Origin of the sequence: [Clostridium] saccharolyticum WM1, from assembly GCF_000144625.1 — a bacterium.
Taxonomy (GTDB): domain Bacteria; phylum Bacillota; class Clostridia; order Lachnospirales; family Lachnospiraceae; genus Lacrimispora; species Lacrimispora saccharolytica.
Genome location: NC_014376.1, coordinates 1095449 through 1210791, shown reverse-complemented (window position 1 = coordinate 1210791; position 115343 = coordinate 1095449). Strand labels below are relative to the sequence as shown.

The 115343-nt window shown below is 46.5% G+C and carries 101 protein-coding genes, 3 pseudogenes and 1 riboswitch (2 of these 105 running past the window's edge); of the genes and pseudogenes, 27 read left to right on the top strand and 77 right to left on the bottom strand.

What is annotated here, in order from left to right:
- The 12 genes from ligA to CLOSA_RS22585 all read right to left on the bottom strand — a co-directional run.
- Positions 1-1053, bottom strand: the 5' portion of a protein-coding gene (ligA, locus tag CLOSA_RS05705) for an NAD-dependent DNA ligase LigA (protein ID WP_013271822.1). 966 nt of this gene lie to the left of the window's left edge; only the first 1053 of its 2019 coding nucleotides appear in the window; the start codon lies at positions 1051-1053; its stop codon lies beyond the left edge, outside the window.
- Complete coding sequence (locus tag CLOSA_RS05700) at positions 1053-1376, bottom strand: hypothetical protein (RefSeq protein WP_013271821.1); 324 nt, start codon at positions 1374-1376, stop codon at positions 1053-1055. Before CLOSA_RS05700 ends, ligA begins: the two co-directional genes overlap by 1 nt.
- The gene (locus tag CLOSA_RS05695) at positions 1369-1581 is read right to left on the bottom strand and encodes a hypothetical protein (protein ID WP_013271820.1); all 213 of its coding nucleotides are present in this window, start codon (positions 1579-1581) and stop codon (positions 1369-1371) included. Before CLOSA_RS05695 ends, CLOSA_RS05700 begins: the two co-directional genes overlap by 8 nt.
- 68 nt (positions 1582-1649) lie before the next feature.
- Entirely contained in the window at positions 1650-3854 is a 2205-nt protein-coding gene (locus tag CLOSA_RS05690; protein WP_013271819.1) for a PcfJ domain-containing protein, read from the bottom strand.
- A complete protein-coding gene (locus tag CLOSA_RS05685; RefSeq protein ID WP_013271818.1) occupies positions 3851-4399 on the bottom strand; it encodes a DUF7666 domain-containing protein in 549 nt (182 codons plus the stop codon). The genes CLOSA_RS05690 and CLOSA_RS05685 overlap by 4 nt, the downstream gene beginning before the upstream one ends.
- 37 nt (positions 4400-4436) lie before the next feature.
- Positions 4437-5414 carry a PcfK-like family protein gene (locus CLOSA_RS05680; RefSeq protein ID WP_013271817.1) on the bottom strand — a complete coding sequence of 326 codons (978 nt, stop codon included), beginning with the start codon at positions 5412-5414 and terminating at the stop codon, positions 4437-4439.
- 80 nt (positions 5415-5494) lie between these two features.
- Positions 5495-5752 (bottom strand): hypothetical protein, encoded by a 258-nt coding sequence (locus CLOSA_RS05675; protein ID WP_013271816.1) that lies wholly within the window; start codon positions 5750-5752, stop codon positions 5495-5497.
- Complete coding sequence (locus CLOSA_RS05670; RefSeq protein WP_013271815.1) at positions 5745-7532, bottom strand: YodL domain-containing protein; 1788 nt, start codon at positions 7530-7532, stop codon at positions 5745-5747. The genes CLOSA_RS05675 and CLOSA_RS05670 overlap by 8 nt, the downstream gene beginning before the upstream one ends.
- A gap of 40 nt (positions 7533-7572) precedes the next feature.
- The gene (locus CLOSA_RS05665; protein WP_013271814.1) at positions 7573-8856 is read right to left on the bottom strand and encodes a hypothetical protein; all 1284 of its coding nucleotides are present in this window, start codon (positions 8854-8856) and stop codon (positions 7573-7575) included.
- Positions 8857-8923: 67 nt separating this feature from the next.
- Positions 8924-11206 (bottom strand): SF1B family DNA helicase RecD2, encoded by a 2283-nt coding sequence (gene recD2, locus CLOSA_RS05660; RefSeq protein WP_334290388.1) that lies wholly within the window; start codon positions 11204-11206, stop codon positions 8924-8926.
- Between the two features lie 69 nt (positions 11207-11275).
- Entirely contained in the window at positions 11276-12343 is a 1068-nt protein-coding gene (locus CLOSA_RS05655) for a YqaJ viral recombinase family nuclease (protein ID WP_013271812.1), read from the bottom strand.
- A 2-nt stretch (positions 12344-12345) separates the two neighbouring features.
- On the bottom strand, positions 12346-12504 hold the full coding sequence (locus CLOSA_RS22585) for a hypothetical protein (protein ID WP_157668994.1): 159 nt from the start codon (positions 12502-12504) through the stop codon (positions 12346-12348).
- A 737-nt stretch (positions 12505-13241) separates the two neighbouring features.
- On the opposite strand from CLOSA_RS22585, the gene CLOSA_RS05650 reads away from it, so the two are divergent.
- A complete protein-coding gene (locus CLOSA_RS05650; protein ID WP_013271811.1) occupies positions 13242-13442 on the top strand; it encodes a hypothetical protein in 201 nt (66 codons plus the stop codon).
- A 66-nt stretch (positions 13443-13508) separates the two neighbouring features.
- A complete protein-coding gene (locus tag CLOSA_RS05645) occupies positions 13509-14741 on the top strand; it encodes a site-specific integrase (RefSeq protein WP_013271810.1) in 1233 nt (410 codons plus the stop codon).
- A 200-nt stretch (positions 14742-14941) separates the two neighbouring features.
- On the opposite strand, the pseudogene lysS reads toward CLOSA_RS05645, so the two are convergent.
- The 5 genes and pseudogenes from lysS to CLOSA_RS05620 form a co-directional block, all read right to left on the bottom strand.
- A pseudogene (gene lysS, locus CLOSA_RS05640) lies at positions 14942-16438 on the bottom strand (lysine--tRNA ligase); the annotation flags it as partial.
- Positions 16439-16554: 116 nt separating this feature from the next.
- On the bottom strand, positions 16555-17037 hold the full coding sequence (gene greA, locus CLOSA_RS05635; RefSeq protein WP_013271808.1) for a transcription elongation factor GreA: 483 nt from the start codon (positions 17035-17037) through the stop codon (positions 16555-16557).
- 97 nt (positions 17038-17134) lie between these two features.
- Positions 17135-18115 (bottom strand): tRNA dihydrouridine synthase DusB, encoded by a 981-nt coding sequence (gene dusB / locus CLOSA_RS05630; RefSeq protein ID WP_013271807.1) that lies wholly within the window; start codon positions 18113-18115, stop codon positions 17135-17137.
- The gene (locus tag CLOSA_RS05625; protein WP_013271806.1) at positions 18112-18468 is read right to left on the bottom strand and encodes a DUF6145 family protein; all 357 of its coding nucleotides are present in this window, start codon (positions 18466-18468) and stop codon (positions 18112-18114) included. Before CLOSA_RS05625 ends, dusB begins: the two co-directional genes overlap by 4 nt.
- Before the next feature lie 235 nt (positions 18469-18703).
- Positions 18704-19711, bottom strand: a complete 1008-nt coding sequence (locus CLOSA_RS05620) for a LacI family DNA-binding transcriptional regulator (protein WP_013271805.1) — start codon at positions 19709-19711, stop codon at positions 18704-18706.
- Positions 19712-19988: 277 nt separating this feature from the next.
- Between CLOSA_RS05620 and CLOSA_RS05615 the strand changes: the two genes are divergently transcribed.
- Both CLOSA_RS05615 and CLOSA_RS05610 read left to right on the top strand, forming a co-directional pair.
- On the top strand, positions 19989-21470 hold the full coding sequence (locus CLOSA_RS05615; RefSeq protein ID WP_013271804.1) for a UxaA family hydrolase: 1482 nt from the start codon (positions 19989-19991) through the stop codon (positions 21468-21470).
- A gap of 82 nt (positions 21471-21552) precedes the next feature.
- Positions 21553-23043 carry a tagaturonate reductase gene (locus tag CLOSA_RS05610; RefSeq protein ID WP_013271803.1) on the top strand — a complete coding sequence of 497 codons (1491 nt, stop codon included), beginning with the start codon at positions 21553-21555 and terminating at the stop codon, positions 23041-23043.
- A gap of 267 nt (positions 23044-23310) precedes the next feature.
- On the opposite strand, the gene CLOSA_RS05605 is transcribed toward CLOSA_RS05610, so the two are convergent.
- The 13 genes and pseudogenes from CLOSA_RS05605 to CLOSA_RS05545 form a co-directional block, all read right to left on the bottom strand.
- Complete coding sequence (locus CLOSA_RS05605; RefSeq protein ID WP_013271802.1) at positions 23311-23904, bottom strand: lactate utilization protein; 594 nt, start codon at positions 23902-23904, stop codon at positions 23311-23313.
- Positions 23905-23908: 4 nt separating this feature from the next.
- Positions 23909-24883, bottom strand: a complete 975-nt coding sequence (pfkA, locus tag CLOSA_RS05600) for a 6-phosphofructokinase (protein ID WP_013271801.1) — start codon at positions 24881-24883, stop codon at positions 23909-23911.
- Between the two features lie 64 nt (positions 24884-24947).
- Positions 24948-28430, bottom strand: a complete 3483-nt coding sequence (locus tag CLOSA_RS05595; RefSeq protein ID WP_013271800.1) for a DNA polymerase III subunit alpha — start codon at positions 28428-28430, stop codon at positions 24948-24950.
- A gap of 280 nt (positions 28431-28710) precedes the next feature.
- Positions 28711-28967 (bottom strand): annotated as a pseudogene (locus CLOSA_RS05590) (HPr family phosphocarrier protein).
- A 29-nt stretch (positions 28968-28996) separates the two neighbouring features.
- On the bottom strand, positions 28997-29965 hold the full coding sequence (gene whiA / locus CLOSA_RS05585) for a DNA-binding protein WhiA (RefSeq protein WP_013271798.1): 969 nt from the start codon (positions 29963-29965) through the stop codon (positions 28997-28999).
- Positions 29966-29967: 2 nt separating this feature from the next.
- On the bottom strand, positions 29968-30849 hold the full coding sequence (rapZ, locus tag CLOSA_RS05580; protein ID WP_013271797.1) for an RNase adapter RapZ: 882 nt from the start codon (positions 30847-30849) through the stop codon (positions 29968-29970).
- A gap of 19 nt (positions 30850-30868) precedes the next feature.
- Complete coding sequence (gene murB / locus CLOSA_RS05575; protein WP_013271796.1) at positions 30869-31780, bottom strand: UDP-N-acetylmuramate dehydrogenase; 912 nt, start codon at positions 31778-31780, stop codon at positions 30869-30871.
- Positions 31781-31788: 8 nt separating this feature from the next.
- Complete coding sequence (gene hprK, locus CLOSA_RS05570) at positions 31789-32721, bottom strand: HPr(Ser) kinase/phosphatase (RefSeq protein ID WP_013271795.1); 933 nt, start codon at positions 32719-32721, stop codon at positions 31789-31791.
- A 63-nt stretch (positions 32722-32784) separates the two neighbouring features.
- Complete coding sequence (gene uvrC, locus CLOSA_RS05565; protein WP_013271794.1) at positions 32785-34656, bottom strand: excinuclease ABC subunit UvrC; 1872 nt, start codon at positions 34654-34656, stop codon at positions 32785-32787.
- Positions 34657-34665: 9 nt separating this feature from the next.
- A complete protein-coding gene (locus tag CLOSA_RS05560; protein ID WP_013271793.1) occupies positions 34666-35232 on the bottom strand; it encodes a DUF1653 domain-containing protein in 567 nt (188 codons plus the stop codon).
- A gap of 15 nt (positions 35233-35247) precedes the next feature.
- On the bottom strand, positions 35248-36744 hold the full coding sequence (locus CLOSA_RS05555; RefSeq protein WP_013271792.1) for a putative glycoside hydrolase: 1497 nt from the start codon (positions 36742-36744) through the stop codon (positions 35248-35250).
- Between the two features lie 197 nt (positions 36745-36941).
- A complete protein-coding gene (locus CLOSA_RS05550; RefSeq protein ID WP_013271791.1) occupies positions 36942-37505 on the bottom strand; it encodes a DNA-3-methyladenine glycosylase I in 564 nt (187 codons plus the stop codon).
- Positions 37506-38378 carry a methionyl aminopeptidase gene (locus CLOSA_RS05545; RefSeq protein WP_013271790.1) on the bottom strand — a complete coding sequence of 291 codons (873 nt, stop codon included), beginning with the start codon at positions 38376-38378 and terminating at the stop codon, positions 37506-37508.
- 355 nt (positions 38379-38733) lie between these two features.
- On the opposite strand from CLOSA_RS05545, the gene CLOSA_RS05540 reads away from it, so the two are divergent.
- Positions 38734-40212 (top strand): DUF1846 domain-containing protein, encoded by a 1479-nt coding sequence (locus CLOSA_RS05540; protein ID WP_013271789.1) that lies wholly within the window; start codon positions 38734-38736, stop codon positions 40210-40212.
- A gap of 52 nt (positions 40213-40264) precedes the next feature.
- Here the strand turns inward: CLOSA_RS05540 and deoC are convergent, their stop codons facing one another.
- From deoC to CLOSA_RS05515, 5 genes are all read right to left on the bottom strand, one after another.
- Positions 40265-40915 carry a deoxyribose-phosphate aldolase gene (gene deoC / locus CLOSA_RS05535; protein WP_013271788.1) on the bottom strand — a complete coding sequence of 217 codons (651 nt, stop codon included), beginning with the start codon at positions 40913-40915 and terminating at the stop codon, positions 40265-40267.
- 17 nt (positions 40916-40932) lie between these two features.
- Positions 40933-42261 (bottom strand): pyrimidine-nucleoside phosphorylase, encoded by a 1329-nt coding sequence (locus CLOSA_RS05530; RefSeq protein ID WP_013271787.1) that lies wholly within the window; start codon positions 42259-42261, stop codon positions 40933-40935.
- Between the two features lie 6 nt (positions 42262-42267).
- A complete protein-coding gene (locus CLOSA_RS05525) occupies positions 42268-42687 on the bottom strand; it encodes a cytidine deaminase (RefSeq protein WP_041708915.1) in 420 nt (139 codons plus the stop codon).
- A 200-nt stretch (positions 42688-42887) separates the two neighbouring features.
- The gene (locus tag CLOSA_RS05520; protein WP_013271785.1) at positions 42888-43223 is read right to left on the bottom strand and encodes a cyclic-di-AMP receptor; all 336 of its coding nucleotides are present in this window, start codon (positions 43221-43223) and stop codon (positions 42888-42890) included.
- Positions 43224-43335: 112 nt separating this feature from the next.
- A complete protein-coding gene (locus CLOSA_RS05515; protein WP_013271784.1) occupies positions 43336-43914 on the bottom strand; it encodes an NUDIX hydrolase in 579 nt (192 codons plus the stop codon).
- Between the two features lie 94 nt (positions 43915-44008).
- Between CLOSA_RS05515 and CLOSA_RS05510 the strand changes: the two genes are divergently transcribed.
- On the top strand, positions 44009-44602 hold the full coding sequence (locus CLOSA_RS05510) for a ferritin-like domain-containing protein (protein WP_013271783.1): 594 nt from the start codon (positions 44009-44011) through the stop codon (positions 44600-44602).
- A gap of 58 nt (positions 44603-44660) precedes the next feature.
- Here the strand turns inward: CLOSA_RS05510 and CLOSA_RS05505 are convergent, their stop codons facing one another.
- Positions 44661-46577, bottom strand: coding sequence for an endonuclease MutS2 (locus tag CLOSA_RS05505; protein ID WP_013271782.1), 1917 nt, complete (start codon positions 46575-46577; stop codon positions 44661-44663).
- Between the two features lie 457 nt (positions 46578-47034).
- Here CLOSA_RS05505 and CLOSA_RS05500 point away from each other — a divergent pair, with 457 nt between their 5' ends.
- The 3 genes from CLOSA_RS05500 to CLOSA_RS05490 are packed head-to-tail and all read left to right on the top strand — an operon-like array spanning position 47035 to position 48928.
- A complete protein-coding gene (locus tag CLOSA_RS05500; protein WP_013271781.1) occupies positions 47035-47412 on the top strand; it encodes a GntR family transcriptional regulator in 378 nt (125 codons plus the stop codon).
- Positions 47413-47414: 2 nt separating this feature from the next.
- Entirely contained in the window at positions 47415-48281 is an 867-nt protein-coding gene (locus tag CLOSA_RS05495) for an ABC transporter ATP-binding protein (protein WP_013271780.1), read from the top strand.
- Complete coding sequence (locus tag CLOSA_RS05490) at positions 48278-48928, top strand: ABC-2 transporter permease (protein WP_013271779.1); 651 nt, start codon at positions 48278-48280, stop codon at positions 48926-48928. The genes CLOSA_RS05495 and CLOSA_RS05490 overlap by 4 nt, the downstream gene beginning before the upstream one ends.
- On the opposite strand, the gene CLOSA_RS05485 is transcribed toward CLOSA_RS05490, so the two are convergent.
- Positions 48912-49418 (bottom strand): NUDIX hydrolase, encoded by a 507-nt coding sequence (locus CLOSA_RS05485; RefSeq protein WP_013271778.1) that lies wholly within the window; start codon positions 49416-49418, stop codon positions 48912-48914. The two genes, CLOSA_RS05490 and CLOSA_RS05485, sit on opposite strands and share 17 nt — an antisense overlap.
- A 169-nt stretch (positions 49419-49587) precedes the next feature.
- Here CLOSA_RS05485 and CLOSA_RS05480 point away from each other — a divergent pair, with 169 nt between their 5' ends.
- A complete protein-coding gene (locus CLOSA_RS05480; protein WP_013271777.1) occupies positions 49588-50310 on the top strand; it encodes an AzlC family ABC transporter permease in 723 nt (240 codons plus the stop codon).
- Entirely contained in the window at positions 50303-50608 is a 306-nt protein-coding gene (locus CLOSA_RS05475; protein WP_013271776.1) for an AzlD domain-containing protein, read from the top strand. The genes CLOSA_RS05480 and CLOSA_RS05475 overlap by 8 nt, the downstream gene beginning before the upstream one ends.
- 33 nt (positions 50609-50641) lie before the next feature.
- Here CLOSA_RS05475 and CLOSA_RS05470 read toward each other — a convergent pair whose 3' ends face one another.
- The 6 genes and pseudogenes from CLOSA_RS05470 to CLOSA_RS05445 form a co-directional block, all read right to left on the bottom strand.
- Entirely contained in the window at positions 50642-51502 is an 861-nt protein-coding gene (locus tag CLOSA_RS05470) for an ABC transporter permease (RefSeq protein ID WP_013271775.1), read from the bottom strand.
- The gene (locus tag CLOSA_RS05465) at positions 51499-52416 is read right to left on the bottom strand and encodes an ABC transporter ATP-binding protein (RefSeq protein WP_330362184.1); all 918 of its coding nucleotides are present in this window, start codon (positions 52414-52416) and stop codon (positions 51499-51501) included. Before CLOSA_RS05465 ends, CLOSA_RS05470 begins: the two co-directional genes overlap by 4 nt.
- 338 nt (positions 52417-52754) lie before the next feature.
- Positions 52755-52925 carry a hypothetical protein gene (locus tag CLOSA_RS22580; protein ID WP_157668993.1) on the bottom strand — a complete coding sequence of 57 codons (171 nt, stop codon included), beginning with the start codon at positions 52923-52925 and terminating at the stop codon, positions 52755-52757.
- 571 nt (positions 52926-53496) lie between these two features.
- A complete protein-coding gene (locus tag CLOSA_RS05455) occupies positions 53497-53973 on the bottom strand; it encodes an LURP-one-related/scramblase family protein (protein ID WP_013271772.1) in 477 nt (158 codons plus the stop codon).
- A complete protein-coding gene (gene nth, locus CLOSA_RS05450) occupies positions 53970-54626 on the bottom strand; it encodes an endonuclease III (protein ID WP_013271771.1) in 657 nt (218 codons plus the stop codon). Before nth ends, CLOSA_RS05455 begins: the two co-directional genes overlap by 4 nt.
- A gap of 100 nt (positions 54627-54726) precedes the next feature.
- Positions 54727-55962 (bottom strand): annotated as a pseudogene (locus CLOSA_RS05445) (endonuclease Q family protein); the annotation flags it as partial.
- 169 nt (positions 55963-56131) lie between these two features.
- Here CLOSA_RS05445 and CLOSA_RS05440 point away from each other — a divergent pair.
- A complete protein-coding gene (locus CLOSA_RS05440; RefSeq protein ID WP_013271769.1) occupies positions 56132-56359 on the top strand; it encodes a hypothetical protein in 228 nt (75 codons plus the stop codon).
- A 175-nt stretch (positions 56360-56534) separates the two neighbouring features.
- Positions 56535-57545: a hypothetical protein gene (locus CLOSA_RS21680; protein WP_013271768.1), complete on the top strand. Its 1011-nt coding sequence runs from the start codon at positions 56535-56537 to the stop codon at positions 57543-57545.
- 209 nt (positions 57546-57754) lie between these two features.
- On the opposite strand, the gene CLOSA_RS05425 is transcribed toward CLOSA_RS21680, so the two are convergent.
- Positions 57755-58945, bottom strand: a complete 1191-nt coding sequence (locus CLOSA_RS05425) for an MFS transporter (protein WP_013271767.1) — start codon at positions 58943-58945, stop codon at positions 57755-57757.
- A gap of 114 nt (positions 58946-59059) precedes the next feature.
- Between CLOSA_RS05425 and CLOSA_RS05420 the strand changes: the two genes are divergently transcribed.
- On the top strand, positions 59060-59953 hold the full coding sequence (locus tag CLOSA_RS05420; RefSeq protein ID WP_013271766.1) for an AraC family transcriptional regulator: 894 nt from the start codon (positions 59060-59062) through the stop codon (positions 59951-59953).
- A 77-nt stretch (positions 59954-60030) separates the two neighbouring features.
- Complete coding sequence (locus tag CLOSA_RS05415) at positions 60031-60288, top strand: TfoX/Sxy family protein (RefSeq protein WP_013271765.1); 258 nt, start codon at positions 60031-60033, stop codon at positions 60286-60288.
- A 22-nt stretch (positions 60289-60310) separates the two neighbouring features.
- Here the strand turns inward: CLOSA_RS05415 and CLOSA_RS22575 are convergent, their stop codons facing one another.
- From CLOSA_RS22575 to ssnA, 18 genes are all read right to left on the bottom strand, one after another.
- Complete coding sequence (locus tag CLOSA_RS22575) at positions 60311-60526, bottom strand: hypothetical protein (protein ID WP_013271764.1); 216 nt, start codon at positions 60524-60526, stop codon at positions 60311-60313.
- Positions 60527-60606: 80 nt separating this feature from the next.
- The gene (locus CLOSA_RS05410; protein ID WP_013271763.1) at positions 60607-61512 is read right to left on the bottom strand and encodes a TDT family transporter; all 906 of its coding nucleotides are present in this window, start codon (positions 61510-61512) and stop codon (positions 60607-60609) included.
- Entirely contained in the window at positions 61505-62005 is a 501-nt protein-coding gene (locus CLOSA_RS05405) for a C-GCAxxG-C-C family protein (protein ID WP_013271762.1), read from the bottom strand. Before CLOSA_RS05405 ends, CLOSA_RS05410 begins: the two co-directional genes overlap by 8 nt.
- A gap of 154 nt (positions 62006-62159) precedes the next feature.
- Positions 62160-63128, bottom strand: a complete 969-nt coding sequence (locus CLOSA_RS05400) for a tocopherol cyclase family protein (protein ID WP_013271761.1) — start codon at positions 63126-63128, stop codon at positions 62160-62162.
- Positions 63129-63340: 212 nt separating this feature from the next.
- Positions 63341-65146: a sensor domain-containing diguanylate cyclase/phosphohydrolase gene (locus CLOSA_RS22060; RefSeq protein ID WP_013271760.1), complete on the bottom strand. Its 1806-nt coding sequence runs from the start codon at positions 65144-65146 to the stop codon at positions 63341-63343.
- Between the two features lie 166 nt (positions 65147-65312).
- Positions 65313-65843 (bottom strand): flavin reductase family protein, encoded by a 531-nt coding sequence (locus tag CLOSA_RS05390; RefSeq protein WP_013271759.1) that lies wholly within the window; start codon positions 65841-65843, stop codon positions 65313-65315.
- Between the two features lie 67 nt (positions 65844-65910).
- A complete protein-coding gene (locus CLOSA_RS05385; protein WP_013271758.1) occupies positions 65911-66486 on the bottom strand; it encodes a nucleotidyltransferase family protein in 576 nt (191 codons plus the stop codon).
- A 124-nt stretch (positions 66487-66610) separates the two neighbouring features.
- Complete coding sequence (gene yqeB, locus CLOSA_RS05380; protein ID WP_013271757.1) at positions 66611-67402, bottom strand: selenium-dependent molybdenum cofactor biosynthesis protein YqeB; 792 nt, start codon at positions 67400-67402, stop codon at positions 66611-66613.
- Positions 67403-67509: 107 nt separating this feature from the next.
- Positions 67510-68034 carry a MogA/MoaB family molybdenum cofactor biosynthesis protein gene (locus CLOSA_RS05375; RefSeq protein ID WP_013271756.1) on the bottom strand — a complete coding sequence of 175 codons (525 nt, stop codon included), beginning with the start codon at positions 68032-68034 and terminating at the stop codon, positions 67510-67512.
- Positions 68013-68456 (bottom strand): MOSC domain-containing protein, encoded by a 444-nt coding sequence (locus CLOSA_RS05370; protein WP_013271755.1) that lies wholly within the window; start codon positions 68454-68456, stop codon positions 68013-68015. Before CLOSA_RS05370 ends, CLOSA_RS05375 begins: the two co-directional genes overlap by 22 nt.
- 4 nt (positions 68457-68460) lie before the next feature.
- A complete protein-coding gene (gene moaA / locus CLOSA_RS05365) occupies positions 68461-69429 on the bottom strand; it encodes a GTP 3',8-cyclase MoaA (RefSeq protein WP_013271754.1) in 969 nt (322 codons plus the stop codon).
- Positions 69422-69925, bottom strand: coding sequence for a cyclic pyranopterin monophosphate synthase MoaC (moaC, locus tag CLOSA_RS05360; RefSeq protein WP_013271753.1), 504 nt, complete (start codon positions 69923-69925; stop codon positions 69422-69424). Before moaC ends, moaA begins: the two co-directional genes overlap by 8 nt.
- Positions 69926-69954: 29 nt before the next feature.
- Complete coding sequence (locus tag CLOSA_RS05355) at positions 69955-70989, bottom strand: molybdopterin-binding protein (protein ID WP_013271752.1); 1035 nt, start codon at positions 70987-70989, stop codon at positions 69955-69957.
- 107 nt (positions 70990-71096) lie between these two features.
- On the bottom strand, positions 71097-71456 hold the full coding sequence (locus CLOSA_RS05350; RefSeq protein WP_013271751.1) for a winged helix-turn-helix domain-containing protein: 360 nt from the start codon (positions 71454-71456) through the stop codon (positions 71097-71099).
- Positions 71457-71468: 12 nt separating this feature from the next.
- Positions 71469-72266 (bottom strand): selenium cofactor biosynthesis protein YqeC, encoded by a 798-nt coding sequence (gene yqeC / locus CLOSA_RS05345; protein ID WP_013271750.1) that lies wholly within the window; start codon positions 72264-72266, stop codon positions 71469-71471.
- Entirely contained in the window at positions 72266-73642 is a 1377-nt protein-coding gene (gene hydA / locus CLOSA_RS05340; RefSeq protein WP_041708490.1) for a dihydropyrimidinase, read from the bottom strand. The genes yqeC and hydA overlap by 1 nt, the downstream gene beginning before the upstream one ends.
- 219 nt (positions 73643-73861) lie before the next feature.
- Positions 73862-76852 carry a putative selenate reductase subunit YgfK gene (gene ygfK / locus CLOSA_RS05335; RefSeq protein ID WP_013271748.1) on the bottom strand — a complete coding sequence of 997 codons (2991 nt, stop codon included), beginning with the start codon at positions 76850-76852 and terminating at the stop codon, positions 73862-73864.
- A 109-nt stretch (positions 76853-76961) separates the two neighbouring features.
- Positions 76962-78296 (bottom strand): putative aminohydrolase SsnA, encoded by a 1335-nt coding sequence (ssnA, locus tag CLOSA_RS05330; RefSeq protein ID WP_013271747.1) that lies wholly within the window; start codon positions 78294-78296, stop codon positions 76962-76964.
- A 330-nt stretch (positions 78297-78626) separates the two neighbouring features.
- On the opposite strand from ssnA, the gene CLOSA_RS05325 reads away from it, so the two are divergent.
- From CLOSA_RS05325 to CLOSA_RS05300, 6 genes are all read left to right on the top strand, one after another.
- Complete coding sequence (locus tag CLOSA_RS05325) at positions 78627-79271, top strand: helix-turn-helix transcriptional regulator (RefSeq protein ID WP_013271746.1); 645 nt, start codon at positions 78627-78629, stop codon at positions 79269-79271.
- Positions 79272-79305: 34 nt separating this feature from the next.
- Positions 79306-80511 (top strand): diaminopropionate ammonia-lyase, encoded by a 1206-nt coding sequence (gene dpaL, locus CLOSA_RS05320; protein WP_013271745.1) that lies wholly within the window; start codon positions 79306-79308, stop codon positions 80509-80511.
- Between the two features lie 116 nt (positions 80512-80627).
- Positions 80628-81938, top strand: coding sequence for a YgeY family selenium metabolism-linked hydrolase (locus tag CLOSA_RS05315; protein WP_013271744.1), 1311 nt, complete (start codon positions 80628-80630; stop codon positions 81936-81938).
- A 195-nt stretch (positions 81939-82133) separates the two neighbouring features.
- Entirely contained in the window at positions 82134-83327 is a 1194-nt protein-coding gene (gene ygeW, locus CLOSA_RS05310; RefSeq protein ID WP_013271743.1) for a knotted carbamoyltransferase YgeW, read from the top strand.
- 113 nt (positions 83328-83440) lie between these two features.
- Entirely contained in the window at positions 83441-84385 is a 945-nt protein-coding gene (gene arcC / locus CLOSA_RS05305) for a carbamate kinase (protein ID WP_013271742.1), read from the top strand.
- A gap of 33 nt (positions 84386-84418) precedes the next feature.
- Positions 84419-85771, top strand: a complete 1353-nt coding sequence (locus tag CLOSA_RS05300) for a uracil-xanthine permease family protein (protein WP_013271741.1) — start codon at positions 84419-84421, stop codon at positions 85769-85771.
- Between the two features lie 57 nt (positions 85772-85828).
- On the opposite strand, the gene CLOSA_RS05295 is transcribed toward CLOSA_RS05300, so the two are convergent.
- Positions 85829-88078 (bottom strand): glycogen/starch/alpha-glucan phosphorylase, encoded by a 2250-nt coding sequence (locus CLOSA_RS05295; RefSeq protein ID WP_013271740.1) that lies wholly within the window; start codon positions 88076-88078, stop codon positions 85829-85831.
- A 139-nt stretch (positions 88079-88217) separates the two neighbouring features.
- On the opposite strand from CLOSA_RS05295, the gene CLOSA_RS05290 reads away from it, so the two are divergent.
- A complete protein-coding gene (locus CLOSA_RS05290) occupies positions 88218-89114 on the top strand; it encodes an AraC family transcriptional regulator (protein ID WP_013271739.1) in 897 nt (298 codons plus the stop codon).
- A gap of 36 nt (positions 89115-89150) precedes the next feature.
- Positions 89151-89615: a TspO/MBR family protein gene (locus tag CLOSA_RS05285; protein WP_013271738.1), complete on the top strand. Its 465-nt coding sequence runs from the start codon at positions 89151-89153 to the stop codon at positions 89613-89615.
- Positions 89616-89719: 104 nt separating this feature from the next.
- On the opposite strand, the gene xdhC is transcribed toward CLOSA_RS05285, so the two are convergent.
- The 11 genes from xdhC to addB form a co-directional block, all read right to left on the bottom strand.
- Positions 89720-90214: a xanthine dehydrogenase subunit XdhC gene (gene xdhC, locus CLOSA_RS05280; protein WP_013271737.1), complete on the bottom strand. Its 495-nt coding sequence runs from the start codon at positions 90212-90214 to the stop codon at positions 89720-89722.
- A complete protein-coding gene (gene xdhB / locus CLOSA_RS05275) occupies positions 90214-91095 on the bottom strand; it encodes a xanthine dehydrogenase subunit XdhB (protein WP_013271736.1) in 882 nt (293 codons plus the stop codon). Before xdhB ends, xdhC begins: the two co-directional genes overlap by 1 nt.
- A 104-nt stretch (positions 91096-91199) precedes the next feature.
- Positions 91200-93482, bottom strand: coding sequence for a xanthine dehydrogenase subunit XdhA (gene xdhA, locus CLOSA_RS05270; RefSeq protein ID WP_013271735.1), 2283 nt, complete (start codon positions 93480-93482; stop codon positions 91200-91202).
- A gap of 195 nt (positions 93483-93677) precedes the next feature.
- Positions 93678-95072 (bottom strand): NCS2 family permease, encoded by a 1395-nt coding sequence (locus tag CLOSA_RS05265; protein ID WP_013271734.1) that lies wholly within the window; start codon positions 95070-95072, stop codon positions 93678-93680.
- An 81-nt stretch (positions 95073-95153) separates the two neighbouring features.
- The gene (locus CLOSA_RS05260) at positions 95154-96434 is read right to left on the bottom strand and encodes an amidohydrolase family protein (RefSeq protein ID WP_013271733.1); all 1281 of its coding nucleotides are present in this window, start codon (positions 96432-96434) and stop codon (positions 95154-95156) included.
- Between the two features lie 150 nt (positions 96435-96584).
- Positions 96585-96680: riboswitch (purine riboswitch) on the bottom strand.
- A 245-nt stretch (positions 96681-96925) separates the two neighbouring features.
- Positions 96926-97162, bottom strand: coding sequence for a DUF3343 domain-containing protein (locus CLOSA_RS05255; RefSeq protein WP_013271732.1), 237 nt, complete (start codon positions 97160-97162; stop codon positions 96926-96928).
- Positions 97163-97227: 65 nt separating this feature from the next.
- A complete protein-coding gene (locus tag CLOSA_RS05250) occupies positions 97228-98133 on the bottom strand; it encodes a selenium metabolism-associated LysR family transcriptional regulator (protein WP_013271731.1) in 906 nt (301 codons plus the stop codon).
- Positions 98130-99272, bottom strand: a complete 1143-nt coding sequence (locus CLOSA_RS05245) for an aminotransferase class V-fold PLP-dependent enzyme (protein WP_013271730.1) — start codon at positions 99270-99272, stop codon at positions 98130-98132. Before CLOSA_RS05245 ends, CLOSA_RS05250 begins: the two co-directional genes overlap by 4 nt.
- A gap of 5 nt (positions 99273-99277) precedes the next feature.
- Entirely contained in the window at positions 99278-100324 is a 1047-nt protein-coding gene (selD, locus tag CLOSA_RS05240) for a selenide, water dikinase SelD (RefSeq protein ID WP_013271729.1), read from the bottom strand.
- A gap of 77 nt (positions 100325-100401) precedes the next feature.
- The gene (addA, locus tag CLOSA_RS05235; protein ID WP_013271728.1) at positions 100402-104091 is read right to left on the bottom strand and encodes a helicase-exonuclease AddAB subunit AddA; all 3690 of its coding nucleotides are present in this window, start codon (positions 104089-104091) and stop codon (positions 100402-100404) included.
- A gap of 1 nt (position 104092) precedes the next feature.
- Complete coding sequence (gene addB / locus CLOSA_RS05230; protein ID WP_013271727.1) at positions 104093-107539, bottom strand: helicase-exonuclease AddAB subunit AddB; 3447 nt, start codon at positions 107537-107539, stop codon at positions 104093-104095.
- A 149-nt stretch (positions 107540-107688) separates the two neighbouring features.
- Between addB and CLOSA_RS05225 the strand changes: the two genes are divergently transcribed.
- Both CLOSA_RS05225 and CLOSA_RS05220 read left to right on the top strand, forming a co-directional pair.
- Positions 107689-108129, top strand: a complete 441-nt coding sequence (locus CLOSA_RS05225) for an FMN-binding protein (RefSeq protein ID WP_013271726.1) — start codon at positions 107689-107691, stop codon at positions 108127-108129.
- A gap of 131 nt (positions 108130-108260) precedes the next feature.
- Positions 108261-109658, top strand: a complete 1398-nt coding sequence (locus tag CLOSA_RS05220; RefSeq protein ID WP_013271725.1) for an MATE family efflux transporter — start codon at positions 108261-108263, stop codon at positions 109656-109658.
- A gap of 75 nt (positions 109659-109733) precedes the next feature.
- Here the strand turns inward: CLOSA_RS05220 and CLOSA_RS05215 are convergent, their stop codons facing one another.
- Entirely contained in the window at positions 109734-110606 is an 873-nt protein-coding gene (locus CLOSA_RS05215; protein WP_013271724.1) for a YitT family protein, read from the bottom strand.
- Between the two features lie 626 nt (positions 110607-111232).
- Between CLOSA_RS05215 and CLOSA_RS05210 the strand changes: the two genes are divergently transcribed.
- Positions 111233-112642: a spore germination protein gene (locus CLOSA_RS05210; protein WP_013271723.1), complete on the top strand. Its 1410-nt coding sequence runs from the start codon at positions 111233-111235 to the stop codon at positions 112640-112642.
- A gap of 56 nt (positions 112643-112698) precedes the next feature.
- Positions 112699-113103 carry a DUF3842 family protein gene (locus CLOSA_RS05205; RefSeq protein ID WP_013271722.1) on the top strand — a complete coding sequence of 135 codons (405 nt, stop codon included), beginning with the start codon at positions 112699-112701 and terminating at the stop codon, positions 113101-113103.
- 43 nt (positions 113104-113146) lie between these two features.
- On the opposite strand, the gene guaB is transcribed toward CLOSA_RS05205, so the two are convergent.
- Together guaB and CLOSA_RS05195 are read right to left on the bottom strand one after the other, a co-directional pair.
- Positions 113147-114601, bottom strand: a complete 1455-nt coding sequence (gene guaB / locus CLOSA_RS05200; protein WP_013271721.1) for an IMP dehydrogenase — start codon at positions 114599-114601, stop codon at positions 113147-113149.
- Between the two features lie 237 nt (positions 114602-114838).
- On the bottom strand, positions 114839-115343 hold the 3' portion of the coding sequence (locus CLOSA_RS05195; protein ID WP_013271720.1) for a DUF6106 family protein. It continues 5 nt past the right edge of the window; only the last 505 of its 510 coding nucleotides appear in the window; its start codon lies beyond the right edge, outside the window — the gene reads right to left on this strand; its stop codon occupies positions 114839-114841.

The following is a 115343-nucleotide window of genomic DNA, read 5'->3' as shown; positions in this document are numbered from 1 at the left end:
AATAAAAGTCAAATTATGCAGGCTGGCTCTGGACACCTCGCAACCGTCTATCTCTACGGTATCAAATACCGCCACTGGGGCAATCTCACCAGATCGAGTAGTGTTCCATTCTATGTGTAGCAAACGGCTTTCATAAAGCTCATCTTCAAACTTAAAAGCCATGCCGTCCTTATAATGATGACCTGTGCGTCCACAGCTTTTAGAGAAGGCAATATCGTTATAAGACATCACGATTCCGTCGATGGGAATACCATTTGCTTTGGCAAACTGTTGTAGCTGTTGAATTGCCTGTTCAATTTCAGCCAGGGTAAGCGGCCTCTTACTGACTAAAAATTTGCAGATAGAAAAGCCCAGTGCCGGGAGCTGAGACAGCTTTTGAGATTTCGTTGTCATGTCGGGATAACCTTCTAACACACCAAAAGGCATAAATACAACCTTTCGATCCCGGCAGGCGACCGCATCCAGCAGACGCACCGAACCGGCAGCCAGATTCCTGCCATTTTTATAGGGTCTTCCGGTGCTGTCCAGTAGTTTAATCTTTAGGATTTCAAAATCAACGGGGCGAATAAATGCCTCGCCAGTCACCACCAGCCGACCGCTATAGGGAATTTGTACCGGGATTCCGGTAATCCCTCTTGTATTGTGGGTAATAATTTCTCCCTCATCGCCGTCGCCTCTGGTAGCTACTTCTACAAGCCGACCATTTTCATAGGTCAGCTTTACGGTGAGGCCGTCCAGCTTCAGCATAAGCATGACCTGATGCTTTCCTTGGAACAATTCCAAATCTTCACTGCTTTTTGTTTTTTCCAAAGACAGCAAGGGGATTTCATGGATGGTCTTTTCTAACTTGCTCATCACAGGATAACCTACCGTCTGTGTCGGAGAATTTGCCATGTGGATGCCGGTCTGTTGCTCCAATTCTTTCAATTTGTCGAACAGACGGTCATAAATTTCATCTGACACACTGGGAGCATTATGGTCATAATATTGTTCCCGGTAGATGTTCAGCCGTTCTGTCAGATCCCTCTGTTTTTCATAAATATTTGCGTCCACTATGCCGCCTCCTTTTCAAGCACACGGAATGCCAGAATCAGATATTTTTCCGTGCGTTCTGCATCACTGTTGTAAAGACTGCAGATGCCGTCTGAGAAATCCCAGAACGGCGCCTTGCTCCACCAAAGTACTGAGCCCCTGCCGCCGTTGCTCCTACTGACTGGGTGATCCGGTTCACCGGCCATCCCACTGTAGAATCCCTGGGTATTTGCCACCGTGATTTCCCGCAGCTGACCAACACACTCCGGCCGGCAATGGGCGGTGATCTGAAAACGGGTTCCCGGCTTCAGTGCCTTTTTCATTTGATTCAAATTCTTAATCATCGTTCTTTTCCTCCTTTATTTGATAGCATCCAAAATTCAGTTCTCGGACTAGCGATGTAATTTTTTCATCATCGACCCAATCCAAAGTGATAGATTCCCTCTGTGGCCCAATACCCACATGAAGGCATACCACACCGCCCAGAATCTGCAGCAGCACATCCGGTCGTCGTGCGCAGACTACTGCCAAATTACCAAGTTGTTTCATCTTCTACAATCCTCCTTGAACAAAGTGAGGCCGAGTATCCCGAAAGATACCCAGCCTCATTGTTTTTATTATGCCGCCGCAGGAAGCGCCGACACAGGTACAATTTCTGTTGCCTCCATCAAATCAGCCATCAGCACATCCACCAACAGGTGTCCGCGCAAATGTCCGGTATGAATGATGACCTGGTCCTCTCGCAACTGAGCGAATTCCTGATTACGCAGAACACGACTGGTTTTCGCCAACTCCCGTTCCTCGTCCGTCAGCCGCTTGGAGATTTCTTTCTGCCATTTTTGCAGGAATTTCGTAGCTTCCTCGATGTCAGCTTTCTGACGGTCATACATGTTTCTCTTCTGCCGGACTGTTCCATCTGGCTCAATTTCCAACGAATAATAGGATTTCCCTTGTTCAGAAGTTAGGCGCAGGAATAGCACATAGCTTTCCCTGCTCTCAATCCGTTCCCAGTATCTCTCAACATTGCCGAGGCAATGGTGAAGGTGCTCTCCCTCCAATATGATATCCTCGATTCGAGAGGGCACTACCACGGTGTAATCCTTGTCCGCAAAGGTATAAATATCTCGGATGGACTGATAGATCTTTTCAATATGTGGATACTCTTTCAGCACCTCACCAGCGCGAAGGACTAAGTCCTTCTTCTGATGGCAACGGGCCACCAATTCATCATGGCGTTGGCGTAACTTTCGTGCCCGGAAGACAATCGCATCATTGGTATCCATGCCAAACCGCAGAGCCATGGAGAGATAGTCCTCCCATGTGGTCAGGATTTCTCTGCTGGACATTCTGCTCTCCTGCATCTGTCGCCTCATGTAATTATAAACTTGGACAATACTCATCCGGTCAAGGATGAATTTCAGGTCATCTGCTTTTACGCTCTGGCTGCAGAACCAACCAATTACCTTATCAGGCAGAAGTTTCCCGGTGGCTTTTTCATATTGAATCCACTTCAAGAACTTTTGCCCGCCCTTATTTGCCCGCAGCCGTTTTAATCCCTGGGCATCCGTTCCCAGCACTTTAGCCAGGCTGCCGGTGCCATGTTTACGAAAGCACTCTTGAAAAGAATATCTGTCAGCCATACATTCCTTAACCAAATCGGAGAGTCCAGCTTTCGACAACTGCTCCAGCTGGGGAACCTCCTGCAGCACCGCTAAATACTTTTCTGGATCAATAACTTGCATATCCCGAATGCTTTCTACCAGCCCGGTACGACGCAGTTCATACTTTCCTAAATCAGGAATTGTCCTGCCATAGACCCGTCCACCATAGTCATAGTATCCTGAAGCTGAACAAAGGCTGCCCCTAATCCAACGAAACTCACTGTGTTTATAGTCCCCCCAGTAATAAGCATGGAGGCCACGTCCATTTCGATTATAGATGGCCCGTCGATTTTCTCTGTATGAATACTCTGGCTTTTCATATTCCCCTTTCCTGTAATGTCCTGAACCGGAAAATTCCCGAATCATAAAGCCATCCTCACACCGCTGAATCAGATACATAAAGGCACTTTTTGTATTTACCCTCCCGGCTTTACCGATAGACTTGAATGTAATCTCATGTCGGCAGCAAGGACAATGTCCCTGCTTATTATGTCGGGGATTACGGATTGGTACTTCCTTCTCGCAGTAACTACAGTATCCGCTATCTGTGCCCTTTCGGGCATACTGATAAAATACATAATTCTCCTGAATGCCTACCTTACGCACCCATCGGTCCCAGTCTTTAGGCAGCTCCGGCGTTTGGGCCAGGTCTAAATCCCAAGAGTCAGTTTCCCGTTTGTGTCGCCGCTTTAGTTCATCCTCTCGCACCTGAAGTTGATATTCCAACAAGCCGGTATATCCACCGTGCTCTATTCGCAGATACTTCTTGATGGCAGAAAAGCCCTCCGGATTGATCCACTTTTTTTCAGAAGCATGAACATAAGAGGGCCAATCCAACATATCCAGCTTGGCTGTCAGCCACTTGCCCCGGTTCCGGTCATAAGTCAAAAACTGCCCGGTGTCCCGGCAAATAAACAGCTCATAAGCCGGAAGATTTCCTCCCAAACGCATACGGTCTGGGAGGAAAAATGCCACTTTCAGGATGCCTTGCAGAGTCTGACATCGCATATATAGTCCATACTGATAAATTTCCCTGGTGTATTGTTGGCCTCCCCAGCCATAACTGTAAACCTCACGTCTTGGATTATTTTCAACAGCCAACTGCATCATCTTAGACGTCGCCTTTAACGTGCGTAGTTTACGCAATTCACTTTTTCTCAAATCAAGCTCACCTGCCTTTCTTTCAAATCAACTCCATACCAACGTCCGGGCAGCACTTTCTGTCCATCTACCCGGGTCAGGGCCACCTGAATGATGTTCCCAGTGGCATGGTCTTCTTTTGCAAAAGCAAGGATATCGTTCAGCTCACCGGAAGCAGCAGGATCAATCCCGCGCACCAGCACATAACCGTTACACGCCTTTCCTTTGCCTTTCTGCACCTTAGAATTCCAATTTCTTTTCGGGTGATCCACTATATAAGCGAGACCATGGAGGAAAAACTCCTCCACGGTCAGCCTTTTAATGATATTCAAATGCGTGCAGGCAATTTTTGAATCAACATCATCTTCATCAATGTCGCCGCCTGCTTCAACAATGTAATACTCTGCACAATCCATGTCTGAGTAATATGTCAGGCAATCCAACGGGTCTTCCGCACAGTGGAATCCATTTTCCCGGCAGTTGGCTTTGTCAGTCACATTAATCCCCATGCGAAACTGATACTCCCGGCAAACCATGCCGGGAGAAAACCCTTTATATGCAATCATAGTTCATCCCCTTTCTTACTTGCCGCTATCAGGCAGATTAGCTGACCTTCGATGAGGGCATAGTTAAATCAAGTAACGACAACTGCCCATCAGGAACCTCTTTCTTTTTCTCTGGCTCCGGCTTTTTCTCCGGCACTTTCTTTTCTGCAGCCTTTTTTCTTTTCGTATTGGAAGTGATGGTCCTGCCGATATAGGGCTTTGGAACAAATTCTTCTTCTTTTTCCTTATCCTCTTCGGCAGCCGGGTCACGGAAATATTCTTCCGCCCACTGGTAGCACATATCATCTGGTATGTCACCGCCATAAGCGCCATTGGGCCCCTCTGGTTTTATCCCGTTGTCCTTTATCTCCTGCTGGAGGAATTCCATGGCCTTACGGTTAATGTAATAGAAGCAATGAATCATTGTCTTACGGGGCTGCATTGTCAACCGGGCAAAAGCAGGGTCGGAGAAACAAAGTGTCTGGATGTACTCCGACACACACTCCTTCATATTGCGCCGTGTCAGCTTCTCGGTATCACTGCTGACACGCTTGGCGGAGGCCTCCATAATTTCGTTGTCACCCATAGCTGCCAGATGATCTAACTGCTCTTTCTCGGCGGCTTTTTTTGCTGCCTGGGCAGCCTCCCATTCCTCTTTGCGTTTGGCCTCAGTTGCTTCATGCTCGGCACGCTTTTTTTGTTCCTCAGCGTCCGCCTGGGCTTTGGATGTTACGGTGTCCGGTTCAGTCTTGCTGTCCGGTTCCATTTCATCCTCCGATTCCTCCCCGCAGTCATCTTCATCATCGGTGGGACCATCTTCCGATGTATCCGCATCATCTTCTGCGCTATCCATATCATTGGGGGCATACGCTTGGGGAGCAGGCAACTTCATCTCTTCTTCCGTCTGTTCAGAGGGCATGACCGGCAGACGTTCTACCTGTTCAAAAGCTGGCGTCTGCTCAAAAGCACCTTCGTCCTCAAACGGCGAGTCTATGCCACTTTGCATTTCCATATTTATTTCAGAAAAAACACCCATGGTAAATCTCCTTTCATTAATCACAAAAAAGGTATGGAAACAGGATTAATCATCTCTTTCCACACCTTTTGCCAATTAGTTCACAGCACATAAACCAATGTGCTGTAAGTGTCAAAGCAATAACAAATAATATCAGGATACTGCTCCGACCATTTCTTAATTTTTTCCTGCTGCTCCTGTGCAAAACGCTCTGTCTCTGTGTTCCAGGGTGGCGGCACAAGTACCGTAAAATAGCAATCACCGCCATAAAAATGCACATCCGACTTCAAACGTCGGCAAAGAGAACATAACGTCGCTAATTGCAACTCTTTTGATATACGGATGCACAGCTTATCCATTATCACTCTGCCTTTCCGCTATCGGTTTTGCAAAGGCCGGCGAGAACCTTACAGGGACAAATGTTTCTAAATCACGGTAAAAATAAAGCCGCTGTTCCTCATCATAAAGTTCCACTACATCCGATGCAGCCAGACAGCGTTTAGGGCAATCCTCCCGTGGTGTACTGTACCGGATAAAAAGCCGTTGCAATATCTCATCATCTGACTGTTCTCGCGGCACTCTGATACTGTCCTCGCACACCAGCCTGTATTTTGCGGCAGGCGGTTGCTTGAAGCCGGCTTTGTGTAGTGCCTCGATCCCTAAAAAAGCAAAAGGGATTGTGGGTTCCTCTTCAAAATCCAGTTGGTAAATGCGGAAACAGCACTTACGACACTGGGTATCCAGCAGTTCTTTCAGCACATTCTGCCCATCTTGGAGGAGAACAGCATACTCTCCCTCTGTTAGTCCCAGATAGCCATTAAGGCCCACATCTTGCTCCTGGTTTCTTTGCCACGTTTCAACGCTCCTATTGATGTCGTCCATTTCACAAAGGCCGGAAAGATACCGTGCTTTGAAATTCATAGACGCCTCCTCTTTTTTTTGTATTTCTTTCCGACGTAATGCAAGCTGCCAGTCATCCACACCTTTATAGTTGGGATTCCAGGTCAAGCGGCGACAGTCCATACCATGCTTTCGTGCCATGAGATAGATTTTGGAAGCCCCTTGAGAAATGGCCTCATTGCTATACTTATCCATATCATGTGCCTCCACGATCAGTTCCGTGCCGTTCTGTGCCAGCAGGGTAAATAGAAGATCCAGCCGGCTTACATTATTGGCTCCAGCGATTGCCACAAAAGACCGATTCATCAAAAGGTGGGCAATATCTGCTTTGAGCAGCCCCTCCGTCACATAGACGGTACGGGCAAACGGATTACCCACAAAATGCACCGGACTACCGGAGGTTGTACCCATATATTTTGTCGAAGACGAAAACCAGATGTATTTAGCCCCAACCTTATCCGGCGGGTCGTTTTCATTCCTCAGCGGCACATCCAAAAGAATCTGTATCCCATGAATTAGACCGTCAAGGCCCTTGGCCGGAATTAAAATCCCGGCAGTCCTTTTGTTAAATTTAACACTCCAATTTCCATCCTCCAGCTGATAAAAACCGGGGACTCCCTGCACTGTACAGCCCTTTGCTGTCAGCCGTTCTGTAAGAGACCGGCAAAGAAACACCGGCGGGGTACTTTTGTAGCCAAGAGAATCAATCTGCTCATCCGTCAGTCCACGCTTTGGCGAACGCAGATGCCGCCTGTGCCGATCCGTCAGGGACAGCATTTCCAACAGCAACGAATAAGTCTGGTGAATCTCCTGATCGCTGGCTCTCTTTGATTGCGGTACTTCTTCCAGCACTTCTGCGCTGGTTTCTTGTGCCCTATCTGGGTAAGAGCTGCCGATCCGGGGCTCCCCATTGGAAGCCCCGGCGCAGCCGAAGTATTTTTTCTCCGCCTCATACCCCCAGGGCGGGTCAGTTTGCAGAATATCGCATATTTCCCTGTAAGCGTCGGAATTAGTTGTGTTGTTCACGCTTGCATACAGCGCCAGCATACCGCCATGTTCACCGCAATAATTGCACCGCCAGACATTCTTGACATAATTTACGTTCATTTTGCCACGACGGTCATTGCAAAAAGGGCAGTCTACATAAACGCTGTTTGCCTGTCTGCGCCGTATATGCAGATGCAGCAATTCCACCACGTCCATGATTCCGAAAGGAAAATCCTGTGGGTACGAGTCCATCCACTTATCCCTCTCTTCCTAAGCACCTGCCGCTGATTACTCAACCGGCTTTCTGCTCCGTCATGGAGTCCAGCATAACCTTAGCTGCCGCACGGAGGATATTGTTGTTTCCTTTTAAACCGTAAAGGTAAAACTTCAAGCTGGGTGTCCTTTCATCTGCGACCTGCCCAATCGTCCAGCCGTTACAGATTCCCGTGTCTACCTTCACAGCCCGCGCCTCTTCATATGTCATCAGTGCTGCAATGTCCTCCATCGGCATGTCTGCGGTGTAACGGGGCACGGCAGCAACCGTTTGCACGCCCTGAACCGGAATCGGAGCAGCGTTTTCTTTGGCTGCAGGTTCATTTACTTCATTGGTGGCAGGGGCAGATTTCGAGGTCGGCGTAGCAGCGGTCAAACTGGTAAAAGAAACTGTTTTGCTCTCGCCCGCAATGTCATTCTGCTGTACAGACTGTTCGGTCTGGCTCACCGGAAGACTGTCTGCCTGCCCCGTTTCATCAGCCCGTGTAACGGGCAACTGTTCCTCCTTGCCGATAGGTTCAACAGGAAAGTGCTCCATCACTTTATCCTGTTCCACCGAAGCGGTGGGCATGCTCTCTGCAACAGCAGATTCCGGTGCAGCCTCGCTGACAGGCAGATGTTCTTCAGGTTCTTCTTTCTGTTCGCTTGCAGGAAGACTTTTCACTGCACTCTGCATGGCAGGATTGGCCCGCGCATCGGTAATCGGTGCTATGGCATCCACAGACGCCGCCAGCGGCTCTTTTGTCGCCTCTGCAGGTACTTTCTCATTTAAAACTGAAGATGTCTCTGCGGCGCCTTTAAATGGCTGTATCGTCGATTTCTTAACGTTAGACGTTTCCCCCTTATGTTCATCAACAGCCGGAATAGCACTGCCATAGTGTTCACCGCTTCTGGCCACACTCACATCTGCGAACTGCAGGCCAAAGCCGGCATCCTGTAAAGCAGTACTCAAAGCGGTTTCCTGGGCTTCTTTAATGTAATTGAGCGTGTCCTCCCGGGTTAGGCTGGCAATAAAGTTACTGGCCGGTTCGTTATCGTTCCCACCCAGAAACACCTTAGCCTCAAAAATCGCCATCTTATCAGTAATTCGCAGTGCTGTCACTTTCATGCGTCCCTGGGGATGGGCCAGACGGAACCAGAGTTTCTGATAGCGCAGGTCCAGTTTCAGCAGTTTTTCATGTGTCTTTTCGGAGACAACTGGCCGCAAAAACTGTAATGGGTCAAATCCTGGCACCTTGTTCAGCTTGGCTACCGCCGGAATAGTTTCATACATCATGTTTTTCTTGTTTTCATGTTCGTTCATTGTTATTTGCTCCTTTCAAAAATAAATAGAGACGCCGGGCACATTTTCTGCACCTTGCTTCTCTTTTTTAACCTGCATTCTTCAATTTTTCCTCCAAGGCAGCGGGAATCATGATACCTGCGCTCTTGGCAAATGCCCGGTAATACAGGCAGATACGCTCTCCCAAGGATGTATTGCGCTTGCTGATTTCGTTGCGGTGAATTGCCATGAACAATACCGCTTTCTGCCCAACCAGCACCACACGCTTTCTTGCACGGGTAATGGCAGTATAAAGCAGATTGCGATAAAGCATTACCGAATGTGCTTTGATCAGCGGCATAATGACAGTTTCGCACTCCGATCCCATCGCTTTATGAATCGTGGTGGCATAGGCCAAATCCAAATTAATAATATCCTCTACACTGTACTCCAATTCCCGGTTTGGCCCAAAGTCTACGCCAATTCGTTTCCCATCCTCAGTATCCTTGATGTACCGAATAAAACCCAGGTCGCCATTGGATACTTTTTCTGTGTTCTTGGTCTGCATGATGCGGTCGCCAATACGGAAGTTCTTCGGCCCCAGCCTGATTTCCTCCTCTGCAGAGCAGAAAGGATTGACCATTTCACGAATAGACTCATTGAGCTGTTCGGCAGATACAGAACCTTCTGAACGGAACGGAGACAAAATCAGCACCCGTTCAATCCCGCTTTCCGCAATTTCATTGCAGTACCGCTCCATAATTTTTTCTGCGGCCTCCTCTTGGTTATCGCAGGAATGAAAAACAAAATCCGGACCATAGTACAGCTTTGTACTGCCCTCATTGATGAATTTTGCATTATAGGCAATCAGGCTGTCATTAGCCTGACGAAAAATTTCATTCAGTACCGTCACCGGCACCAAACCACACTCAATCAGTTCATGGAACACATTACCGGCCCCCACGCTGGGCAACTGGTCGGCATCACCCACCAGCACCACCCGGCAGCCGTCTTTTAGCCTTGTAAAAAATTGCTTTGCCAGCCACATATCCACCATGGAAAATTCGTCCACGATAATCAGATCTGCGTCCAACTGAGGGGCCTCTTTTTTCCGGCTGCTTTCATCTTCCTCACTTCCAAGACCCAAACCACTGTGCATTGTTTTGGCATCCTCAAATCCTGTGCTTTCTGCCATGCGGCGGCTGGCACGGCCGGTTGGAGCCATCAACATGATTTTTCCATCCGGGTGTAGATGCCGATACACCTCCAAAATGGTTTTGAGTACCGTTGTCTTACCAGTACCGGGAGAACCAGTAATGATGGAAATGTTATGCCGGAATACCATATGCACAGCCTTGTCCTGCTTTCCAGAAAGGGAAACTCCCATTTCCGTCTTGATTCGTTCCAACAATGGGGCGATATGCTCCGTCATGGAAGCCACAACCAGCCTCTTAGCAATCTGTCGGGCAGTTTCATCCTCCAACTCAAAAATACGAGGTAAGTAGATATTATCCCTAGACATTACCACCGCACCGTTCAAAATCATTTCTTGTAACACAGCCTCGACTTCCTGTCTATGCAGGCGCATCCCAGGAAGGGGTATCTTTTCATTCAATAATTTTAAACTCAAATTGACCAGGCCCTCTTTGTCCAAATACAGATGACCTTGTTTGCCCCGAATCTCATCCAGGGTGCAAACGATCCCGCCTCTGATACGCATGGGCGCATGTAAGTCACCACCGTTCTTCTGAACAATGGCATCCACACGTCGGAACCCAAAACCGGAAATAGTGCAGAGTTCAAAGGGATTTCTTTGCAACACCTCCACGCTGTCCGGTCCAAAACACTGGTAGATTTTCAATGCCGTTTTCGGAGTTACCTTGTATGGAGACAGCAGCGTCATAAGATCTTGCAGCATACGGCTTTCTGCATAAGAAGCTTTAATGTCCTCCAGCTTGTTTTCTGTAATGCCCTTGACTTCAAGCAGACGTTCCGGATGCTTTTCCAGAATATCCAGCGTTCCCACTCCAAAGCGGGATACAATTTCAGCTGCCACTTTGGGACCAATACCTTTGATTAGGCCGGAAGACAAATAACCCTCCACGCCGTCTGCCGTCCGCGGAACAATTTCATGCCATTGCTCTACTTGAAGCTGTTGACCGTACTTGCCGCTTTTCCATTCACCATCCAACTCCAGTTGGACCGCATCGGTGCGGGGCAGTTCGTAACCCACAGCAACAAATCGAATCAGGTGATCCCGATACTGCCTGGTTGACCGGGCCTGAACAGGTACGTTCTGGCCTTTCGTCTTTATGCTGATGATGCAGTATTTATTGGCGGGATTGTAAAAAATGGTCCCATCATAAGTACCGATATAGCTCAACTTTTCCACCTCCCATCCCACTGGACACGGAAGCTGGTTTTTTTAATGAATCTTTCGTTTCCATAAACTCTCCTTTCACTACGCAGCATCCACCGCGGATGCTTTTACATTGAAACGCCGGAATTCAGACGTTGAGATAAACTGTTCATAAATATCCGGGTATTGCAGTTTTAGCCGTAACAAACCATCCTTATCAATCCCCGTTTTCCTAACAGGATTATAGGTAATGGTATAGTTGACTTCACCATACCGGCAGACAGCGGCGCAGCTTGTTCCCATTTCAGAAACCAATATCCCTTTCAGGCGTTGCAGTTCTTTGTCAATTTGCTTGGAATTCACCTCCATATTTTTCTTTTCTTCTTGAAGCTGCAAATAACGTATCAACTTTGCACTCATACTGGAATTCAGCTCTACCACAGGTGCATCAGGATCAGCTGCGCCAAAATGTCTGCGGGCACTCTCCATAATCAGATTCCCCGGCTCCCAATAGGGCGGAGGCAATTTTGCCAGCACATGATTGTCCCAAAATTCCTGCTCCAGAAAAATCATTTCTTCCTCGTAGGCATAATCCCGTCTAATTTCCCGGATGATGACTTCTTCCTCGTTGTTTCCGTAAAGGCAGCAAAAAAATACCCGGTCTATATCCGTGACCGCCATATAATGACGACCCTGACTTTCATAATATACGGGTACAGTTTCCGCACCATCCAGCCACCAGCTATCCCTGGCGTTGTAGTTCGTGGTTTTGATCTCCAAAATGGCAGTTGTTCCATCTGGTAACTTCACAAAATAATCCACATCAGCCAGCATGAATGGGTATAACGGATGATAAAACATCTTTTTGATCTGATAGATTTTGTAGCCGGTTTTCTTTGCAAAGATTTTTGCCACCAACGGCTCCAATAAGTTTCCCATTTCCATGGCAACCCAGTTACCTTCATCTTCTTCAACAGATGCAATATCCAATTTGTCGAAGTAAAGGTCCCTGGCCGTTCGGAAAGGGGAAATTCCAAAGATGGAGGCCACATCACTGCCGCCGATTCCTCGGCGCCTGTATGCCAGCCATTCATTTCTGGACAGATTTGCTGTTTCCACCAGCACAAGAGGAGCATGTCTTGCTCTTTGTGTGACGCTGCCTGCCGTCATAATCAAATCCCCCTATGAGCGTGTCGGGGAATGACGGTCATTCTAGGCACCACGCGGGGATTCATGTTCCGGCAGGCTACCCTCTGGCAGCTTTTCGTCCTGCCGCCTGCCGCCTGCTTTTGGATGGTGTAGCTGGACTTCTTTTTCTGATTCATCTTCATTTTCAATACCTACCTTTCTGCATTATAGATTTATCCTCAAAGCCGTCACCGGCATTTGGGCAACAAAAAAAGCGAGAATGACTAAGGGCAAAAAATTGCCTAGCGTCCACAGAATCTGAATTCCATGAACCAAAGTCATTCTCGCTTCAAAATAGGGAAAACCCTGAAAATAAAAAAGCCAGCGATCTACCGGCCAATTTGGCGCAGTAATACCACTGACAGAATACAAACTTAACACCGTGTGCAATGCGGATCAGGACCGCGTACAGATAAAACTCTGTATTCCCATATCGGACGCACAAAAATCAATTACGCTGTAATAATAACACAATATATAGGTCAAGTCAAGGGTGCAATACTATATATAGTTTTTTAATTTTTTATAGAACTTTGCAGAAGAATTTTTCAATCTTCCTCTTTTTTAGGTGTATGGGTCAATTCCGGACAAGACCGGATGGCTCCATACGCCTTTTTGCACCTTGATAAAATCATAACCTTTCCGGAGGGAGTTATACAGGAATGGCGGATAGTATGCGATGACAAGAGCATGCCCACCGTAGAAGTACCGCATAGCGGAGCCTGCAAATACGCGGCGGAACACCGGCGCAGGAAATGGCCCTTTGGAAAATTTACTGACTGATTACTTCTAACTGGTTTTTATCGGCTTCATTGTTTTTGTTGAAAAACCTGATTTACAAATCGTAAAGGATATATGTAATTGCACAAGGAGGGCGATTATGGAAAAAAGAAAACCCAATGATCTTTCCCCGGAGCAGTGTCTGGCCGTTGATACCGACACTCTCTGCAAGATGCTCTGCTGTGGACGACATACCGCTATCCAAATCGGTGATTTGGCCCACGCACGCATCACCATGAATTCCCGTGTTCTTTGGAGTGTACAGCGCGTCAAAGAGTATCTGTACGAGATTTCATGCTAACACAAGACCCTGCCTGCGGTCTTGCAACTGTAGGCAAAATATTTCACCAGTTAGGAGGTAATTATTATGGCAAAAGCAAGAAAAGATAATAAGGGGCGCAACCTTCGCCCCGGGGAAACCCAACGTGCCGATGGATCGTATATGTACGTCTACAAGCTCGGTACCAAGAAAAAGTACATTTACGATGCAGATCTGGCGGAACTGCGTAAAAAAGAAGGTGGAATTAACAAAGATAAGGATGATGGCATCCGCACGCAGGAAGCTGCCAAGATTACTTTGAACGATATGTTCAAGGTCTACATGGGAACCAAAATTATATTGAAGGCATCAACTCGGGCAAACTACCTATATCTCTGGGATTGCTATATAAAAAAAGAACCCCTGGCAAATAAGTCTATCAATACCATCCATAAAAGCGAGGTTCTTTCCCTTTATACCAAATTATTGAAAAAAGGATTTGCAACAAACTCACTGGAAAGCATCAATAACCTGATTCATCCAACTCTGGAGATGGCAGTAGATGATGACTATATCCGCAAAAATCCGAGCAAAGGCGTCTACAGCTCTCTAAAAAAAGATGGCACTGCACCGGAGCCGGAGCCCAGAATCGCCTTGACAAGAATCCAGCAACGGAATTTCCTGCGATTTGCGGCAAAACATCCTACCTACTGCCATTGGCTGCCAGTCCTGACCACGCTGGTCGGTACAGGGATGCGTGTGGCAGAGTGCACCGGTTTAACCTGGAACGATGTGGACTTTGAGAATAACTCCATCTTTGTCAACCATAACCTGATTTACCGAGTCATTGACGACAAGGCCGGCTTTCATATTACTACACCGAAAACGGCTAAAGGTACACGAATAATTCCAATTTTGTTTCCAGAGGTCATGGAGCAACTTCGGTTGCTGCGCGAAGTCTGGGATACGTTGTATCCTGGTCCCGAGCTGGTGCTAGACGGGTATTACGGTTTTGTGTTTCGCAATCGCTTCGGTTCCTTTATGAGCGCTCACAACATCAATCGAGCCATCATCCGTATTTATACGGAGTACAATATGACAGAGATGGATCAAGCGGAACTGGAAGACCGTGAGCCAGAACTGATCCCGCATTTCAGCGTACACAATCTACGCCACACATTCTGCACTCGGCTTTGCGAAATGACCAACGACATCAAGTTTATTCAGCAGGTTATGGGGCACGCTGACTTCTCCACCACAATGGATATTTATAGTCATATCACGCAAGAGGCCATGCAGAACAAAGTGAAACAGATCAGTGGGCAGTTTAAGCTACTGTAAAGGTGTATGTAATGAGCGCGAAAAAGGGCTGACCGCAACATATCATTGCCGGGTCAGCCCTTCGTATTGCGTCGTCCCGTTTCGTAGGGCTCTCTGCAAAAGTTGTAAAAAAGTTGTAATTGTAGTATTGGAAACCTATATTTAGTGTCGTCAAGCGTCGTAGTTGCTACATCTTGTGGTTTTTAGGACACTTACTTCTCTATGGTCTTCATTGTCGGGAACAGCAGCACATCCCTGATGGCATAAGAATCCGTAAGCAGCATAACAAACCTGTCAATCCCGATTCCAATCCCGCCGGTCGGCGGCATACCGATCATGAGTGCATTTACAAAATCATCATCCATGGTATTCGCCTCATCGTCTCCTGCCGCAAGAAGTGCTTCCTGAGCCTTAAAGCGTTCAATCTGATCCAGGGGATCATTTAACTCCGAATACGCATTTGCCATCTCCCTCTTTGTGATGAACAGCTCAAAACGCTCCGTGTAATCCGGGTCGTCAGGCTTTTTCTTGGTAAGAGGAGAGATCTCCACCGGATGATCCATAATAAAGGTAGGCTGAACCAGATGCTCCTCAACAAATTCCTCAAAAAGCAGGCTTAAAATATCGCCCTTTTTATGGCGGGCTTCATATTCCACGTGGTACTGGTCTGCCAGAGCCTTTGCCTCTTCATCCGTACGTACGGCGGTAAAATCAATGTCTTTGTATTTCTTCAAAGCGTCTACCATGGTAATACGCTCAAATGGCTTTGACAAATCAATTTCCACACCGTCATAGCTCACCACAGCCGTTCCAAGGACCTTAAGGGCAACGGAACGGAATAAGTTCTCCACAAGGTCCATCATACCGTGGTAATCGGTATATGCCTGGTATAATTCCATCAGGGTAAACTCCGGATTATGGCGGGTATCTACGCCTTCATTACGGAAAACCCGTCCGATTTCGTAGACTCTTTCCAAGCCGCCTACAATCAGCCTCTTTAAATAAAGTTCAAGAGAAATGCGCAGCTTTACATCCTCATCAAGGGCATTATAGTGAGTTTCAAATGGTCTTGCTGCTGCGCCGCCAGCGTTGGCAACCAGCATTGGCGTTTCTACCTCCATGAAACCCTGGGCATCCAGATGGTCACGGATGGCCTTGATGACCTGGGAACGCTTTACAAAGGTATCCCTTACCTCAGGATTCATGATCAGATCCACATATCTCTGTCTATAACGGATATCCGTATTGGTCAGGCCGTGGAATTTCTCCGGCAGAATCTGAAGGCTCTTGGTCAGTAAGTGAACGCTCTCAGCGTGGATGGAAATTTCACCCGTTTTTGTTGTAAAAGCAATTCCCTTAATTCCTACGATATCACCGATATCCAGCTTCTTAAATTCTTTGTATTCCTCTTCGCCGATACTGTCTCTGGCCACATAGGACTGAATATTCCCCTTTAAATCCTGTACATTACAAAAGGAAGCTTTCCCCATTACCCGCTTTGACATAAGGCGTCCTGCAATGGATACTTCTTTTCCTTCCCATTTTTCATATTGTTCCTTAATCTCACTGCTGTGTACGGTTACATCGTACTTTGTTACTTGAAACGGATCCTTTCCCGCCTCCTGGAGCTCTGCCAGCTTTTCCCGGCGGACCTTCAGCAAATGGTTTAAGTCCTCTTCCATAACCTGATTCTGGTTTTGATTCTGCTGTTCTGCCACCTGTTTCCACTCCTTTGTGAACTATGTTAAGGAAGTCCGATATGCCAGACGGCCCATCAAACGGCGAAAATACCAAGTACCGCCTGGGCTTCCCTTGGATCAGTAAAAGAATATACCTAAGACACTCTCTGGATTTCCAGCACCTTATACTGGATCACTCCGGACTGTGTCTCTACGTCTACGACATCTCCCACCTTCCTTCCGATCAGTGCATGACCTACCGGGGATTCGTTGGAAATTTTATTCTGAAGGCTGTTTGCCTCCGTGGAACCGACGATTTTGAATTCCATCTCTTCGTCCTCATCAACATCGTAGACCTTTACCTTGCAGCCAATGTTTATCTTATCTAAATCAATCTCATCCTCAACCACTACTTCTGCATTTTTAAGAAGCTTCTCCAGCTCTTCGATACGCAGCTCTATGTCTCTCTGCTCATCCTTTGCAGCATCATACTCAGCGTTTTCAGATAGATCACCTTGTTCTCTGGCTTCTTTAATCTTCTGGGCGACCTCTTTTCTTTTTACAACCTTTAAATTCTGAAGCTCATCCTCGTATTTTTTAAGGCCTTCGTAGGTTAAAATATTTTTCTTGTCTACCATGGTTTTGATTCCTCCTGGTTTCATACTCGCTCATTCGCATTCCAGATATTATAGCGTAAACATCTGAAAATGTCAAGATTGTTAACGATTCCTGATTTTAATTCTCCGACCGGATTTTTCCGATCCTTTCTTCCGCAAAATTCCTTAATTCGTCCATGGTTCCCACCTGGTTTATATCGTTTCTTAGCTTTGCGGAATGAGGCAGTCCAGCCGTATACCATGCCATATGCCCGCGCATCTCACGCATGGCCACAGCCTCTCCTTTGTGCTCTGTTTCAAGGGCCCCGTGACGGATGATCATCTTACTGATCTCCTCTCTGTCCGGCCCGGAAAGCAGCTCTCCTGTTTCCAGATAATGGAGGGTCCTTTTAAAGATCCAGGGATTTCCCTTGGCTCCCCTGGCAATCATCACCCCGTCACAGCCGGTTTCTTCCATAAGAGCCTTTGCATCCTCCGGCTTAAATACATCACCGTTTCCAATAACAGGAATGGCTACCGCTTCCTTTACCTTCCTTATAATAGTCCAGTCCGCAGTTCCAGAATAATACTGCTCCCTGGTCCTTCCGTGAACCGCCACTGCAGCCACCCCGCAGCTTTCCGCCATTTTGGCAAATTCCACTGCATTGCAGTCCTCTTCTGTAAAGCCCTTTCTGAATTTTACGGTCACAGGCTTTTTTACCGCCTTTACCATGGAAGTCAAAATGCGCTCCGCAAGCCCTATATCCTTCATCAGCGCTGAACCTTCCCCGTTATTGACGATCTTGGGCATGGGACAGCCCATATTCACGTCAATGAATGCATAGGGTCCTTCTTCCACCTGGGCCGCGATATCCGCCATGATCTCCGGGTCAGAACCAAACAGCTGGAGGCTTACAGGACCTTCTCCCGGGGCCACCTTCAGCAGCTCATTCGTATTTCTATTTTTATATAAAATCGCCTTGGCGCTGACCATCTCCGTGACTGCCATACCGCAGCCCTGCTCTCTGCATAGAAAACGAAATGGCAGGTCAGTAACTCCTGCCATGGGTGCCAGTATCAGGTTGTTGTCCAACGTTACATTTCCAATTCTAAGCTTCACGTATCTCTTTCTCCGTCCTCCAATTCTTCTCCTAAATAAAACACCCGGTAGTACATTTCCAAAGCTTCCAAAAGTTCCCTTTTTTCTTTCCGGTACTGTTTGATCTTCAGTACGCTTCCGATCTCATCAAACAGGTAATCTCCCTCTTCAGCCGTTACTTTAAATTCCAGGGTACCATCCTGGTCATATTCCAGCACAAGGATTCCCCCTACGTCTTCGGTATAAAGCACACACATAATCTGAAGCTCCTGCCTGACGCTTTCTGGAAGGCTTGAAAACTGCTGGTTGAAATAATATTTCTGCTCATAGGAATTGGCGCCGCAAAGCACCACATTGTCTCCATCATGCTCCATCGTTTCTGCCACCGCTCTTTCCTTATTATCGACCATGCTCTTTGGGCAGAGCCCCCCCCCGCTTTACCGGGTGCAAAAAGATACCCTCAGGCTGTTTCGTGATTGCTTCCCTGTTTGGCAGAGCCCACCCCGCTTTTTCGGCAGGAGACCGCTCTGTTCATGAAGCCATACCCTTGGATATTTGTAATTTTACTGACTCTATATTTTAGCATATACAATAAGAAATGACAATAGGTCAAAAATCAGTGGTACATCTTTTTATCAGCCGGCAGGGAATCCGATTATTCCTGGTAACCTCCGCTTTCTCTCCCAGCAGGGCCTTCATCATGTTATCAACCGTAATGTTGCACAACTCCTCTACCCTGTTGTCAATGGAAGAAAGCTCAGGATCGCTGCAGATGGACAGGGCTGAATTGTTAAATCCGGTAATACACAAATCTTCCGGTATCTTTAAAAGCTTTGCATTGGCATATTTAATTGCTCCTACGGCAAGACCGTCATCGGTTGCCAACACACTGTCAAACCTTAAGTCACGTCGTTCCAGAAGGATATCCCTTACCGTATGGATCCGGTTTTTTACATATAGCTTTAAATCACCCAGCACAGGAAGTCCATTGGCTTTTAAAGCGGCCTCATAACCCGCCAGCTTCTGAGTTGCGCTGTAGGAGCGGGAGTCACAGAGAAATAAAATCCTCCGCCGTCCTGTCTCAATCATCTGGCTGGTTACATGATAGGTGGCCTGATAATCATCTCCATAGGCACAGGATACGTTTTCGCAGTCCAAATATCCATTAATTAAAAAAACCGGAACCTGTTTTGCCGCATCCCGGACATACTTTGTATTTTTATCCGCCTCTCCTGTTCCGGCATAAGTGGAACCCACCATTATTAATGCATCGATCCGCTTCTCAAGAAGAAGGCTGACATATTTTTCCTTTACGGACTGTTCAAATCCGCTGCAGCACAAGATACAGTCATAACCATGCTCGTGCATACGGCTCTCTAAATGAGCTACCGCTGTAGCCATATAGGCATCAGATACATCCGGACATAAAATGCCGATGATTTTCATGGAATCAAGCCCTAAACCCCTGGCAAATACATTGGGGGTGTAACCGTTCTCATCCATAACCGTTCTTACCTTTTGTTTTGTTCTCTCACTCACACGGGGGCTGTCGTTCACCACCCGAGACACGGTAGCGATGGAAACTCCTGCAAGCTCTGCAATATCATAAATGTTCATCCTGGTAGTCCCTTTAGCATGATCAATTTTCCATAGGTCAAGTGAGCGTAAGCGCTTACACTTTTCTCGATTTATTATACAGGATAACCTTCGCTAAAGCAACTGTTTTCTGTTGATTTCACTCATGGAAAAACCATATCCTTTTCTTATAAATAAAAAGAAATCCCTCTTTTTTTCTTTCTCTATTGACGTCCTTACAAAATTAGTGTATGTTTAATGTAAGTACTTACATTAAACGTATCACTTGGATTTGATACTAAGAAAGGAAAGGGAGCTTATGCAGGATTTTATCAAAATTCATTCCGGAGATAATGTTGCAGTTGCATTAAAGCCGCTTACTTCCGGCACTGCCGCAGAGATCGCTGGTAATACTATTACACTCCTGGAAGATATCCCACAGGGCCATAAATTTGCCCTCACCGATATACTTACCGGCTCATCCGTCATCAAATACGGCTGCGCCATAGGCATGGCTAAGGAAAACATTAAAACAGGGGCCTGGATTCACACCCATAATTTAAAGACAGGCTTGGGGGATATGCTGACCTATACCTATGAAAAGCAGGAAACGGCAATCGCTCCCACGGACGAACGCTTCTTTCAGGGTTACCGGAGACCGGACGGAAAAGTGGGCGTACGCAATGAAATCTGGATCATTCCAACGGTTGGATGTGTCAATAACATTGCCACAGCGCTGGAGCGTATGGCCAAAAAACTCGCAGGAGGCAATATTGACGAAGTTTCCGCTTTCCCCCATCCCTACGGCTGTTCCCAGATGGGTGACGACCAGGAGTACACTAGGACCATACTGGCTGATTTAATCAACCATCCTAACGCGGGCGGTGTTCTGGTTCTGGGACTAGGCTGTGAAAACAGCAACATTGCCGAGCTGAAACCATACATTGGCACCTACGATGAGCGCAGGGTGAAATTCCTGGCAGCTCAGGAGTCTGAAGATGAAATGGCAGATGCCATGGAGCTTATAGAACAGCTTGCTGAATATGCTGGTACGTTCCACAGAGAAACCATAAGTTGCAGTGAACTTATAATTGGTATGAAATGCGGGGGATCCGATGGTTTATCCGGAATCACAGCCAATCCCACGGTCGGGGCATTTTCCGATATGCTGGTATCCAAAGGCGGGACCACCATTCTCACAGAGGTTCCGGAAATGTTCGGAGCAGAAACCCTACTTATGAACCGATGCCTGAATGAGGAAACCTTTGAAAAAACGGTTGATCTGATCAATGACTTTAAGAATTATTTTACCAGCCATAACCAGACGATCTATGAAAATCCTTCCCCTGGCAACAAAAAGGGGGGTATTTCCACTCTGGAAGACAAATCCTTAGGCTGTGTACAGAAATCCGGCAGCGCTCCTGTCATGGATGTATTGAAATACGGGGAACTGGTGCGTACCAAGGGCTTAAATCTTTTAAGCGCTCCTGGCAACGACTTAGTAGCTTCCACGGCACTGGCCGCTTCCGGCGCTCATATCGTTCTGTTTACTACAGGACGGGGAACCCCATTTGCCTGTCCGGTGCCCACCATGAAGATTTCCACCAATACTGCCTTAAGCACAAAAAAGAATCATTGGATCGATTTTAACTGCGGCGTACTGGTTGAAGATACGGATATGGATACTCTTAAAAATGAGTTCTTTGATTTTGTAATTGAGGTAGCTTCCGGCAAAAAAGTAAAATCCGAAGAGGCAGGCTTCCATGATATGGCTATCTTTAAGCAAGGTGTAACCTTATAGTATCCGGTGTTATGGAATCGGTTTATGATTTCCAAAGCATCATATATCTATGCATGCAATAAGAAAAAAGGAGATAAATTTTATGGAAAAGTTATGTTATGCAACACTGGAAAAACTTGGGTTTGACGGATACCTGCTTCAGGATGCTCCGGAGCGGGTCATGCAGTTCGGGGAAGGAAACTTCTTAAGGGCATTTGTGGATTATTTTATTGATGTTCTCAATGAAAAAACCGGTTTCAACTCCAAAGTTGTTTTATGCCAGCCCATTGCACCAGGACTTGCAGATATGATCAATGAACAGGAAGGACTTTATACCCTTTTCCTCCGGGGATTTGAAAACGGGAAGAAAGTGAATGACAAGCGTGTGATTTCCTGTGTAAGCAGATGCTTAAATCCTTATACGGATTATGAAGCAGTATTGGCCTGTGCGGAAAATCCTGACCTGCGTTATATTGCCTGCAATACCACGGAAGCAGGCATTACCTATGATCCTTCCTGCCAGTTTGCGGATGTACCGGCCGGCAGCTACCCAGGGAAACTGACACAGTTCCTATACAGAAGGTTTGAAACCTTTGGCAAGGAAGCCGGCAAAGGCTTTGTCATTCTCTCCTGTGAACTGATCGACAACAACGGAAAAGAACTGGAGAAATGTGTTTTAAATTATGCCCGGCAATGGGACCTGGGCGGGGAATTCATTGACTGGATCAAAGAGGAGAACCTCTTCTGCTCCACTCTGGTAGACCGCATCGTCACCGGATATCCTAGAAATGAAGCTGCTGCCATCTGCGAAGAATTAGGCTATCAGGATAACATCATTGATACGGGAGAAATCTTTGGCTTCTGGGTCATCGAAGGACCGGAAAGCTTAAAGAAGGAGCTTTTATTTGAAGAAGCAGGACTTCCTGTTATCATCTGCAGCGACCATAAACCATATAAGCAGAGAAAGGTCCGCATTTTAAACGGCGCCCATACCTCCTTTGTATTAGGTGCTTATCTTTCCGGGCAGGACATTGTCCGTAACTGTATGGATGATGAAGTGATCTGCAGCTTTATGAATAAGACCATTTACGATGAGATCATCCCAACCCTGACCCTGCCAAAAGAGGAATTAATGAGTTTTGCAGCCTCTGTTGCAGAGCGTTTTAAGAACCCATTTATTGATCATGCCCTGTTGTCCATTTCCTTAAATTCTACCTCCAAATGGAAAGCCCGGGTTATGCCTTCCCTTAAGGCATATGTGGAAAAGACCGGCGCTCTGCCAAAATGCATAACAGCTTCCTTTGCATTCTACCTCGCATTCTATCATGGAAGGAACCTTACAGAGGATGGCCTTGTTGCTGCACGTCCCGCCGGTGATGAATACACGGTCAAAGATGATAAGCCGGTTCTTCAGTTCTTCTATGACCACAAGGATGATGACACAGCTTCCTTTGTACATGCGGTTTGCACCAATGATGACTTCTGGGATGAGGATTTAAGTAAAATTCCAGGATTTGAAGAGGCCGTTGCCGGCTATTTAAGGGCCATAAAAGAAAAAGGCACATATGAAGTGATGAAGGAATGTTCCCATTGATCAATATGGCCGTTACTTTATACAGGGAAGCACCTTTGATTCATGGAATATAACGTTAAAGATAAAAAGAAACCGGAAATCCTGAATAAGGATCCGGTTTCTTTTTTGTATCTCTTCTTAGCAGCCATAATTCTCAAGAAATTTCCTCGACCACTCTGCAATATCCGGCCTGCTGTCCTCAAAGGTCATCTTCCCCGCTTAAAAAAAGGGCGAGATGCAGCCGGGGATTTACTGAAAATCCCGTTTGCTCCCGCCTGTTTTCTGATATTAAAATCCCAATGCCTCATCCACAAAAATGATTTCGCAGTTCATGCCCATAGGAGCCCTGTCAATGACAGTTGTAATGCGGCAGATCCGGCCGGGACTATTGCAGTCATAGCACTTGTCTCCATTTATGGCACAAGGCGTCTTTGCATTGATTCTCCTGGCGTTTTGCGGGGCTGCCACATTCCTGCACCGGAAGACGGCTTCATCCAGGTTCGGGGTAATTTTATTCCTGCCCACTACATAGTAACAGGTCTGGGGCCCGAAAGAGGTCATGGCAACACGGTTTCCCGTCCCATCAATATTTACGATCTGTCCCGCTTCCGTTACTGCATTGGCACTGGTTATATAGATGTTTGCACAACCGGCCATACGCCTTACATCTCTGGAAGGTACTTTATTGTGCCATACCACGGCATTGTTCTGCTGCAGCGCTTCATATAGTCCCATCTCCAGAAGGGTCACACTTCCGCCAAATCCAATGGTCTGATTATGTAGGATTTCCACAAGATAATCCCGGGCTTCTTCTTTTGTCCGGAAAAGCTGTGTGGAAAATCCGTGCTTTTCAAAATTTTTCCTGATTGATGTATATTCCATAATATTACCTTACAAGCATCTTTGAGATCTGAAACTGGTCTTCCGGAATATCCTTTGTCATACTAAGGGCTTCCTGAATATCGAAATCTACGAACTCTCCATGCTTATAGCCGATTACACGGTTGCTCTTTCCCTCACAAAGAAGTTCCACTGCCTTTGCGCCCATAATAGAAGCATAGACACGGTCCTTACAGGTAGGTGCGCCGCCCCTCTGCATGTGGCCCAGTATGGTGGCTCTGGTCTCAATGCCTGTTGCCGCTTCAATCCGCTTAGCCATGGAGGAAGAGTGGCCGATCCCCTCTGCATTGATGATGATGTGGTGCTTTTTGCCCCTCTTTCTGTTCTCAATAATACGGTTAATGAGGGCCTGCTCATCCCCGTCATAGCGCTCCGGCAAGAGGATGTCTTCTGCACCGTTGGCAAAACCGCACCAAAGAGCAATATACCCTGCATTACGTCCCATTACCTCAATGATGCTGCAGCGTTCATGGGAAGTGGATGTATCCCGTACCTTGTCAATGGCCTCCATGGCTGTGTTGACAGCTGTATCAAAGCCAATGGTATAATCGGTACAGGCAATATCTAAATCAATGGTTCCGGGAAGTCCGATGGTATTGATCCCAAGGGCAGAAAGCTTTCCTGCTCCCCGGAAGGAACCGTCTCCTCCAATCACCACTATGCCGTCAATATTATGCTTTCTGCAGATCTCGGCGCCTTTCTTCTGCCCATCGGCAGTGGTAAACTCCTGGCATCTGGCTGTATATAAAACGGTTCCGCCGCGATGGATGATATCGGATACACTGGTGCTGTTCATATCAACGATTTCTTCCTGCAGAAGGCCTGCGTATCCCCTCATGATCCCCTTTACTTCCAATCCCTTATGGATTGCAGTCCTGACAATAGCACGGATCGCAGCATTCATACCTGGTGCATCGCCGCCGCTGGTTAATACGCCGATAGTTTTCACTTGTTTTGCCATAGTAGCTTCCTCCTGTTTCACGGATATCTATTTAGTAGGTTTCTCATTGCATACACGTTGTATTCTAATTCATTTTACCAATCTTTTCAAGTTTTTTTTCTACAAGTCTGACATTTTTTTCACCAAGTTTTTTTATCAGGAAATTGATGAGTCCGTCTGCCGCATTGACGTTCCTGTTGGACGGCAGAACCTTTCTGGCACGCTCTTTTTCCAGATAAATAATGACAGAATCATCGCCTTCCGATTCCTTTAAATCATCTAAGATCTCCTTTTCCACTGCCATATAGGATTCCTTATCAGGAAACTTCAGCCACAGTTCCTTGGGCAGGGCTGAAAATGGGATCACACGCTCACAGATCAGCTTTCCTACCGGATCCTCTCCCACCGATACTCTTCCCTGAATGAATACCTTGGAATCTTCCGCAAAAAGTTCTCTTTTGCTTTCATAATCCTTTGGAAATACGATCACCTCCACAGCTCCGGCCAGGTCCTCCAGGGTGATGAATGCCATCATTTTGTTGTTTCTGGTAGTCTTTACGGTCTTTCCGGTAATCATGCCTCCCACTGTCACGTAGGAACCATCCGGAACACCGGCCTTTCCTGTTTCCTCGTCCACTACAAACTCAATCGTAGTTGCGGTGATATGGTTCCTCCAGGTGGTTTCATAGGCTTCCATTGGATGGCCGCTTAAATAAATGCCAAGAGTCTCTTTTTCAAATGCCAGAAGGTCTTCCTTTAAGAATTCCCCCACATCAGGGAAGGTGACCTGAAAATGAGTCTTTTCTTCTTCTCCTGCAATATCAAACAGAGTCATCTGGCCTTCCATGGTGTTCTTCCGTTCCTTGCTTCTCTGCTCCAAAAGCTCCGGTGCGGTCAGAAGCTTTTGCTTCCTTGTACCTGGGAGAGTATCCAAAGCTCCGGATTTTATGAAATTTTCCAGAGTTCTTTTATTGACCTCTTTATTGCTCATACGGTCAATAAAGTCTTCCATATCGTGAAACAGACCATTTTGTTCCCGTTCTGCCACGATAAGCTCCACCACAGATTTTCCAACGCTCTTAATGGCTGACAGGCCATAGCGGATGGATCTTCCTGAAACGGAAAATCCGCTTTCCCCTTCATTGATATCCGGTGGAAGGATCGGTATCCCCATCTGTCTGCAGCTTAATATATATTCCGATACCTTTGAAACATTATCCATAACCGAAGTAAGAAGAGCTGCCATAAATTCCTCAGGGTAATAATACTTTAGGAAGGCAGTCTGATAAGATACCACTGCATAAGCTGCCGCATGAGACTTGTTAAAGGCATATTTGGCAAAATCGATCATTTCATCATAAATCTGGTTAGCGATTTTTTCATCAATTCCATTGGAGATGCATCCTGTTACCTCTTCCTCCGGATTGCCATAGACAAAATTCTGCCGCTCCTTTTCCATGACATAGGTCTTCTTCTTGGACATCGCTCTGCGCACCAGGTCACTGCGTCCCATGGTATAGCCGGCCAAATCCCTTACGATCTGCATGACCTGCTCCTGGTATACGATACAGCCATAGGTGGGATTTAAGATCGGTTCCAGCTGTTTGCATTCATAAGTAATGGAACTCCGGTCGTTTTTTCCTTTTAAATACTTGGGAATAAAATCCATGGGGCCCGGACGGTAAAGAGAGATTCCGGCAATGATATCTTCCAGGCTCTCCGGCTTCAGCTCCTTCATAAAGCTCTTCATACCGGAGCTTTCCAACTGGAACACCCCGTCATCCCTTCCGGTGCCAATGGAATCCAAGACTGCCTTATCATTATAATCGATCCGGTCCATATCCAGACTTAAATTCCTGTTTTTTTCTATAGCTTTCACCGCATTCTGGATAACCGTCAGAGTCCGGAGCCCCAGGAAATCCATTTTTAAAAGTCCCAGTTCTTCCAGTGTCGTCATGGGAAACTGCGTGGTAATGGTTCCGTCCGCTGCCCTGGAAAGGGGAACATATTCATCAACAGAGGTCCTGCTGATCACGACACCGGCCGCATGCATGGATGTATGCCTGGGCAGTCCCTCCAGACGCATGGACATATCAATAAGGTACTTTACCTCAGGGTCCCCCTCGTACGCATTTCTTAAGTCAGGGCTTTGCCTTAAGGCCTTTTCAAGGGTCATTCCAAGGTCTCCAGGAATCATCTTTGCTATGGAATCGCACCGGGCATAGGACATGTCCAGTACCCTTCCCACGTCTCTCACCACACCTTTGGCTGCCAGGGTACCAAAGGTCACGATCTGAACCACCTGATCCTTGCCGTATTTCTGAACTACATAGTCAATGACTTCCTGGCGCCGTTCAAAGCAGAAATCAACATCAATATCCGGCATGGAAATCCGCTCCGGATTCAAGAACCGCTCGAACAGCAGATTGTAGCGGATCGGATCAATGTTGGTAATCCCCAGGCAGTAGGATACAATGCTTCCGGCCGCAGAGCCCCGGCCAGGCCCCACGATGATGTCCTGTGATCTGGCATAATGGATGAAATCCCAGACAATCAGGAAATAGTCCACATATCCCATGGAGTGAATGACGTCCAGCTCATAGTCAAGTCTCTCCTTTAATGTTCCGTCATCCAGGGGATAATGACGGTGAAAGCCATCCAGGCAAAGCTTGTTTAAATACGACCAGGAATCATAGCCTTCCGGAACATCATACTTGGGCAGCTTGGTCACGCCAAACTCAATTTCCACATTGCAGCGCTCTGCAATCCTGTGGGTGTTGTCAATGGCTTCTCCTGCATAGGAGAAAAGCGTCCGCATCTCATCCTCTGATTTGCAGTAATACTGACCGCCCTCATAACGCATACGGTTCTCATCAGCCACCTTTTTTCCGGTCTGGATGCATAACAGGATGTCATGGGGCGTGGCATCCTCCGCATAGGTATAGTGGATATCATTGGTGGCTACCAGCTGGATTCCGGTTTCATGGCTCATCCGCAGAAGGCCCTGGTTTACCGTGTTTTGGGCCGGGATTCCGTGATCCTGAAGCTCCAGGAAGAAATTTTCCTTCCCGAATATCTCCTGATAGCGAAGGGCTGCTTCCATGCCTTTTTCATACAGGCCGCGGCTCACCAGTCTCTGTACCTCTCCCGCCAGGCAGGCGCTTAATGCAATAATCCCTTCGCTGTATTCCCTTAAAACCTCATAATCCACTCTCGGTTTATAATAAAATCCATCCACAAAGCCCTTTGAAACAATCTTCATCAGGTTCTGATAGCCCTGGTTGTTCTCCGCCAATAAAACCAGATGATAATACCGGTCTTCGCCGCCGGCAGTTTCCCGGTCAAACCTGGATCCGGATGTCACATATACCTCACATCCGATGATGGGCTTTATTCCCACCTCCCTGGCCGCCCTGTAAAAATCAATGACGCCGTACATCACCCCATGGTCTGTTATGGCCATGCTGTCCATTCCAAGCTCCTTTGCTCTGGCCACAAGCTCTTTTATCTTGCAGGAGCCATCTAACAGGCTGTATTCCGTATGGACGTGTAAATGTGTAAATGCCATCTGTTTTTCCCTTCTTTTTTACCTGTGTATGCCGTAAATCCGCAGAGCAGCCTGCGAATCTACCGTTCATCGCTTTCGGGAACCGTATTCCATAAAAGCAATGAGCCAAGTGCCGCAATGCGGCAATCGGCGAATGCAGTACGTTAATAGACGCTTTCTTCTATTGTATCACAAATGAATAAGACGGAAAACCATTTGTCCTTCATTTCATGAGAACATATAAGAAGCGGAGCCTCCCTTGTCAGAGCCTCCGCCTCGAAAACACAGTATTTTTCACATATCATTCATGATTACTTAAGTATTTTTCGATTTCGGAAATCGCCTGTTCCTCATCGGTTCCATCCGCAGTGATCGTAATCTGTTCTCCGCCGCAAGTCCCAAAGTCATCATGCCCATAATACTCTTTGCATTGACTCTCTTGGAATCAATTTCAACATAAATGTTGCTCTCATACTGGCTGGCAACCTGAACCAGCATAGCAACTGGTCTTGCCTCTAATCCTGATGCAAGTTCAACGGTGACTGTTTTTCTTACCATAATTATCCTCCTCATTCCTATGAACGGATCTATTCCATCCCGCCGCTCGCGCCTGTCCCGCGCAGCCGCCCTGCCAGGTCGCAAAGCTTTCTAAGTCGGTGGTTTACTCCTGATTTGCCTACAGGAGGGTCCAGAGCTTCTCCAAGCTCTTTTAATGTTGCTTCCGGCCTATCCAATCGTTCCCTGGCAATTTCACTTAGATTGTCCGGTAGATTATCAAGTCCGATTGTATCTCTGATATAAGTTATATCTTCTATCTGCTTTACCGCAGCTGATACCGTTTTATTAATATTGGCAGTCTCACAGTTGACCTGTCGGTTCACACTGTTTCGCATGTCTTTTAATATCCTGATATTCTCAAGCTCCATCAATGCCACCGGCGCTTCCATAACATTCAGGATATCTACGATCTGGCTTCCTTCTTTTATATATACCACAAAATAGCGCTTTCTCTTCACAATTTTTGCTTCAAGGTCAAAGGTTGCAATTATAGACTTCAACTGTTCCGCTTTTGCCTCAGTGGCACATACAATTTCAAAATGGTAGAACTTCTCAGGATCACTTAAAGACCCGGATGAGAGAAATGCCCCCCGGATGAATGCTCTTCTGCAGCAGGACTGCTGGATGACCACATTCCGGACAAGATTTAAGTTTTCCCCGATTTCCCCGTTTTCATCAAGAAGCTTTGTGGCGTGTAAAACCCGGATCGCTTCTTCATGCTCCCGGATGGTCACCGTATAGGTACGGTTTTTATTTAAATAAGCATTTCTTCTAATGGACACATCAGTACTTATATTAAATGTTTTTTTCAATAATGTAAAGTACTTTCTTGCAACTGCCACATTTTCCGTATTTATTTTGATCGTATAACGGTCGTCTTCCGATATGATTATTTTTCCGCAGAGACTAATGATTGCGGCCATCTCTGCGATCTGGCAATGCCTTGCCGGACTGATTTGTCTGGAAAGCTCTTCTTTTAATTTGGAAGAAAATGACATGTCTAGACCATCCTTTTCCGTATATTATCCTTGTCGATGTCCCGGTGCTCCATCTTAATCCCAAATTCTTCCCTGGACTTAAATCTGTCGTAAACAGACCTGGCAATGGTGACCGACCGGTGTTTCCCTCCTGTACAGCCAATTGCAATCACCAGCTGATTTTTTCCTTCCAAAACATAATTGGGAATCAAAAACTCCAGCAGGTCGTATAGCTTGTCTAAAAACAGGGCAGCGGTCCCATGCTGCATCACATAGTCCCGCACTTCTTTTTCTTCTCCGGTTTTGGGCCGCAGCTCCTCTGAATAGTAGGGATTTGGCAGGAACCTTACATCAAATACCAGATCTGCATCCGATGGGATTCCATACTTGAACCCAAAAGAAAGAATGGTGATAAACAAATTCCGGTAAGATTCCTGGTTCACAAATATTTTTTCCAATTCCTGCCTGAGTTCCTTTGTAAGAAGTCGGCTGGTATCAATGATATAATCCGCTACTTCCTTTAAAAACGCAAGTTTTGCCCGTTCTTTTTCGATCCCGCTGTCAATCCTGCCTCCTGCCGCCAGGGGATGGGCTCTTCTGGTTTCCTTATAGCGCTTGATCAAAGTTTCATCCCCCGCATCCAGGAAGAGTATTTCAAAGGGTACCCGGTTTCTTGACCACTCATCAAAAATCCGGTTTAATACCGATAAATCCTCTCCGCTTCGGATATCGATCCCCAAAGCCGCGTTCCGGATTCCTGCCTGATTGCTTAAAGTCAGCTCCGCAAATGTTTCAATCAGGGGAATGGGTAAATTATCCACGCAATAAAATCCCATGTCCTCCAGCATCTTAAGTGCCTGGGTCTTTCCTGCACCTGACATGCCTGTTACAATGACTAGCCTCACATTATTCTCCTTTGCACCGCTAAAACTTCCCCAGCGTCTTTACCTCCATCTCAAGAGCCACTCCGGAATTCTTAAATACCCTTTTTTTCACCTCTTCACACAGGTCTCTGATATCAGCAGCAGTGGCGTGATCCTTGTTTATGACAAATCCGCAGTGCTTCTCCGATACCTGGGCACCTCCAAGAGAAAATCCTCTTAAGCCTGCCTCCTCTATGAGCTTGCCGGCAAAATACCCCTCCGGCCTCTTAAAAGTACTTCCAGCACTTGGATATTCCAAAGGCTGCTTTTCTCTTCTTCTGCCTGCCAGTTCATCCATCCGGTTTTTAATGGAAACCTCATCCCCATCTCTTAAACGGATCCTTGCTTCCAGCACAACATACTGCTTCGGTATAATGCAACTGGTCCGGTATCCCAAGGAAAGCTGGTCAGCGGGCAGATCCCGCACTTCTCCACCGGCTGTCATAACTCTGACAGACTTAAGAACTTCCTTCATCTCCGAACCATAGGCTCCGGCGTTCATCACCACGGCCCCCCCAAGGGTGCCCGGGATTCCGGCTGCAAACTCAAAGCCGGTCAATGAAGCCTTATAAGCTTCCTGTGCAATCCGTTTCAGGGACGCTCCGGCTCCGGCCGTTACAATCCCTGTTTCCTTATTCACCTGACAACTGCAGAAGCTATCCATGGAAATGACCACTCCGTCAAAGCCTTCATCCCCAACCAGAAGATTGCTTCCATTGCCCAGTATGAAAAAAGGTACCTCTTCCTCACGGCAGAGTGCCATAACCCCGCTTAGCTCTGTCTCATCTGCCGGAATCACAAAGCAGGCGGCAGGGCCGCCCACCCGGAACGAGGTATGCTTTCGCATCTCTTCCCCAATTTTTATATGGTCCTTATCGGCTGCACCAAGAAGTTTTTCATAAAATCCAGTCATCAGACACCTCAATCATCCTGTTTTCTTGAAAGGTTTGCCTGGACGCGGTTGTATAATTCCTGAGCCGCGTTGTACCCCATCTTCTTTTGTCTGTAATTGACGGCAGCAGATTCAACGATAATGGCCAGATTACGCCCGGGACGTACCGGAATGGAGTGACATACCACCCGGTTTCCCAGAAATTCCGTATACTGGTCTTCAATTCCCATTCTGTCGTATTCCTTATCCCTATCCCAGTCCTCCAGCTTGATCACCATATCAATGGACTGGGTGTCCTTTACGCTCTCCACACCGAAGAGAGTCTTGACATCAATGATGCCGATGCCTCTTAATTCAATAAAATGCCTGGTAATCTCCGGGGCACTTCCAATCAGCGTCTCATCGCTAACCTTGCGGATCTCCACTACGTCATCGGTCACAAGACGGTGACCTCTTTTTATAAGTTCCAGCGCCGCCTCGCTTTTCCCGATCCCGCTCTCTCCCATGATCAGCACACCTTCACCGAACACATCCACCAAAACCCCGTGAATGCTGATGCATGGCGCCAGCTTCACCTTAAGCCAGCGGATGACCTCTGCCATGAGATCTGATGTGGTCTTATCTGACACAAGGCATGGGACACCGTAATGATTGCAAAACGCCAGCATATCTTCATCAGGAGCCTGGCTCCGGCTGTATACCAGGCATGGGATCTGGCTGGATAAAAGCTTGTCGTACATCTCAAGCTTTCTCTCATGATTCATCTGATTGATGTATTCCTGCTCCACATAACCGATGATCTGCACCCGTTCGTTGTCAAAATGATCAAAAAATCCTGCCAGCTGCAAAGCCGGACGGTTGACATCCGGATGGCTGAGCACAATTTTTTCCGCATCAATCTCCGGAGTCATGTTCCGGAAATTCATCTTCTTAATCAAATCTGTTATGGCTACTCCATGCATGGCGAACGCTCCTTTTATCCATCTGTTTTTTTCATACTAACACAGATTTCGTATTTTGAAAAGCTATATGTGGAAGAACTCGTAAACGCTCTTCGCCGCCAGAGCATTCATACCAGGGGTTTGGGAAAGCTCTTCCAGAGTGGCTTCCTTTATGGCCTCCAGCCCCTTAAACCGGCGCATCAGAGCTTTTCTCCTGTTAGGGCCAATGCCAGGAATGTCATCAAGAATGGATTTCACCTGTCCCTTGCTTCTTAAGCTTCTATGGTATTCAATGGCAAACCGATGGGCCTCATCCTGGATCCTGGTGACCAGCTTAAAACCTTCGGAATGCCTGTCAATGGGAATTTCCACGTTGTTATAATAAAGACCTCTGGTCCGGTGGTTGTCATCCTTAACCATACCGCAGACAGGAATGGAAATGTCCAGCTCCTTTAATACCTCCAGAGCAATGTTTACCTGCCCCCGGCCGCCATCCATCATGATCAGATCTGGAAATCGGGTGAAGCTTCCAAGCTCCTCATCCACGCCCTTTTCCTTAAGGCTTTCCGCTTCCTTAAGGCCATGGGAAAACCTTCTTGTAAGCACCTCGTTCATAGAGGCGTAGTCATTGGCCCCCTTGACCCATTTGATCTTGAATTTTCTGTAATCATTCCGCTTGGGTTTCCCGTCTTCGTAGACGATCATGGAGCCAACAGACTCAAAGCCGCTTATATTGGAAATATCAAAGGCCTCAATCCTCTTGATGCCCTTAAGTCCAAGCCAGTCTCCCACCTCATTCATCGCACCCACGGTGCGAAGCTCTTCCCGTTTTATCTTTTCCTTATCCTGGGAAAGCACCAAAACCGCATTTTTTTCCGCCAGCTCCACCAGGCGCTCCTTCTGGCCTTTCCGCGGTACCACGATCTTCACCTTCTGCCCCCGTTTTCCAGAGAGCCATTCCCCTATGACGCCTTCATCCTCAAGACCGGTCTGTATCCACAGTTCCTTGGGAATAAAAGGAGTTCCTGCATAAAACTGTTTTACAAAGCTGGTGAGGATCTGGCTGTTATCTTCTGCGGTTGCTATGCTTACATGGAAATGCTCCCGGCCGATGAGCCTGCCTTCCCGGACAAAAAATACAGAAACAACGGCATCCTTTTCATCCTTTGCCATTGCAATGATATCCCGGTCTTCCATGCCGCTGTCCGTGATCTTCTGCTTCTGGGCAATCTGCCTTACGCTGTTTAATAAATCCCGGCACTCAATGGCTTTCTCATAGTCCATCTCTTCCGATGCCGCCTGCATCTTTTCTTCCAGCATCTTTATGACAGGACCGTATTTCCCGCCTAAAAAATCCAGGGCCCTGTGAATGGATTTCCAGTATTCTTCCTTGCTGATATAATTCTGACAGGGGGCGGAGCACTGCTTGATATGGTAATTCAAGCAGGGCCGTTCCTTTCCGATGTCTCTTGGCAAGTTCCGGTTGCAGGTCCTGATCTGGTAAAGCTTATGGATCATTTCTATGGTATCCTTCACTGCTCCTGCGCTGGTATACGGCCCGAAATACTTACTTTTATCCTTTTTCATGTCCCTGGAAAACAAGATCCTGGGATAGTCTTCATACACCGTTACCTTGATATAGGGATAGGTCTTATCGTCCTTTAGCATGGTATTGTAACGGGGACGGTGTTCCTTGATGAGATTGCACTCCAGCACAAGGGCTTCCAGCTCAGAGTCTGTTATAATGTATTCAAACCTGGCGATCCTGGACACCATTTGCTCGATTTTTGCGGTCTTATTTCTGCTGCTTTGAAAGTACTGCCTGACCCTGTTTTTTAAACTGATGGCTTTTCCTACATAGATAATTTCGTCCCTCTTGTCGTGCATAAGATACACTCCAGGCTGGGACGGTAATTTTTTTAATTCTTCTTCTATATTAAATGACCTGTGGTCCACTGAAACAAATCACCTCAATCTTGCTCCCTCGTATTTATTCTGCAGCTCTAAGTACCTCTTCACTGCATAATATTTCTCCTCCGGTTCAGAATCCGGTCTTCCGATTTCCATGATCTCGCAGATAGCCAGCAGCTCTTCTGCGGAAAAACGGTCTTTCCGATCTTCAAGAACCTCCAGCTTCTCATGATACGTCCCGGCATCAAGAAATGCAAGAAGATTTTTATTTTCCCGAGGGTTAGGAGCCGAAGACGGGTTCCCTTGACTCTGGCCACTGTTCCCCATATTTTCTTCGTTCTTTTTTTCTGTTGTTACCGTACATGGCCCTTTTTCAGGCTGTACCAAACCCATGTCCACCTTTTCAAACCTGTATTTCTGCTTTACCTGAGGATACTTCTCCTTGTCCACCTCACTGAGAAATAAGGCCAGCGGGCGGACATAGATCCCAAAGGATCCGTAGAGAGCCTGATAAACCACCATCTCTTCCTCAGTTTCCGTATGAACTGCAACAGCGATCACCTGGTACATCTTATCTTTAAAATGCCGGTAGAAATCTCCTGGTCTGGGCTTTCTGTCCATGGCTTCCCTCACTTCCTAATTTCTTGAGCCTCCTGTAGTCACTATGACCACATCTGGCTTGGTTCTGGGTTTCTTTTTATTATCCGCCTTCGTCTCCGGCCGGGTTTCTGCCTCTGCTGTGCTTTCCTCAAGACTCTTTTTGGCTTTCTCCTCTTTTCCCTCCGTCTGTTCCGCAGATTGAGGCTCTCTTGTTTCTGACTGCCGCGGAGTTGCTTCTGACTGCGGCTCCTTTGTTCCGGAGTAGGCCGCAGAAGAGGTTTCCTCTGTTTCTCTCACCCGGGCAAGACTCTCTGCTTCCTCTTTGGCTGCCTCATCGGTCAGGAGGCCCTCCCAGGTATACCGGTTGGATGCACTCCATAGGATCCACTCATCGTAGCCCGCATCATACACCGCCTGAATCTGCGCCCGGATCTCCTTAGCCCCGTAAGGGATATGGTGCTGCAGATAAGAAGCGGTAAAATCCTGCAGCCAGGGACGGACAATGGCCTGGGGTCTTCCCTCTTCTCTTGCGGAATCTAAATCCTGCTTTGACAGCTTCAACGCTGCACGGATGGTACGGTAAGGCTCCGTATCCGGATGATCGATGCCAAAGTTTCCGTCTCCGTAATGAGAAGGGTAGATCATGGGACATATATAATCCAGATGACAGGCCATCTCATGATAGATCTGGCCCACGGCCTCCGCATCAACCCTGCTCCCGATGATGGTGCCAAACACATCGGCAGAAACAAAAACATTGTGTGAAGACAGCTTTTCATAGGCATACTGGATGAATTCCGTAATAATGTCTGTTTTGGAGCGGCCCCTGGTATCAGCCTCAAGGAATGCCACCTGTTTCATGGAACTGTCCGTGGCGAACCGGATATAGTCAAACTGGATCTCATCAAACCCGGCATTGGCGGCTTCTGCTCCTACCTCCACCAGGTAGTCCCATACTTCCGTACGGTAAGGATTAACCCAGGCAAGCCCCTTGTTGTCCCTGTGCAGACTTCCATCCTTGTTCTTAAGCCCCCAATCCGGCTTTTTCTCTGCCAGGTATGGATCCCGGAAGGCCACCACCCGGGCAATGGTATAAAGCCCCCTGGCCTTTAACTGGGCCATCAGGCTGTCAATATCCTTGATGTACTTTTCTGTGGCACCGATCTCATTCACCGTAGGTGCGTCATCCATTGCAAAGGTGATCCTTCCGTCGTCATTCTTTACGTCAATGACAACCGTATTGATCTCCGTCCCCTGGATCTTGTCCAAAATTGCCTGGAGTCCCTCAGAACCAGCCATATAGCCGGAAATATAGATTCCCTTTACCTTTACCGGCTTTTTTCCCGGCTCGGCAGATACTTCCATGGGAAGCTGACCAGCTTCTACCTCTGTGTTCTGTACGGATTCTTCTGTACTCTGCCGAGATTCTTCTGTTTTGCTGTCTGTCTCGGAAGGCTGGGAAATTCCCTTATACCGGCTGCATCCGGAGGCCACCAACGAAAATGCAATCACTGTCAAAAGCCATCTTTTCATAATACTCCCGTTCACTTTCTTTATGGTTTCAGGTGTTTCATGTAATAAATATTTAACATTTTACCACATTTTGTAAAATTTTCCAATATAAATTACATTCCCCGGATGCAGCCCTTATTTATAAACCTCTTATTTCATAAGCTATGTATGTTTTATATCATTCATGCCCCCGCTTTTCCTGATCTCAGTTCTTTCTGTTATTCCCGGACATTCTTGCGGCAAAAGCAGGAAAGCTCATGGTCATTGACAACGCCCACGGCCTGAAGGTAGGAATATATAGTAACAGAACCTACAAAGGCCATTCCACGCTTTTTCATATCCTTTGATACCCTGTCTGACAATTCGGTTTTCACCTGGAAACAGTCATCCTGGTTAACCAGGATCTCATTGTTTGTAAATCCCCATAAATATTCAGAGAAAGAACCGAATTCCCGCTGGATTTCCAGAAACACACGGGCATTTTTCACGGCGGCGTCCATCTTTCTCCTGTTTCTTATGATGCCCGCATTCTCCATTAAGTCTCTTATCTTTTCTTCTCCATAGGATGCCACCTTTTCCGCATCAAAGCCATCAAAGGCTTCCCGGAAGGCCTCTCTTTTTCTCAGTATGGTTATCCAGGAAAGCCCTGCCTGAAAGGTTTCCAAAAGGAACATTTCGTAAAGCTTTTTATCATCATAAACCGGCACTCCCCACTCTTCGTCATGATACTTTACATACACGGGGGAGGATTCATCCACCCAAAAGCAACGTTTCATCTCCATTTATCTTGCCAGCACCTCCGGTCCCTGTTCTGTGATTAAAACCGTATACTCCCACTGGGCAGACAGGCTTCCATCCTTAGTGTAAATAGTCCAACCATCCTCATCATCCTGGACTACGTCGGGCTTTCCGGCATTCACCATTGGTTCAATGGTAAATATCATCCCTGGAACTAAAAGCATATCAGTCCCTCTTGTTCCGATGTGGCTGACCCATGGCTCTTCATGGAAATCCAGCCCTACACCGTGTCCGCCGATTTCCCTTACTACCGTAAAGCCATTGGCAGAAATATGTTGGGAAATCGCTGCTCCGATATCCCCAAGATGGCCCCATGCCCTTGCTTCTTTAAGAGCCAGCTCCACGCTCTCCTTCGTAACACGGACCAGCTTGGAAGCCTCAGGAGACACTTCGCCTATGCAGTACATCCTGGACGCATCGGCATAATAGCCATCCACAATGGTGGTCACATCTACATTGATAATATCTCCCTCCAGTAAGACCCGTTTCGGATCCGGGATCCCGTGACATACGACCTCATTGATTGAGGTGCATACACTTTTGGGATATCCCTCAAAATTTAAAGGGGCAGGGATTCCACCCAGCCTGATGGTGCTTTCGTGGACCAGGGTATTGATATCTTCCGTGGTGATGCCGGGCTTAATCATTTCACCCACAAGGTCAAGAATCCTGTTGTTTACGATTCCCGCACGGCGGACCCCTTCGATCTGTGCCGGTGTTTTTATCATATAGTGCTCCGGAACCTCATCTCCCATGACCGCATAATTCTCAAGCTTTTGGTCAAAAGACAGATGGCAGTTTTTATATTTCTTTCCGCTGCCACACCAGCATGCATCATTTCTTCCTATTTTAAACATATTGTGCCTCCTTCTTACTACAACGTTTTAACACGTTTAAAGACGGTTGTAAAGGGTTTCTGGAAAAAGAAAGGGAAGGAAAAAATCCATGGCAATTTCATAACTTATATGATACAATTTATAAATACTACGGTCAAATAGTTCGTGCATGCTTTAAATTCAGCCATGCCATTCATAATTTGACGGATATAACATATTCTAAAGGACATAAATATATGCCGCCAAATTATTCATGCCGGGCGTCCGCCCTATAGAACCATTTGTAAACTCTGTACTTAGTGAGCAAGCTCACACGCACAGAGTTTACAAATGGTTCTGCATGGCAAAACGGTAAGCGCACATCATGGAGGGACAAATGAAATTTGGATTTGATAACAACAAATATTTAACCATGCAGTCAGAGCACATCAAGGAGCGGATCAGCCAGTTTGGAGACAAGCTATATCTGGAATTCGGCGGCAAGCTGTTTGATGATTACCACGCTTCCAGGGTACTTCCCGGATTTGAACCTGACAGCAAGCTCCGCATGCTGATGCAGCTATCGGACCAGGCAGAGATTGTGATTGCCATCAATGCTGCCGACATCGAGAAGAATAAGATCCGCCACGATCTTGGCATCACCTACGATGTGGATGTGTTCCGTCTGATCCAGTCCTTTACGGATAAAGGGCTCTATGTGGGAAGTGTTGTTATCACACAGTACTCCGGACAGAATTCCGCTGATTTATTTAAAAGCAAGCTGGAAAAAATGGGGATAAAGGTGTACCGTCACTATACCATTGACGGCTATCCAAGCAATGTTTCTTTAATTGTAAGTGACGAAGGATACGGGAGAAATGATTATATAGAAACAACAAAGCCTCTTGTTATTATTACGGCTCCAGGGCCTGGCAGCGGAAAAATGGCTACCTGCTTATCCCAGCTCTATCACGAGAACAAGCGGGGAATCAAGGCCGGATACGCCAAGTTTGAGACATTCCCTGTATGGAATATTCCGTTAAAGCATCCGGTAAATTTAGCTTACGAGGCTGCAACGGCAGATCTAAACGATGTGAATATGATCGATCCCTTTCACTTGGAGGCCTATGGAAAAACCACAGTCAATTACAACCGGGATGTGGAGATCTTTCCAGTATTAAGTGCTATTTTTGAAGGGATATACGGAGAATGCCCTTATAAATCCCCTACGGATATGGGTGTAAATATGGCCGGCTTCTGTGTGGTGGATGACGAAGCCTGCAGGGAAGCATCCATGCAGGAAATCATCAGACGTTATTACCAGGCGCTTTCCCGTCTGGCAAGGGATATGGGCTCCAAGGAAGAGGTTTATAAGATTGAACTTCTCATGAAGCAGGCAAAAATAACCACTGAGATGAGAAAAGTGGTGAACGCCGCCAGTCAGCTTGCAGAAGAGAAGGGCTCTCCGGCCGCTGCACTTGAATTAGACGACGGAACCATTGTCACTGGTAAAACTACCAACTTATTAGGCGCATCTGCCGCCCTTTTGTTAAATGCAGTCAAGGTCTTAGGGAATATCCCCCATGACATCCACCTGATCTCACCTTCTGCCATTGAACCAATCCAGAAATTAAAGATCAACTATCTGGGAAGCAAAAATCCACGTCTTCATACGGACGAAGTATTAATTGCCCTGTCCGCCTGTGCGGCTGCCGATCCCAATGCCCAGGTGGCCTTAGAGCAGCTTCCCAAATTAAAAGGCCGGGAGGCTCATACTTCCGTGCTTCTTTCCGACGTGGACGTTAAAGTATTTAAAAAGCTGGGGGTGAACTTAACCTGTGAGCCCATCTATGAAGAGAAAAAGATTTATCATTAATAAAAAAGGATTCCTCTCCTGCCTGTTGGTCCAGGCCGGAGAGGAATCTTTGTTATTGATTCTGCGCTGCCAGCTTTACCGCTGCGCTTGCGCCAACTCTGCTGCACCCCGCTTCGATATAAGCCCTTAAATCTTCCAGGGTTCTGACTCCGCCGGCTGCCTTGATCTTTACGTCAGATCCGATGTGTTTTTTAAATAATTCAATATCCTCTAAAGTCGCTCCGCCGGTACCAAATCCTGTGGAGGTCTTGATGTAATCTGCACCTGCTGCCGTAACCGCCTTGCACATGGCGATTTTCTCTTCTTCCGTCAGATAACAGGCTTCAATGATGACCTTTAAGATGTTTCCGCCCACCGCTTTTTTCAGCTTGGCGATTTCCTCTTCTACCTTTAGGTAATCCCCATTCTTCACATCGCTGATGTTCACCACCATATCTACCTCAGAGGCCCCGTCCTGAATGGCTTTCTCCGTCTCAAGGACCTTTGAAGCCGTTACGCTGTAGCCCAGAGGAAAACCGACTACGGTACAGATATTAAGACCCGGAAATTCCTCATGGGCCCTTCTGATGTAACAGGGCGGGATGCACACAGAGGCCGTTTTATATTCCACGGCTTCCCTGCAAAGCTCTTTTATTTCCTCCCATGTGGCAAACGCTTTTAAAAGAGTGTGGTCCACATAACTTAACATTTCTAAATCTGTCATTATTTTTTCCATCCTTTCTATTCTGTCAGACGTTTGACGCCTTCCTTTGTAACAATGGCGTAAATCAGGGGTTCTTCTTCCGGCTTCTTCCCGCTGATGGTGACCGCCTTTAAAAATTCCTCCTCAGAAGCCGCAAACAGCTCTTCCACAGAAGTATAGAGTACGGCAATGGTCTCCCCCTCTTCCACCTTCTGGCCTGCCTTTTTCTTAAGGGCGATTCCTGCTGTATAATCAATGACACTTTCCTTGGTAATTCTTCCTGCTCCTAAAAGCGAGGAGGCGATTCCGCATTGCTCCGTATTCATATGGGTGATATATCCGCTTTTTAGAGCCTTCACTTCCCGTTGAAGGGGGGCCTTGGAAAAAAGGCTGGTATCTCTGATTACAGAAGAATCACCGCCCTGGGCTTCTACCATGGCAATAAGCCGCTGCAAAGCACTTCCATCGGCAATGGCTCCTTCTGCCAGTCCCCTGCATTCCTCCAGGCTGCCCTTTCCTGCCAGGAAGAGCATTCCGGATGCCAGGTTTAAGCAGACCTCTGTCAAGTCCTCAGGCCCTCTTCCGTGAAGGGTTTCCACGGCTTCCATAACCTCCAGGCTGTTGCCGATCATGCTTCCCAGGGGAATGTCCATATTGGTGATGAGGGCCATGGTCCTCTTTCCTGCATGTTCACCAATCGCCACCATCTTCTCTGCTAAGGTAATGGAATCCTCCAGGGTCTTCATAAATGCCCCGCTTCCGGTCTTTACATCAAGAAGAATACAGTCATTTCCTGCCGCCAGTTTTTTGCTCATTATGGAAGCAGCAATTAAAGGGATGCTGTCCACAGTGGCAGTAACATCCCGAAGGGCATAAAGCTTTTTATCTGCAGGAGCCAGATTTCCGGACTGCCCGATTACGGAAAGACCGGTTTTATTGACTACCTGGAAGAACTCTTCCTCTGTCAGCACCGTCTTCATTCCGGGAATGGATTCCATTTTATCAACGGTCCCTCCCGTATGTCCCAAGCCCCGTCCTGACATCTTTGCCACCTTGACTCCGCAGGCAGCCACGATGGGCGCTACCACCAGAGTGGTCTTATCCCCAACACCACCGGTCGAGTGTTTATCCACTTTCACGCCCTGAATGGGGGATAAATCCACCATATCACCGGAATGAGCCACTGCATCAGTAAGAATGGCTGTTTCCGTATCATTCATCCCTTTAAAATATATGGACATCAGCATAGCAGACATCTGATAGTCGGGAATCTCCCCCTTTACATAGCCGTCGATCATGAAACGAATCTCTGGCTCCGCCAGAACTTCACCGTTTCGTTTTTTTGCAATGATATCGTACATCCTCATAACAAGCTAAAACCTCCCCATATCTAAATTCTTTTTTGTAAACCCCAAAGGCAGCAGCTCCTTTAAGGAATATACAGACGTTTCCTCCCCTGCTGCCAGAATGATCTTAAATTCCTCAGGGTCACAAAATTCCGCCATAACCTGCCGGCAAACCCCGCAGGGAGCACATAATTCTCCCTTTTCTCCTCTTTTATTTCCTACAATGGCAATGGCATCAAATTCCGTGACCCCTTCTGAAACCGCCTTGAAAAACGCCGTGCGTTCCCCGCAGTTTGTGGGTGTATAGGATGCATTTTCAATGTTGCAGCCCCGGTATACCTTTCCATTTTTGGCAAGCAGGGCAGCTCCGACACAAAAATCCGAATAAGGCACATAAGCCATCTTCTGAGCCTCATAAGCCTCTGCCACCAGCATATTTTTTATCATCTCATCCAGTTTCAAAGACACACCTCCTGTTATTTTATTCAGACAGCAAGCCAGGTGCAAGGCCTTATAAACCTGGGAGCTGCCTGCGGAGTCAAATACCCTGCAGCTTCCTGTGAGGTATCTGGCTTTCCTTTTTTCTCCCGGCTTCTCGTTCCGGCAGTTACGAAAAGGGATTGCTCTGCAATCCCTTTGCCGGTTTCTCAAATCTTCTCGAATCGTTCCACATCAGTCACAAATATAGTAGCTCCGCCAAGTTCCACTGTCATGGGCATCATCATATATCCTGCCGAGACAGATGCAATATTGGGTGCCGGAACGTTGCAGGTAATTTTCTGGCGTTTTCCGCAGGTATCTTTAATCAGGGTGATGACTTCCTCTACCTGTCCGTCATCGGTACCGATCATTAACGTAGAGTTTCCTTTCTTTAAGAAACCACCTGTTGTGGCAAGTTTTGTCACACTGAACTGGTGTTCATTCAGCACATCGGTCACCCTGTTTCCATCATCGGAGCTGACGATCGCGTAAATAATCTTCATATCTACCACCTCGCTTCTTATTTGGCAAAACTTTATTTATTAGCTGTCTCTATTATAAAGCATAATCAGGAAAAATAAAACAGAAAACTGGAAAATAATTATCAATTTTCTGTTAATAATTCCTATCCCTCCATTTATTAAGGAGCTTTTTGTAGATTCTGTCCCGCATCCATGGCTCGTTTACCGCCATCAGACACTGGTCCAGGGCAAACCAGCCCACGGCACTGTTCTCATCCTCTTTTCTCCGAAGAGTTTCCCTGTCATCCGCTTCCAGCAGATAGGTTACATTTAAGTGAAGGTGGGATGAAACATAAGCACCCCTTTTTTCATGTCCGTCCACCGTCAGCACTTCTAAGGAAAAAATATCCCCTGTCACAGGCCTAACAGTTGTAACCCCTGTTTCTTCCATGGCTTCCCGGACCGCCACCTTAAGAAGATCCGTTTCTCCGTCTGCGTGGCCACCGGTCCATGCCCAGGAGTCATAAATGTTATGATAAGCCATGAGGACCTTATCCCGGGACTTGTTTACCACCCAGGCTGACGCCGACATATGGGCTCCGGCATTTTCCCTGGAAAATACAGGTTCCCCTGATGACAAATATTGGAGAATCATCTCTTTGTCTCTTTCTTCCTGCTCATTACAGGGCAAAAAGGCTTCTACTGTTTTCCTAAAACTCTCTCTGCCGTCCATGTCCTTACTTCCTCCATCTTCCTGTGTTTTTAAGTCATACTCTACCATCTGCCGGATATATTTAAAATAGAACAAATTGAAATGAGGATATCATATGGATTTATCTGCTCTTGCTTTTGCCGACAATTCTCCCTGGCCTCCCATAGAGATCATTTCTCAAAATAAGCGGTATGGGGCAGCCATGCTTTCCAACATAGGCGCCTGCAACTCCGAAATGTCAGCTATCAGTCTTTATATCTACAACGGTATGATAACAAAAAGCTATTTCTTTGATATAGCGGAATGCTTTCATAAGATCAGCATTGTTGAAATGCATCATTTACATACCTTTGGGGAACTTTCCATTATGCTGGGCGCTGATCCCAGGCTTTGGAGCATCCAAAACGGGCAAACCAGGTATTGGTCTCCCGCCTGCAACCGTTATCCCACCCGGATCGGGGCTTTGGTAGCCAACTCCCTGGCAAGCGAGCTGGAAACCATTAAAAAATACCAGGCCCAGGCGGAGTGGATCGAAGACTGCAGGATCAAGGCAATCTTAAACAGGATCATTGCAGATGAGCTTTGCCATGTGCAGATCTTCCGGCTCATACTTGCTGAGCTTAATGATGATCTTTTTTCCCCTCCTCCCGGCTGCCATATATGCGGGGAAAGTGCCTGTCCTGACAGCCATATTTCCGAAACTACATAAATCATGGCTTCTTTCCGGAAAAGGGGGCTCATAGGCCAAAGCCCCCTTTTGGAAAGCATCAATCCATTCTGATTTCAAGGTCCTTTTGATATCCTTTTTCCATCTTATGCCTTGCTTTCCTGTTTTCAACCGTATCAAAAATGATGGAAAAATCATAATCTTCCGGATAAAGCTCCCCGGCAGCCACCAGAAGCTTCACCCGCTTCTGATTGATCCAGATCTTCTTATCCGGCATCTGAACCTGAAGCAATCCTTTCTCATTGACAGGTCTGCATACGATCCCCTTTTTCTCATCAGGATAAACAAGAACACTGTCTCCGATGACGAACTTTTGCTCCATGATATTTTTATTCCCTGCCGTTTTTTTCTGCTTCTCGATTACTGGGCCGCCTGTTTTTTTAACAACGGTCTTTTCTTTTAAGGAATCCGTCCCCTCAGCCAAAAGCCCTTCCTCTTCTCCGTAAGCATACCTTCTGGCTTTCCTTATCATACTATCGGGCATACCCAGACGTTTGGCTATGGAGAGAGCACAGCTTTCCCCGGCTTCCCCGATTTCCAAGCGGTAAAGCGGCTTTAAGGTTTCCTTGTCAAAGGCCATCCTGGCATTGGTGATTCCTTCTGTCTCTTTGGCGTAAGTCTTTACCTCCGGATAATGTGTGGTCGCCAGAAAAAGGCAGCCGCTGTTTCTCAATTCTTCCAGTATGGCGATGGCGATGCCCATGCCTTCCCCGGGATCGGTTCCTGATCCCAGTTCATCCAGAATGACCAGACTTTCCGGGCCTGCTGCATGAAGAATCTTCATTACATTGGTGATGTGGGCAGAAAAGGTGGACAGGTTTTCCGTAATGTTCTGTCCATCTCCAATATCGCAGAGCACCTGGCTGTTCATGCATAGGTCGGCTTTCCCGCAGGGCACATGCAGGCCGCATTGCGCCATGAGGGCGAAAAGTCCCACGGTTTTAATGGCTACGGTCTTTCCTCCCGTATTGGGCCCTGTGATAACAATGCCCCGTCCTTCCGTTCCCAGTTCAAACTCTAGAGGCACAACGGTTTCCTGGGCCATAAACGGATGGCGGCCGTTTACGATCTTTATGATCCGGTCTGTATTGATCCCAGGTTCAATGCCTGCCATTGAAGCACTTAAGCTTCCCTTTGCAAACAGAAAATCCAGCTTTTCCAGAAGCCGTTTATCCTCCTCCAGCACCTGCAAATTATCTTCCACGGAAGCAGTGAGCCTATACAAAATCCTTCTTGTTTCATTTTCTTCTTCGATCCTTAAAAGCTCCAGTTCTCCGTTAAGCTCTGCAATGGCTGCCGGCTCAATAAAAAGGGTAGAGCCGGTTGAGGATTGGTCAATGACACTGCCGGGAACCCAAGTTTTGTAATCTTTTTTTACAGGAAGGCAAAGCCTGCCGTTTCTTATGGTCACATAAGAATCTGAGAAATATTTTTTATTTCCTCTTAATATAGCTTCCGCTTTTGTCCTCAGTTTTTCTTCCAGTCTGGCTACGTCCTGTCGAATGTTTCTTAAATATTTGCTGGCGCTGTCTTCTACTTTTCCATTTCTGACGCTTTCATAAATTTCCCTTGCCAGACCCTCCAGCGGATCTAAGTCTTGCTCATAATAAGGCAGACCAAGTTCTAAATACTTGCACCGGTTTAAAAATTCCTTATACCGTTTCACCGCCGTAAGCATTCCTCCTGTGCGTTCCAGCTCCTCTGCAGAAAGGCAGCCCCCCTGCTCTGCCGTGCTTATGATCTCCTGCAAGCCCGCCATACTGACTGCAGGCGGAAGCCCCATCCGGTCAATAATGGTCCTTGCTTCCGTCGTATCCCTCAGACTTTTTTTCACTTCCCCCTCTTTTAAGCATGGGGTCAGTTGGCTGATTCTTTCTTTCGCCGCTTCCGTGTGTGCAAATTCCATAAGTTTTTCTAAAATAAGATTAAATTCTAAAATCCGAAATGTGTGATTCATGTATTCTCCTCGTTCCTTCTGATATACAAAATGGTTCCTTAAGGTTCATGGAGCACAGAGGCAGCTATGGTTGTGCCGATTAAGAAAAATACGCTTCGCACAAAAAAAGCCTGCAAGACTACAAACCGACGTCTTACAAGCTTTCCACCTGATCCTGTCTGTTTTGTATCCCATGGGAAAACAGGTACACGAAAGAAAGGATAGACCAAAAGCTACCCAGACCCGATTCCTGCTTTACATATGAAACTGCCTTATGCTCCATGATTGAATACAATTAACAAACACACACTTCCTATCATTTATACTTCCATCACTATACCACGGAAAGAAAATCCGGTCAATCCCTTTTCTTTTTCTTGGCTGGAATATTTTCATTGTTACTATTGACATAGTGAATTGCACAGTATATAATGTACTCATTCATTAAGTACACTACTGAACACCAAGGAGGCCTACTGTGGAGATTATTATCAGCAGTAATACAAATAAGCCTATTTATGAGCAGATTACGTCTCAAATAAAAGCGCTGATTATGAGCGGTGAACTGCAGACAGGCGATCCTGTCCCTTCCATGCGGGCATTGGCTAAATCCATTCATGTCAGCGTTATCACCGTACAAAAAGCCTATGAAGACTTGCAAAGGGACGGCTTCATTGAAACAACCGTTGGGCGGGGCAGTTTTGTATCGGCGCAAAACAAAGATTTTTTTCAGGAAGAACAGCAGCGAAAAGCTGAGGAACATTTACAGGAAGCCGCAGATATTGCCCGCACCAGCGGGATATCACTGGAGAAGCTTGTAGAGCTTCTGACTCTGTTTTACCAAGAGGAGGAATAACCATGGACCCGATTTTACAGGTTGAAAATCTGACGAAACAATATTCTGGTTTTATGCTGGATCATGTATCGTTTTCCGTACCCAAAGGCACCATTATGGGATTGATCGGCGAGAACGGCGCCGGTAAAAGCACTACAATCAATGCGATCCTTGATCTTGTCCAAAGGGATGAAGGTGTCGTCAAATTTGGGGGACAGGAACTTTCTTCCGATCCTAAAAGCATCAAAGAAAACATCGGAGTCGTATTTGACGGCATTCATTTCTACGAAACACTCACGCCGGCCAAAATCGGCAGAATATCGGCAGCCGCCTATGAACAGTGGGATGATGCCATTTACAATCTTTATTTAAAAAAGTTCCAGCTACCGCCCCGTAAAGAAATTAAAACATTTTCCAGGGGAATGAAAATGAAGCTTGGCATTGCTGCTGCCCTTTCCCATAAGCCAAAGCTTTTGATCCTGGATGAAGCAACCAGCGGACTTGACCCGGTCATGCGTGATGATATTCTGGATTTGTTTCTGGACTTTGTGCAGGATGAGAATCATTCCATATTAATGTCTTCCCATATTTCCTCGGATTTAGAAAAGGTGGCAGATTATATTACCTTTATCCATGAAGGAAGGGTTATGTTCAGCAAGCAAAAGGATGAATTGCGCTATCAATATGGCATCATCCGGTGCAAAACGGCTGAGTTCCATGCCATAGACAAATCGGAGATCCTTGCATACAGAAAACGCGACTACCAGTGGGATGTACTGGTGGCTGATAAGGAAAAGGCACGCCGCAAGTATAAATCCTCTGTGGTGGTGGATGATGCTTCTATAGACGATATTCTTCTTCTCTATGTGAAAGGAGATCAGGTAAAATGAAAAGTCTGGTTTTAAAAGATTTATACAACATCGGGCATAATGCCAAATCCATGGTTTTTGTACTGCTCATATTAGCTTTCTCTCTTATTCCTTCTGCCGGAGTGGAAGCCTATATCGTTATGAGCGGCATACTGTGCAGCATGATGATCATTACCACATTCAGCTTTGATGATCATTCCAATTGGTTGAAATATGCAATGATAACCCCGGTTACCAAAAAGGATGTGGTGGCAGGAAAATTTGTTGTTCTCCTGATCTTTTCTGCTATAGGTGCCGTAACCGGTATGATTACCGGTTCTATAGGCGGCCTGATTGCCCATAAGGTTATTTTCGCCAGCGCAAGAGACATATTCAAGCTCTTGTATGCCGGTTTGGCAAGCTTTGTCGTTGCAGAGTTTGCTGGAAGTATGTCAATTCCTCTTTTGTTTCAGTTTGGAGCGGAAAAAGCCCGATTATTAATGCTTATTTCCTGCATGATTCCCGCTGGGGTCTTCTATGCTGTTTATAAGCTCTTCAGCCTGTTGGGTGTTTCCGTTACAGATCACTCCATAATAATCCTTTCATACTTCTCTCCCATCCTCGTACTGGCCTGGAATCTGGTAATGTATAAGGTCAGCTATGTTCTCTTTGCTAGGAAGGATCTTTAGTATCAGGAAATGGGGCAGCCAGTGACTTGCCGTTTAACAGGGCTTCCGCCAGATGATCCCCGCTGTATACAAGCTTCAGGGAGAAGAAAGGTATGTCCGCCATTAACAGTTCAAAGAAAATGCGGTCTCCTTCCCAAAGAGACAGACGGCTGATTTCTTCCTCAGGTATCCATTTTAACGTCCCTTCCGGGCACTCAGCCAAATCCCCTTCATACCCGTCAGCCGTGTACAAAAACATGTATTCATCGGGGTACTGGTCTGACACAAAGGTTATCACTCCTCTAAGGCGGTAGGAAAGCAAAGTTAAGCCTGTCTCCTCCTTTACCTCCCGGATCAGACACTCCTCCGGACTTTCCCCCGCCTCCAAATGGCCTCCGACTCCCAGCCACTTGTCCTGGTTCATATCAGCCTTCTTTTTAATCCGGTGCAGCATCAAATAGCTGTCTTCCCTTTGGATATAACACAGTGTTGTTAAATTTTCATGTCTCATGCTTTCCTCTCCCTGTTTAAGTCCTGACAGTTATAAGCTGCCCTTTATTTCCAGGGCCGGTTCAGGCTCTTCATGTTTTCATTATAAATATTTGTTTTACTAATGGAACGAATCATGGTATATTCTTGTTAGTCTTATGAGAATGACATTATTATAACGGAGGAGCTTTATGAATACCAAAAGAGAATTATTTAAATCCGGGATGGCGGATGGGATCCCCATATGTCTCGGTTATTTCGCCGTGTCCTTTACCTTTGGGATCATGGCGCTAAATTATGGGCTGACCCCTTGGCAGTCTGTTGTAATGTCCCTTACCAATGTAACATCCGCAGGGCAGTTTGCCGGCCTGAGCATCATTACAGCCGGTGCTCCCTTTGCTGAAATGGCCTTTGCCCAGTTGATCATCAATCTGCGCTATTGTCTTATGTCCTGCTCTCTTTCCCAAAAACTTAATAAAAAAACTCCGTTTTACCACCGTCTGTTAATCGGTTACGGGATAACGGATGAGATATTTGGCGTTTCCGTGTGTAAACCGGGACCTTTAAATCCATGGTACTGTTACGGCCTGTTTCTCCTGGCTGTTCCGGGCTGGACACTGGGAACCGCTGCCGGAGCTGTCTTTGGACGCCTTCTGCCGGTAAGAGCCTTAAGTGCTCTGGGCGTGGCTTTGTATGGGATGTTCCTGGCCATTGTTATTCCGCCTGCAAAAACCAATAAAGTTCTGGCCGGAGTGACCGCTGTTTCTATGGCCCTAAGCCTTTTATTTTTCCTGGTCCCAACGCTGAACAGGGTGTCTGCGGGGTTTAAGCTGATCATTCTTACGGTTGCCATTGCGGGAGCTGCTGCCGCATTGTTCCCGGTAACAGATAACAGGGAGGTTTCCCATGAATAACCGGATTTATCTTTACATATTGGTCATGGCCGCAGTTACCTATTTCATCCGTGTTCTTCCACTGACTCTGATCCGGCGGGAGATAAAAAATCCGTTTATCCGGTCCTTCCTATATTATGTCCCATATGTGACACTGTCAGTAATGACATTTCCAGCCATTCTTTTTGCCACCAAAAGTATCTGGTCCGGTGCCGGGGCCCTGGTCACAGCCGCCATACTGGCCTATAAAGAAAAAAGTCTGTTCCAGGTTTCCATAGCTGCCTGCTTCGTAGTTTTTGTTATGGAATTATTTTTGTAATCAGCAGCAGCGGCATTGGGCGGACGTAAGCTCTCAGGAACTTCTTTTTCCAGACAATAGAAAAAGGGATAGGCTATAAAACACGGCCGACGTGCAAAGCAAAAGTATGATACTAAAAACCGGGGGCACGTCATATCCTTTTATGCGGAAGGTCACTCCCATGTACTCCTTAAATCCCTCCAGATAAACAACAGGGATTCCGTCAAATGAGTTCTTCATGGGAACCTCCATAAGCACCTGGCGGAGCAGAGAGGCTGCATGTGATACAGGGAATAATTTTACAATCGTTTGTACCCATGAAGGCAAGGCCCCGACGGGAAGGTATATGCCGGTCAGAAATCCGATGAGGGTTCCTATGATGGTGCTGGCTGCGTTGAATTCTCTATGGCTCTTAAAAAAAGACACCGCAAAGCAAACCAAAGAGGTATTGGTTAATGCAGTAAGAAGAACCAGAAAAAAGACCTTGATGCAGGCGAAACATGTGAGCCACTGGCCGCCGCTGGATACGATATAAATTTCCGCAGCCACAGCCGTTATAAGAGACATGATGACGCCGATCAAAAACGAACTCCCGATATATCCGCCTGCTATACTGCTTCTTTTCATGGGAGAGGAATCAAAATCCTTGTTGATTTTCCTGACCTTATCATCAATCATAGTGCCCAAGGCACCCATTGTGGTAGTTACTGAAGTTACTGCAAGAAGCCCCGACACAAGCCAGCTGTTCATAAGTACCTGGGCATGCTTTAAATCTTTCATGGAGTTATCCAGCCAGGCATCTCCCAAAAACACCGCATAAAGAACGATAATGATGATAATAGCCATGAGGGAGAAAAAAACCGCGTTTTTATCACGAAAATACAGTCTTAAATTACGTTTTATAATAACTCTCATTGCCTCAGCTCCTTTCCTGTAATACCAATAAAGGCGTCATCCATGGTACCCTGGAGGACCTGGAAACTGCGGATGAAGCCCTGGCATTTTTCCATGATAGGGAGAGCAGCCATAGTATTTGGAAGTTTTACAATATATTCACCTGCCAAAACAGTAAATTCCAGTTTTAATTCCTCCATAATTTTCCTCAGTGCCGCTTCATCGGAAACAGACAATCTCAAAGTGTCCGAAGCATACCGGGTCTTTAATTGGGTGGGCGTTCCTTTGGCCGCTATTACCCCGTGATCAATCACAACCACATAATCCGATTGTGCAGCTTCTTCCATGTAGTGAGTCGTGAGAAAAACCGTCATACCTGTCTTTCCTTGCAGCTCTCTGATGGTATTCCAAATACTTTTCCGGGTTTGAGGATCAAGTCCGGTGGTTGGCTCATCAAGAAATAAAATCCGGGGCATAGGAAGAATGGCCCGGGCTATATCCGCTCTGCGCCTCTGGCCGCCTGAGAGTTTTTCATAAGGCCTGTCTAAAATCTCATTCAATTCCGTTGCCGCTGCTGCTGCATAGACAGCATTTTTAATCCTGGCTTTATCCGATGTATATAGGCCTGCCCGGATGTTCAGATTTTCCCTGACGGTAAGCAAGTCATCCAGTACGCCTTCCTGAAAGACAACACCGAGCATCTGCCGGATCGCCTGACTGTTCCGGCGAAGATCAAGTCCGTTGATAATGACTTCTCCGCTGTCAAAGTCCAACAAGGTACATAAGATATCAATAGTAGTCGATTTCCCTGCTCCATTGGGACCAAGGAAAGAAAACAGCTTGCCTTGCTCCACATAAAAGCTTAAATCCTTTACAGCAGTTAGATTGCCATAACTTTTTCTTAAGTTGGCTACTTCTATCATTCGATTCATCATACTCCCCCTTTTTAGCCTACTATACCAAAATCTGCCGGATTCCACAATACTTGTGTTTCCATACCAAAAATAATAGAAAGGCTATGCCTTAAGACAAGTATTCCTGCACATTTTCCATATAATACCGTATTCTATAATAGAAACATTTATTGTTGTAACATTGAAATTTATCATATAGCTGAATTAGTTATGACGCTCAGCATTTTCGGGAAAGAAGGTGAATTGTTACTTGAAGTTTTTTAACTGCACCAATCCTTCTGCAGGGCAAAACCATTGCAACAATTTTTATTGTCCCATACATAACAGAGGTATGGGCCAATGTTACTACCGCCTCCCTCTTAGTCTCCAAAGCTGTTCTGGCGCTTCTGGATCTCCCGGTGCCCTAGGCTGCACCGGTTCTTCCGGCTGCCGGAACTGTCCTTGTCCCTCCGACAGCCGATGCTGTTCCGGCTGTCCTGAAACTCCCGGTCCCCAAGGCTGCTCCGGAGCTCCCTGCCCTCACGGACCAAAGGTCTGTTCCGGGGCTCCCGGTCCTCCCGGACTCATGGGACCAAAGGAAAACCCAGGCTCTGCAGGATCCACCGGACCTGCAGGTGCACGCGGCCATAAGGGGGATCCTGCAGCCCGATGGGCTGTCATGGACCTTAGGGGGAACTTGGCTGTCCCGGCATAAGGGCTCACAGGGCCAATTTAATTCCAGCATCACAAACGGCGTACCATATATAAGCTGTGATATTTCCACAGGAATATTTTTAATTGCCAACCCAGGAAAATACGTGGTTCAATACTGAGTTATTGAAGATCCCAAAACACAGATCCATCTGGCTTTAAATGGTCCACTGATCGTTTCTCATAATACCATTTCATACCAGAGCAGCTCTGTGCCATATCAGTTTACGGATAGGAAACCAGTTTCATCCGGGAACTTGTATGACCGTTGCCATAACTGTTTAAAAAGGCAGTCATGACAAAACAGGTGTAAAAAATGAAAGGCCTCCCTGCCGGATTTTCAAGGATACCGGCTGGGAGGCTTTCTTGTTTTATGACGCTGTCATCTGAGGCCCATGGAAGCGAAGGCCATCAGCCTTTGTTTTTACTGCATTTGACCGCATCAATGGCAAGAACCACCATAAGCGCCAGAAGACTGTCTTGTCCATCGGCCACATCGATCAAATATGTATCGGTAAAATGAAATAGCTGTTTCTCGATCCTTGCAACAACACTGCCGGTCTGGGAGATAATGGAATAATCCCATTCCAGGAAACTGCCTTCCACATGCCAGCCATTGCAGTCAACAGAAAAAGAGGGCTTAAAAAAAGTAAAATCCTTAGTAATAGTCCCCACTGTTTCTCCGCCGATCTGGATAGCAAAACGCGGAAGAAAGGTAAGCACCTGCTCCCTTAAAGTAGCAAGGGGATTGCCGCTGTTGTCATAGATTTCCAGCTTATGGCCCCATGCCTGCCTGCCGCATACCGTGTATACAGCGGTACCATTTTCATCATAAATGTCATAACTGTCAAACCAGGAAAAAAAACGCTGTTTAAACATAAGCCTCATGATATTTTCTTATCTCCTTTCTTATCCCGGTCCAGGATCTGCCCGCACCACTCTCTCACCATACATTCCCCGCAGTTTGCTTTCCTTGCCGTACAGACCTCCCTGCCGTGATATATCAACTGAAAATTAATCCTGTTCCAGTGGTCCTTTGGCAGTATCCTCTGCAACTCCATTTCCACCTGGGCAGGATTTTTCCCGGAGGCCCAGCCCAAACGCCTGGAAATACGGAATACGTGGGTATCTACCGTTATCCCAGGAATTCCGTAAGCATCTGCAAGGAATAAGGTGGCAGTTTTCCTGCCCACCCCGGCCAGTGTCAGAATCTTGTCAATGTCACCGGGAACCTGTCCTCCGAATTCATTGGCAATCTGCCCGCAGCATTTTTTCAGATTCCTTGCCTTATTCTTATAAAGCCCGATGGTTCGTATGGCTTCTTCGATTTCCTCCAACGGTGCTTCTGCCATTTGCTCTGCTGTCCGGAAGCGCTGAAACAACTGGGGAAGCACCTCTTCCACCTGTTTATCCGTACTTTGGGCACTGAGCATGATCGCTGCCAGAAGCTGCCAGGGCTGATTATGATAGAATCCTTTCTTTGTTATCCCGTAAACCTGATCCAATTTCTCAAGTATATGTCTGATATTTTCCTTTTTCATCCCGTGCTCCCAACCTTCCGTTCCTGTGTTTCATCTGCTTTCCTCTTTTTCCGGCCGTTTACTCCTTTGTAATAATACGTTCCCCTTTGCCTCTCTTTACAACCTCACCTGGTTCAAACAGCCGGATGGTTCCATATTCCCCGTCATATCCCGGACTGCAGGTCACTCTTCCCTCTCTCAGCCGCCTGATCCCTTCCGAAATCATATGGTCAAAAGCGTGACTGATATCCTCCAGAGGCACTTCTCTCAGGATACGGAATTCCGGGCCCAACGCTCTGATCATGGCCTCATATTGATTCTGAACCTTTTTGCTGGCAGCCGTATAGCCGGTGGAGGCAGCAATAACCTCAGACAGGGGCACCAAATTTTCAAATGGCCTTCCTTCCGGAAGAACAAAGCCCGGGGGTCTGTCAGCTAATTGCCCGATCCGGTGGGATACTCCGGTTGTCAGCTTTCGGCCGCATACCGGACACTTGCCGGAATACTGTTTCGCTTCTGCAGGAGAAAGACAGAGATTGCATTTCCGGTGGCCGTCATAATGGTACTTCCCTTCTTCCGGAAAAAATTCCACCGTACCCTCTAATCCCTCCCCCATTTGTATGGCATTCCAAAGCCCGTCATAGGACAATTCTATATTCATAAAATTGGCTTCCCTGCCCAATTTGGAAGGGGAATGGGCATCGGAATTGGAAACTAGGTGAAATCGGTCCAAAGCCGACAAACGCCAGATCATGGGCGGATCGGAAGAAAGCCCTGTTTCCAAGGCATGCACATATGGGGTTAAATCTTCAAAGCACTCCTCCATGGAATCAAAACCGGAAAATGCCCCGAACAAAGAAAAATGGGGGGTCCAGATATGGGCCGGAATATAAATGGCCCTGGGACATACTTCCAGCATAATTTCCATAAGGTCCCGGCAATCCAGCCCCAGAATCGGCCTGCCGTCTGAATGAAGATTCCCAATGGTCTCCAGCCTTTTAGAAAGCAGCTCTGCCTGGGAAAGGCCCGGAAGAAGGATGACACTGTGAACCTTTCTCACTTTCCCGTTTTTCTTATAAATTGTACTGATTTCCCCGGAAACCACAAATCGGGGAATCTCAAGTTCCGATCCTTCCTCCTTATTTACACGATATTCTTCCTTTAATAGGTAAAGCCCGTCCTCTGCAGGAACCAGCTTTTCCCCTAATTCCTCACGCCACGCCGGGTGGGTAAAATCGCCGGTCCCCAGGATGCCGATTCCTTTTCGCCTTGCCCATAAGTCCAAATACTCCAGAGAGCAATTCTTACTGGTAGCCCTGGAATAAAGGGAATGGATATGCAAGTCCGCTATATACATCATTTCACCTGCTTTTGTCAATTTATGTTTTATTACAGCCTTCTTTGGAATTACATTATACCACGGCAATAGGACTAAGGAAAAGATATTCTTTTCTATGCCGCTCATTGACTCCCTTTTTCATTTATGCTAGGATATGCCTTAGAATTATGAAGAAAGGATCAGTCAAATGAATTTAATGAACCTGATGCAGTTAAAGGAATCCTGGGCTGTTTTTAAAAATAACCATCCAAAGTTTCCCCTCTTCCTGAAAGCAGCCTTAAACGGACCGCTCAAAGACGGAAGTGTGGTGGAAATCCGGATCACTTCTCCGGAAGGTAAAACCATTACCACCAATTTAAAGCTTAAGACCTCCGATCTGGAACTGCTTGAGCATTGGAAAGACTCTTTCGTTTAATCATGCCACATTCATTTGGTACATCAAACCTCTCATCGGATACTTGGCACGGCATTTTCTTGCTGTATTTACCAAAATATGGTATAGTGAATGAATAAGTGCAGGTATGGGAAGCTTTGCCCAGGCCTTTCTCCCTATTAGGGCGAATGAACAAACCAGGAGGAATGAAAGCAGTATGAAAAAAATCATAAAATTATTAACAGTCACATCCCTTCTGTCCTTATCCATGGCAGCAACCGCCCAAGCGGGAGTCTGGAAACAGGACGGTCATGGCTGGTGGTGGCAGGACGGAGATAAATCCTATCCAACCTCCGCCTGGAAATGGATTGACTCTGATGAGGATGGAATGGCAGAATGCTACTATTTTGATGAAAACGGATACCTTCTCACCGGAACCACTGCTCCTGACGGCAGCATGGTCAATGAATCCGGTGCTTGGCTGGATGAAGGCATCGTCCGCCAAAGAGCGGCTAATCCTTATGCCTCACGGAACATAAACCAGAAGGGGCTGGAGCTTTACCAGGAGGCAGACCAGAAAAGTTCCCTGCTGCCCGGCCTGGATATTTCCGCGGACATCCGGATGAATTTTTCCTTTGACCAGCTGGATATCCCTATCTCCATGAATACGCAGCTAAAATACCATGACTTAAACACACCGGCCATGGAGTTTCTTTCCAGAACCAGTATGGATATGCTGGGGATCCGAAAATCAGAAACCTCTTTTTATACCAATGGCTGCTATTATTCCGACATGGGAGAATATGAAAAGTATAAAATGAAGATCGGATATGAGGACATGACCAAAAACATCACCTTAGGAGGACTGACGGGTCAGTTTGGGGCATTCCTTGATAACGTACAGATTGCAGACGGGGAGGCGGGGAACAAAATCCTTATGTACTCCTGCAAAGCAGAAGGCCTGGAAAGCCATCTCTCCAATTTCTACCATGAGGTATGGCCGGCTTTGTCTGATTCCAACTTCAAGATCAACGGGATTCAAGGAAAGGCCGTCATCAGTCCGGAAGGTTATTTTTCCAGGGAAACCATTTCCATCTATACGACGGTAACCGAAGACGATGAAACCATGGGCATTCTTATGAATATGGATCTGAATTATAAGGATCCTGGAAAAGTCATCTCCATTGAATTTCCTTCTACAGAAGGATATGAAGAAGTGATCTATTAACAACAAACGGAGGGATCCCTGTCTACGGCTCCCTCCCTCTTATTTCTCAATCCTTGATACTGATATAAATGTGTATGTCTGAATTCTCCATATCACTGTTCTGATATTCTTCAAAATCACAAACAAAGACTCTGGGTAAATCCATCTTCCATAGCTCCTGCCAAAATTCCACTGCCGCTTTTGATATGTTTCCTATTACCACTTTACATTTATAAAAACCCTTGCTTTCTTCCTGTTCTGTAAAATTGATACAGGATGATAACCAGAATAACAGGAAACAGAACGGCTCCCAAAATCCCCATTTTTAAATTGTCTCCAAAGGATCCGGAAACAATCCCTACAAGGGAAGGCCCCCCGGAGCAGCCCAAATCACCTGCAAGCGCCAACAATGCAAACATAGCAGTACCTCCCCCCCGCAAAGAAGCAGAGGCCATGCTAAAGGATCCCGGCCACATGATCCCCACCGACAGGCCGCACAGCCCGCAGCCTAAAAATCCCAAGGCAGGAAAGGGCGAAAGGGAGATCAGAAAATAAGAGACAATGCAAAGGATTCCGCTGGCCATCATCATCTTTTTTAAATTCACCTTTTCCCCGTATTTTCCATAAGCCGCCCTTGAGATTCCCATCATAGTGGCAAAAAGCATGGGGCCTGCAAGATCTCCTGCAGCCTTGCTCACTCCCAGCCCCTTTTCCGCAAAGGCGGAAGCCCACTGGCTTACCGCCTGCTCGCTGGCTCCTGCACACACCATGAGCAGCATGAATCCCCAGAAAATCCGTTTTCCAACCAGGGCCTTTAAGGAGAGGCCTTCATTCCCTTCCACCAGAGGGGCGATGGGCACCTTTAAAAACAAAATCATGTTGAACGCTGGAACCAGTGCCCAGAAAAGCGCCAGCAGCCTCCAGTTTTTTAAGCCGGCAATGGCAAAGAATATGGTGGATAGGAGGACAACACCCACATGCCCCCAACAATAAAAGGAATGAAGCATGCTCATGGCCTTTTCCTTATTGTCTGTGGGACATGCTTCTACAACAGGACTGACCAGAACCTCCAAAAGTCCGCCTCCGGCAGCATATATAGCCACGGAAACATAGAGTCCCATCCATGCATGGGGAAACAGGCCCGGCAGAACCGTCAGAACGACTAGTCCTGTTGCTGACAATAGATGTGCCGCTAGCATGGAGGCACGGTATCCTACCCGGTCAATAAGACCTGCGGACAACAGATCCACCAATAGCTGGACCCCAAAATTAAGAGTCACAAGCAGAGTAATTCTTGATAAGGAAATTCCGTACTCGGACTGAAAGGTAAGAAACAAAAGAGGAACGAAATTGTTAATGATCGCCTGCACGATATAGCTTAAAAAACAGGCATGAACGGTTTTAGTATAATTGTTATTCATTGTTAGTCACCTGCTGTTTATTTTTTTGTATTATACCGCATATTTTCTTGAGAATCTTGTAAAATGCCGCCAGTTTATGATACAATCTAGCCAACCGCCCAAAGGAGAAGTTCTATGCAAAGCACGAAAATACTCACTGACGAATCAATGATGGAGTTAGTCACCCATGGCTCCTCCGCCTTTCCCTTTCAATATTATTACGAGGATGTAGGGAAATTCGAAAACCGGTGCATTGACTGGCACTGGCACAGAGAATTTGAGCTGGTGTCCGTAACCCAAGGGATTTTGCAGTGTTCCGTAGGAAACATCAATTACATACTGGAACCAGGGGATGGGATTTTCATCAATTCCGGCATGATTCACCGTTTTGTTTCAGCAGGAACAGCGGTCATCCCCAATGTTTTGTTTGCTTCTGATTTCATCGCCCCGGAAAACAGCTCCATCCATGAAAAATACATGCTTCCCTTTCTCACTTCAGGCATTTCCCACTATGTACTGAAGAAAAACAGCCCCTGGCAAAAAGATGTTCTTTCCTGTCTGTCAAACCTGTATTGCCTGTGCGAAAATCAGGGACCGGCCTGGGAGATGGAAGCCCATATCCTGGCCTGCCAGGTCTGGAAAAACCTGTTTGAACACAAACAGGAATTTCCCACCATGGAAAATACGGGGATCAGCAAGATTTCCCAGGCCCGTTTGAAAGGAATGACCCGTTTTATTGAAGAAAACTACTGGAAAAAAATTACTCTGGAGGATATCGCCGCATCCGTAGGTGTAAGCAAGCGGGAAGCTCTCCGCTGTTTTCAGTGCTCCATCCCCTTATCTCCCATGGAATATTTAAATAAATTCCGGCTCCAGAAGGCATGGAAGCTTCTCATTCATACAGACTGCTCCATCACCGACATTGCCGGGCAAATCGGACTGGAAAGCACAAGCTATTTTGACCGTCTGTTTAAAAGAGAATTTCATATCACGCCCAGAAAGCATCGGAACAGCGCAAAAAAATCTTAAACATATTTGGGGGTGATTCTTTACTCCTCTTTCTTCAGGAATTATAATTAGAAAAAACAAGATAAAGGAGAACCTGGATGGGAGAATTAACTAAGCTTCCAAACATTGGAAAAGAAGTGGAACGGCAGCTAAATGAAACCGGAATCTTTACTTATGAAGAATTAAAAGAAACAGGTGCAGAACAAGCCTGGCTTAGGATCCAGGCCATTGACGCCTCTGCCTGCATCCACCGGCTGTATGCCCTGGAAGGAGCCATACAGGGCATAAAAAAAGTCCTCCTTTCTCAGGAGAGGAAAGAGGAATTAAAGGATTTTTATAAGTTTCACAAATTATGAGGAAAGGCCCGGCCAGCTCCTCTTATGAGCCGGAAGCCAGGCCAAGGCCCATGAACCAGAAGATAAAGAACAACAGAAAATATGCCAGTACGGCCAGTAGACAGATTTCTCCTGCCAACCGGTATTTTATGAACCGGAAGCCCTTCATCCACAGATAGAAATAATAACATATCAAAGCAATCCCCAATGCTCCAACTATGATTGGCAGCAAGGCCATTAAAAGAAAGATAAGATTCATCGCATTACTCCCGAAAAACGTCCTGTTCTTATCTTCCCCTCTTTCTCTCCTCTTATGAGCAAAGGCTGGTCCGGAAATACTTATTTACTGAATAAAAATTTCATGTACCGAATGAAAACGTAAACCACCAGACATACGGCAATCACGGTTTCGACAAGGACTACCCCCGGCAGAATTCCTACGGCATAGCCCATTTTCCCCAGGAACGCCGTTGACATCTTCATGGCGATGGCACTGATAACCACTGGAAATGTAAACGCTGCGTAGCTTGGGTAAAAAGGCAGAGCCAGGAACCTTGGCAGATAAATCAGCACCGTCACATATAATCCTCCGGCCAGTATCATGAGCAGGAATACCATGGTCACGGATTTCATTTCCGCAGACTGAAGGTATCCGGCCAGGCAAAGGCTGACCGGAGCCGTGTAAATGCAGAACAGCGGCCTGGCCGGCTCAGCGATCTCTTTATATTTTACATACCGGGCCGTCACAAGAACCAGTAAAATCAGGCACCAGACAAGGCCGAACCAGAAGATGCCAATTCCCAGTCCGGTACGCCCAAATGCAGGCGCTGTTACGCTTGCCGTCACAATCCCCACATATACAATATAGTAGCTTGCAAATACAGCTTTCATATTCAGCTTATAAAGAAAACGGGCGGTAAAATACACCATAAGGAGAACGTGAAGGGCGATTCCAGAATACCAGATATAGACTGCACCGCCCCGGAGAAAAGGTTTGGCATAGGCAGACAGCAGTATCACGGCCATGGAAAAGGTCCCTGAAACGCTTGCCATCACCGGATTTTTCATATCTTCTTTTACCATATCAAAATGTAAAATACATTTACACAAAAACAAAACCGCCAATATGGCTGATATGACTCCGCACAGCAGGCGTATGGCTTCCGAATAACTTTGGAGAAGATTACCCAATGCTGCAAATCCAAGGGACAGTCCTGCCATGGGAATGGGAATTTTCTTAATCATTGCATCCCTCCCCAGGCTTTCGTTCATCGGTATTGGTAAGTCCATATTCCCGAACCACGATTTCAGCAACCTTTTTAGCAACCAGTCCTGTGAAATATATGCACTGTTCCTTGTGCTCTCCTTTTCCCATATCAAATTCCTTGGTCAAAATCCTGCAGCATAAGGCATTCTTCCCATTGTTTTCCTTAAACCAGTCGTGAAGCTCCTTCGATACTTCCAGATTCTTTTCCACCTTCGGATCCCCCTGTCTTGTCCGTCCAAAGAATATGCCAAGGGCCATTACTCCCCCGGATACCGCTCCGCACAGACACTTGGAACGGCCGATTCCTACTGGAAATCCGGAAGCCATAGCGATAACTTCCTCTGGGATATCCAGTTCAAAATTTGATCTGATAGCGCTTACAACGGCCTCTGAGCAAAAAAAGCCTCCCCGAAACAGAGCTTCCGCATCATCTCCGATTTTTTTTACACTAACCGCCTGTTTCACATTCATCTCATGTATCCTCCTGCATGTTTATTGATAATTCTATTCTATTAAGATTTAAGGCCTACGTCCAATTCATAAATTCTATAAATAAGCCATACTTATAGGAAATATCTATTACATGCCGTCAGAAAATGAAATATCTGCTAAAACTGGATTCAATTCATTGATATTCCGGTTCCGGTACATACTCAAAGCTGACATGATCACTGGTCAGATCAAAGATCAGACTCTCTCCTTTATACAGGAGAAACCTCCCTAACAGTAAATGCTCCTCTTTGATAAAGCGTACCATCCTTCCCTGATCCGGTGCCAGAAGGCTGTGGGAAAACCTGGCAGTTTTCTTCCTGTTCCGGTTCGACAGAAATATTTTAAAGGTGTATTCTCCCTGTCTTAATATAACTGCAGTTTCCCTTTTGCAAACCACCTTTACCCCCAGATAAGTGGCAAAGCGGAATTCCTCCCCCTGATACTGGATGACGCAGATACAGCCCTGAAAGCTGTGTCCGATAAAAGGAATATGGGCAATGGAAACCATGACCGATGCCTCTTGGGGGAACCGGTTGCATTGGAGCCATAAGTAATCCCTGGGAAAGGACCTGCCTTTATCTCCCTCTATATATCCTTTTTCTCCGTTAAAATCCAAAAGCTTCCCATTGACCTTAAGACTCCCCTTAAGATCGTGTGCCATGCTGATTATTTCATGGCTGCACTCCATAAAGGGGACCCATTGAAAAGGTCCCATTATGGAATAGGCGATGGGACTGAAAGAGCCATAGCGGATGATGCCCTGAATGGTGATCTCCTTTGACTGGATATCCAGCTTAACGCCTTCCGGAGAAAAGAGATTGTTTCCAAGAATGATTCTTCTTCTTTTTCTGTCTGACAGATAGTCCTCTTCCGAAAAATCAAGAGTATAAGAGTTTTCATTCCATATAATTTGTAAAAATGGATGTTTCCTGCCTTTTTCATCTATACTGTGACCGGGTATCAAGGCCAGAACCGCATCCGCATTTTGATGCTTGAAATACCAGCCCTCAAAATACTTGATTCTCTTTGGGAAAGAAGAACATCCGTTCCTAAGAAGTTTTATTATTTTATTTCCCCAATGTTTATTTCTGTAATCTGACAACGGAACCATATCTCCTTTCTAGTTCATTGATACTTCTAGACATATGGTTACCAAATGTCAGGAAACATAATCAGAAACGCCTGTCTTTCATGAATTCCCGTCTCCTGTACTTTTAAAACCTACCCGGTCTCTTCAAAAGCCTCCAACCGTAAGCCGGATGAAAACAGGCCTGTCCCTAAGAAAAGACAGACCTGTTTCTATGTGCTTTTATGCTACACGCTCATTTCTTCATCCTGGACTACCTTATGGATAAATACATGAACGTACTCCCCGCAGAACTGGGTGCCGGCACCCTTAACCAGTTCACTGATGGCATATTCCTTTGGCAAAGCCCTGCGATAGCTTCTTTCACTGATCATGGCATCGTATGCATCTGCAATGGCGATGATCCTGGATTGGACCGGTATTTCATTTCCTTTAAGCCCTTTGGGATAACCATTCCCATCCCACCGTTCATGGTGGGCCAGAACGTAATCCGCCATTTCCGACAGTTCATTGACTGTGCTTAAAATCCGGTAGCCGATTTCCGGGTGTTTTTTTATCTCTTCCCACTCCTTCTCAATCAGCTTTCCGTTTTTATTCAGTATTCCTTCTTCAATCGCTACTTTGCCGATATCATGGAGAAGGCCTACGGTCCTCAGCTCTTTTACCTCATCCTCCTGCAGTCCAAGAGCCGTCCCCATCCTTTCGCACAGCTCCGACACCCGAAGGGAATGCTGTTCTTCCCTTGGGTTTTTCTCATGAAGAGCCGCCATAATCGTGTAAATAGTCTTCCCTCTCATCCCCGAGGTCTCCAGCAGCTTTTTCTTGTACATGTAGTCCTCAGCCTTTTTAAGAACTTCTAATATGGATTCCTCTTCCGTGTACTTCACGCTATAGCCGAAAGAAACAGAAAGAGTGACCTTATTTATAGCTTCCTGCTTTGTACGTTCGTTGACCCTGCCGATGACCTCCTTGATTTCTCTTACATCGGTATTGGGGGAAACAATGATAAATTCATCTCCTCCCAGCCTGCATATGATATCCTTATCCCTGCAGCATTCCAAGAAAACTCCAGCCACCCTTTGAATATACTTATCCCCAACCGTATGTCCGAAGGAATCATTCATAAGCTTCAAGCCATTGATATCGGCCATGGTAATCACCAGGGGATAATACTCCGGGGAATCCAGCCTTCTCAGCTGTTCCTCAAAAAATCTCCTGTTGTACAATCCTGTCAGCTGGTCGTGATTGCTTAAATAATGCAAACGCTCCTCCGCCTGTTTTCTTTTGGTGATATCATTTAATATAATAGCCAGCTGGTCTTCCTTGGGGCGGGAGGCAATGATCTCATAATAATAGCTGGTATTCTGCTGAAACCGCTCGTACCGGGCGGACTCCCCTGTTTTAATGGTGGCAGCCAGCTTGTCCAGGTTTTCTGCTTCGATATTTTTATGTATTTCGAAAAAATATTTTCCAATAATGTCCTCTTTTTTTAATCCTGTCAGCACTTCATAACTGTGGTTGGCATCCACCAGCCTGTAATTTCGAATATCATCGTCAGAGGTTCTCTCATACAATGCCATACCCAGCTGCATCTGGCTGATGACCGTTTTATATTTCTCTTCGCTTACATTTAACCTTTGGTCATACTCCATAATCGTATCATACTGTATTCTCAGCTCTCTTTCTGATACGGTCAGCTGGTCCAGATATTCCATCAGCTCCACATTGGCGGCAGACAGATCATCATTGCTCCTGCTCAGTCTGCACTCTGCCTGTTCCACTTTTCTTAAAAGGTTGGATATTAAATAATATAGGATGGCAGCAGTAAACAAAACATACATAATTCCCTTGTAGGTATGGATCATCATCCTTGCAGAAGGATCGTGGACCAGACGGTTAAGGGTTTGGTCTGAAAAATAAATCCAGACAAAACCAAAAAGAGAATATATGAAACAGATTTTCAAGCCTTCCTGTTTTAAAGGATCTTTTTTATTGTTAAGAGCATCGATTTTATCTTTCAGCCTTTTAATCATACAACTCCCCCTTCAATCGGTGACGACAAAATTGTCCTCTCTTCCGTATTATACACTATTTTGATTCCATAAGGAACATATTACCAACTTTTTCCCTTAAAAAATAACTTAAAACGCTGCAAAAAAGAAGGGCCGCCGAATGCCCTTCCTTTCATGTTTTTTTGCCTTATAAGATTTCACCCAGCCGCATGCATTCATCGGCCATTAATACCTGAACGATCTCTCCTATGATATGTTCATGATAATCTTTGTTGGGATAGTTTTGCTGGTCTAAGGTTTTATCAAAAAAGCCGTTGGGATCTATGGTCTGCTGATAAAGCTTACGGCAGATAAGAACCAGCCTTGCCTCAGAAAAATAAGGCGCTTTCCCATCAAAAACAGGAGTGAGACCTGTTTCCTTCTCTTTGTCTACATCCCTTCCGGAGTGGGAACCGCAGTAGTTTAATGCAGACCTGCATTGGTCGCCGAAAAAATTGAGTGCATAATACTCGCTCCGGTTAATAAATTCCAGGGTATATCTCTGGGGACGCAGAACAATGTTGGTAACATTTTTATTCCACATGATCCCGATCCCGCCCCAACTGGCTGTCATCATATTATACTTCTGATGGGTGCCCGCAGAAATCAGCATCCATTCTTTTCCTATCATTGTGATTGCATCCATGGGCACTTGTTTTAGGTCAACTGGTCTTAACATTTCATTACCTCCAACTGTTTTATATTTATTATATATATTCCAACAAGATAACAGAATGAGCCTTTGTTCAGGTCTGGGTATTTTTTCGTACATCAATATCCACCAGCTCCAGGCCATCCGCCACCTCATGAAGGTATAAATCTACAATATGCTTCCGGATGATCCTTTTTCCCCCCACATCTCCTTCCAGGGAAAGCAGCTCCTTTAAGTAACTTCTGGAAAATATGGCCGGATTACCCAATGCCCCCATGTTGCATAGACAGCCGATCCCCTTTCCGCTGTCTTGCCATCCCTTTACCAGACCTTCTATGGTAGCCGCCTTTAAGTAGGGCTGGTCACAGACCGCAAAGCAATAATCTGTTTCCTCATTCTCAAGAGCTTGAAGCGCCAGATGGATGGAATGGGAGATGCCAAGGCTGCTCTCCCTGTTTTCCACCACCTCATAGCCACGATCCATCATGCAGTCCATAATCTCCTGGTACTGGGTGACGGCCACCTTCCTGTGGAAGAGATCATCAGGAAGCTTCTCCACTTCCTCGATAATAGATTGGTACATGGGTTTTCCATTAAATTCATGAAGCAGCTTATTGCCGTTAAATCTCCGGCTGTCGCCTGCTGCCAGAAGGATAAGTGCCAGTTTCATGCCATAAACCTCCCTTTTCCATCATTTTACCTGTAAATGAACCAAGCGGAAATGCCTGTATATCCAGTTGATTCACAAACTCAAGGCTGAAAGATGTTTTCTATCAGCCTGACTTTCCGGGACATCACCTTTTTTTCTTTTTCAGACTTAAAATAGCCTCCAGGACACCTCCGCCGATGGAAGCCGCCTTATCTGAGATGGTGTAGCAGTTCTCAACGATTCCTCTCGGATCAATATCTCCTGACTTCATTCCCGTTGTTACTTCCACGCCGTCCTGGAGAAGTCCTCTGACAACGCCTCCCACCAGAGCATAGATGGGGCTGTCCCCGGAATAACCTACCAGGTCGCCTTTATCCACCAGATCTCCGATTTTCACCTGGCCTTGAAATAACCCGTCATCCGTGGCGCGGATGATCCGTTCCTTGTCATAGCCTCCGATCATTCCCGGAACACCTGTATTGGGATAAGCGCTTCCCTCCCAAATACAGCGGCCCAGATTATGGCCTCTTTTGGTTTCCACCACCACATGGCAGTCAAGACCGGCCGTAAAACCAGGACCAACGCCTACTACCACTTCAGCATCGGTTATCCTGGTTCCCAGATTCTTCTTTGCAATTATGGCATCCACCACCACATCCGGTTTCCATTCTTCCCGGATCCTGCATTCCTCGTCTACCACCACTGCTACCTGATCCCTTGCTATGGTCTCCTGAATTTCCTCCAGGCTGTGGCATAAAACCCCTGTTATATCCTCCACCTTTGCCTGTCCTTCATAGACCGCCCTGGAAAAAGCCACTGTCCGCCGTACCGTAGTAGGGACAGGGATGTCAGTCATGACCAGATCAAAACCGCAGCGGTGAAGACGGCATCCAATGCCTGTGGCCAGGTCACCTGCTCCTTTTATCAATACTTTCATTGTATCCTAGACCTTCCGATTTATTTCTGCATGCAAGGAGCCAGAACAGGAATGCCTGTATTCCTGTATCCGGTCCAGGCTGTATTGAATGCCCTTAGGCATACGATTTAAATAAATGATTTCCCATGGGATTGCTGAATATCCGCTCTGGCGCATTCTCCGCCTCTTCCTGACAAAATCTCAAGACCATGAAACAGAGGATCCAGAATGTATTCCAGACTCTCCCTCACTGCTTTTGGGCTTCCAGGCAGGTTAATGATAAGGGTCGCCCCCCGGATGACGCTGGCCCCCCTGCTTAGCATGGCCCGTTTGGTCACGGTCATGCTGTAAGCCCGTATGGCTTCAGAGATCCCAGGCGCATTGCGGTCCGCTACAGCCAAAGTGGCCTCGGGAGTCACATCTCTTGGCGAAAAGCCGGTCCCTCCTGTGGTCAGTACCAGATCGCATTCCACCTTATCGCTTAATCGAATAAGCTCTTCCTTAAGTGCCTCTCCTTCATCAGCCAGAAGTCTGTAACTGATCACCTCAAAACCTGATTTCTCCAATATTTCCCTTATCACTGCGCCGCTTACATCTTCCCGCTCTCCGGCGGCTCCCTTGTCACTTAAGGTTACGATTCCTGCCCGGTACATACTGTGATTTCATCCCCTTCCTTCATGATCCCGCCATGGAGGACTCTTGTAAAGATCCCGTTGGACGGCATAATGCATTCTCCCATTTTCTTGTATATCTCACAATGGGAGTGACATTCCTTGCCTATTTGAGTCACCTCCAGAAGTATATCCCCGCACGTTAACCTTGTGCCAATGGGAAGATGGATCAGATCAATGCCCTGGACGATAATGTTTTCCCCAAAGGCTCCATTCCCGATCTGCGCACCTCTGGCCTTAAAATCCTCTATGGTATCAAAGGATAAAAGACTCACCTGCCTGTGCCATTTGCCTGCATGAGCATCGCCTTCGATTCCGTGTTCTTCAATAAAATGTCCTTCTTCCACCCTGACTTTCTGGGTTCCTTTTTTTTCGCTGATACAGACAGCCATAACCTTTCCCATCTGCTTATCCTCCTATCTGGTTCATATTGGGGCTTGCTTCGCCATTGTCTTCTTCAAAATGATGGCTTTCCGGCTTACTTTGAATACTCTGCTTCATCAGGTCAAGAAGATCCCCGTCAGAGATTCCCTCACGCAAAGGTCTTTTTAAATCCACTCCTGCCGGACTGTCCAGACAAAGCTTTAAAAATCCGTCGGAGGTCAGTCTCACCCGGTTGCAGGAGCCGCAGAATCTGTGGCTGACCGCACTGATAAAACCCACAAAACCCGTTTCATTTCCCCATGTATAATAAACGGCAGGACCATTGCCTTTTACCTCCCGGCTTTCCCTAAGCGGTCCGAAGGTCTCAGACAGAATTCCCGCAAGGTCGTCATTTTCCATTGCTTTGTAACGTTTCCCCTGACCGATTGGCATCATCTCAATAAAACGGACCGGAATCCTGCGTTCCATGGAAAACCTGGCAAAAGCTAGTACCTCTTCCTTTGAAAGCTCTTCCATAACCGCACAGTTTATCTTTACTTTCAACCCTGCTTCCAGTGCGCTTTCGATTCCCTCCATGACAGATTCAAAGCAGTCTCTTCTTGTGATTTCAGCAAACCGCTCTGGATTCAGGGTATCCAGACTCACATTGACACTTGATAAACCAGCAGCCTTTAATAAGGCAGCTTTCTCCTTTAAAAGACAGCCATTGGTCGTCATTGTCACATCTTCGATTCCGGGAATCGACTGAAGCCCCTTGATCAGAACTTCTATATCCTTTCTCACCAAAGGCTCCCCGCCTGTCACCTTCACCTTGCGGATTCCAAGGCGGGCGCCGGCTTCGCAGATCCTTAAGATCTCATGGTAAGTAAGGATGTCCCCGTGGCTCATAGGGACAATCCCCTCCTCAGGCATACAGTAGACGCACCTTAAATTGCATCGGTCTGTGACGGAGATCCGGATATAATCAATGGTTCTGCTGCATCGATCAATCATGGTCTTTCCCCCTGCTGCCAGAGTCCTTCTCATAGAGTCCGCTCTTTCCGCCATCCTTTTTTAAAAGGCAGATTTGGCTGATGGTCATTCCCCGGTCCATGGCCTTGCACATGTCATATATGGTCAGCAAAGCGATATTCACCCCTGTCAGGGCTTCCATCTCCACACCGGTCTTTCCCTGGGTCCTGACCGTACAGACGGCCTCTACCGAACGGCTTTCCTCATGAAGCACAAAATCCACGGTGCACTTGGTAAGCATCAGCCCATGGCACAGGGGGATAAGTTCAGAGGTTCTTTTTGCACCCATGATCCCTGCCACTCTGGAGACTCCAAGAACATCACCTTTTTTTGCAGTCCCCTGGGAAATGGCCTCAAAAACCTCCTGATTGACCGTAATAAACCCGTGTGCCACAGCGATCCGGTCCGTCTCCGCCTTTTCGCCTACGTCCACCATGCGGGCATTTCCCTGTTCATCAAAATGTGTCAGTCCGCTCATATTTTTATCAACCTTTCCACCTGTAGTATCTACCAGCCCTTTCCAAAGCCGCAGTTAGGGTAATAACAGACATCGCAGGAAAGGCAAAGTCCTCCTTTTCCCAGCTTGTCCAGATCCTCCTTTGTTACCGGATCATCAGCCATAAGCCTTGGAAGCACCAGATCAAACACGGTTCTCTTAGAATACATGACGCAGCCGGGAAGCCCGGTTATGGGAATGTTTTTCCCGTCCTTTTTGTAATAAGAAAGCAGGAACATGGCTCCCGGGAGTACGGGAGCACCATAGGATATTACCTCTGCTCCTGTGTTTCGGATGGCAAGCGGAGTCTTGTCATCCGGGTCAACGCTCATGCCGCCGCTGACAAGCACCATGTCGGCTCCCTGGCGGATAAATTCCATAATCGCTTCTGTGGTATGCTCCGGTTTATCATCAGTGACCGTCTGTCCAAGGATCTGACCGCCAAACTCTTCCACTTTAGCCTTTAACACAGGACCGAAAGAATCCTTTACTCTTCCATGGAATACCTCGCTGCCCGTGGTCACCAGTCCTACCTTTTTGTCCAGATAGGGCAGTACGGCAAAAATCTTCTTTCCTTTGCAAAGTTTCCTGGCCTCTTCCATCTCTTCTTTTTTAATAACAAGGGGAATGATCCTTGTACCGCACAGCTTGTCCCCAGGCTCCACCGGAGTGTTGGGATGCCTGGAGGCAATCATCATGTTCCCCTGGCTGTTTATTCTATCCAAAAGCCCGGTGTCTATTTTTAACAGGCCCCGAACCGTTGATTTCAACTCAATCTTTCCTTCCTTTACCTCGCTGCGTTCCATATGGTCATTCATACAGAGACTGCACAGGATTTCAGCAGCTTCATTTTCATGGTAAAGGGAATCATCTTTCTCCCAGACATAAATATGTTCTTTTCCCATGGACAACAGCACCGGAATGTCTTCCTCTGTCACTACATGTCCTTTCCGGAATCTTGCATCCTTCATGACTCCAGGTATGATTTGAGTCATATCATGGCAGAGGACCTGCCCTACCGCATCTACTGTTCTGATTTCCTTCAATGTTCCCTCTCCTTTCGTACTAACACATTATTTACGATACAACGGCTGGCTTTGTTATTCTCAAGTAAGAATATCCACCTTTGCAAAAACGCTATCGTATTATTATATCATCCGGTAAAATATTTGTAAAATAATTCTTCCAGTGCTGCCTCTGCTTCCTCCGTGAATGCCAGGTACCGGTCCAGAAACGTTTCACCTTCTTCTGTTAATACGGTTGTACCGCCGTTTTCACCGCCCCGTCTTCCTTCCATCAGGGAAAAACCCAGATCCTCTTCTGCCTTGTTAATGATTTTCCACGCTTTGGAATAAGCCATATTCAGTTCCTGGCAGGCAGCCGAAAGGGACCCCCTTTCCCTCACAAGCTTCATTAAACTTGCTACTCCAGGACCGAAATTGCGCTCTTCATAATAAATGCGAAGCTTTAAATGGTACTTAAGCGTTCTTTCTTCTTTTTTTGTATCTTTCATGCTAATCCTTTTCTACTGCATAGAAAAACTGGTTATCACACATCGTCCGGACCAATCTTCCCCCAGGCATTCCGCCACACGGACTCCCAGGGACAGCCGGTCTTCATCATCAGCCTTATTCAGTAAAATCCGGTATTCCATGGATTCTGCTCCCTTTCTGGTCCCATGGCTGCTTGCAAGGATCTTGGCCATATGAGCCGTAGTAATGAGACTTTTATCCGTCTTCCAGCCAAATGTCTTTTCTGCAAGTTCCCATCGGAAACATTTTTCTTTCCATTGGCAGCCAATGGCATCCAGTCCGGCGCAGCCGATCACCCCATAGGTGTTTTTTAACAGGGCAGGCTCCCCTTCCCTTGGAATCTTCAAAGGAAGACGCTTTGCTCCGTCCGCTTCCAAAAGCAGCACGTCAGCCAGACCTGGGAGCTGTTCCATTTCTTCAAGGGCCATGCCTTTTAATTTTCCTTCGGCTGCCGGCTGTCCTGTTACCAGAACCTGGCCTGAGGGGTCAGAAAACCATTCTTTTCGTCCCCTTAAGTATTCCTCCACGGTCCCTGCCCGGTCTGCCAGCACTACTTCCCGGTCCTCAGGATAAAAGATATGAGTGCTGGTGGTAACGATCACACGCTTTCCCATATCTGCCAGTTCATCGGCCAGGGTAAACATGGCACTGGTCTTACCGCCGCCGCCGGTCAAGGCAATGACCATATGCTCCTGAAAGAGATATCCCAGGGCCTCCCATAAGGAGGCCCTCCTTGTCACATTCAGTTTCCCTTCCTGCTTTTTCAAGGTATAGACATTCTTTGATCCCATTAGTACAGCTCCATGCGCCTCTTTCTGGGAACATAGGAACCGCTTTTCTCCAATACCACCTGACCATCTTTTGCAGCCAGACGGCCCTTTAAGAATACAAGCTCCGCTTTCCCTTTAACATCAGTTCCCTCAAAGGGGCAATAATCCACATTTGCCACCTGGTTTTCTACGGACATCGTCCACTGGACATTCGGATTCCACACCACGAGATCCCCATCGCTTCCAGGAGCAATCGCCCCTTTCTGAGGATAAACGCCATAAAGCTTTGCAGGATTTTCAGACAGCAGCCGGCACATCTGTTCCAGCTTCAGGTTATGCTCCAGCACTCCAAAGCTGTATAGTAGGACCGGACGGGATTCCACACCAGGCATTCCGTTTGGAATTTTTGTAAAATCCTCTTTTCCTGCCGCCTTCTGAGCGGTAGTAAAACTGCAGTGATCCGTGGCTAAGGTCTGAATGTGATTCTTCAGCAGGGCATTCCAGAGCCTGATGCTGTCCTTTTCCTTCTTAATGGTGGGTGAAATTACATACTTGCTGCTTTCAAAGCCGGGCAGTTCATACACGCTTTCATCCAGGAGCAGGTACTGCGGGCAGGTCTCCACGTAAATTTCCTGTCCCCGCTCCCTGGCATATTTCACTTCCTGATAGCCCTCTCCGGAGCTTAAATGGACAATAATCACCGGGGCCTCCGCCAGGCCTGCGATTTTTAACAGCCTGCCGATGGCTTCCGCTTCTACCGGGGCAGGTCTGGTTTTTTTGTGAGCGCTGATCGATAAGTTCCCCTTTGCCTTTTCTTCTTCCACCAGTGCCTGTATGATCCCCATGTTCTCACAATGAACACCGGCAATCCCTCCCACTTCTTTTAACCGCTTCAGTACCTGATAGATCTTCTTATCATTTAAGTACATTTCATCATAAGTCATGTAAAGCTTAAAGGAGGTTACACCGTTTTCAACGATTTCTTCCAATTCCTTGCTGATGGAAGGGTTCCAGTCAGAGATCGCCAGATGAAAGCCATAATCACAGGATGCGTTCCCATCGGCTTTTTTATGCCAGTTTTCCAGAGCTTTTTCCAGAGTTTCGCCCTGATATTGGGTGGCAAAATCAATGATCATCGTGGTTCCGCCTGACAATGCGGCCTTTGTTCCCGTCTCAAAATTATCCGCCGTCACGGTTCCTGCCACATGAAGGTCGAAATGGGTGTGGGCATCAATAAACCCGGGAAACAAAAGCTTTCCTGTTACATCAATGACTTTTGCTCCCTCCGCCTGGATTCCTGGTTCCACTGCCTGAATCTTTCCCTCATCCATGAGGACATCCGCCTGGTTAAGACCGCTTCCCGATACTACAGTTCCGCCCTTTAATAGGGTTTTCATAAACATCTACTTCCTTTCTTTTCGCTGTCTCGGCCTTTTACAGCCTGCTTTCTGATTCCGTGTAATGGATCATTCCTCTTTTCCTTAATCTTCTCAGGGCATTTAGGGTTCCCTGGAAGAGGTTTCATCTGCCAAGATGGAAAGGCGCAGGGAGAAAACTTTTCTCCGACTGCGCCGATTCAATTCCAATACAATTACTTTTCCTTTTACCTCAGGATTTTATCCTAAAATATAATCATACTCCTTGCAGACAGTTTCCATGATTTTTCTAAGTCCATCCGGAATGACACTGTCCTTTTCACCGGCTTTCCAGGTAAGAATATTTCCAAGGTACCGCACCTTGCAGGCAATCTCTGCCTTATCCAATACAACAAAGCCTTCGTTCTTGCTGTTTTCCATATCAGCCTCGTTAGCGAATAAAGTGAACTTATCCAAGTAAGGAGCACTGTCATATGGACAGAAGCTCTTACAGTTTCCGCACTCGTTGCACATATAGTCCACATGGACGATCTGGTGCATGGATAAGCCAGGAATATTCAATGCCAGGTTTGCTCGGTTTGGACAGACTTCCGCACAGTTTTCACAGACATTGGAGCAGCCAAGGCATCGGGAATCTTCTACCTTATAATCCTTGGTTTCTCCAAGGATACCGCGCTTGTCATAGATCTTTTCTAAGTTATCCACGGTATCATCAAAGTCCACAGCAGCCTTTTTGCCTAAAATAGCTTCAGCAGCCATGCGGGCATCTCTCATAGCCTCTACAACAGTTGCCGGTCCAAAGAGTCCGTCACCTACCACGTAAACACCGGCTGCGCTTGTCTCCAGAGTTTCCTCATTTACAAGAACTTTGCCCTTGTTATTTACATTGATACCGTTTGCTTCATAGAATTCTGTAGGAACCTGCTCGCCAACTGCTGCGATCACAGTATCCGCAGGAATTTCCACAGTTTCTTCTGTTTCCACAATGTTCCTTCTGCCGGTGGCATCGGTATCGGAAAGCTTCATTACCTTGCAAAGGAGTTTTCCGTTTTTAAGCGCTACCGGAGACAGCAGTTCCTTGAATTCCACACCGTCTTCCAGTGCCATCTCTAACTCTTCCTCATCTGCCGGCATATAGCGTTTTGTTCTCCGGTAAACCAGGTAGGAATGCTCCACGCCTTCTGTTCGCTTCACCGCTCTTGCCGTATCCATGGCAGTGTTTCCGCCGCCGATGACTACCACGTTTTTGCCAATATCCAGTTTTCCGTCAGCAGCCTTAAACTGGGCAAGGAAATCCAGTGCATTGATGGTTTCACCTGCCTCAAGCTTTAACACGCCTGGCTTGGATGCACCGGTGGCAAGGATGATATAGTCAAAGCCTTCTTTCTTTAAGGCTTCTAAATCAGTTACTTCCGTGTTATATCTTACCTCAGCTCCATATGCAAGAGACAGAGCCGCATCCTTGTCAATCGCTTCGTCTGAAATACGGAATCCGGGGATCACATGTTTCACTACGCCGCCAAGGGTGCCGGTCTTTTCAAAAATAGTTGCAGGCATGCCGTTCTTTGTGAGGAAGTATGCGGCTGCAAGTCCAGCCGGGCCGCCTCCGATCACTGCGGTCTTTTTGCCTTTCAGTTCCCCTGCCTTAATTTCCTTCATGAACGTATCATAGCCGCCTTCCGCACAGACCAGCTTGACACCGCGGATGTTCACCGGATCTTCATAATAGTTCCGGTTACACTTGCTCATACAGTTATGGGCACAGATAGTTCCTGTTATGAAAGGAAGCGGATTCTTCTCTGCGATTACTTTTATGGCGTCTTCGTATTTTCCTGCTCCGGATAGCTGTAAATAGGTAGTAATATCCTGATGGATGGGGCAGGCGTCTTTGCATGGAGCTACATAACAGTCAATGAGGGGTACGCTCTTTGCCATCTTTCGGATGGGAAGAGGTTTTACTGCCTTTCTGTGATGAGGATCATGAACAGAATCCTCTGCCAGTTTCGCTGTCTTTTCCGGATCAACTCCCGTAAACTTGACGTTGCCGTCTTCCAGCTTCTCTGCGATCTGTAACAGTCTCTGATAGCCGCCTGGCTTTAAAAGAGTGGTGGCAACGGTCACAGGCCAGATTCCCGCATCTACAATTGCCTTAATGTTATGGTAATCCGCACCGCCTGAGAAGGAAATTCTTAATTTTCCGTCAAATTCCTTTGCCAGCTTGGCTGCCAGTGAAATGGAAAGAGGATATAAGGACTTTCCGGACATATACATCTCTTCGCTTGGAAGCTCGTTATTTCTTACATCTACAGGGAAGGTGTTGGTGATCTTAACACCGAACTCTAAGTTCTTTTTCTCTGCCAGAGCCATAAGGTTCTTTAACATAGGAACCGCATCCTCATACTGTAAGTCATCAAGGAAGTGGAAATCACCGAAGGCGATATAATCATATCCCATCTCATCCATGGTATTTCTTGCAAATTCGTAACCAAGAAGAGTCGGGTTGCACTTGATAAAGGTGTTCAGTCCTTTTTCCTCAATCAGATAAGTGGCAATTCTCTGAATTTCCTGAGGAGGACATCCGTGAAGTGTAGAAAGGGTCACGGAATTGCAGATTTCAGAAGGAATGTTCTCAATGTCCTCTTTGGTCACATGCTTAAATAAATCCATATGATTTAAGAGGTAGCTCTTGCAGGATTTAAACATCTCCGTATCCTTCGCATCCTTCATGTTATCAATAAAGCTGTTAACCTTAGGGGATTTGATTCCCTCTAAGTCATAGCCTACACTCATGTTGAACTGGAAGCCGTCCATCGCTCCAAGGCCATATTCCTTGGCAATAATATGAAGCAGGATCCATGCCTTAATATACTCATCCTGAGCCTGGGGAACATAAAGCTCTGTAGACCACTCACAGTTATAGCACTCATCGTCTGCCCTGATACATGGTTTGCTTACAGGCAGATCTTCTCCGTCTAAAATCTGAACAGTCTTTAACTCAAAGAAACGGCTGCCTGAATAATAGGAAGCCACAATGTTCTGAGTCAGCTGGGTGTGAGGGCCTGCTGCCGGTCCCATAGGTGTCTCTAAGGTTCGTCCAAAAATTTTTCTGTTGTTTTTCTTATCGGCCTTATAGGGTCTGTAGACTCCGAAAACAGTACCGCTGTTATCATGTTCCTTTACGATCCAATCCACTAACTGATCAAATGGCATTGGTGTCATTCTATCTCCCATTTTTTACCTCCTGTAACGGGGTTGTCCAGTGTCAGAACCTTCAGACAACCCTCCGTGAATAATCTGTATTGTATATTTTACTACTTTACCTGTTTAAATGAAACTGTTATTACCTGGAATTGATCCGGCTTGCCAGTTCGGCCGCAGCCTGTCTGCAGTCTGCCATCACCTTTTCCTCATCAATGGCTGTAAGGATACGGTCCTTCATCAGCACTTTTCCGTTGCCTACTGTGGTTACCACGCTGCGTCCGGTCATTCCGAAAAGAATATGGCTGTTACAGTTATCCCCATTCATTGGTGTTAACGGAATGTAATCGGTAACGATTACGTCAGCTGCTGCACCCTCTTTTAATATGCCCAAAGGCTTCTTAAAGTAACGGCCTGCGATCTTTGCATTTCCTTCAAACAGCATCTTGGGAACTTCGCCCCATGCCGCATTAGGATCGCATAAATGATGCTTGTGTAAAACATTGGCTACTTTATAGGATTCTGTCATGTCATGGGTATAGCCATCGGTTCCCAGACCTGTTAAGATTCCCCTGTGAACCAGCTCCATGGTGGGAGGACAACCGCATGCATTGCCCATGTTGGATTCCGGATTGTGGACTACCATGGTATCCGTGTCCTTAATTAACTGCATTTCATGAGGATTAATGTAGATGCAGTGTCCAAGCAGGGTCTTCTCTCCAAGGATATTGCAGTCCATCAGACGGTCTACGATCCGCTTGCCGTATTTCTTAAGGCAGTCATGAAGATCCTCAATTCCTTCTGCCACATGAATGTGATAACCAACTCCTTCCGGCTTGTGGGAAGCTGCAAGCTCCATGGTCTCATCAGAAATGGTGAACTGGGCGTGCATACCCATCATTCCTGCAATCATGTCGCTGTCATCTGCCAGAGCGTGCTTGATGAATGCTTCATTCTCCAGAACTGCTTCCTTTGCCTTTTCCTTGCCGTCACGGTCGGAAACCTCATAGCATAAGCAGGAACGGACACCCGTAGCTTTCGCAGCTTCTTCAATCTTAAACAGGGAATCTGTAATATGTCCGAAGCTTGCATGGTGGTCAAACGTAGTTGTTACACCGTTCTTTATAGAATCGATGTAGGTTGCCATGGCGCTTAACCTGGTCTCTTCCAATGTGAGATTGCGGTCAATGGTCCACCACATTCCGTCAAGGATCTCTAAGAATCCATGTGGATCATATCCATTGATGCTTAATCCTCTGGCAAAAGAGCTGTAAATATGTTCATGGGCATTAATAAAGGCAGGCATAATGACTCCGCCTTTTGCATCGATATACTCCGCGTCCGGATATGCTTTTTTCATTTCCTCCGTAGTTCCAACCTTACGGATCACACCCTCCTCCATTGCAACTGCACCGTTCTCAAAAAACGGATTTTGAGGGTCTCTTGTAATCATTCTTCCATTCCCGATAACCAGCATGTTTCCATCTCCTTTTTTTCCAATTTTTAACATTATTAAAGTGAAACCTTAAAATTTTCAACTGTACAAACCTCACATAGGCACTTCCCCTACGGCTGCACTTTATTTCCGCAATCTGCTTATACTCACTCTCATAATTCGTCATTTTCTATACAGATTACACCATAAATACCTTACTGAATACAGTGTATCATTTCATATAAAGAAATGCAAGCATAAAATTCAAAAAAAATTTAGAGAACCTAAAAATTTTTTAGAAAACCACTTGTAATTTTAATTTTTTATGCTATGATGGGTGTATAAGAAGTTCACATGAGGGGAGGCCAAATGATGGATACAAAACTTGAACTACTGACTCAGATCGCTCTTGGAATCGCTACCCATTTTGGAAATAACTGCGAGGTAGTTATCCATGATTTAAGGAAAGAAGATATTGAAAGTTCCATTGTCTATATCGAAAACGGCCAGGTAAGCAACCGTAAGCTGGGGGATGGTCCCTCGGAAATCGTTCTTGAGACTTTAAAAAAGAATCCTGATCTTTTAAAAGACCGCCTTTCTTATTTAACAAGAACCGATGACGGCAGGATTCTAAAATCCAGTACCATGTATATTAGAGGGAAAAATAATACCATTGATTACATTCTGGCCCTTAATTATGATATCACAGGCCTGCTTACCATAGACAATTCCTTAAAATCCCTTCTATCCACCGCGGAAGCAGAAGACGATGAGAAACAGCCAAGGAGAATCACTCATAATGTGAACGATCTTCTCGATGCGCTGATCGAACAGTCCGTAGCTCTTGTGGGCAAACCTGTGGCCCTCATGAGCAAGGATGACAAAGTTGCAGCGATCCAGTATCTAAACGATGCCGGAGCATTCCTGGTCACAAGGTCAGGTGATAAGGTTTCCAATTATTTTGGCATATCCAAATTCACTTTATACAGTTATATGGATACGAATAAAGAAAAGTAACATAATTAAATAAGAAAAAGGAGATTCAGTAATCATGAAACCAATCGAATGGGTTGTAAACACCATGCCAAAGACCGATGATAAGAATTTACCGGTCATGGCCCTTGATGAAATCAAGAAAGCACGAGTATTCCATGAAAGCTTTCCCCAGTACAGCAAGACTCCTCTTGTAAAGCTGGATCACATGGCTGATTATTTAGGCCTTGGCCAGGTTTACATGAAAGACGAATCCTACCGGTTCGGCTTAAATGCATTCAAGGTATTGGGCGGATCCTTTGCCATCGCAAAGTACATCGCAAAGCAGACTGGAAAGGATGTTTCCGATCTTCCATACAGCGTCCTAACTTCGGAAGCTTTAAGGGAAGAATTTGGCCAGGCTACCTTCTTCACCGCTACCGATGGAAATCATGGACGTGGTGTTGCATGGGCAGCGAATAAATTAGGCCAGAAGTCCGTTGTTTACATGCCAAAGGGCTCCACGATCACCCGTTTCAATAATATTAAAGCAGAAGGTGCTACCGTTACCATCGAGGAAGTCAACTATGACGAATGCGTTCGTATGGCTGCTGATGCTGCTTCAAAGACGAAAAACGGTGTTGTGGTACAGGATACTGCCTGGGATGGTTACGAAGAGATTCCTGCCTGGATCATGCAGGGTTACGGAACCATGGCTCTGGAAGCCAATGAGCAGCTTGAAGAATATGGCTGCGACAGACCTACCCATGTGTTTGTTCAGGCTGGCGTAGGTTCTCTTGCAGGCGCTGTTCAGGGATATTTCGCTAACCGCTATCCTGAGAATCCGCCTAAGGTGGTCGTTGTGGAAGCTGATGTGGCAGACTGTCTCTATAAGGGAGCAAAAGCCGGTGACGGACAGATCCGCATTGTAGACGGCGACATGCAGACCATTATGGCCGGTCTTGCCTGCGGTGAGCCAAATACCATCTCCTGGGATATCTTAAAGAATCATGTAGATACCTTTGTATCAGCTCCTGACTGGGTAGCTGCACAAGGGATGAGAATGCTTGCTGCTCCTGTCAAAGGCGATGCTCCGGTAACTTCCGGTGAATCAGGTGCTGCTCCCTTCGGAGTTTTAACCTGCATCATGCTTCTTGATGAATATAAGGATTTAAGAAAGCATTTAGGACTTAATAAGGATTCAAAGGTTCTCCTCTTCTCTACTGAGGGTGACACCGACCCGGATCGTTACAAAGCGATTGTCTGGGAAGGAAAAGAACGTTAGGCATGATTTTCTTAGTGAGACAAACGCAGTGCGGACTGAACTTAGAAAATTAGCCGTTCGATGAGCCAAAGGCGAATCGAACTTCCTAAATAAATTATAAAATGGAGGACAAAAACATGGATTACAACAAAATCAAAGAAGCAGCACAAAATTATGAAGCTGACATGACAAAATTCTTACGGGAAATCGTTAAATTCCCAGGCGAGAGCTGTGATGAAAAAGCTCATATCGACCGCATCGCAGAAGAAATGCGGAAGCTGGATTTCGACAAAGTAGAAATTGACGGCATGGGCAATGTATTAGGTTATATGGGAACTGGCAATACTTTAATTGGATTTGACGCTCATATTGATACGGTTGGTATCGGCAACAAGAATAACTGGACATTCGATCCATACGAAGGTTACGAAAACGAAACAGAAATCGGCGGCCGTGGCGTATCCGATCAGTGCGGCGGTATCGTATCTGCTGTTTACGGTGCAAGAATTATGAAGGACTTAGGTCTTTTAAATGACAAATACACCGTTCTGGTTACCGGTACTGTTCAGGAAGAAGACTGTGACGGTCTTTGCTGGCAGTATATCATCAACGAAGGGAAGGTTCGTCCGGAATTCGTTGTTTCCACAGAGCCGACTGACGGCGGTATCTACCGCGGACAGAGAGGCCGTATGGAAATCCGTATTGACGTAAAGGGTATTTCCTGCCATGGTTCCGCACCGGAGCGCGGTGACAACGCAATCTACAAGATGGCTGATATTCTTCAGGATGTCCGCTCACTTAACGAGAACGATGCTGCTGATGACAAGGAAATCAAAGGCCTTGTAAAAATGCTTGATGAGAAATACAACAAAGAGTGGAAAGAAGCGAACTTCTTAGGCCGCGGTACTGTTACTGCTTCCGAGATCTTCTTCACCTCCCCAAGCCGCTGTGCAGTTGCTGACTCCTGTTCCGTATCCTTAGACCGCCGTATGACCGCAGGCGAAACATGGGAAAGCTGTCTGGATGAAATCCGTAATCTTCCAAACGTGAAGAAATACGGCGATGACGTGACTGTTTCCATGTATGAATATTCCCGTCCTTCTTATACAGGACTTACCTATCCCATCGAGTGCTACTTCCCAACCTGGGTTATCCCGGAGGATCACGCTGTTACCAAGGCACTGGAAGATGCTTACAAGAACCTTTACGGTGATGCAAGAATCGGTGCTGAAGAAACAGTTGCAATGAGAACCGCCCGTCCTCTTACTGATAAGTGGACCTTCTCTACAAACGGAGTTTCCATCATGGGCCGTAACGGTATCCCATGCATCGGCTTCGGTCCTGGCGCAGAGGCTCAGGCTCATGCTCCTAACGAGAAGACCTGGAAGCAGGATCTGGTAACCTGTGCAGCCGTATACGCAGCACTTCCAAGCGCTTACTGCAAATAAACAGAACCCATAGCAAGCTATCAAGGAACCATTTTGGAACCATAATTCCGGCAGCGGGCCATAGAATGGCCTGCCGCCGCTCCTAACAATCATTTTTGCCGTCTGCCGATCATTCCTTCCCCAATCAATGCCTGGCAGACTGCATAAAGGATAGATACCACTAAAAAAAGAAAAAATCAGGAGGCTAACGATTTTATGAAAACCTTACAGGATTACATTGACAAACTGAATTCCTTAAATTTTAAGGAAATGTATGAGAATGACTTCTTCTTAACCTGGGAAAAAAGCGATGCCGAGCTGGAAGCTGTCTGGACCGTTGCTGACGCTCTCCGCTTTATGAGGGAAAATAACATTTCCACAAAAGTATTTGAAAGCGGCCTTGGAATCTCCTTATTCCGCGACAACTCCACACGTACCCGTTTCTCCTTCGCTTCTGCATGTAACTTACTTGGTCTGGAAGTACAGGATTTAGACGAGGGCAAATCCCAGGTAGCTCACGGCGAGACCGTTCGTGAAACAGCTAACATGGTTTCCTTCATGGCAGATGTAATCGGTATCCGCGACGATATGTATATCGGCAAGGGAAATGCTTACATGCATGAATTTATGGAAGCCGTTACCCAGGGAAATAAGGACGGAATCTTAGAGCAGAGACCTACTTTAGTAAACTTACAGTGTGACATCGATCATCCAACCCAGAGTATGGCTGATGCTCTTCATATCATCCATGAAATGGGCGGCCTTGAGAACTTAAAGGGCAAAAAGCTGGCTATGACATGGGCTTACTCTCCTTCCTACGGAAAGCCATTATCCGTTCCTCAGGGAATCATCGGCTTAATGACCCGTATGGGTATGGAAGTTGTTTTAGCTCATCCGGAAGGCTATGAGGTTATGCCTGAAGTAGTTGAAGTTGCAAAGAAGAACGCTGAGAAATCCGGCGGTTCCTTCCGCATCTCCAACGATATGGCTGATGCATTCAAGGATGCAGATGTTGTATATCCAAAGAGCTGGGCTCCATTTGCTGCTATGGAAAAGAGAACCAATCTTTACGCAGAAGGCGATTCTGACGGCATCAAGGCTCTTGAGAAAGAATTACTGTCTCAGAACGCACAGCACAAAGACTGGTGCTGTACAGAAGAATTAATGAAGACAACAAAAGACGGCAAGGCTCTTTACATGCACTGCTTACCTGCTGACATCAACGATGTAAGCTGTGTAGACGGTGAAGTAGAAGCTACTGTATTCGATCGTTACCGTGATCCGTTATACAAAGAAGCCAGCTACAAGCCATATGTAATCGCTTCTATGATCTTCTTAAGCAAATTTAAGAATCCACAGGAAATCTTAAAGAAGCTGGAAGTTAAAAAAGCTCCAAGAATTTTTGAATAATTTCATACAGGGGCAACTGCTCCATATGTAAGAACTCCAGGCGCACCCGCAGCCGATTCAAAGGATACAGGTGCGCCTTTTAAATAATTCTTAATCGTTAAGAGGATAACAAAATGGAAAAGAAAAAGAGAATTGTTATTGCGTTAGGCGGCAATGCATTAGGTAATACTTTACCAGAGCAGATGACTGCAGTAAAGATCACGTCAAAAGCAATCGTTGACCTGATCGAAGAAGGCTGTGAAGTAGTGGTGGTTCACGGCAACGGCCCGCAGGTGGGTATGATCAACAACGCAATGAGCGCTTTAACCCGGGAAGATCCCAAACAGCCTAATACTCCTCTCTCTGTATGCGTGGCAATGAGCCAGGCTTATATCGGCTACGACTTACAGAACGCTTTAAGAGAAGAGCTGGTAAACCGGAACATTACCAACATTCCTGTAACCACCATGATCACTCAGGTTCGTGTAGATGAAAACGATCCTGCTTTTAACTCTCCCAGCAAGCCCATCGGCCACTTCATGACGGAAGAAGAAGCAAAGCTGGCTGAAGAAAAATACGGATACATCACAAAAGAAGATGCCGGACGGGGATACCGCCGTGTGGTAGCTTCTCCAAATCCTGCTGAGATCATTGAAATCGGCGCAATCCGCTCCCTTGTGGATTCCGGACAGCTGGTTATCGCCTGCGGCGGCGGCGGCATTCCTGTAACTTTACAGGGAAACCACTTAAAAGGCGCAAGCGCGGTGATTGATAAAGATTTTGCAAGCGAACTGCTGGCAGAAGAACTGGATGCGGATTTCTTAATCATCCTGACAGCAGTCGAGAAAGTAGCAATAAACTTCGGTAAACCGGAAGAGAAATGGTTGGACGATATCACAACAGACGAAGCCCGCCAGTACATCGGAGAAGGACATTTTGCTCCTGGCTCCATGCTGCCAAAGGTTCAGGCTGCCGTGAAATTCGCAGATTCCAAGGAAGGGCGCAATGCGCTTATCACTTTGCTTGAGAAAGCAAAAGAGGGAATCCTGGGAAAAACCGGAACTCATATTCATAAGTAAACCGTTAATATTTCCTAAGGAGGAACTTTTACAATGAAAGAATCTAATAAGCAATACGCTTCTATCTTTGAAATGGATGGTATTCCAAAATTTTCACAGGCGATTCCACTGGCCATACAGCATCTTGTAGCCATGATCGTAGGCTGTGTAACTCCTGCCATCATCGTAGCAAACGTTGCCCAGCTTAGTCCTGGGGACCGGGTTATCCTGATTCAGGCTGCCCTGGTAGTATCCGCTTTATCCACTCTTCTTCAGCTCTTCCCCATAGGAAGCAAAGAAGGCTTCCATCTTGGATCTGCTCTTCCTGTCATCATGGGCATCAGCTTTGCTTATGTTCCAAGTATGCAGGCCATTGCCGCAGATTACGGCGTGGCAGCGATCCTGGGAGCTCAGATGGTAGGCGGTGTGGTAGCTTTCCTCGTAGGCTTTGGTGTAACACGCATCCGTAAATTCTTCCCGCCGCTTATTACCGGAACGGTCGTATTTACGATTGGACTTTCTCTTTATCCGACAGCCATTAACTATATGGCAGGCGGTGTTGCCAATAAGGATGTGGAAGGCTTGCTGCGGTACGGCTCCTGGCAGAACTGGCTGGTGGCATTAATCACCCTGGCAGTCGTAACCACTTTGAATCACTTTGGAAAAGGCATTTTTAAGCTGGCTTCCATCTTAATCGGACTTATCGTGGGTTATATTGTTGCACTCTCCTTCGGTATGATTAATTTTGCCAACGTTGGAACTGCTGCTATTTTCCAGGTTCCGCAGCCACTTCATTTTGGAGTTGTATTTGAACCATCCTCATGTGTTGCCATTGGACTCTTATTTGCCATCAACTCGGTTCAGGCAATTGGTGACTTAACAGCCACTACCACCGGATCTATTGACCGTGAGCCAACAAACAAGGAACTTCGGGGCGGAATTATGGGCTACGGATTTACCAACTTAATTGGAGCTCTCTTAGGTGGTCTTCCTACTGCAACCTACAGCCAGAACGTTGGTATCGTAATAACGACGAAAGTTGTTAACCGCTGCATCCTGGGAATGACTGCTGTGATTTTATTGGCAGCCGGTTTAGTTCCTAAATTTTCCGCTTTGCTTACCACCATTCCTCAGTGCGTACTTGGAGGCGCAACCGTATCGGTATTTGCTTCCATCGCTATGACTGGAATCAGGCTTATCACATCAGAGAAGATGACATTCCGGAACACATCCATTGTAGGTCTTGCGGTTGCTCTCGGTATGGGGATTTCTCAGTCTCCGGCCTCTTTACAGACCTTCCCGGCTTGGACAACCACCATCTTTGGCCGTTCTCCAGTGGTTGTAGCAACCATTGTAGCTATCTTTTTGAATATTGTACTTCCTAAAGATCAAGCAAGTAAGAACTAGTAATTGATAAAACTTCGGGCTATTGGATCCTATCCAATAGCCCTTTTTTCATCCTTTTTAAACCTTCCAGATGTCCCGGTTATACTCTGATATGGTGCGGTCCGAGGAGAAGTATCCTGCTTTGCTGATATTGGTCAGCATCTTTCCTGCCCATGCATAAGAATCCTCATAGTCCCTGTATATCCTTTCCCTGGCAGCTTCATACGACCTGTAATCCAGAAGGGTCATAAACCAGTCTTTTTTCAGGATTTCATCATAAAGACGCTTTAAGCTTTCCTTATGGCCGATCGCTGTCATCTCCTCTCCTACCATGAAATCCAAAGCTTCCCGGATTTCTTCATCCTTTTTATAAAACTCCTTAGCCACATAATCCGCCTTTGCATAATGCTCTATCACTTTTTCACTGGACTCTCCGAAAATATAAATATTGTCCCTTCCAACCAATTTGGCAATCTCCACATTGGCTCCATCCATGGTTCCAAGGGTCACCGCTCCGTTTAACATGAATTTCATATTGCCCGTCCCGCTGGCCTCTTTGGAGGCTAAGGATATCTGCTGAGAAATATCGCAGGCAGGAATCAGCTTTTCCGCCTTGGTTACGTTGTAATTTTCCACCATTACTACCTTAAGATAGGGGCTGACCTGGGGATCATTGTTCACCAGTTCCTGAAGACATAAGATCAGATGAATGATGTCCTTTGCAATCACATAGGCGGGTGCTGCCTTTGCACCAAAGATCACAGTGACCGGCGTAGAGGGCAGATTTCCCTTTTTGATTTCCAGATACTTGTGTATTACAGAAAGGGCATTCAGCTGCTGCCTTTTATACTCATGAAGACGTTTGACTTGAATATCATAAATGGAATTCTCATCAATGGCCGTCCCCTGTGTTGACATAAGATATTCCTTTAAAGCGGTCTTGTTCTGTTTTTTCATATCCAGAATTGCTCTTAAGGTCTCCTTGTCATGATAGGCTTCCAGCTTTTCCAGTTCCATTGCATCCCTCTTATAGCCCTCTCCGATCCTGGAAGTAATAAGTTCCGTAAGCAGGGGATTGCAGTGAAGGAGCCACCGCCGGAAGGTGATTCCGTTGGTTTTATTGGAAAACTTCTCAGGGTAAATATCATAAAAATTCTTTAATTCACTTTTTTTCAGTATTTCCGTATGAAGGTATGCCACACCATTGACACTGAATCCGTAATGGATATCCATATGAGCCATGTGCACCAGACCATTTTCATCAATAATCCTTACGGAGGGGTCCTTATGGGCCTTCCGCGCCTGTTCATCCAGCTTCTTTATCACAGGCACCAGCTGAGGAACGGCTTCCTCTAAATATTCCATGGGCCACTTTTCAAGGGCTTCCGCCAGGATGGTGTGATTGGTATAGGCACAGGTCCTGCTGACAATGTCTGCTGCCTTTTCAAAGGAGATCCCCCGCAGAGTCAAAAGACGGACCAGCTCCGGGATCACCATGGATGGATGGGTATCATTGATCTGGATGACCGCATATTCCGGCAGATCATAAAGCTTGCTGCCCTTTCTGATACACTCATCCAAAATATACTGAGCGGCGCTGCTGACCATGAAATACTGCTGGTATATACGCAGCCTCCTGCCTTCCTCATCGCTGTCATCGGGATAAAGGAACAGGGTCAGGTTCTTTTTAATGTCTTCCTTATCAAAGGCGATCCCATCTTCCACAAGCCCCTCGTCAACGGTCTCTAAATCAAACAAATGGAGACGATTGGTCCGTCCCTGATAACCGGTCACCCTTATGTCATACATTCTGGAATAAACGGTAAGCCTGCCAAAAGCCACCGGATAGGTAACTTCTGTCTTAGTAAGCCATGTATCCGGTTCGATCCAGGGATTTGGTGCTTCCGACTGAAGATGGTCCTTAAAGGACTGCTTAAACAAACCAAAATGATAATTTAAGCCAATGCCATCCCCGTTTATCCCAAGGGTTGCCATGGAATCAAGAAAACAGGCAGCAAGACGTCCCAGTCCCCCGTTTCCAAGAGAAGGCTCCGGTTCCAGCTCTTCGATCTCACAAATATCCTTGCCGTATTTACTAAGGACCCGACAGACCTCTTCATAAAGGCCAAGGTTGATGAGATTATTGGAAAGCAGCTTTCCCATCAGAAATTCCGCAGATAAATAATAGATTTTTTTCTTTCCTTCCTCCCACTGCCTTTTTTCCCCTTCCTCCTGTACAATTTTTAACAGTGCCAAATAAAGCTCCCGGTCAGAACACTGATCCACCGATTTTTCGTATATGTCATAAATCCGTTGTTCAAGATTCATACGGACCACTCCTTTTCTTCTAATTTTACTTTCTTTTAGTATTATAATACCCATGACTCTGATTATCTTGCAGCATTCTGGCCTAATATGGTACAATACTATCATTAACTAATGAAATCATTGGAAAAACAGGAGCTTTATGAATATTATACAATACGAAAACTATCAGGAAAGACGGGAGCAGGACTCTTCCGGTTTTCCTTATCTGACTTATCCCTGCACCATACCCCTGGATTTTAACAAGGTTCCTCTTCACTGGCACGATGAGATGGAGTTCATTTACATTAAAAAAGGAACCGGTCTGGTATCGGTAGATTTTGTTCCTTACCAGGTCCATGGGGGTGACATTGTAGTTGTCTGTCCCGGTAAGCTGCACACCATTGAAAAGTGGAAGCAGGAATCCATGGAGTATGAAAACATTATTTTCAACTTAAACTTATTAGGCTCCAGGCAGCCGGATATCTGCTGGGATACCTATCTCTCACCCATCAGCAGCGGCCGGAAAAATCTGCCGGTGCTGATTACTGAGAGCCTGCCCTGCTACCAAGAGATCGCCTCCTGCCTGGACCAGATCGACCAGATACGGGAAACATTTCCCCAGGGCTACGAGCTGTTGATCAAGGGAAAATTGTTCCAATTATTCTTTCTTTTCTGGAGCCATGAGTCAGGCACCTTTGCTCCTCCCTCCCGCCCTCCAAAGGAACTGGAGCGGACCAGACAGATCCTGAAATACGTGGAACAGCATTACAGCGATCCTCTTTCCATACAAGAAATATCCGGAGCCTGCGGCATGAGCCAGTCTCATTTTATGAAATTTTTCAAAAAAACCATGGAGATGCCCTTTACCGCTTATTTAAATGATTACCGTCTGACCATGGCCTCCAGACTGCTTCTCTCCTCCGAGGATTCCGTTCTTACCATTGCAGCGGAAACCGGATTTAATAATTTATCCTACTTTAACCGGATCTTTAAGGAAAAATTTGGAATGACCCCCAGGGAATTCAGAAGGCACATGGATATTCCCCCTATCGTCTGAATAAACTAGTAGCAAATACAAAACAGGAGAATTCCTATGGATAGAAACAGGAAAATTCTTTCTGCTTATATCGCTTTTCCCCTTGGAGTCGGGGCTTTGGCAGGATTTATGATCAGAAACAACTGGTCCATATATAAAAACCTGAATCTTCCTGCCGTTTCTCCTCCCGGCTGGCTGTTTCCTATTATTTGGACGGTTCTTTATATCCTTATGGGGATCGGCTCCTATTTAGCCGCCTCCTCCCCCTCCCACCGAAAGAATGAATCCCTTAAATTATATGGGATCCAGTTATTGCTGAACGTTCTCTGGAGCCTGGTGTTTTTTAACTTAAAAAACTATCTGCTGGCATTTTTACTACTCCTTTTGCTTTGGTACTTTATTATGAAAATGATAAAAGCCTTCTGGTCTGCCAATCCCGATGCAGCCGTTTTACAAGTTCCTTACCTGCTTTGGGTCACCTTTGCCGCATACTTGAACCTGGGGATCGTATTTCTTAATTGAGATCTCATACATATTATCCGGCTCATTGCTGACGCAAAAAGAGCAGGGCCATGGCAACCGTTTCGTTGCTCTGGCCCTGCTTCTTTTGTTCTTTTAAGAGAAAATCAGGAAGGCAGCTTTCCCAATCTGCGGAGCATGGTTTTCTCTACCGCATTTAAAATATTTTCATAGCCTGTACACCGGCATAGATGGCCGGACATCAGCTTTCTGAGTTCCTCTCTTGTATACTCTTTTCCGCTTTCTAAAATCTCCACCGCTGACATAATAAATCCCGGCGTACAGAATCCGCACTGGACGGCTGCCTCGTCAATAAATGCCTGCTGGATATCGGAAAGCTCTCCATTGGGCCCCATAAGGCTTTCCAGGGTCGTAATTTCTTTTCCATCAGCCCAGATGGCCAGATAGATGCAGGAATTGAAGCACTCATGGTCTATGATCACATTACAGGCTCCGCATTCTCCTACCTCACATCCTTTTTTTACGGAAGTCAGCCGGTAATCATCCCTTAACATATCAGTCAGGGAAGCCCGTACATCCACCATTGTTTCTGTATATTTTCCGTTGATGGTACATTTTACCAACTTATATTGTACCGGCATTAGATCTCACCTCCTGAAAGTTTCACTGACTCAATGAAGCAGCGGGTTGCCATTTCCACAGCAACGTGCTTACGGAAATCCTTTGAAGCCCGCCAACTGTCTCTTGGGTTGATGTCCGAAAGAACCTCTTTTCCAAAAGCCTCCGCCAGCTCCTTTGATACCTGCTGTCCCTTTGCCAGATTTTCTGCACTTTTTGTACGCATTGGAATAGGGCCTGCCACTCCGTAAGCAATCCTTATGTCTTCCACGGTCTTTTTATCCTCAGACAGCTTCACATTGACGGAGCAGCCAGTGGTAGCGATATCCATGGCGTTTCTGTTTGCATATTTAATATAATGGCCCTTATAGCCTTCATAGCTTTTCTTTGGAATGATCACAGCCGTCTGAAGCTCTCCCTCTCTGATATCCACAGTACCCGCCTTAATATAGAAATCACTGATTGGAATCCGGCGGATGCCTTCAGGGCCAGTCAGTTCAATGATGGCATCCCATGCAAAAAGCGTGGAGGCTGAATCCGCAGAGGTAACGCCGTTGCAGGTATTCCCTCCGATGGTGGCAATGTTTCTTATCTGGGGCCCGCCCACCATATCTACTGCTTCTCCAAGTACATTAATATATTTCTGAATGATGGGGTCCTTGGTAATATGGGAAAAACTGGTGAGAGAACCTATGCGGATGGCCTCTTCCTCATCCAGACTCACGCCTCTCATTTCATTGATCATATAAATGCTGATCAATTCCTTTCCGGCACGTTTTCCCTCTCTCATCTGAATCAAAACATCACTTCCGCCGGCTATGATCTGGGCCTCCGGATGTTCCAAACGCAGCTTTACCGCATTTTCTACGGTATCTGCTTCATATAACGCTTTCATATCATACATAAAGCATTCCTCCTTGCTGTTTTATTGTTACAATTTCGCCATGGCATTATGAGCTGTGGGTTTGAATATCGCTCCAAACGCCAGATACAAGGCCAACTGTAACATCAGATTAGTCCCTCTTCCTTAAACCGTTTAAATACCGCCTGAGATGTCATGGGTATCTGGTACATGGAAACACCTGTTGCATTTAATATGGCATTGCGGATGGCCGGTGCCACCGGACAGGCCGGGGGTTCCCCCAGGGACTTTGTTCCAAATGCGCTGGTAGGTTCGTAATTCTCCACAAACTGTGCCTCCAGATGAGGATGATCCATAGTAGTGGATAATTTATAATCCAACAGATTATCATTTAATGTTCTGCCTGTCTTTTCATCAATGAGAAGCTGCTCAGAAAGGGCATAGCCGATTCCCATGCTCATGCCTCCATGGACCTGGGCCTGGGCCAGAGCCGGATTGATCAGCTGTCCGCAGTCATGGACATTGATAATGTCAACCAGCTTTACCTTGCACATGGGAATATCCACTTCTACCTCGGCAAAGCAGCAGCCAAAGGAATATGCGTTGGACTTAATCTGGTAAGTGCTTTCTGAGGTCAGATGCTGGCTGTGGGAAAGACTGTAAATGGCCTCAGTCGATAATTCTTCCAGGGTCAGAAGCTCCCTTCCATCCGTGGTCCGCACGATTCTTCCATCTCTGATATCCAGGTTAAAGACCGGCATTCTGGTCAGCTCATGAGCATAATTTAAGATTCTCTCTTTTAATAAAAGCGCCGTCTGCTTAATGGAAAAGCCTGCTACATAGGTCTGCCTTGACGCATAGGCTCCAGTACCAAAGGGAGTAACATCCGTATCCTGGCTGGAAATCACATGAACCATTTCAAAAGGAATTCCCAGGGTATCTGCCGTCATTTGGGCAAAAGCCGTATCAGCTCCCTGGCCGATCTCTGTCTCTGCCAGCTGCACCTGTACGGAACCGTCCTGGTTCAGCACCATCCGGCAGGAAGAGGACTCTAAGCTGATAGGCCATACTGCAGTATTATACCAGAAAACCGCACAGCCAATGCCTTTACGGACAGGTCCGGTCTGGTTTGCGTATTCCTTTCTTTTCCGGTCAAAGTCTATATATGCTTTTCCCTTTTCCAGGCACTGGTTAAAGGTATCAAAGTAATTTTCATTTTTAGAAAAACCATCAACATAACCAACGGGCATAAGGTTTTTACGGCGGAATTCCACCGGGTCCATGCCAATTGCCTGAGCAATGTCATCGGACTGGCTTTCCACTGGGAACATGGCCTGAGGGATCCCGTAGCCTCGCATGGCTCCTGCCACAGGCAAATTGGTGAATACCGTATAGGAATCGCATTCTATATTTTCACATGGATACAACTGGGGAAACGCGTTCATTCCCTTTGCTGCGATTCCATGTCCGTGAGAAGCATAGGCTCCCTGGTTGGAAAAGCACTCCAGCTTGCGGGCCGCAAAGGTACCGTCAGGACGAACCCAGCTGATGATATGACTGCGGATGGCGTGTCTTGTACGGTTGCTTACAAAGGTTTCCTCCCTGGTCACATCAAGTTTTACCAGACGTCCTCCAACGACCTTTGAAAGATAGGCACAAAGAGGCTCATATAACGCATCCTGCTTGTTACCAAAACCGCCTCCGATATACGGTTTGACGATGCGGACGCTTCCCCATGGAATTCCAAGAGCCTGCCCCACCACTCTTCTGACGATATGAGGAATCTGGGTGGAAGATACCACGGTTATTTTTCCGTTTTCCATACTGGCAAAACAAATATGGTTTTCAATATGGCAGTGCTGAACAATGGGAGTATCATACCACTGGTCGATCTTAATTAAGCCCGGCTCCTTAATAGCCTCTTCTATATTCCCTTTTCTTATGCTGGAATGACCCAGAATGTTATTGCTATATTTTTCGTGAAGCTGAGGTGCCCCCTCTTCCATAGCCTCCTGGACGTCAAGAACAAAGGGATACTCCTCATATTCCACCTTTAACGCCTTGATCGCCTGTTTAGCAGCTATTTCACTTTCCGCAATTACTGCTGCCACATCATCGCCGCAGAAACGCACCCGGTCTGTTAAGAGCAGACGGTCTGCTACATCCTGATGGCTTGTATCCGTAGACCATGGATGACCGGCTGTCGGGAAATAGATCTTTGGTACGTCAAAACAGGTCACTACCTTAACCACTCCCGGTATTTTTTCTGCCTCTGAAGTATCAATGGATGTAACCTTTCCATTGGCTATGGCAGAATGGTAAATTTTCGCTACCAGAGCATTTTTCTCACAAAGATCATCGGTGTATTTGGATCTTCCCGTGACTTTGTCAAATGCATCAACACGGGCAACACTTTTTCCGATTATCATATTAACGCCTCCTATTTCTTATTATGATTTGTATACGCAGTGTCCCGGTCCTTCCCTTATGAAAAAGACTGACGGAGACGAGACTTTTTCAAAGCGCTAAGCGCTTATCAAAGTGATGTCGCCGCCAGTCCCTGTGTATTTTGACCGGTTGTTCTGATTTTAATCAGACTGCTTTATTGGTTTGCTTTTTTATAGCTATATTAATATATATTTCAGCACAAATAATATCGCCAAAACATACATAAGGGCACTGATTTTCTTTTCTTTTGCTCTTCCGGTTACTAAATTAATAACTACGTAAGAGATAATTCCTAAGGAGATTCCTTCAGAAATGCTGTACATAAACGGCATCGCAATGATGGCGATATAGCTTGGAATCGCTTCTGTGAAATCTGCAAAATCTATTTTGGTGACAGAGGTCAGCATTAAAAAGCCTACCACTACCAGAGCCGGTGCCGTCGCAAAGGACGGAATGGCTAAGAAAATCGGGGACAAGAACAGGGATAAGCCAAAGAGAATGGCTGCAACCACTGCTGTTAATCCGGTTCTTCCGCCTTCTGCAACACCTGCGGCGCTTTCTACGAAGGTAGTTGTGGTGGAGGTACCGAATAATGCTCCTGCTGTCGTACCAACGGCATCAGCCATTAATGCACCCTTGATCTGAGGCAGCTTTCCGTCTTTATCCAGCATATCAGCCTTGGAGGCCACTCCGATTAAGGTTCCCAGGGTATCGAACATGTCAACGAACAGGAATGCAAACATTACTACAAGGAAATCCAGGGAAATTACTCTGGAAAAATCCAGCTTCAAGAAGGTAGGACTCATATCAGGAATTCCAAATCCTGCTGAGAAATTCGGGAATACGCTGTACATTCCCAGCTCCGGATTTGGCCGGTATAAGCCGATGGCCTGACAGACCATACCTAAAATCCAGGTAATGATGATTCCCCACAAAATGTTGCCTTTTACATTTTTTACTACCAGCACAGCAGTTACCAGAATACCGATAATCGCTAACAAAACGGTAATGCCGACGGTATAAAAGGAACCATCCCCCAAAGAGCTTTTAAAGGAAAACATTGTTACGAGAGTTGCCCCATCTACGACGATTTTTGCATTCTGAAGTCCGATGAATGCGATAAACAAGCCAATACCTACGGATACGGCATGCTTTAAATTTACAGGGATCGCATTGAAGATCGCTTCACGTACGTTTGTCAGGGAAAGGGCGATGAAAATAATACCTTCCATGAACACGGCGGCCAGAGCCATCTCCCAGGTATAGCCCATGTTAAGGACTACGGTATATGCAAAATACGCATTAAGTCCCATTCCAGGCGCCAGTACGAAGGGATAGTTGGCAAGTCCTGCCATTAAAAGGGTGGCAAACAGTGATGCAAGTGCCGTGGCCGTAAATACGGCTCCGCTGTCCATTCCCGCTGCACTTAAAATGCTTGGGTTGACTGCCAGGATATAAGCCATGGTCATGAATGTGGTAATGCCGGCCACGATCTCTGTCCTTGCATCCGTGTGATTCTCAGTTAAGTGAAATAATCTTTCTAAGAATCCTCCGCTTTTTTTTGTTTCCATACTTCTACCTCCTTGATAGTTAGAATATTTTCTTGCTGTATAAGAGCTGCCCCATGCAGTCCTCTTTTTCATTAAGTAAAGCTAGAAAATCCTATATCCTCCCACATATTTCCCCTTAATATGTCTGTCATCAGACAGGTAGATGAACCGTTCCAGCCTCTCCCGCAGGGTAAGAGTCTGAGGATGAGGCAGGCTGCCGTCATCCAGGATTAATACATCCAGTTCATATCCTTCCTGAAAGCTTCCCACTTTTCCAAAGAAGGATCCGCCGCCTAAGGTACCCAGGTAAAAAGCCTCTTCCACTGTAAGGGGCTTTAAGCGATCATCCTTCAGCCTCCATCTCAGCTTAGATACCTGAATGGCATCAGCCATGGCACGGAAAATGGATTCTCCGCTTCCTCCAGCCACATCACTTCCCAGACCCACCTTCACCCCCCGGTCCAGATAGGTCCTGACAGGAGCCACTCCTGACGATAAGTTGGTGTTTGACTGAGGGCAGTGAGCAATGGTAACCCCCCGCTCTTTTATTAATTCAATCTCTTCTTCTGACGAAGAAACACAATGGGCCATAACCGTCTTTCCGTTTCCTCCGAACAGGCCAAACCGGTCATAAGCATCTCCGTAAAATCTGGAAGCAGGGCAAAGCTCTTTGACCCAGGCCACCTCCCCTTGATTTTCAGATAAATGGGACTGTACCGGCAGTCCGTACTCCTTCTGCAGCTTTCCCAGCCGCTCCATAAGATCATCCGTACAGGATGGAATGAACCGGGGCGTGAGGATGGGTTTCACATTCTCATACCTGGAGCCGGTTTCCTCCAGCCAGCGGAGGGTCTCCTGCTCCGATGCTTCGGCACTTTGTTCCTTCAAAAAGTCCGGGGAATTCCGGTCCATATTCACCTTGCCGATCATAGTCTTTAAGCCGGTTTCCTCCATCAGGTCCATTAAAAGCTCTGTGGCCGGTCTGTGGATCGTGCCAAATATACAGGCTCTGGTCGTAGCGCTTTTTTTCATGGAATCTGCAAAAATTCCGTAAGCCTTTTGGGCATATTCCAGATCGGCATACTTTGCCTCCTCCGGAAAGGTATTGGTATTCAGCCAGTCTAAAAGCTCCAGATCCATTCCCATGCCGCGGAAGGCAAACTGGGGTGCATGGATATGAAGATCCACCAGTCCAGGAACAAGGAGCATATCTCCCCAATCCTCCAGCGGATAATCTTTAAACTGCTCAGGAAGCTCCTGAAAGACTCCTGCTGACTTCCCTTCCCGGCAAACCAGGTATCCCTGCTCCACCGTCTTTAAGGTGCGGTCATCATTGCTGTAAATAATGTTGCCTTTTAAAACAAAGCTTATACCACCATTCATAGAACCTCCCATTCCGTATCAGAGAATTTCAAAATACGGCAGCCATAATTGCGGCGTTCCAGCCTTTCTGATCACTCTTCGCAATAAAAAACTACCGTAGTTTCCATCTGTTCCGCACACATCGTTAACACACAACAAAAAAGCTGAGGTTATTATGGTGCGGAAACTTATAGGCAACTATTACGGTAGTTGGTAGAGACGCTCAACCAATTATGAGCATATATAAGTTTCTTTGAATACTGATACTAAAAATTCCTTTTACTTGTGACAGGTTGACTATATCATATTGTACAACTATTTGTCAATACCCATTTCTTTTTTGTACATTTGTTATAATTTAGCAGCATTCTTTCCAGTATAACCAATAATTGTCGGTTAATAGTCCATAGATATTTTCTATAAAAGAGCCGGAAAAGAGCAGCCGCAGCCATTCCCCTCTGACTCTTTCCCTTTAAATATTGCTCAATATTACACGAACATTGACAGAAAAATTATATAAAATATTCCCCTATCTTATCCCAACGGAGCCCCCTGTCCTCCAGCCACGGTCCAATGTCTCCCTCCCAGTCAGCCGGCATTGCCCAGGAAAGACCGCAGCCAGAAGAAATCTGTCTGGGAACGGGAATGAGCCGGCCCGGAATTCCCTCCTTCTGGCATTGGGATTCCATGGCAATGGCTTCTGCTGTCGTGCGGAAGGTGATGACAATTTTTCGTTCTTTTTTTCTCATAGTCTCTTACCCGTGTTTCTTTAATAATCTTAAGTCATCGGTCATTGATTTTTTATAGGGAAATTCTATAAATACGCATACAGTTCCCGGACAAATCGGATAAACAATCTGGCCGCTTTTCCTGGCTTGTGATTTTTGCTCCACACCATATATAATTTCCGGTAAATCTCCTGGGGTCCCGGTGAAAACCGAAGCAGGGCTCCCTGCTCGACATAATCATCCACGGCTGCGCCAGACAGGATGGAAATGCCCATGGCCGCCTCCACGGATTTTTTAATGGTTTCCTGATTGCTGATGGTCGCCACAATTTCCAGGCGGCTTAAATCCACTCCCATATCCTTTAAATGGCTCTCTGCTTCCTTTCTTGTGCCGGAGCCTTCCTCCCGGAAGATCCAGCGCTCCTCATAAAACTGCTCTAAGGGGAATCCTGTTTTCTCATACTGGCGGTATTTGTCATTGTTGGGTGTGATGATCACCAGACGGTCCGAATAAAAAGGTTCAAACACACAGGTGGGATCGGTGACAGTGGTCCCTGTAAAGCCGATTTCCACCAGGCCATCCTGTACCAGCCGGACCACCTCCATGCTGTCCGCTTCCTTTAGCTCCAGCTGGTTTCCCGGATAGGTTCTGGAAAACAGGGAAAGGATCTGGGGCAGTATGTACTGTCCCGGTACTGTGGAAGCGCCTACCACGATCCTGTTAGCTGTCTTTAAATCCTTCTGGGTGAAATCCCGCAGAATATTCTTTTCTAATTGAAGTATTTTCCTGGCATTGCCGTAAAGCTGTTCCCCTTCCGGAGACAGTTCCACATCCTTTGTGGTCCGGACAAACAGCCGGGCTCCCAGTTCCTTTTCCAGAGAACTGATATGGGCGCTTACCGTAGGCTGGGTGAGATAAAGCTTCTTGGCAGCAGCCGAAAAGCTTTTTTCTTCCGCCACACAAACAAATGCTTCCAACTGCTTCAGATTCATAAGCTCAGCTCCCTCACCGCTTGAATGGCTTTGTCAATCTCTTCTTCTTCATTATAATGGGACATGGAAAAGCGGACAGCTCCCTGCTCCACAGTCCCAAGAGCCTGGTGCATAAGAGGCGCACAGTGGGCCCCAGCCCTGGTATAGATATCATAGGAGAAAGCCAGCTCGTCAGCTACTTCGCCGGAATCGTAATCCCTGATGTTAAGAGCCACTACCGGAGCCCGGCAAAGAAGTGCCTGATCTGAAAAGTCCCCATACACCCGGACTCCGGGAATATCCTTTACGCCCTCATAGAACCGCCTCATAAGCAGAAGCTCCCTTTCCCGTATGGTTTCAATCCCGGTCTTTTCCAGATACAGAAGGGCTGCATGAAGGCCTGCAATCCCGTGGCCGTTTAAGGTTCCGGCTTCCAAGGCTTCCGGCATCTCCTCCGGCTGGGACTTTAAATAACTTTTGACTCCGCTGCCTCCCACCAGGAAAGGCCGTAAGGAGATTCCCTGACGGACACAGATTCCTCCGGTCCCCTGAGGTCCCAAAAGACCTTTATGGCCGGTAAAGCACAAAACATGGATCCCCATTTTTTCCATATCAATGTCAAATACCCCTGCAGTCTGGGATGCATCCACCACCAGAAGAATCCCATGCTTTTTGCAGATACTTCCGATGATTTCCAAGTCATTTATGTTTCCTGTCAAGTTGGAGGCATGGGTACAGACCACCGCCTTTGTATTTTTCCGGACTGCATCTTCAAAATCCTCATACTTAACCCTGCCCCTTTCATCTGAGGGCAGGATGGTAAGCTCCACGCCCTGCTCCTCCATGCGGTACAGAGGGCGCAGTACGGAATTGTGTTCCATCATGGTGGTAATCACATGATCCCCCGGTTCAAGGAGGCCCTGAATGGCCATGTTCAAGCTGGCCGTTGAATTGGCTGTAAAAGCCACCCGGGAAGGATCTCCTCCATGAAAAAGCTCTGCCAGGAGCCTGCGGGTATCGAAAATCAGGCGGGATGCATCCAGAGATGCCCCATGGGCTCCCCTTCCGGAATTTCCAAGAGAAACCAAGGCATCGGACACCGCCTTTCTCACTTCCTCCGGCTTCCGGAAGGAGGTCGCCGCATTATCCAGATAGATCATTTTCCTTACCTCAACTTTACTGATTTTTCTTCTTTTTCCACGACTCGTCCGATGATTGCAAAGGCTGTGTCCATCTGGGCCTTTTTAAGGTCCTCCATGATGCTTTCCCCTGTCTTAAGGGAAACGCTGAGCAAAAGTCCTCCGGATGTCTGAGGATCACAGAAAATATCACGAATGTACTCTTCGGTGTCCCCAAAATCCACTTTTTCCTCAGTATAGGAACGGTTCCTGTAAGCCCCTTCCGGAATCAGTCCCATTTTAGCCAGGCTTATGGCCTCCTTCTGAATAGGCAGATCCTTAACAAAGATTTCGATTGTAACCCCGCTGCCCTCCGCCATTTCAACGGAGTGTCCAGCCAGTCCAAAGCCGGTGATATCGGTGCAGCTATGGATTTCATAATGCTCTGCTACCTGTTTTGCTTTTTTATTCAGAGAGGTCATGACACGGATCACTTCCTCTTTTGCTTCTTCTGAAGCCATATCCGCTTTTACTGCCGTATTGACGATCCCGGTTCCCAAAGGCTTTGTCAAAATCAGAACATCCCCCGGCCTGGCTTCGCTGTTTTTGAATACCTTGTCCGGATGGACAAATCCGGTGACGCTTAATCCGTATTTCGGCTCATCATCCTGAATGGAGTGCCCTCCGGCCAGCACAGCCCCGGCCTCAAGGACCTTAGATGCCCCTCCTTCTAAAATCTTTCCCAATAGAGCGGGATTTACGCAGTTGGGCCAGGCCACGATATTAAGAGCCACCTTTGGTTCCCCTCCCATGGCATAAATGTCGCTTAAGGCATTGGCAGCAGCTATCTGGCCAAAGGTATAAGGATCATCCACCACAGGGGTAAAAAAGTCCAGGGTCTGGATCAATGCGGTTTCCTCGTTGACCTTATAAATAGCCCCGTCATCAGAGGTTTCGATCCCCACCAGCAGATTAGGATCCTGAAATTTAGGCAGATTCTCCAATATCCCGGCAAGTGTACCGGGACCTATTTTAGCTGCACATCCCGCAGTTTTTGTCATTTGGGTAAGTCTTACTTCTCGATCTGGTATCATACCTGTTTTCTCCTTGTATTAATAGACATCTTCTATTATTTTAGCATATTGTGATTTTTTAGCAATATTTAACTCCCTTATCCAAGAGTTATTTCCTTTTCCAAAGACAAGGAATAAATAATTTTTTCCCTGACCCGCTTCCCTGTCATCTGTTCCAGAGCCCTTTGGTAATAATCCATCTGTGTCTGATACCGGTTAACCAGCACCTTCTCTTCTCCCGGCCTGATGAAATCCGTTTTATAATCCAACAGAACCAGACCATCTTCCTCTTCCATATAGGCATCTATGATGCCCTGGATGAGAATCCGTTCATCGGAATCCCCTGCATCCATATCCCGGGCAGGAATGCCCACTACAAACTGCTGCTCTTTTTTCAGACGTCCTTCCCTCTGGGCTGCAGCCAGCCGTGTTCCAAGGGGCGAGGTTAAAAAGGACAAAAGTACATGCTCCGATAACTGGGAAAGGCTTTCCTCATCCATCCGCCGGTCTTTCCGGAATCCCTCTAAGGCATTGCGAAGCGCCTCCCCTGTTGTCACCATTCCAAAATCCAGCAGCTCCAAAGCCCTGTGATATGCCGTACCCCGGAAGGCTCCTCCCGTCTTTTCCTTTTTCCCTTCTTCCCTTAGGAATGCAGGAATCGCAGGAAGAAAGCCGCTTTCCTCCTCATCGGTGAATTGCCCCTGTTTTTTTAACTCGGATACGGTCACCTTGGTATGGAGCCTGGTATCGGCCAGATAGGGATAGCGGTATTCAAAGGCAGCCTTTAGTTCCGCCCCAAACTCCTGGTCATAACTCCTTTCCGTATCAAGGGAAAGGAGTGCATCCTTTGTCAGCTTCTTTTCCGCCTGCCGTTCCATCTCTCCTCCTACAAGATCAGGTACAGACAATTCCTTTACGATCAGGCTCCCGGTATCCGCCCCTTCTTCCGAAAGGATCTGGGAGAGGGAATATTTTCCTGAAAGACTCATGAGCATCCAGTCCAGATAAGAATCTGCGGAACTGAGAATGGTAAAGGGAATCTGTCCTTCCACTCTCATGATCTCGGCAAACCGTTCCAGCTTTTTGTCCAGATACCGGTCAAGTCCGGTCATCACCAGCTTTTCCTTTGCCCTAGTCATGGCTACGTAAAGCACCCGCAGTTCTTCCCCCATGGCTCCCAGCTCCATTTTTCTCCGCAGGGCATGTTTTTTTAAGGTAGGTGCTTTTAACCGCCGTTCCAAATCCAGATAATCGGTTCCGATTCCCAGATCCGGGTCAATAAGGATCTTTCCGTAAGCGTCCTGCTTGTTGAACTTTTTCCCCATACCTGCCAGAAATACCACAGGGAATTCCAGTCCCTTGCTCTTATGGATGCTCATGACCCGGACCGTGTTATCCTCCCCGGCCAGGGAAGCTTCCCCAAAATCCGTATCGTATTTTTTCAGGTTCTCAATGTATCGGATGAAATGAAACAATCCGGTATAGCTGGTCTTTTCATAAGCCGAAGCCTTTTCCACCAGCATGGAAAGATTGGCTCTTCTCACCTCTCCTGCCGGCATGGCGGATATATAATCATAATATCCGGTCCCTTCGTAAAGATCAAAAAGCAGCTCATGGATGGATAGATAAGATGACTTTTCCCTATAAATGGAAAGCATGGAATTAAAATCTTCCAGCTTCTTAAAAAGCTCTGGGTATTCCGGATCCCCCCCGCCTTCATATTCCTTCCTGTAATGCTGCCATGCTCCATATAATCCCCTGTCCTGGCCTTTTTTAGCCGTCTTTTTCCAGACAGCCATTAAATGGGCCATTTCCTCATCCGTTACCCTGCCCATGGGGGACTTAAGCACTGCCGCCAAAGGAATGTCCTGCATGGGGTTATCAATGATATTCAGCATGGACAGAACGGTTTCCACTTCAGGGGCTGTAAAATACCCGGTTTTCCGCTCTGCATAGGCTGGAATTCCTTCATTCATCAGAACACTTACAAAGTCTTCCGCCCAGCCGCTTAAAGACCTGAGCAGGATCACCATATCCCCATATTCTGCCACCCGGTAACCGCCCTTTCCTTCCAGCCCCTTATCCCAGACCAAAAGACCTTTTACCGGGTCAGTCAGCTCTTTGATCTTCCAGGCAATGGTTTTTGCCTCCATTTCCCGGCTGGTGCATTCGGCTCCGTCATCATCAAGCTGCTTTATTAAATTCCCTGATCCATGAATCATCAAAAGCTCCGGCTTCTCTCCCAAACGACCATCGGCCTTGAGAAACTCTGCTCCCGGATGAAGGGCTGCGTCCTTGGTATACGGTATATCTCCCAGATTCCTTGTCATGATCTGGTAGAAAACCTCATTGATTCCCTTTAGGACCTCATCTCTGCTTCTGAAATTCTGGTGCAATTCTATTTTCTGGTATTTCCCTTCATCCACGGAATAAGAATCGTATTTCTCCAAAAACAGCTGAGGCCTGGCCAGGCGGAACTGGTAGATGCTCTGCTTCACATCTCCTACCATGAACACATTGGGAGTACCAAACCGTTCTCTGGAAATGCTGTTGATCAGAGCTTCCTGCACATCGTTGCTGTCCTGGTATTCATCCACCAGGATCTCCTCATACTGCCTGCTAAGCTCATCCGCCACCTGAGTGGTTACGGTTTTTCCTTCTTCCTTATCCAACAGTATTTCCAAAGCATAGTGTTCCAAATCATTAAAATCCACCAGGTTTTTCTCTCTCTTCTTGTCCCGGTACTTATCCCCATATTCTCCAGCCAGGGAAAGAAGGGTTGTTACCGCATCCCTGGAGCCTCTGATATCGGAAAGGACCTCTTTTGGAGATTCAAAGCAATAGAATTCAAGAAGTTTTCCCACCGCCTTTTTCACCCGGTCCCGGATTCCTGTTACAAATGCCTTTTTTTCCCCATCAATCTCCTTGCTCCTGATGGAGGCCAGGCGGTCAAAGCTGACGTTTTTTAGCTGTTCATTTAAGGCTTCGTAATTCTCCGCAAGATACAGGCGATCCAGCATCTGTAAGTCATGAGCCAGCATGGGCAGATAAGCTTCCGGTCCGTTTTCCTCTTCACACACCTCCATGGCCTTTTCCATCTGGATTTTTAATTCCCAAAGCTGCATTTTCACATCCTTCATAAGGAATTTCATCCATCCGGTATCCATAATATGCCCCATATCACAGGTTTCCAGTTCCTGCCGGCACCGGTCAAGCCACTCAGCCGGCCAGGGATTGCTCTGGGAAAAGGTATAAACCTGCATAATATAATCCTCGATCCCCTTATCAGACTTTCCCGTGGCATAGGTTTCCACAAACTTCTCAAATAAAGGGTCGGCTTTTTCATAATGCTCTTCCAGCATCTCTTTCATTACGTCTGCCCGCAAAAGGAGAAGCTCTCCCTCATCCCCTACCCGGAAAGCCGGATCAATGTCCAGCTTATTGTAATGGTCCCTGATCAGACCCAGGCAAAAACTGTCTATGGTAGTGATCTGGGCATAGGGGATCATGGCCGCCTGCATCTGCAAATGGGCGCTGTCCGGGTTCTCCACAAGTTTTTCATCCACGGCTTTCAGTACACGCTCCCGCATTTCATCGGCAGCCGCCTTGGTAAATGTCATGACCAGGAGCTGATCGATTCTTAAAGGAGATTCTCCCTCCGTGATCATGCGGATGATCCGTTCCACCAGAACGGCTGTCTTGCCGCTACCTGCTGCCGCAGACACTAAGAGATTTCTGTTTCTGCTTTCAATGACAGCTTTTTGCTCCTCTGTCCAGCAAATCCTCATGTTACTCTCCTTCCTCCTCTTCCCCTTCAATGACCGGCCATATCTCCTCGGATTTTAAAGGTTTAAATTTCCGGAAACCATATCCGGCTGTCTTTAAATCGAATCCGCAGACCGCATGGTAGGGGCAGTAATCACAGGCACTCCTGTTTCCCTGTTTATAGGGGTTAACATCAATGACACCGTCAAGGATTTCCCTTCCTTCTGACTTTAATTTCTCCCGCACATACTGCCTCAATGAAGAAAAACGCTTTCCTCCTGCAACCGATGACCTGGCTTCCTGTATGATCCCGTTTTTCATAGCCACCGGAATCACATCCGATTCCGTCCCGATTTCATGATCCAGGTGAGAGATGGCATTTAAATCGCTGTTGACCAGTCCGTTCATGCGAAGCTGCTTCTGTATTTTTCCGCTGACCTCCTCATCGGTCATCTCACCCTCCCGATCAATGACAGGATCGTTTATGTTATAATAGAAAATTCCGGCAGGAACTACCGGCTTGTCCTCTACTCTCCGTTCCTCCATCTCCAATGCCGCATCCATGTAGACCACCAGCTGAAGCTGAAGGCCGTAATACAGGGATGATAAGTCAAAGGACGTGCTTCCGGATTTGTAGTCGATGATCTTCACATAAACGGCCTCCTCATCCTCACATAAATCCAAACGGTCAATCCTGCCTCTTAAATGAATGGCTTCCTCTTTTGATAAGGGGATTCTCATGGCCTTTAGCTGGTCGGCAGCGGAAAAGGATACTTCAAATCCCACAGGAACAAAATCCCCCTTCTTCAGCTGCTCAGACAGTGCCCACACGGTCCGGTCTGTGATCCGTTCCACCTTGCCTGCCAGATATGCATTTCTTGCGGAGCTTTTTAAAATAGTATTGCCGTATTCTTCCGTTACCTTGGTTACGCATTCATGGACCAGGCTTTTCCTCTCTTCCTCTGTGAGGGTTTTAAAATCTCTTCCCTCCTCCTTCATGCGCTGAAACCATAAGCCAATGGCATCATGAAACAGGTTTCCAATATCCATGGCAGCCAGCTCATATTCCTGCCGCTCCATTAGTTCCAGCCCATAGCTTAAAAAATGGGCATATGCGCAGGAGGCATACTGCTCCATTCTTGTGACGCTTCCGCTAATGACAGAGCCATAAAGGGCTTTTGCCGCTAATTTTCCGATTCCTTTCTCCTCATAGGCATGGAATGCGGCCTCAGTCAATCTTTTTCCTTCCTCCCTGTGCTCCCCAGACTTGAGAAAGGCCCTTAATAGCTCCAGAAATCTTCGTTCTTCCCCACGTTTCCCGTAATCCCGCAGCCCATCCGCCAGACGGTCCTTTGCCTCCCTCATAGTCAGAGGGACAGAAAGCCTGGATGGGGAAGCTTCTGAAAGGCCGGGAAACAGTTTTTTCAGTTCTCCGATCAGAGTGGAGGGGCGCAGGCTTTTCCCGCTGCCATTCATAGCCGCATAGGATAGGACCAGTCTTTTCTCAGGCTTTGTTAAGGCAAGGTATAGGTAAAACCTCTGCCGGAACCCTTCTTCCCTGGCAGTTGGAGCCAGCTCCATCTGGTGATCACCCAGAAATTCCCGCTCCCGGTCCGTAAACAGGCTGCTTTTTTCCTTTTTCACCGGCACGATCCCATCATTGACTCCCACGAAAAACAACACCTTAATGTGATCCAGTCTTGTTCTGGTAATATCTCCCACCACTACCCGGTCCAGGGTAGCCGGAATCAGCCCCACCTGGATCTCGGAAAATCCTGCATCCAGGATTTCCCCATACTCCCTGCGGCTTACATGCTCTTCCCCCAGAAGCCCTGCCAGACGGTCAAATAAATCCATGACCAGTCCGTAAACCTGACTGTATTCCATGGCAAGGGTGAATTCGCCCATTGCCCTGAATTTTTCCTCGTAAGCCAGCATCTTTTCCTGGATCCCTGTCTCCATAAGAAGGGCTGTCACCGCCCGGGTCATAGAGGCAACGGTGGAATCCGTTTCCCCAAAGGCTGCTTTTAATCGCCTTAAAGGAGCCATGATCTCCTCCCGGTATCTGTTTAACTCTTCCAGATTAAGTTCCTTCCCTCCCCGGTACCAGCCTTCCCACTGGGAATCCCACTTTTTAAACCCCCGAATGCCCATGGCAATCACGTAATTTTCCAGGCGGTCGGCTTTCTCCTCATCCTCTTTAGCCGTAATGAGACCGGTTCGTAAGTAACGAAAAACAGATTCATATGTAAAATCCTTCTGAATGATTTCCATGGCCGCCCGGATCAGCTCTACCATGGAATTTTTTAATATGCTTTTTTTATCATCCAGGAAATAAGGTATCCCATTTAGCTGGAACTGATGAATGATTTCATTGGAATAGCCTCCAATATCTCCGGTAATGACAGCCATATCCCGGTAACGAAGCCCCTGATACCTGATCTCTTCTTCGATGGAACGGATTACAAAGGCAACCTCATCCATGGGGTTTATGGCCTTTATAAGGCGTATGGAGCCTGGGGCGTCCTGGCAGGAGATTCCTTTGTAGCGGTATAAATTTTGTTCCAGAAAGTCCAGGGCATTTTCCCCATAAGTCCCTTCCCGGCTTTCCGTGACCGCCGCTCCCAGGAAACGGACGGCCGGATGATTCTTTAAAAGAATATCCTTCTCCTTTCCTGTTCCCGTTTCTTTTGCCAGCTCATTTAATTTCCAAATCATCTGCCGGCTCATGTGAAACAGCTCCTGGACTCCGGTTTTTCTGTTCAGGTTCTCAGAAGGATCTATGGTTACAGTGACAATGACCCGTTTGCTGTAGTTAAGAAGCAGCTTAAGGATCCGGTACTGGACAGGAGTGAAGCCGGTATAGCCGTCAAGGGTGATCACGCTGTTCTTAATCAGCTCCGACCGGGGCAGGACTCTGCACAGCACATCCAAAATCTCCTCCGTGGTAATATATTTATCCCTGATATAATCCTTAAACCCCTGATAAATAACAGATATATCAGATAATTTTTGCCGAAGCATGGGACTTACGTTATCCGGTATTCCCTGGTTTAGCATCTCCGGCGTTATGCCGTACTGGTATAGCTCCGACAGCATGGACTTTAACTGAGAAATAAAACCGGATTTGGATAAGTGTTCTTTATAAAGGACCAGATCCTTTTTTTTATTGGATGCCACTTTACGCAGTACCATGGATTTTCCCATATCATCAAGTACCTGGGGATTTGAGATGGCAAGCTCCTCAAATACCCGATAGGCAAATCGCTGAAAGCTTACGATATCAATATTCATAACCCCATGGTTTGGATGGAGAGAAACGATCTCCTTCTGGGTCTGCATGGTAAATTGCTCCGGTACTATGGCAATATACCGGGTATCCGGCTGCTCTATGGACTGGCGGATCAAATCCGTATAAAGCCGGAAGGTCTTGCCGGAGCCGGAGCCGCCTAATATCAGTTGAAGGGACATAGCCTTATCATCTCCTTTTTTCGCTTTCTTTGCCTGCATGTTTGTCTATCATCTTAACACAGATTTCCTCTGCCAACAATGAAATCTTAGGCATGAAACCCCTCAATCCGTTCATACATTATAACAAAACTGTACGGAGGGCTTTTTTTATGAGCTCCAAAACAAAAATAGTTGTTTTACGAATGAAGGAAATCATCTACACCGCAATCTTCGTCGGTCTTGGAATCCTACTCATTACTTTGTTTTTAGTTATGTTCCGTCCGAAGAAGGATATTCTCCCAACTTCCGGTGATCCTGTGCGCTATGTTCCTGGAGTGTATTCTTCCGTCATCACTCTGAACAGCCAGGATATCAACGTAGAGGTTTCGGTAGACTCCAAAAAAATCACTTCCGTTACCCTGGTTCCCTTAAGCGAAGCCGTTACCACCATGTATCCTTTGATGCAGCCGGCAATGGATAACCTGTCCCAGCAGATTATTAAAAACCAGTCTACAAAGAATATCTCCTATTCAACGGAAACCCGCTATACGTCGGGCGTGCTTCTAAAGGCTGTGGACCAGGCCATAACAAAGGCACAGATAACCGAATAAGGACGGGGATTGTATTTTTCCATTTGAGACAGTATAATGGAAGAAAAGACTACATAATTACTTGAATGAGGAAACACCCTACGGGTATCCCTCTATGCCCGGAAAGCATGGGCAGAAAAGAGGAAACGGATATGAACCAGAATGCGGTTACTACAGAAACACTTAAGCAAAATCAGATTACAGAGGGAGTGATTTGGAAACAGCTTCTTCTGTTTTTCTTTCCCATTTTATTTGGGACTTTTTTCCAGCAGCTTTATAATACCGCCGATGCTGTCATTGTAGGCCGGTTTGTGGGAAAGGAAGCGCTGGCAGCCGTGGGAGGCCCTACGGGACCCCTGATCAATTTACTGATCGGTTTCTTCATAGGGCTTTCTTCCGGCGCCGGGGTCATTATTTCCCAGTTTTACGGAGCCAGGCAGGAAGGACAAGTCAGCCGGGCGGTCCATACCGCAATGGCTTTTTCTATCCTATGCGGCGCCATCCTGATGGGAGTCGGCATCCTGGCAGCTCCCTATGCCTTACTGGCTATGGGAACTCCTGATGATATCTTACAATATGCGGTCCTGTATATGAGGATCTATTTTGCGGGAGTGATCCCGAATCTTGTTTACAATATGGGCGCAGGGATTCTAAGGGCTATCGGAGATTCCAAAAAGCCTCTGTACTTCCTGATTGCAAGCTGTTTTACCAATGTGGTCCTGGATATTCTATTTGTGGTCTACGGGCATATGGGCGTCATGGGAGCGGCTCTCGCCACCATCATTTCCCAGATGGTCAGTGCAGTTCTTGTGATCCTGGTTTTAATTCGGACAAGGGAGTCTTACCATCTGGTGCCTAAGGACATCAGGATTGACCGGGACATGCTGCAGCGCATCATAAGGATCGGATTTCCTGCAGGGCTGCAATCAGTTATGTACTCATCATCCAACATCATCATCCAGTCCAGCGTCAATGCACTGGGAACAGACACCATCGCCGCATGGACAGCCTATGGAAAGATAGACAGCGTGTTCTGGATGATCATCAGTGCCTTCGGCATTTCCATCACCACCTTTGTAGGGCAGAACTACGGTGCCGGAAAAAAGGACCGAATCTACAAGGGGATCCGGGTCTGCATGATCATGAGCTTTGCTTCCGCTGCTGTGCTCAGCGTTCTTCTCTATACCTTTGGGAATTATGTTTACCTGCTGTTCACCACCGATGAGGCGGTCATTCAAAAGGGGACGCAAATACTCCGTTACCTTGCTCCCACCTTTTTTACCTATGTCTGCATAGAGATTTATTCCGGTTCTCTTCGCGGAGCAGGAGATTGCTGGATTCCCATGATACTTACCAGCCTTGGCGTCTGTGCCCTCCGTGTGGTCTGGATCTGCGTGGCAGTTCCCTTACGTCCCACCATGGAAACCATAATATTCAGCTATCCCCTGACCTGGGCTACCACTTCTCTGCTGTTCATTGTATATTTTAACTGGTTCGGTAAACTGAGAAGAAAACAGTTTCCAGCACGAATCAAGAAAAAAATATCATAAATTTAATCATGCGGGACTTTTACTGCAGCTACCTCTTTCCGCAGTAAAGTCCCGCTGTTATTTTAAAAAACAGGCTTATTCCATAGGCGCCCTGTAAAAAGTCCCGAAAAACTGCTGGGTTTTAAATGCATTTACGATTACGTGCTCATCCACCTCATGAAACAGGGTGATAATATCCGCCACCTCATAGGAAGACACCACCGTATGAAGCAGGTACATTTTCTTTTTGCTGTAGCCTCCCACCGCATCTACGCAGGAAATACCGTGCCGGAAGGCTTCAACGTATTTATTGGCAAGCTTTGGTCCCTGGACGGTGGTGATCTGAAGGGTGACTCTGTCATACCTGTGATGAAAGGTGGAGATGACCTTCGTCCCTACAAACTGAAACAGAATGGAATATCCTGCATAATCCCATCCAAAGATCATTCCGAAAATAGAAAGCAGCAGTACATTTCCTATGAAAACCTGGGACCAGATGGAATTGCCCGTCTTGTTGGACACATACAGGGCGATAAAATCCGTTCCCCCGCTGGAAGCGTTGCCCCGAAGTGCCAGTACAATTCCAAATCCATAAAGGACTCCGCCGTAAATAACATTTAAAAGTCTGTCCTCGAATATAGGCGAAAAATTGAATATCCTTAAAAATGCACTGGCCAGAAATACCTGCATTAAGGAAAAAAAGGTAAACCGTTTGCTGATATTCCTGCTGCAGGCCCATGCAACGGGAATGTTTAAGGCAATCATACCCAGGGAGGTGGAAATATTAAATCCATATAAGGAAGTTACCCGGTCCACCAAAATTGCAATTCCTGTAAACCCTCCGGACAGAAGCCCCGCCGGTTTGATAAATGCCTGGATCACAAAGGTTTGTAAAAGTGCGGAGAACACAACTGCCAGGGTTGTCATTACATTTCTGACCCTCTTATCTCTCCTCAGTTTTTTCCACATAAAACTCCTCCTCATCATATCCATATTTTCGCCTGTTTTATCAGAGCAGAAAGGCACTCTGGAAGGGATTTTCCTATTCCCGCCTGTTTTCTCTGAACACAAAGGGTTCCTGAAAGGGATTTCTTGATATTATATGTAAATCTATCCCTTGTATCAATATTTTGAAATTAATAGAGGATTGCCCTTCCCCCACAGAAGGCAATCCCCCGTCACGATCTGAAACCGTCACATTATTCTGTTTCTGCTACTTGGCATCCCCATACCAAAATCACGCACACAAGGAACTCCTTTGTGCTTCTCACATGGACGATAATACCATTGATTGCGTAAAAAGTCAATATTTTTAGTACATTTTGCTAAAAATCTTTTTATATAAAAGGAATATTATCATATTTTTTTCATACAAGGACGTGACAAAAGTCTTTGTAATACGTACAGAATTTATAAAACATAATTTCATGAAATATGTGCATACTTTTCTTATTAGCGCCGGTATTGCAGTCATATCAATACGCCGGCCAACAAGTTTCTTATGACTGTCCGGCACTTTAAGGGTAAGGATATATCTGCAAGATATATCTTTCCTGTCTGATTTACGCTATTTTATTTGCAAGGAGATAAACACCATGGAATTTTCCAACAGCCTTTCCGATAATATGTATCATTTAAACACAAAGCTGGATGTAGACGGAAACTTTGATATCGTCTACCGGACCTTTTATATTGGGGAACGGGAGGCCTGCCTATACTTCATTGAAGGATTTACTCAGAGTGATTTATGGCAGAAGATCCTGGATAGCTTTTCATCCATAAAGGCAGATGATATCCCGCAGGATGCCCATGAATTTTCCAAAAGGTATCTTCCATATGGTCAGGTGGGACTGGTAAAAGACGACGAGACCATGGTCAAGCAGCTTTTAACCGGAATATCCTGTCTGTTTATTAACGGTTATAACAAATGTCTGACCGTGGACTGCCGGAGCTATCCCTCCCGGGGGGTTTCAGAACCGGAGAAGGATAAGGTTCTCAGAGGATCAAGGGATGGATTTGTAGAAACCCTGGTATTTAATACTGCCCTCATCCGCCGCAGGATCCGTGATCCAAAGCTTACCATTGAAGTCATGAATGCCGGAGAAAGCTCTCATACGGATATAGCCATCTGCTATTTTAAGGGGCGGTATGATGAAAAGCTTCTCACCATGATCAAGGATCGGATCAGCAGCCTTAAGGTAGATGCCCTGACCATGAACCAGGAAAGCCTTGCGGAGTGTATATATCCCCATAAATGGTTCAATCCTTTCCCAAAATTCAAATATTCCGAAAGGCCTGATACTACCGCTGCTTCCCTGCTGGAGGGGAACATTGTCATCCTGGTGGACAATTCTCCCTCTGCCATGATTTTGCCGTCCTCTGTCTTTGACATCATTGAAGAAGCCGATGATTATTATTTTCCGCCTGTTACAGGGACCTATCTGCGGCTGTCCAGACTGGTCATTTCTATTCTGACCTTATATTTGACGCCAATGTGGCTGTTTTTTATGCAAAATCCAGAATTGATCCCTTCCTGGCTCCAATTCATCCGCCTGTCGGAGGAACCTCAGGTTCCCCTTCTTTTCCAGCTTTTGATCCTGGAATTCGCCATTGACGGACTAAGGCTAGCAGCAGTCAACACGCCAAGCATGCTGACCACACCTCTCAGTGTGATCGCCGGTATTGTACTGGGTGAATACTCCGTAAAATCCGGTTGGTTTAACAGTGAAACCATGCTTTACATGGCCTTTGTGACCATAGCAAACTATTCCCAGTCCAGCTTTGAACTGGGCTATGCCTTTAAATTCATGCGAATGATCATGCTGATCACTACCGCATTATTTAACTTCTGGGGATTTGTGGGAGGAGTGGCCCTATCTCTGTTGGCTATTGTATTCAATAAAACCATTGCAGGAAAAAGCTATATTTATCCTTTAATTCCATTCCACATTACAGAGCTGAAAAAGAGGTTTTTCCGGGGACGGCTTCCTCACAGGAAAAAATAGCAGGACACTTGATTTCTTTCCTTCCCTATAATAAAATAAAGGGCAAGGAGGATGCTATGAAAGTCGTTATTATTGACGGGCAGGGCGGCAAAATGGGGCAGTCCGTCATTGCCCAGCTGAAAAAATCCCTTCCCAAGCTGCCGGTCGTTGCCATTGGAACCAATTCCATCGCTACTTCCGCCATGCTAAAGGCCGGAGCCGACGCAGGCGCAACCGGGGAAAATCCTGTTATCGTTGCTAGCAGAGATGCGGATCTCATCATCGGGCCTATTGGAATCGTCATCGCTGACTCCCTCTTAGGTGAGATTACCCCAGCCATGGCAGAGGCGATCGGCAGAAGCCGTGCCTATAAAATCCTTATACCGGTGAACAGGTGCAATCATTATGTGGTGGGTTGTGAAGATCTGACGTTAACAGAATCCATTGCCCAGGTAATCAAACAGGTGGAGAATCTATTATGATCTCCACCTGTTATGATGTCTGTTATGTTTTCTGTTATGTTGTCTATTCGTCTATGCTGTAGTTTGGCGCTTCCTTTGTGATATGAATGTCATGAGGATGGCTTTCCTTCAGAGAGGCTGCAGTAATTTTAATGAACCTTCCGGTCTCCTGAAGGGTCCTGATGTCTTTTGCTCCGCAGTATCCCATACCGGACCGTAAACCTCCAAGCATCTGGAATACCGTATCCTCTACCATACCCTTATAAGCTACCCGGCCTTCTACGCCTTCCGGTACCAGCTTCTTTGCATCACTTTGGAAGTAGCGGTCCTTACTGCCGTTTTCCATAGCAGCGATGGAACCCATTCCTCTGTATACCTTATATTTTCTACCCTGATACAATTCAAAGGTTCCCGGGCTTTCGTCACATCCGGCAAACATGCTTCCCATCATACATACGCTTCCACCGGCAGCAATGGCCTTAGTCAAATCTCCGGAATACTTGATACCACCATCAGCAATGATGGGAACTCCGTATTCCTTAGCCACTGCATAGCAGTCCATGACAGCCGTGATCTGGGGTACACCGATGCCTGCCACCACACGGGTGGTGCAGATGGAACCTGGCCCGATTCCTACCTTTACCGCATCGGCGCCGGCCTCAATCAATGCCCTTGTAGACTCTCCGGTTGCCACGTTTCCAGCAATGACTGAAAGTTCCGGATACGCCTCTTTGATCATTCTCACACACCGGAGAACGTTTTCGGAATGGCCGTGAGCGGAGTCTAAAACCACCACATCCACTTTTGCCTTTACCAGTGCGCCCACACGGTCCAGCACATTGGCGGTGATCCCTACGGCTGCTCCGCAAAGAAGCCTTCCCTGACCATCCTTTGCAGACAGAGGGTATTTGATCTGCTTTTCAATATCCTTAATGGTAATAAGGCCCTTTAAATTAAAATCATCATCAACAATGGGAAGCTTTTCCACCCTTGCCTTTGCCAGGATCTTCTTAGCCTCCATAAGAGTAATGCCCTCCCTGGCTGTCACCAGGTTTTCAGAAGTCATGCACTCCTTGATTTTCCGGCTGAAATCCTCTTCGAATTTTAAATCCCGGTTGGTAATGATGCCCACCAGTTTTTTTCCTTCTGTAACCGGCACTCCGGATATGCGGAACTTACCCATAAGCTCATCCGCATCTTTTAATGTATGTTCCGGGGAAAGATAGAATGGATCCGTTATGACGCCGTTTTCTGACCTCTTTACCTTATCAACCTCTTCTGCCTGCTCCTCGATGGACATATTCTTATGGATGATACCGATTCCTCCCTGTCTTGCCATGGCAATGGCCATGCGGTGCTCGGTAACGGTATCCATGCCGGCACTCATAAGCGGAATATTGAGCTTGATGGTTTTTGTAAGGTTCGTCGATAAATCAACCTGATTAGGTATGACTTCTGAATAAGCTGGGACTAACAGCACATCATCAAAAGTTATGCCTTCGCCAATAATTGTACCCATTAATTTTTCCTCTCCTTCTTTATATTTTTATTAATGACACTAATAAGCCTTTTGACTTGTTAGTTACATAGTTTAGCAAATTTTACCTAGGTTGTCAACGGACATTTTCCGGTTTCTTTCCGTCCTCCGTGGACATTCTGTATTTGTCAAAGGTGCAGGTCAAAATTGGTCCGGCTTTTTGCTCACGCAAAAAGGAACCGGACGGTATGATACAAAACCGACTGGTTCCTTTTTCTTTTATACTGCTTTTACCACTTTACGGGGCGCTGTCATCCTCATACACTGAAGCAGCTTATCGTTAGGCTCAAATATGATCTTGGTCGTTTCCGCACCGGACTGGCTGATTAATGTATACGTCCTTGCCCCCGGTACGTGAGAAGAAAAATCCAGCACCTTCATATTCTTTGTTTCATGATCCCTGGCTTCGGTAGAGCCTGTGGGTGCTACAATCTGTATCCCTTCCATGGAACCTTCCCAGGCTTTCTTTCTCTTGCTTCTGCCGTAGATCCGGTCAATGGTAAGAGTGCTGGTCACATAGAGATATTCAAATTCCACTTCGCTGTTACGGTATACAAAGTATGTAGCTGCTACAGCGGCAAGCAGGATGAGCACTCCAAAGATTCCGAATACCGGAGACATGGAGAGGAAAAATGCAATTACGCACAGGATTCCCATCGCAATTTTTATCAACATGGTGTAGGCCGGAGATTTTCGCTTCACAAGCCATTCTGCATACATTTCA

Bases quoted from the DNA above. Each gene is read 5' to 3' on its own strand.
- ygeW (WP_013271743.1), top strand. From the start codon at position 82,134: ATGAAAACCTTACAGGATTACATTGACAAACTGAATTCCTTAAATTTT.
- CLOSA_RS05615 (WP_013271804.1), top strand. From the start codon at position 19,989: ATGCAGGATTTTATCAAAATTCATTCCGGAGATAATGTTGCAGTTGCA.
- hprK (WP_013271795.1), bottom strand. From the start codon at position 32,721: ATGCATGGAGTAGCCATAACAGATTTGATTAAGAAGATGAATTTCCGG.
- CLOSA_RS05605 (WP_013271802.1), bottom strand. From the start codon at position 23,904: ATGGAATATACATCAATCAGGAAAAATTTTGAAAAGCACGGATTTTCC.
- CLOSA_RS05475 (WP_013271776.1), top strand. From the start codon at position 50,303: ATGAATAACCGGATTTATCTTTACATATTGGTCATGGCCGCAGTTACC.
- CLOSA_RS05695 (WP_013271820.1), bottom strand. From the start codon at position 1,581: ATGAAACAACTTGGTAATTTGGCAGTAGTCTGCGCACGACGACCGGAT.
- CLOSA_RS05525 (WP_041708915.1), bottom strand. From the start codon at position 42,687: ATGATAAAAAATATGCTGGTGGCAGAGGCTTATGAGGCTCAGAAGATG.
- yqeB (WP_013271757.1), bottom strand. From the start codon at position 67,402: ATGAAAGTATTGATAAAAGGAGCAGGTGACCTGGCCACAGGCATTGGA.
- CLOSA_RS05375 (WP_013271756.1), bottom strand. From the start codon at position 68,034: ATGTACCGGGCAGGAATCGTAACCTTAAGTGACAAGGGAGCCGCCGGA.
- CLOSA_RS05545 (WP_013271790.1), bottom strand. From the start codon at position 38,378: ATGTTTAAAATAGGAAGAAATGATGCATGCTGGTGTGGCAGCGGAAAG.
- CLOSA_RS05290 (WP_013271739.1), top strand. From the start codon at position 88,218: ATGAATATTATACAATACGAAAACTATCAGGAAAGACGGGAGCAGGAC.
- CLOSA_RS05325 (WP_013271746.1), top strand. From the start codon at position 78,627: ATGGATACAAAACTTGAACTACTGACTCAGATCGCTCTTGGAATCGCT.
- greA (WP_013271808.1), bottom strand. From the start codon at position 17,037: ATGGTAGACAAGAAAAATATTTTAACCTACGAAGGCCTTAAAAAATAC.
- CLOSA_RS05300 (WP_013271741.1), top strand. From the start codon at position 84,419: ATGAAAGAATCTAATAAGCAATACGCTTCTATCTTTGAAATGGATGGT.
- CLOSA_RS05205 (WP_013271722.1), top strand. From the start codon at position 112,699: ATGAAAGTCGTTATTATTGACGGGCAGGGCGGCAAAATGGGGCAGTCC.
- CLOSA_RS05595 (WP_013271800.1), bottom strand. From the start codon at position 28,430: ATGGCATTTACACATTTACACGTCCATACGGAATACAGCCTGTTAGAT.
- CLOSA_RS05555 (WP_013271792.1), bottom strand. From the start codon at position 36,744: ATGAAAAGATGGCTTTTGACAGTGATTGCATTTTCGTTGGTGGCCTCC.
- xdhC (WP_013271737.1), bottom strand. From the start codon at position 90,214: ATGCCGGTACAATATAAGTTGGTAAAATGTACCATCAACGGAAAATAT.
- CLOSA_RS05260 (WP_013271733.1), bottom strand. From the start codon at position 96,434: ATGAATGGTGGTATAAGCTTTGTTTTAAAAGGCAACATTATTTACAGC.
- CLOSA_RS05505 (WP_013271782.1), bottom strand. From the start codon at position 46,577: ATGAATCACACATTTCGGATTTTAGAATTTAATCTTATTTTAGAAAAA.
- CLOSA_RS22585 (WP_157668994.1), bottom strand. From the start codon at position 12,504: ATGAAGATGAATCAGAAAAAGAAGTCCAGCTACACCATCCAAAAGCAG.
- CLOSA_RS05285 (WP_013271738.1), top strand. From the start codon at position 89,151: ATGGATAGAAACAGGAAAATTCTTTCTGCTTATATCGCTTTTCCCCTT.
- xdhA (WP_013271735.1), bottom strand. From the start codon at position 93,482: ATGATAATCGGAAAAAGTGTTGCCCGTGTTGATGCATTTGACAAAGTC.
- CLOSA_RS05350 (WP_013271751.1), bottom strand. From the start codon at position 71,456: ATGAAAGATACAAAAAAAGAAGAAAGAACGCTTAAGTACCATTTAAAG.
- CLOSA_RS05520 (WP_013271785.1), bottom strand. From the start codon at position 43,223: ATGAAGATTATTTACGCGATCGTCAGCTCCGATGATGGAAACAGGGTG.
- addA (WP_013271728.1), bottom strand. From the start codon at position 104,091: ATGAGGATTTGCTGGACAGAGGAGCAAAAAGCTGTCATTGAAAGCAGA.
- CLOSA_RS05560 (WP_013271793.1), bottom strand. From the start codon at position 35,232: ATGGACAGAAAGCCCAGACCAGGAGATTTCTACCGGCATTTTAAAGAT.
- CLOSA_RS05610 (WP_013271803.1), top strand. From the start codon at position 21,553: ATGGAAAAGTTATGTTATGCAACACTGGAAAAACTTGGGTTTGACGGA.
- CLOSA_RS05670 (WP_013271815.1), bottom strand. From the start codon at position 7,532: ATGGACTCGTACCCACAGGATTTTCCTTTCGGAATCATGGACGTGGTG.
- deoC (WP_013271788.1), bottom strand. From the start codon at position 40,915: ATGACAGATTTAGAAATGTTAAGTTATGTGGACCACACTCTTTTAAAA.
- CLOSA_RS05420 (WP_013271766.1), top strand. From the start codon at position 59,060: ATGCAAAGCACGAAAATACTCACTGACGAATCAATGATGGAGTTAGTC.
- CLOSA_RS05370 (WP_013271755.1), bottom strand. From the start codon at position 68,456: ATGGGAAAGGTTATGGCTGTCTGTATCAGCGAAAAAAAAGGAACCCAG.
- CLOSA_RS05385 (WP_013271758.1), bottom strand. From the start codon at position 66,486: ATGAAACTGGCACTTATCCTTCTGGCAGCAGGCGACAGCCGGAGATTT.
- CLOSA_RS05680 (WP_013271817.1), bottom strand. From the start codon at position 5,414: ATGGGTGTTTTTTCTGAAATAAATATGGAAATGCAAAGTGGCATAGAC.
- CLOSA_RS05250 (WP_013271731.1), bottom strand. From the start codon at position 98,133: ATGAATCTGAAGCAGTTGGAAGCATTTGTTTGTGTGGCGGAAGAAAAA.
- CLOSA_RS05225 (WP_013271726.1), top strand. From the start codon at position 107,689: ATGAGCTCCAAAACAAAAATAGTTGTTTTACGAATGAAGGAAATCATC.
- CLOSA_RS05550 (WP_013271791.1), bottom strand. From the start codon at position 37,505: ATGGAGATGAAACGTTGCTTTTGGGTGGATGAATCCTCCCCCGTGTAT.
- CLOSA_RS05245 (WP_013271730.1), bottom strand. From the start codon at position 99,272: ATGATCTATCTGGATAATGCGGCGACCTCCTTCCGGAAGCCGGAGGAA.
- hydA (WP_041708490.1), bottom strand. From the start codon at position 73,642: ATGAAAACCCTATTAAAGGGCGGAACTGTAGTATCGGGAAGCGGTCTT.
- CLOSA_RS05210 (WP_013271723.1), top strand. From the start codon at position 111,233: ATGGAATTTTCCAACAGCCTTTCCGATAATATGTATCATTTAAACACA.
- CLOSA_RS05415 (WP_013271765.1), top strand. From the start codon at position 60,031: ATGGGAGAATTAACTAAGCTTCCAAACATTGGAAAAGAAGTGGAACGG.
- CLOSA_RS05665 (WP_013271814.1), bottom strand. From the start codon at position 8,856: ATGAACGAACATGAAAACAAGAAAAACATGATGTATGAAACTATTCCG.
- CLOSA_RS05515 (WP_013271784.1), bottom strand. From the start codon at position 43,914: ATGGACGGCAGAGAGAGTTTTAGGAAAACAGTAGAAGCCTTTTTGCCC.
- CLOSA_RS05315 (WP_013271744.1), top strand. From the start codon at position 80,628: ATGGATTACAACAAAATCAAAGAAGCAGCACAAAATTATGAAGCTGAC.
- nth (WP_013271771.1), bottom strand. From the start codon at position 54,626: ATGAAAAAGGAAAATATCAGACATATACTTGAGAAATTGGATCAGGTT.
- CLOSA_RS05645 (WP_013271810.1), top strand. From the start codon at position 13,509: ATGGCAAAAGCAAGAAAAGATAATAAGGGGCGCAACCTTCGCCCCGGG.
- whiA (WP_013271798.1), bottom strand. From the start codon at position 29,965: ATGTCATTTTCTTCCAAATTAAAAGAAGAGCTTTCCAGACAAATCAGT.
- CLOSA_RS05265 (WP_013271734.1), bottom strand. From the start codon at position 95,072: ATGGAAACAAAAAAAAGCGGAGGATTCTTAGAAAGATTATTTCACTTA.
- moaA (WP_013271754.1), bottom strand. From the start codon at position 69,429: ATGATTGATCGATGCAGCAGAACCATTGATTATATCCGGATCTCCGTC.
- CLOSA_RS05455 (WP_013271772.1), bottom strand. From the start codon at position 53,973: ATGAGGCTTATGTTTAAACAGCGTTTTTTTTCCTGGTTTGACAGTTAT.
- addB (WP_013271727.1), bottom strand. From the start codon at position 107,539: ATGTCCCTTCAACTGATATTAGGCGGCTCCGGCTCCGGCAAGACCTTC.
- CLOSA_RS05470 (WP_013271775.1), bottom strand. From the start codon at position 51,502: ATGAGAGTTATTATAAAACGTAATTTAAGACTGTATTTTCGTGATAAA.
- CLOSA_RS05215 (WP_013271724.1), bottom strand. From the start codon at position 110,606: ATGTGGAAAAAACTGAGGAGAGATAAGAGGGTCAGAAATGTAATGACA.
- CLOSA_RS05485 (WP_013271778.1), bottom strand. From the start codon at position 49,418: ATGAGACATGAAAATTTAACAACACTGTGTTATATCCAAAGGGAAGAC.
- murB (WP_013271796.1), bottom strand. From the start codon at position 31,780: ATGACTGGATTTTATGAAAAACTTCTTGGTGCAGCCGATAAGGACCAT.
- ssnA (WP_013271747.1), bottom strand. From the start codon at position 78,296: ATGCTGGTTATCGGGAATGGAAGAATGATTACAAGAGACCCTCAAAAT.
- CLOSA_RS05700 (WP_013271821.1), bottom strand. From the start codon at position 1,376: ATGATTAAGAATTTGAATCAAATGAAAAAGGCACTGAAGCCGGGAACC.
- CLOSA_RS05465 (WP_330362184.1), bottom strand. From the start codon at position 52,416: ATGATGAATCGAATGATAGAAGTAGCCAACTTAAGAAAAAGTTATGGC.
- CLOSA_RS05295 (WP_013271740.1), bottom strand. From the start codon at position 88,078: ATGAATCTTGAACAACGGATTTATGACATATACGAAAAATCGGTGGAT.
- CLOSA_RS21680 (WP_013271768.1), top strand. From the start codon at position 56,535: ATGAAAAAAATCATAAAATTATTAACAGTCACATCCCTTCTGTCCTTA.
- CLOSA_RS05495 (WP_013271780.1), top strand. From the start codon at position 47,415: ATGGACCCGATTTTACAGGTTGAAAATCTGACGAAACAATATTCTGGT.
- CLOSA_RS05390 (WP_013271759.1), bottom strand. From the start codon at position 65,843: ATGTTAAGACCAGTTGACCTAAAACAAGTGCCCATGGATGCAATCACA.
- CLOSA_RS05655 (WP_013271812.1), bottom strand. From the start codon at position 12,343: ATGACGGCAGGCAGCGTCACACAAAGAGCAAGACATGCTCCTCTTGTG.
- CLOSA_RS05490 (WP_013271779.1), top strand. From the start codon at position 48,278: ATGAAAAGTCTGGTTTTAAAAGATTTATACAACATCGGGCATAATGCC.
- selD (WP_013271729.1), bottom strand. From the start codon at position 100,324: ATGATACCAGATCGAGAAGTAAGACTTACCCAAATGACAAAAACTGCG.
- CLOSA_RS05255 (WP_013271732.1), bottom strand. From the start codon at position 97,162: ATGAGAAAAAAAGAACGAAAAATTGTCATCACCTTCCGCACGACAGCA.
- CLOSA_RS05675 (WP_013271816.1), bottom strand. From the start codon at position 5,752: ATGGATAAGCTGTGCATCCGTATATCAAAAGAGTTGCAATTAGCGACG.
- CLOSA_RS05530 (WP_013271787.1), bottom strand. From the start codon at position 42,261: ATGAGGATGTACGATATCATTGCAAAAAAACGAAACGGTGAAGTTCTG.
- CLOSA_RS05405 (WP_013271762.1), bottom strand. From the start codon at position 62,005: ATGAATGTGAAACAGGCGGTTAGTGTAAAAAAAATCGGAGATGATGCG.
- xdhB (WP_013271736.1), bottom strand. From the start codon at position 91,095: ATGTATGATATGAAAGCGTTATATGAAGCAGATACCGTAGAAAATGCG.
- guaB (WP_013271721.1), bottom strand. From the start codon at position 114,601: ATGGGTACAATTATTGGCGAAGGCATAACTTTTGATGATGTGCTGTTA.
- CLOSA_RS05440 (WP_013271769.1), top strand. From the start codon at position 56,132: ATGAATTTAATGAACCTGATGCAGTTAAAGGAATCCTGGGCTGTTTTT.
- ygfK (WP_013271748.1), bottom strand. From the start codon at position 76,852: ATGGGAGATAGAATGACACCAATGCCATTTGATCAGTTAGTGGATTGG.
- CLOSA_RS05410 (WP_013271763.1), bottom strand. From the start codon at position 61,512: ATGATTAAGAAAATTCCCATTCCCATGGCAGGACTGTCCCTTGGATTT.
- CLOSA_RS05220 (WP_013271725.1), top strand. From the start codon at position 108,261: ATGAACCAGAATGCGGTTACTACAGAAACACTTAAGCAAAATCAGATT.
- CLOSA_RS05540 (WP_013271789.1), top strand. From the start codon at position 38,734: ATGAAATTTGGATTTGATAACAACAAATATTTAACCATGCAGTCAGAG.
- arcC (WP_013271742.1), top strand. From the start codon at position 83,441: ATGGAAAAGAAAAAGAGAATTGTTATTGCGTTAGGCGGCAATGCATTA.
- CLOSA_RS05650 (WP_013271811.1), top strand. From the start codon at position 13,242: ATGGAAAAAAGAAAACCCAATGATCTTTCCCCGGAGCAGTGTCTGGCC.
- pfkA (WP_013271801.1), bottom strand. From the start codon at position 24,883: ATGGCAAAACAAGTGAAAACTATCGGCGTATTAACCAGCGGCGGCGAT.
- CLOSA_RS22060 (WP_013271760.1), bottom strand. From the start codon at position 65,146: ATGATTAAAAGGCTGAAAGATAAAATCGATGCTCTTAACAATAAAAAA.
- CLOSA_RS22575 (WP_013271764.1), bottom strand. From the start codon at position 60,526: ATGAATCTTATCTTTCTTTTAATGGCCTTGCTGCCAATCATAGTTGGA.
- dpaL (WP_013271745.1), top strand. From the start codon at position 79,306: ATGAAACCAATCGAATGGGTTGTAAACACCATGCCAAAGACCGATGAT.
- CLOSA_RS05425 (WP_013271767.1), bottom strand. From the start codon at position 58,945: ATGAATAACAATTATACTAAAACCGTTCATGCCTGTTTTTTAAGCTAT.
- moaC (WP_013271753.1), bottom strand. From the start codon at position 69,925: ATGAGCGGACTGACACATTTTGATGAACAGGGAAATGCCCGCATGGTG.
- CLOSA_RS05480 (WP_013271777.1), top strand. From the start codon at position 49,588: ATGAATACCAAAAGAGAATTATTTAAATCCGGGATGGCGGATGGGATC.
- CLOSA_RS05685 (WP_013271818.1), bottom strand. From the start codon at position 4,399: ATGATTGCATATAAAGGGTTTTCTCCCGGCATGGTTTGCCGGGAGTAT.
- CLOSA_RS05620 (WP_013271805.1), bottom strand. From the start codon at position 19,711: ATGAACATTTATGATATTGCAGAGCTTGCAGGAGTTTCCATCGCTACC.
- yqeC (WP_013271750.1), bottom strand. From the start codon at position 72,266: ATGGGATCAAAGAATGTCTATACCTTGAAAAAGCAGGAAGGGAAACTG.
- CLOSA_RS05510 (WP_013271783.1), top strand. From the start codon at position 44,009: ATGGATTTATCTGCTCTTGCTTTTGCCGACAATTCTCCCTGGCCTCCC.
- CLOSA_RS05625 (WP_013271806.1), bottom strand. From the start codon at position 18,468: ATGGAGCATGATGGAGACAATGTGGTGCTTTGCGGCGCCAATTCCTAT.